The organism is Paenibacillus sp. DMB5 (genome assembly GCF_001517085.1).
GTDB lineage: Bacteria > Bacillota > Bacilli > Paenibacillales > Paenibacillaceae > Paenibacillus_AQ.
The window spans coordinates 1-115,343 of the sequence record NZ_LRAC01000163.1 but is presented as its reverse complement, the minus strand read 5'-3'; the positions used below and the strand labels follow the sequence as shown (position 1 = coordinate 115,343).

The 115,343-nt window shown below is 53.6% G+C and carries 94 protein-coding genes, 5 pseudogenes, 2 riboswitches and 1 other annotated feature (1 of these 102 running past the window's edge); of the genes and pseudogenes, 82 read left to right on the top strand and 17 right to left on the bottom strand.

The genetic code is table 11. The features are described from left to right. The 4 genes from AWJ19_RS30310 to AWJ19_RS30295 all read left to right on the top strand — a co-directional run. Nucleotides 1-44, top strand: the 3' portion of a protein-coding gene (locus AWJ19_RS30310) for a galactokinase (RefSeq protein ID WP_068729100.1). 1,135 nt of this gene lie to the left of the window's left edge; the window shows 44 of its 1,179 coding nt (coding positions 1,136-1,179); its start codon lies off the left edge, out of view; its stop codon occupies nt 42-44. A gap of 1 nt (nt 45) precedes the next feature. Continuing rightward, complete coding sequence (gene galE, locus AWJ19_RS30305) at nt 46-1,032, top strand: UDP-glucose 4-epimerase GalE (protein ID WP_068729098.1); 987 nt, start codon at nt 46-48, stop codon at nt 1,030-1,032. A gap of 45 nt (nt 1,033-1,077) precedes the next feature. Further along, on the top strand, nt 1,078-2,658 hold the full coding sequence (locus AWJ19_RS30300; RefSeq protein ID WP_068729096.1) for a UDP-glucose--hexose-1-phosphate uridylyltransferase: 1,581 nt from the start codon (nt 1,078-1,080) through the stop codon (nt 2,656-2,658). A 164-nt stretch (nt 2,659-2,822) separates the two neighbouring features. Beyond that, nucleotides 2,823-3,986 (top strand): iron-containing alcohol dehydrogenase, encoded by a 1,164-nt coding sequence (locus AWJ19_RS30295; protein WP_068729094.1) that lies wholly within the window; start codon nt 2,823-2,825, stop codon nt 3,984-3,986. 97 nt (nt 3,987-4,083) lie between these two features. Here the strand turns inward: AWJ19_RS30295 and AWJ19_RS30290 are convergent, their stop codons facing one another. Then, nucleotides 4,084-4,965, bottom strand: coding sequence for an aminoglycoside 6-adenylyltransferase (locus AWJ19_RS30290; protein ID WP_082708210.1), 882 nt, complete (start codon nt 4,963-4,965; stop codon nt 4,084-4,086). Nucleotides 4,966-5,166: 201 nt separating this feature from the next. On the opposite strand from AWJ19_RS30290, the gene AWJ19_RS30285 reads away from it, so the two are divergent. The 11 genes from AWJ19_RS30285 to AWJ19_RS37800 all read left to right on the top strand — a co-directional run bounded on the left by AWJ19_RS30285 (nt 5,167) and on the right by AWJ19_RS37800 (nt 19,355). Then, entirely contained in the window at nt 5,167-5,703 is a 537-nt protein-coding gene (locus AWJ19_RS30285; RefSeq protein WP_068729089.1) for a protease, read from the top strand. Continuing rightward, the gene (locus AWJ19_RS30280) at nt 5,703-7,232 is read left to right on the top strand and encodes a flotillin family protein (RefSeq protein ID WP_068729087.1); all 1,530 of its coding nucleotides are present in this window, start codon (nt 5,703-5,705) and stop codon (nt 7,230-7,232) included. Before AWJ19_RS30285 ends, AWJ19_RS30280 begins: the two co-directional genes overlap by 1 nt. A 141-nt stretch (nt 7,233-7,373) precedes the next feature. Then, complete coding sequence (locus AWJ19_RS30275; protein ID WP_068729085.1) at nt 7,374-8,084, top strand: ABC transporter ATP-binding protein; 711 nt, start codon at nt 7,374-7,376, stop codon at nt 8,082-8,084. Further along, nucleotides 8,077-9,693 (top strand): hypothetical protein, encoded by a 1,617-nt coding sequence (locus tag AWJ19_RS30270; protein WP_068729083.1) that lies wholly within the window; start codon nt 8,077-8,079, stop codon nt 9,691-9,693. The genes AWJ19_RS30275 and AWJ19_RS30270 overlap by 8 nt, the downstream gene beginning before the upstream one ends. Nucleotides 9,694-9,829: 136 nt before the next feature. Continuing rightward, nucleotides 9,830-10,699: a PRD domain-containing protein gene (locus AWJ19_RS30265; protein WP_068729081.1), complete on the top strand. Its 870-nt coding sequence runs from the start codon at nt 9,830-9,832 to the stop codon at nt 10,697-10,699. 290 nt (nt 10,700-10,989) lie between these two features. Next, the gene (ptsG, locus tag AWJ19_RS30260) at nt 10,990-13,047 is read left to right on the top strand and encodes a glucose-specific PTS transporter subunit IIBC (RefSeq protein ID WP_068729079.1); all 2,058 of its coding nucleotides are present in this window, start codon (nt 10,990-10,992) and stop codon (nt 13,045-13,047) included. A gap of 110 nt (nt 13,048-13,157) precedes the next feature. Further along, nucleotides 13,158-13,433: an HPr family phosphocarrier protein gene (locus AWJ19_RS30255; protein WP_039871440.1), complete on the top strand. Its 276-nt coding sequence runs from the start codon at nt 13,158-13,160 to the stop codon at nt 13,431-13,433. Further along, nucleotides 13,426-15,138, top strand: a complete 1,713-nt coding sequence (ptsP, locus tag AWJ19_RS30250; RefSeq protein WP_068729077.1) for a phosphoenolpyruvate--protein phosphotransferase — start codon at nt 13,426-13,428, stop codon at nt 15,136-15,138. Before AWJ19_RS30255 ends, ptsP begins: the two co-directional genes overlap by 8 nt. A gap of 199 nt (nt 15,139-15,337) precedes the next feature. Further along, nucleotides 15,338-16,615 carry an MFS transporter gene (locus AWJ19_RS30245; protein ID WP_241781941.1) on the top strand — a complete coding sequence of 426 codons (1,278 nt, stop codon included), beginning with the start codon at nt 15,338-15,340 and terminating at the stop codon, nt 16,613-16,615. A gap of 332 nt (nt 16,616-16,947) precedes the next feature. Continuing rightward, nucleotides 16,948-18,363 (top strand): type I pullulanase, encoded by a 1,416-nt coding sequence (gene pulA / locus AWJ19_RS37805; protein WP_068729073.1) that lies wholly within the window; start codon nt 16,948-16,950, stop codon nt 18,361-18,363. Further along, nucleotides 18,345-19,355 (top strand): alpha-1,6-glucosidase domain-containing protein, encoded by a 1,011-nt coding sequence (locus AWJ19_RS37800; RefSeq protein ID WP_068729071.1) that lies wholly within the window; start codon nt 18,345-18,347, stop codon nt 19,353-19,355. The genes pulA and AWJ19_RS37800 overlap by 19 nt, the downstream gene beginning before the upstream one ends. A gap of 97 nt (nt 19,356-19,452) precedes the next feature. On the opposite strand, the gene AWJ19_RS30230 is transcribed toward AWJ19_RS37800, so the two are convergent. The 5 genes from AWJ19_RS30230 to AWJ19_RS30210 form a co-directional block, all read right to left on the bottom strand. Beyond that, nucleotides 19,453-21,057 (bottom strand): diguanylate cyclase, encoded by a 1,605-nt coding sequence (locus AWJ19_RS30230; protein ID WP_068729069.1) that lies wholly within the window; start codon nt 21,055-21,057, stop codon nt 19,453-19,455. Nucleotides 21,058-21,534: 477 nt separating this feature from the next. After that, nucleotides 21,535-22,707 carry an ABC transporter permease gene (locus AWJ19_RS30225; RefSeq protein WP_068729067.1) on the bottom strand — a complete coding sequence of 391 codons (1,173 nt, stop codon included), beginning with the start codon at nt 22,705-22,707 and terminating at the stop codon, nt 21,535-21,537. After that, nucleotides 22,707-23,402, bottom strand: coding sequence for an ABC transporter ATP-binding protein (locus AWJ19_RS30220; RefSeq protein WP_068729065.1), 696 nt, complete (start codon nt 23,400-23,402; stop codon nt 22,707-22,709). The genes AWJ19_RS30225 and AWJ19_RS30220 overlap by 1 nt, the downstream gene beginning before the upstream one ends. Next, nucleotides 23,399-24,874, bottom strand: coding sequence for an efflux RND transporter periplasmic adaptor subunit (locus AWJ19_RS37470; RefSeq protein WP_068729063.1), 1,476 nt, complete (start codon nt 24,872-24,874; stop codon nt 23,399-23,401). Before AWJ19_RS37470 ends, AWJ19_RS30220 begins: the two co-directional genes overlap by 4 nt. A gap of 56 nt (nt 24,875-24,930) precedes the next feature. After that, nucleotides 24,931-27,519: a hypothetical protein gene (locus tag AWJ19_RS30210; RefSeq protein ID WP_068729061.1), complete on the bottom strand. Its 2,589-nt coding sequence runs from the start codon at nt 27,517-27,519 to the stop codon at nt 24,931-24,933. A 259-nt stretch (nt 27,520-27,778) separates the two neighbouring features. Further along, nucleotides 27,779-28,048, top strand: a binding site (T-box leader). A 96-nt stretch (nt 28,049-28,144) separates the two neighbouring features. On the opposite strand from AWJ19_RS30210, the gene pheS reads away from it, so the two are divergent. The 3 genes from pheS (at nt 28,145) to AWJ19_RS30195 (ending at nt 34,547) form a co-directional block, all read left to right on the top strand. After that, complete coding sequence (gene pheS / locus AWJ19_RS30205; RefSeq protein WP_068729059.1) at nt 28,145-29,179, top strand: phenylalanine--tRNA ligase subunit alpha; 1,035 nt, start codon at nt 28,145-28,147, stop codon at nt 29,177-29,179. A gap of 357 nt (nt 29,180-29,536) precedes the next feature. Continuing rightward, nucleotides 29,537-31,981 carry a phenylalanine--tRNA ligase subunit beta gene (pheT, locus tag AWJ19_RS30200; protein WP_068729056.1) on the top strand — a complete coding sequence of 815 codons (2,445 nt, stop codon included), beginning with the start codon at nt 29,537-29,539 and terminating at the stop codon, nt 31,979-31,981. Nucleotides 31,982-32,192: 211 nt separating this feature from the next. Then, nucleotides 32,193-34,547 carry a hypothetical protein gene (locus AWJ19_RS30195; RefSeq protein ID WP_347231175.1) on the top strand — a complete coding sequence of 785 codons (2,355 nt, stop codon included), beginning with the start codon at nt 32,193-32,195 and terminating at the stop codon, nt 34,545-34,547. Nucleotides 34,548-34,606: 59 nt separating this feature from the next. On the opposite strand, the gene AWJ19_RS30190 is transcribed toward AWJ19_RS30195, so the two are convergent. Then, nucleotides 34,607-34,990, bottom strand: a complete 384-nt coding sequence (locus AWJ19_RS30190) for a cupredoxin domain-containing protein (protein WP_068729052.1) — start codon at nt 34,988-34,990, stop codon at nt 34,607-34,609. Between the two features lie 274 nt (nt 34,991-35,264). Between AWJ19_RS30190 and AWJ19_RS30185 the strand changes: the two genes are divergently transcribed. Then, nucleotides 35,265-36,314, top strand: a complete 1,050-nt coding sequence (locus tag AWJ19_RS30185) for a GGDEF domain-containing protein (RefSeq protein WP_241781947.1) — start codon at nt 35,265-35,267, stop codon at nt 36,312-36,314. A 76-nt stretch (nt 36,315-36,390) separates the two neighbouring features. On the opposite strand, the gene AWJ19_RS30180 is transcribed toward AWJ19_RS30185, so the two are convergent. Beyond that, complete coding sequence (locus AWJ19_RS30180) at nt 36,391-36,738, bottom strand: phage holin family protein (RefSeq protein ID WP_068729048.1); 348 nt, start codon at nt 36,736-36,738, stop codon at nt 36,391-36,393. Nucleotides 36,739-36,879: 141 nt separating this feature from the next. Here AWJ19_RS30180 and AWJ19_RS30175 point away from each other — a divergent pair. The 7 genes and pseudogenes from AWJ19_RS30175 (at nt 36,880) to AWJ19_RS30150 (ending at nt 44,051) form a co-directional block, all read left to right on the top strand. Further along, nucleotides 36,880-39,242: pseudogene (locus AWJ19_RS30175) on the top strand (endonuclease MutS2). Nucleotides 39,243-39,271: 29 nt separating this feature from the next. Beyond that, nucleotides 39,272-39,691, top strand: a complete 420-nt coding sequence (locus tag AWJ19_RS30170) for a DUF350 domain-containing protein (RefSeq protein ID WP_068729046.1) — start codon at nt 39,272-39,274, stop codon at nt 39,689-39,691. A gap of 131 nt (nt 39,692-39,822) precedes the next feature. Next, nucleotides 39,823-40,362, top strand: coding sequence for a hypothetical protein (locus AWJ19_RS30165; RefSeq protein WP_068729044.1), 540 nt, complete (start codon nt 39,823-39,825; stop codon nt 40,360-40,362). An 86-nt stretch (nt 40,363-40,448) separates the two neighbouring features. After that, nucleotides 40,449-41,660: an MFS transporter gene (locus tag AWJ19_RS30160; RefSeq protein ID WP_068729042.1), complete on the top strand. Its 1,212-nt coding sequence runs from the start codon at nt 40,449-40,451 to the stop codon at nt 41,658-41,660. A 35-nt stretch (nt 41,661-41,695) separates the two neighbouring features. Continuing rightward, the gene (locus AWJ19_RS34980) at nt 41,696-42,595 is read left to right on the top strand and encodes a hypothetical protein (RefSeq protein WP_128083732.1); all 900 of its coding nucleotides are present in this window, start codon (nt 41,696-41,698) and stop codon (nt 42,593-42,595) included. Then, nucleotides 42,508-43,314, top strand: a complete 807-nt coding sequence (locus AWJ19_RS34975; RefSeq protein WP_128083731.1) for an ATP-binding protein — start codon at nt 42,508-42,510, stop codon at nt 43,312-43,314. Before AWJ19_RS34980 ends, AWJ19_RS34975 begins: the two co-directional genes overlap by 88 nt. Beyond that, entirely contained in the window at nt 43,311-44,051 is a 741-nt protein-coding gene (locus tag AWJ19_RS30150) for a response regulator (RefSeq protein WP_068729040.1), read from the top strand. Before AWJ19_RS34975 ends, AWJ19_RS30150 begins: the two co-directional genes overlap by 4 nt. A 237-nt stretch (nt 44,052-44,288) precedes the next feature. Here AWJ19_RS30150 and AWJ19_RS30140 read toward each other — a convergent pair whose 3' ends face one another. Further along, on the bottom strand, nt 44,289-45,593 hold the full coding sequence (locus AWJ19_RS30140; protein WP_082708206.1) for a hemolysin family protein: 1,305 nt from the start codon (nt 45,591-45,593) through the stop codon (nt 44,289-44,291). 209 nt (nt 45,594-45,802) lie between these two features. Between AWJ19_RS30140 and AWJ19_RS30135 the strand changes: the two genes are divergently transcribed. Continuing rightward, nucleotides 45,803-47,362, top strand: a complete 1,560-nt coding sequence (locus tag AWJ19_RS30135) for a flavocytochrome c (RefSeq protein WP_068729034.1) — start codon at nt 45,803-45,805, stop codon at nt 47,360-47,362. A 128-nt stretch (nt 47,363-47,490) separates the two neighbouring features. On the opposite strand, the gene AWJ19_RS30130 is transcribed toward AWJ19_RS30135, so the two are convergent. Further along, complete coding sequence (locus tag AWJ19_RS30130; RefSeq protein ID WP_068729032.1) at nt 47,491-48,729, bottom strand: FAD-binding oxidoreductase; 1,239 nt, start codon at nt 48,727-48,729, stop codon at nt 47,491-47,493. Between the two features lie 175 nt (nt 48,730-48,904). Here AWJ19_RS30130 and AWJ19_RS30125 point away from each other — a divergent pair, with 175 nt between their 5' ends. The 5 genes from AWJ19_RS30125 (at nt 48,905) to AWJ19_RS30105 (ending at nt 51,942) form a co-directional block, all read left to right on the top strand. Beyond that, the gene (locus AWJ19_RS30125; RefSeq protein ID WP_068729030.1) at nt 48,905-49,138 is read left to right on the top strand and encodes a hypothetical protein; all 234 of its coding nucleotides are present in this window, start codon (nt 48,905-48,907) and stop codon (nt 49,136-49,138) included. Nucleotides 49,139-49,193: 55 nt separating this feature from the next. Beyond that, complete coding sequence (locus AWJ19_RS30120; protein ID WP_068729028.1) at nt 49,194-49,586, top strand: spore coat protein; 393 nt, start codon at nt 49,194-49,196, stop codon at nt 49,584-49,586. A gap of 277 nt (nt 49,587-49,863) precedes the next feature. Continuing rightward, nucleotides 49,864-50,364 carry an Lrp/AsnC family transcriptional regulator gene (locus AWJ19_RS30115; RefSeq protein ID WP_039871479.1) on the top strand — a complete coding sequence of 167 codons (501 nt, stop codon included), beginning with the start codon at nt 49,864-49,866 and terminating at the stop codon, nt 50,362-50,364. A gap of 13 nt (nt 50,365-50,377) precedes the next feature. Further along, on the top strand, nt 50,378-51,598 hold the full coding sequence (locus tag AWJ19_RS30110) for an aminotransferase class I/II-fold pyridoxal phosphate-dependent enzyme (protein ID WP_068729026.1): 1,221 nt from the start codon (nt 50,378-50,380) through the stop codon (nt 51,596-51,598). 98 nt (nt 51,599-51,696) lie between these two features. Then, entirely contained in the window at nt 51,697-51,942 is a 246-nt protein-coding gene (locus AWJ19_RS30105) for an aspartyl-phosphate phosphatase Spo0E family protein (RefSeq protein WP_082708205.1), read from the top strand. Between the two features lie 143 nt (nt 51,943-52,085). On the opposite strand, the gene AWJ19_RS30100 is transcribed toward AWJ19_RS30105, so the two are convergent. Further along, entirely contained in the window at nt 52,086-52,793 is a 708-nt protein-coding gene (locus AWJ19_RS30100) for a hypothetical protein (RefSeq protein WP_068729022.1), read from the bottom strand. A gap of 211 nt (nt 52,794-53,004) precedes the next feature. On the opposite strand from AWJ19_RS30100, the gene AWJ19_RS30095 reads away from it, so the two are divergent. From AWJ19_RS30095 to AWJ19_RS30080, 4 genes are read left to right on the top strand one after another with little or no spacing between them, the layout of a single operon-like run. Beyond that, nucleotides 53,005-53,568 carry a cob(I)yrinic acid a,c-diamide adenosyltransferase gene (locus AWJ19_RS30095; RefSeq protein ID WP_068729020.1) on the top strand — a complete coding sequence of 188 codons (564 nt, stop codon included), beginning with the start codon at nt 53,005-53,007 and terminating at the stop codon, nt 53,566-53,568. 1 nt (nt 53,569) lies between these two features. Further along, nucleotides 53,570-54,532, top strand: a complete 963-nt coding sequence (locus AWJ19_RS30090; protein WP_068729018.1) for an RluA family pseudouridine synthase — start codon at nt 53,570-53,572, stop codon at nt 54,530-54,532. Between the two features lie 31 nt (nt 54,533-54,563). Further along, the gene (locus AWJ19_RS30085; protein WP_068729016.1) at nt 54,564-54,929 is read left to right on the top strand and encodes an arsenate reductase family protein; all 366 of its coding nucleotides are present in this window, start codon (nt 54,564-54,566) and stop codon (nt 54,927-54,929) included. 27 nt (nt 54,930-54,956) lie between these two features. Further along, entirely contained in the window at nt 54,957-55,892 is a 936-nt protein-coding gene (locus AWJ19_RS30080) for a 5'-3' exonuclease H3TH domain-containing protein (RefSeq protein ID WP_068729014.1), read from the top strand. A gap of 148 nt (nt 55,893-56,040) precedes the next feature. Here AWJ19_RS30080 and AWJ19_RS30075 read toward each other — a convergent pair whose 3' ends face one another. Further along, nucleotides 56,041-56,451 (bottom strand): peptide deformylase, encoded by a 411-nt coding sequence (locus AWJ19_RS30075; RefSeq protein WP_068729193.1) that lies wholly within the window; start codon nt 56,449-56,451, stop codon nt 56,041-56,043. Between the two features lie 185 nt (nt 56,452-56,636). On the opposite strand from AWJ19_RS30075, the gene AWJ19_RS30070 reads away from it, so the two are divergent. Then, on the top strand, nt 56,637-58,133 hold the full coding sequence (locus AWJ19_RS30070; RefSeq protein WP_068729012.1) for an alpha-N-arabinofuranosidase: 1,497 nt from the start codon (nt 56,637-56,639) through the stop codon (nt 58,131-58,133). Nucleotides 58,134-58,149: 16 nt separating this feature from the next. Continuing rightward, entirely contained in the window at nt 58,150-58,437 is a 288-nt protein-coding gene (locus AWJ19_RS30065; RefSeq protein ID WP_068729010.1) for a DUF6171 family protein, read from the top strand. 187 nt (nt 58,438-58,624) lie between these two features. Here the strand turns inward: AWJ19_RS30065 and AWJ19_RS30060 are convergent, their stop codons facing one another. Further along, the gene (locus tag AWJ19_RS30060; RefSeq protein WP_068729008.1) at nt 58,625-59,557 is read right to left on the bottom strand and encodes a MarR family transcriptional regulator; all 933 of its coding nucleotides are present in this window, start codon (nt 59,555-59,557) and stop codon (nt 58,625-58,627) included. A gap of 137 nt (nt 59,558-59,694) precedes the next feature. Continuing rightward, a riboswitch (cobalamin riboswitch) is annotated at nt 59,695-59,884 on the top strand. A 180-nt stretch (nt 59,885-60,064) separates the two neighbouring features. Here AWJ19_RS30060 and AWJ19_RS30055 point away from each other — a divergent pair. The 17 genes and pseudogenes from AWJ19_RS30055 to AWJ19_RS29975 all read left to right on the top strand — a co-directional run bounded on the left by AWJ19_RS30055 (nt 60,065) and on the right by AWJ19_RS29975 (nt 75,924). Further along, nucleotides 60,065-60,829, top strand: a complete 765-nt coding sequence (locus AWJ19_RS30055; protein WP_068729006.1) for an energy-coupling factor ABC transporter permease — start codon at nt 60,065-60,067, stop codon at nt 60,827-60,829. Beyond that, nucleotides 60,829-61,125 (top strand): energy-coupling factor ABC transporter substrate-binding protein, encoded by a 297-nt coding sequence (locus AWJ19_RS30050; RefSeq protein ID WP_068729003.1) that lies wholly within the window; start codon nt 60,829-60,831, stop codon nt 61,123-61,125. Before AWJ19_RS30055 ends, AWJ19_RS30050 begins: the two co-directional genes overlap by 1 nt. Continuing rightward, complete coding sequence (gene cbiQ, locus AWJ19_RS30045; protein WP_068729001.1) at nt 61,109-61,891, top strand: cobalt ECF transporter T component CbiQ; 783 nt, start codon at nt 61,109-61,111, stop codon at nt 61,889-61,891. The genes AWJ19_RS30050 and cbiQ overlap by 17 nt, the downstream gene beginning before the upstream one ends. Before the next feature lie 99 nt (nt 61,892-61,990). Continuing rightward, nucleotides 61,991-62,845, top strand: a complete 855-nt coding sequence (locus tag AWJ19_RS30040; protein WP_068728999.1) for an ABC transporter ATP-binding protein — start codon at nt 61,991-61,993, stop codon at nt 62,843-62,845. A 30-nt stretch (nt 62,846-62,875) separates the two neighbouring features. Further along, nucleotides 62,876-63,691: pseudogene (gene cobJ, locus AWJ19_RS37795) on the top strand (precorrin-3B C(17)-methyltransferase); the annotation flags it as partial. A 196-nt stretch (nt 63,692-63,887) separates the two neighbouring features. Next, nucleotides 63,888-64,433 (top strand): hypothetical protein, encoded by a 546-nt coding sequence (locus tag AWJ19_RS37790; RefSeq protein ID WP_068728995.1) that lies wholly within the window; start codon nt 63,888-63,890, stop codon nt 64,431-64,433. Then, a complete protein-coding gene (locus AWJ19_RS30025; RefSeq protein ID WP_068728993.1) occupies nt 64,430-65,515 on the top strand; it encodes a sirohydrochlorin chelatase in 1,086 nt (361 codons plus the stop codon). Before AWJ19_RS37790 ends, AWJ19_RS30025 begins: the two co-directional genes overlap by 4 nt. A gap of 5 nt (nt 65,516-65,520) precedes the next feature. Then, complete coding sequence (cobK, locus tag AWJ19_RS30020; protein WP_082708204.1) at nt 65,521-66,342, top strand: precorrin-6A reductase; 822 nt, start codon at nt 65,521-65,523, stop codon at nt 66,340-66,342. Nucleotides 66,343-66,344: 2 nt separating this feature from the next. Beyond that, nucleotides 66,345-67,022, top strand: coding sequence for a precorrin-8X methylmutase (locus tag AWJ19_RS30015; protein ID WP_068728990.1), 678 nt, complete (start codon nt 66,345-66,347; stop codon nt 67,020-67,022). Nucleotides 67,023-67,057: 35 nt separating this feature from the next. Beyond that, a pseudogene (locus AWJ19_RS30010) lies at nt 67,058-68,130 on the top strand (cobalt-precorrin-5B (C(1))-methyltransferase). Continuing rightward, nucleotides 68,123-69,364 carry a bifunctional cobalt-precorrin-7 (C(5))-methyltransferase/cobalt-precorrin-6B (C(15))-methyltransferase gene (locus AWJ19_RS30005; protein WP_068728988.1) on the top strand — a complete coding sequence of 414 codons (1,242 nt, stop codon included), beginning with the start codon at nt 68,123-68,125 and terminating at the stop codon, nt 69,362-69,364. The pseudogene AWJ19_RS30010 and the gene AWJ19_RS30005 overlap by 8 nt, the downstream one beginning before the upstream one ends. Before the next feature lie 21 nt (nt 69,365-69,385). After that, nucleotides 69,386-70,138 carry a precorrin-2 C(20)-methyltransferase gene (gene cobI, locus AWJ19_RS30000; RefSeq protein ID WP_068728987.1) on the top strand — a complete coding sequence of 251 codons (753 nt, stop codon included), beginning with the start codon at nt 69,386-69,388 and terminating at the stop codon, nt 70,136-70,138. A gap of 5 nt (nt 70,139-70,143) precedes the next feature. Further along, a complete protein-coding gene (cobM, locus tag AWJ19_RS29995; protein WP_068729191.1) occupies nt 70,144-70,938 on the top strand; it encodes a precorrin-4 C(11)-methyltransferase in 795 nt (264 codons plus the stop codon). Further along, entirely contained in the window at nt 70,931-72,052 is a 1,122-nt protein-coding gene (locus AWJ19_RS29990; RefSeq protein WP_068728985.1) for a cobalamin biosynthesis protein, read from the top strand. The genes cobM and AWJ19_RS29990 overlap by 8 nt, the downstream gene beginning before the upstream one ends. Continuing rightward, nucleotides 72,045-73,557: pseudogene (locus tag AWJ19_RS29985) on the top strand (cobyrinate a,c-diamide synthase). Before AWJ19_RS29990 ends, AWJ19_RS29985 begins: the two are co-directional and overlap by 8 nt. Before the next feature lie 228 nt (nt 73,558-73,785). Next, entirely contained in the window at nt 73,786-74,667 is an 882-nt protein-coding gene (locus tag AWJ19_RS29980; protein WP_068728983.1) for an ROK family protein, read from the top strand. A 237-nt stretch (nt 74,668-74,904) separates the two neighbouring features. Continuing rightward, nucleotides 74,905-75,924 (top strand): HRDC domain-containing protein, encoded by a 1,020-nt coding sequence (locus AWJ19_RS29975; RefSeq protein ID WP_068728981.1) that lies wholly within the window; start codon nt 74,905-74,907, stop codon nt 75,922-75,924. A gap of 76 nt (nt 75,925-76,000) precedes the next feature. On the opposite strand, the gene corA is transcribed toward AWJ19_RS29975, so the two are convergent. Continuing rightward, entirely contained in the window at nt 76,001-76,936 is a 936-nt protein-coding gene (corA, locus tag AWJ19_RS29970; RefSeq protein ID WP_068728979.1) for a magnesium/cobalt transporter CorA, read from the bottom strand. Nucleotides 76,937-77,335: 399 nt separating this feature from the next. Beyond that, nucleotides 77,336-77,464: riboswitch (SAM riboswitch) on the top strand. A 109-nt stretch (nt 77,465-77,573) separates the two neighbouring features. Between corA and metA the strand changes: the two genes are divergently transcribed. From metA to AWJ19_RS29950, 4 genes are all read left to right on the top strand, one after another. Beyond that, nucleotides 77,574-78,491, top strand: coding sequence for a homoserine O-succinyltransferase (gene metA, locus AWJ19_RS29965; RefSeq protein ID WP_068728976.1), 918 nt, complete (start codon nt 77,574-77,576; stop codon nt 78,489-78,491). 46 nt (nt 78,492-78,537) lie between these two features. Beyond that, on the top strand, nt 78,538-79,722 hold the full coding sequence (locus tag AWJ19_RS29960; RefSeq protein ID WP_068728974.1) for an aminotransferase class I/II-fold pyridoxal phosphate-dependent enzyme: 1,185 nt from the start codon (nt 78,538-78,540) through the stop codon (nt 79,720-79,722). A gap of 190 nt (nt 79,723-79,912) precedes the next feature. Then, nucleotides 79,913-81,049, top strand: coding sequence for a cyclic dehypoxanthinyl futalosine synthase (gene mqnC, locus AWJ19_RS29955; protein WP_068728972.1), 1,137 nt, complete (start codon nt 79,913-79,915; stop codon nt 81,047-81,049). 532 nt (nt 81,050-81,581) lie between these two features. Continuing rightward, nucleotides 81,582-85,883 (top strand): bifunctional 2',3'-cyclic-nucleotide 2'-phosphodiesterase/3'-nucleotidase, encoded by a 4,302-nt coding sequence (locus tag AWJ19_RS29950; RefSeq protein ID WP_068728970.1) that lies wholly within the window; start codon nt 81,582-81,584, stop codon nt 85,881-85,883. A gap of 146 nt (nt 85,884-86,029) precedes the next feature. On the opposite strand, the gene AWJ19_RS29945 is transcribed toward AWJ19_RS29950, so the two are convergent. After that, nucleotides 86,030-86,212, bottom strand: coding sequence for a transcriptional regulator (locus AWJ19_RS29945; RefSeq protein WP_068728968.1), 183 nt, complete (start codon nt 86,210-86,212; stop codon nt 86,030-86,032). 186 nt (nt 86,213-86,398) lie between these two features. On the opposite strand from AWJ19_RS29945, the gene AWJ19_RS29940 reads away from it, so the two are divergent. From AWJ19_RS29940 to AWJ19_RS29860, 19 genes and pseudogenes are all read left to right on the top strand, one after another. Further along, complete coding sequence (locus tag AWJ19_RS29940; protein ID WP_068728966.1) at nt 86,399-87,241, top strand: SPFH domain-containing protein; 843 nt, start codon at nt 86,399-86,401, stop codon at nt 87,239-87,241. A 13-nt stretch (nt 87,242-87,254) separates the two neighbouring features. Then, nucleotides 87,255-87,428, top strand: coding sequence for an Arc family DNA-binding protein (locus tag AWJ19_RS34445; RefSeq protein ID WP_039871515.1), 174 nt, complete (start codon nt 87,255-87,257; stop codon nt 87,426-87,428). A 432-nt stretch (nt 87,429-87,860) separates the two neighbouring features. Continuing rightward, the gene (thrS, locus tag AWJ19_RS29935; protein ID WP_068728964.1) at nt 87,861-89,798 is read left to right on the top strand and encodes a threonine--tRNA ligase; all 1,938 of its coding nucleotides are present in this window, start codon (nt 87,861-87,863) and stop codon (nt 89,796-89,798) included. Nucleotides 89,799-90,377: 579 nt separating this feature from the next. Continuing rightward, a pseudogene (locus tag AWJ19_RS29930) lies at nt 90,378-90,806 on the top strand (3D domain-containing protein); the annotation flags it as partial. Nucleotides 90,807-90,938: 132 nt separating this feature from the next. Then, nucleotides 90,939-91,073 (top strand): hypothetical protein, encoded by a 135-nt coding sequence (locus AWJ19_RS37465; RefSeq protein WP_260510224.1) that lies wholly within the window; start codon nt 90,939-90,941, stop codon nt 91,071-91,073. Nucleotides 91,074-91,338: 265 nt separating this feature from the next. Then, complete coding sequence (gene liaF / locus AWJ19_RS29925) at nt 91,339-92,430, top strand: cell wall-active antibiotics response protein LiaF (RefSeq protein ID WP_068728963.1); 1,092 nt, start codon at nt 91,339-91,341, stop codon at nt 92,428-92,430. A gap of 3 nt (nt 92,431-92,433) precedes the next feature. After that, nucleotides 92,434-93,471, top strand: coding sequence for a HAMP domain-containing sensor histidine kinase (locus AWJ19_RS29920; protein WP_068728961.1), 1,038 nt, complete (start codon nt 92,434-92,436; stop codon nt 93,469-93,471). 2 nt (nt 93,472-93,473) lie between these two features. Further along, entirely contained in the window at nt 93,474-94,127 is a 654-nt protein-coding gene (locus AWJ19_RS29915; RefSeq protein WP_068728959.1) for a response regulator transcription factor, read from the top strand. 214 nt (nt 94,128-94,341) lie between these two features. Continuing rightward, nucleotides 94,342-95,991 carry a trypsin-like peptidase domain-containing protein gene (locus tag AWJ19_RS29910; RefSeq protein ID WP_068728957.1) on the top strand — a complete coding sequence of 550 codons (1,650 nt, stop codon included), beginning with the start codon at nt 94,342-94,344 and terminating at the stop codon, nt 95,989-95,991. Between the two features lie 122 nt (nt 95,992-96,113). Then, on the top strand, nt 96,114-96,800 hold the full coding sequence (locus AWJ19_RS29905; RefSeq protein WP_068728956.1) for a response regulator transcription factor: 687 nt from the start codon (nt 96,114-96,116) through the stop codon (nt 96,798-96,800). 1 nt (nt 96,801) lies between these two features. Further along, nucleotides 96,802-98,253: a HAMP domain-containing sensor histidine kinase gene (locus AWJ19_RS29900; RefSeq protein WP_068728954.1), complete on the top strand. Its 1,452-nt coding sequence runs from the start codon at nt 96,802-96,804 to the stop codon at nt 98,251-98,253. Between the two features lie 59 nt (nt 98,254-98,312). Beyond that, complete coding sequence (locus AWJ19_RS29895) at nt 98,313-99,269, top strand: 4-hydroxy-3-methylbut-2-enyl diphosphate reductase (RefSeq protein WP_068728952.1); 957 nt, start codon at nt 98,313-98,315, stop codon at nt 99,267-99,269. A gap of 311 nt (nt 99,270-99,580) precedes the next feature. After that, on the top strand, nt 99,581-100,627 hold the full coding sequence (aroF, locus tag AWJ19_RS29890; RefSeq protein ID WP_039871525.1) for a 3-deoxy-7-phosphoheptulonate synthase: 1,047 nt from the start codon (nt 99,581-99,583) through the stop codon (nt 100,625-100,627). 279 nt (nt 100,628-100,906) lie between these two features. Further along, entirely contained in the window at nt 100,907-102,331 is a 1,425-nt protein-coding gene (gene glnA, locus AWJ19_RS29885; protein ID WP_068728951.1) for a type I glutamate--ammonia ligase, read from the top strand. Between the two features lie 466 nt (nt 102,332-102,797). Then, nucleotides 102,798-105,557: a cellobiose phosphorylase gene (locus tag AWJ19_RS29880; protein ID WP_068728949.1), complete on the top strand. Its 2,760-nt coding sequence runs from the start codon at nt 102,798-102,800 to the stop codon at nt 105,555-105,557. 104 nt (nt 105,558-105,661) lie between these two features. Continuing rightward, nucleotides 105,662-106,546: a hypothetical protein gene (locus AWJ19_RS29875; protein ID WP_068728947.1), complete on the top strand. Its 885-nt coding sequence runs from the start codon at nt 105,662-105,664 to the stop codon at nt 106,544-106,546. Nucleotides 106,547-106,651: 105 nt separating this feature from the next. Then, a complete protein-coding gene (serC, locus tag AWJ19_RS29870; protein ID WP_068729189.1) occupies nt 106,652-107,743 on the top strand; it encodes a 3-phosphoserine/phosphohydroxythreonine transaminase in 1,092 nt (363 codons plus the stop codon). A 140-nt stretch (nt 107,744-107,883) separates the two neighbouring features. Then, nucleotides 107,884-108,348 carry a tRNA (uridine(34)/cytosine(34)/5-carboxymethylaminomethyluridine(34)-2'-O)-methyltransferase TrmL gene (trmL, locus tag AWJ19_RS29865; protein WP_068728945.1) on the top strand — a complete coding sequence of 155 codons (465 nt, stop codon included), beginning with the start codon at nt 107,884-107,886 and terminating at the stop codon, nt 108,346-108,348. Between the two features lie 125 nt (nt 108,349-108,473). After that, a complete protein-coding gene (locus AWJ19_RS29860; protein WP_068728943.1) occupies nt 108,474-108,728 on the top strand; it encodes an AbrB/MazE/SpoVT family DNA-binding domain-containing protein in 255 nt (84 codons plus the stop codon). 403 nt (nt 108,729-109,131) lie between these two features. Here AWJ19_RS29860 and AWJ19_RS29855 read toward each other — a convergent pair whose 3' ends face one another. Together AWJ19_RS29855 and AWJ19_RS29850 are read right to left on the bottom strand one after the other, a co-directional pair. Continuing rightward, on the bottom strand, nt 109,132-110,199 hold the full coding sequence (locus AWJ19_RS29855; RefSeq protein ID WP_068728941.1) for a phosphodiester glycosidase family protein: 1,068 nt from the start codon (nt 110,197-110,199) through the stop codon (nt 109,132-109,134). Next, entirely contained in the window at nt 110,196-110,603 is a 408-nt protein-coding gene (locus AWJ19_RS29850; protein ID WP_068728939.1) for a hypothetical protein, read from the bottom strand. The genes AWJ19_RS29855 and AWJ19_RS29850 overlap by 4 nt, the downstream gene beginning before the upstream one ends. Nucleotides 110,604-110,891: 288 nt before the next feature. On the opposite strand from AWJ19_RS29850, the gene AWJ19_RS29845 reads away from it, so the two are divergent. The 4 genes from AWJ19_RS29845 (at nt 110,892) to AWJ19_RS29830 (ending at nt 114,677) form a co-directional block, all read left to right on the top strand. Next, complete coding sequence (locus tag AWJ19_RS29845; protein WP_068728937.1) at nt 110,892-111,548, top strand: response regulator transcription factor; 657 nt, start codon at nt 110,892-110,894, stop codon at nt 111,546-111,548. Between the two features lie 66 nt (nt 111,549-111,614). After that, nucleotides 111,615-112,835: a PLP-dependent aminotransferase family protein gene (locus AWJ19_RS29840; RefSeq protein ID WP_068728935.1), complete on the top strand. Its 1,221-nt coding sequence runs from the start codon at nt 111,615-111,617 to the stop codon at nt 112,833-112,835. Nucleotides 112,836-112,987: 152 nt separating this feature from the next. After that, complete coding sequence (locus tag AWJ19_RS29835) at nt 112,988-113,899, top strand: ABC transporter ATP-binding protein (protein WP_198536672.1); 912 nt, start codon at nt 112,988-112,990, stop codon at nt 113,897-113,899. Nucleotides 113,900-113,912: 13 nt separating this feature from the next. Beyond that, a complete protein-coding gene (locus AWJ19_RS29830) occupies nt 113,913-114,677 on the top strand; it encodes a hypothetical protein (RefSeq protein ID WP_068728933.1) in 765 nt (254 codons plus the stop codon). Nucleotides 114,678-115,343 lie beyond the last annotated feature (666 nt).

The following is a 115,343-nucleotide window of genomic DNA, read 5'->3' as shown; positions in this document are numbered from 1 at the left end:
GCGGCATCGGCAATGGTGTAGAAGAATTGGAAGGAGTGAAGTAAGATGGCAATTTTAGTAACAGGCGGAGCAGGGTATATCGGGTCCCATACGGTAGCGGAGCTGCTGGACCGGGGTGAAGAGGTTGTAATCATTGACAATCTGCTGACCGGGCACCGAGAGGCGCTGCTGGGCGGCAAGCTGTATGAGGGTGATCTGCGTGACAAAGAGCTCCTGGCAAAGCTTTTCTCCGAAAATAAAATTGAAGCAGTCATCCATTTCGCAGCCAGCTCCCTTGTCGGCGAGAGCATGAAAGACCCTGTTAAATACTACGACAATAACGTGTACGGTACGCAGTGTCTTCTGGAAGCCATGCAGCATGCGGGTGTAGACAAAATCGTCTTTTCCTCCACAGCGGCAACCTACGGCGAACCTGAGAAGGTGCCGATTGAAGAAAGCGACCGGACCGAGCCGGCGAATGTCTATGGTGAAACCAAGCTGACCATGGAGCGCATGATGGCCTGGTTCGACAAAGTGCTGGGCATCAAGTATGTGGCCCTCCGCTACTTCAACGCAGCCGGCGCACATGCCAGCGGCAAGATCGGTGAAGACCACCGTCCGGAGAGCCATCTCGTTCCGCTGGTGCTGCAGACCGCTCTTGGACAGCGCGAGAGCATTGCAGTGTTCGGTGACGACTATCCGACAGAAGACGGAACCTGTGTCCGTGACTATATCCATGTCAGCGATCTGGCTGACGCCCATATCCGCGCGGTAACCTACCTGCGCAGCGGCAGTGCCAGCAATGTCTTCAACCTCGGCAACGGACTTGGCTTCTCGGTGAAGCAGGTCATTGAATCGGCCCGCAAGGTGACCGGCCGGGACATTCCGGTTGTGATCCAGGAACGCCGCGCCGGTGACCCGGCAGTGCTGGTGGCTTCCTCGGCCAAAGCACGGTCGGTGCTGGGCTGGAATCCACAGAAGGCAGACATTGAAGAAATTATCCAGAGCGCCTGGAACTGGCATTCCGCCAATCCGCAAGGCTACGGAGAATAATACAGACAAGAGGCTACACCTGAATAAGGAGAATGGAGAGTTAACATGTCTAACGATAATACTGCCGCTCCCGCCGCAGAGAAGGCTCTGTATGCCATCGAACAGCTTGTCCTGTTCGCACAGCACCAGCAGCTGATCCAGCCGGCGGATGTGGATTACAGCCGCAACGAGCTGCTGGACCAGTTTGGCTTCAGCGAGCCGTATGCCGGAGCATTCAATGAAGCTCCGCTGGAAAGTCCGCAGACTCTGCTTGATGCACTGATTGACTACGGCTTCTCGATCGGCCTCATTCCTGAGAACACCGACACGTACCGCGACCTGCTGGATGCCAAAATTATGGGTCTGCTGATGGCCCGGCCGTCTGAGGTCAATGCCGAGTTCAAGAGCCTTGCCGCTGAGCAGGGAATTGCAGCAGCTACTGACCGCTTCTACAAGCTCAGCATTGATTCCAATTATATCCGGATGGACCGTGTCGCCAAGAACGTCTATTGGCTTCAGGATTCGCCATACGGCGATATCGAGATGACGATCAACCTGTCCAAGCCGGAGAAAAGTCCGAAGGAAATCGCGATGGCCCGGCTGCTTCCGCCGCCGGTTTATCCGAAATGCCAGCTCTGCCGCGAGAATGTCGGCTATGCCGGCCGGGTCAACCATCCGCCGCGCCAGAACCTGCGCATTATTCCGCTCGAGCTGAATAACGAGAAATGGTTCTTCCAGTACTCGCCGTACGTGTACTACAACGAGCACTGCATCGTGTTCCATCACGATCATGTGCCGATGAAGCTGACGAAGGATACGCTGAAGCGGCTGCTCTCTTTTGTAGAGTCGTTCCCGCATTATTTCATCGGCTCCAATGCCGATCTGCCGATTGTCGGCGGGTCCATCCTGACCCACGATCATTTCCAAGGCGGACGGCATACATTCCCGATCCAGAAAGCGCCTAAGGAGGACAGCTACACTCATCCTGCTTATCCCGGCGTTAGCCTGAGCATCGTGAAATGGCCGATGTCCGTGCTGCGTCTTGGCGGCAATGATCCGGCCGTGCTGCTGGAATGCGGAAACGCGCTGTATGAGGCCTGGAAGGGCTACAGCGATCCTGAAGCCGATGTACTGGCATTCAGCGACGTTGAAGGCGTACAGACACCGCACAACACGGTTACACCGATCGTGCGCCGGTCGGAAGACGGCGGCTTCGAGATGGATCTGGTGCTGCGCAACAACCGGACCAGCGAGGAGTATCCGGAAGGAATCTTCCATCCGCACCGTGAGATGCACCATATCAAGAAGGAGAATATCGGCCTGATTGAGGTTATGGGTCTGGCGATTCTTCCTGGACGCCTGAAGGAAGAGCTTGACGCTGTGGCCGGTATCCTGGCCGGAGATCAGGCGCTGCTTGAGGCGGTCAAGACAGAGGAAGGGCATGCGCTGGCGCTGCACGCCTTCTGGATTGACGAGCTGGTGGAACGTTTCGGCACAGGGCTTGCCCGTGAAGAAGCAGTCAAAACAGTCCAGAACGAGGTGGGCATCAAGTTCACACATATTCTGGAGCATGCCGGAGTGTACAAACGGACACCGGAAGGCCAGGCAGCATTCCGCCGGTTCGTTCAGAGCTTTGGTGCACAATAAATACAAGCATACCGGAATGTCCCGGCCTCTGATGGCGCGGGGCATTTCTTTATCCTGTACCGGAAGAGAAAAGATTCCAGTCCGGATTTGTATGCGGCCCGCCGGAGGTCTATAATATAATCCTGCATCCTATATTTGAATTAAATTAATGGAGGTTAAGACATATGCGCAAGTTTGAATTTTATAATCCGACCAAACTGATTTTTGGACAAGGTACGCTGCAGGCACTGCGGACGGAAGTGCCGAAGTACGGCAAGAATGTCCTGCTGATGTACGGGGGCGGCAGCATCAAGCGCAGCGGTCTTTATGATAATGTGCTTGCCGAGCTGAGCGCAGCCGGTGCTGTTGTTACAGAGCTGGCCGGTGTTGAGCCTAATCCGCGTCTGACGACTGTACATAAAGGCGTGGAGCTGTGCCGCGAGCACAACATTGAGCTTATTCTTGCTGTGGGCGGCGGAAGTGTGCTGGACTGCGCCAAGGCTGTAGCTGTCGGGGCAAAGTACGACGGGGATATGTGGGATTTCGTGGAGCGCAAGGCGGCTCCGCAGGATGCCCTTCCCCTGGGTACAGTGCTGACTATGGCAGCAACGGGCTCGGAAATGAACAACGGCTCGGTAATCACCAACGAAGTTACCAAGGAAAAAATGGGCTGGGGCAGCGTTCACGCCTATCCGGCATTCTCGATTCTTGATCCTGTGAACACCTTCTCCCTGCCGCGCGACCAGACAGTATACGGGATGGTGGACATCATGTCCCATACCCTTGAGCATTACTTCCACACCGACACCAACACGCCGCTGCAGGACGGCTTCTGCGAAGCGCTGCTGCGCACCGTCATCGAAGCGGCTCCGAAGCTGATCGAGGATCTGGAGAATTATGAGCTGCGTGAGACGATTATGTACTGTGGTACGATGGCGCTGAACGGCATGGTCAGCATGGGCTTCGCCGGAGACTGGGCCACGCACAATATCGAGCATGCTGTATCCGCCGTTTATGACATCCCGCATGGCGGCGGTCTGGCGATCCTGTTCCCGCAGTGGATGAAATATAACCTCAGCACCAACCCTGCCCGCTTCCGCCAGCTTGCCGTAAATGTATTCGGAGTGGATGCTTCCGGCAAAACCGACGAGGAAGCCGGACTTGAGGGCATTGAAGCACTCCGCAGCTTCTGGGATTCCATCGGCGCACCGAAGACGCTCGGCGATTACGACATCGACGACAGTGAAATCGGCAGCATGGCCGACAAGGCGGTCCGCTTCGGGCCGTTCGGCAACTTCCGCAAGCTGGACCGTGAGGATGTTGTAGAAATTTATAAGATGTCACTGTAAGAGCTGTCTTAACTCTCTTGCATTTGTCAGTGAAAAGGGGTGTCCCCTGGCCGTATCAATGGCCAGGGACACCCCTTGTTTATTGCGCTATAAGATATTACCAGATGTCTTCGGCATCCGCCGGCAATTCCCTGACCTGCTGCAGGTAAGCCGTCATATTCCTGTCCTCATGATCAGGATAAGTATAGGACAGCTTCGCTGCCACCTCTGCGGCGAGTGTCCGGAACAGCCCGCAGGCAGTAAATACAGCATCCCAGAAATGGTCGGGATTGCCGTCAGAATAAGTCTGTTCATACATTTCCCAGTACTGCGGCGGAAGCAGGCGTTTGAAGTATTTGCCCATTTTACCTGCGGAAATGCTGAAATCATGCCGGGTGCCGATCCACCAGGAGATCATGGTATCCAGCTCATCCCTTACATAATGCTCGAACATGTGCTTGGCATAGGGCAGCTCGTCGCGCCAGAGGCCTTTGGCCACATTTTGCAGACACCACCAGAATTCATTACAGGAACCCAGGTAACGCGCTTCCGATGGTCTTTTTACCCAGTAATCCATATCGGTTGGCGCCTCAGCCGGAGGCAGAATGCCGTCCTTATCCAGCAGAGGAACGGTGAGCTTATCAGCAAGGTATTCGTCCGATACGGCATCTCTGGAGAGCAGGGTAAGATCGATACGGTTGCCGTCACGGAAGAGCATCAGGTAAGCGTATCTGCGGCTGACATCGATTACACTGCCGGGAAACCAGTCATTTTGGTCCGGCTCCTGCATAATCAGCAGTTCACCGAATCTGCCGGTCCAGCCCCTGTCCTTTAGAAAAGATTCCGTCTCTGTTACCACGTATACAATATCGTAATCCTGAAAAATATCCTTCGGCGCATTCACGTTTGTTCTCGAACCGTTCATATAGACTGCCCGGATACGCTCATCCGCAGCTGCGGTTTCCACAATCAGACTCATCATTTCCTGCTGATTTCTCATCGCCATTTCCCCTTCTTTATTGTAAAAAAGTTCCGATTCACGCTCCTATAAGTGTATCATAGAGACAGGCGGATGACATCAGGGCGCACGCTTACATGAACCATTAATGAGATAAAAATCCAAGTATGTGAAACCAAGGACATGCTTTGTGCGTTTATATTGGTATGACAGTCCGTAACTACATGACGGGAGGAGAAAATTATGCAAACGCTATACTTGGGCTGTTTGGCGCTGGGCGTAATTTTTGCGGTGGTTAGTGTGCTGGTGGGGGATCTGATCGGGAATGCCCTGCACGGGTTATTTGATATCGTTTCATTTGATTTTCTGAACCCTACGGTACTCGCAGGCGGCATCACCGTCTTCGGGGGGGCTGGTGTTCTGCTGACACGCTACAGCGGGCTGGAAGACGGCGCAATTCTTGCCTTGTCCCTGCTGATAGCAGCCTTTATGGCAGTACTCCTGTTCCTTGCAGTCATCAAGCCTATGGATAAAAGCGAGGTGTCCACTGGCTTCTCGATGCAGGATCTGCCCGGCAGGATCGGAGAAATTACCGTTCCGGTTCCCGCGGCAGGCTACGGCGAAGTGATGGTGAAGTTCGGCGCAGGCAACAGCCTGCATACGGCAGCGAGCTTTGAACAGATGTCCCTGCCTGCCGGCAGCAAGGTGGTAGTGATTGAAGTAAGGGAAGGCGTCGCGCTGGTATCTGAATTTGAAGAGAGAAAAGGAGCGGATGTGTAATGTTCGGTGTACCTGATTATTTGTTTATTCCTGCAGTAGTTGTAGCTGTGCTGTTCGTTCTGGGGATTGCGTTCTGGGCCCGCTATAAGACAGTCGGACCGGATGAAGGGATGATTGTTACCGGTTCATTCCTCGGCAAAAATCACATTTCCGATGACGGCTCCGGCCGCAAGATCAAGATTGTACGCGGCGGCGGCGCCTTTATCCTGCCTGTGTTCCAGAAGGCCGAATTCATGTCGTTGCTCTCCCACAAGCTTGATGTAACAACGCCTGAAGTGTATACGGAGCAAGGCGTTCCGGTTATTGCGGACGGTGTGGCGATTATCAAGGTCGGCAGCTCGACCGAGGATGTCGCGACGGCCGCCGAGCAGTTCATGGGCAAGCCGATTGAAGCACTCAAGAGTGAGGCCCAGGAAGTGCTGGAGGGCCATCTGCGGGCCATTCTCGGCTCGATGACCGTTGAAGAGGTATACCGTAACCGTGACCGGTTTGCCCAGGAGGTACAAGGAGTTGCAGCGCGTGATCTGAAGAAAATGGGGCTGCAGATCGTTTCATTCACGATCAAGGATGTGCGTGACAAGCACGGATATCTGGAAGCGCTCGGGAAACCGCGGATTGCGGCAGTGAAGCGCGATGCGGAAATTGCCGAAGCCGAAGCGATGCGGGATGCGCGGATTCAGAAGGCCAATGCCGAGGAGCAGGGGCAGAAGGCGGAGCTGCTGCGTGATACGAACATTGCCGAAGCGTCCAAGGACAATCAGCTGAAGGTTGCCGCGTTTAAGCGCGATCAGGATACAGCCAAGGCGGAAGCCGACCAGGCGTATCACATTCAGGAAGCCCGGGCCAAGCAGACGGTGGTCGAGGAGCAGATGAAGGTTGAGCTGGTCCGCAAGGAGCGCGAAATCGACCTCCAGGCCAAAGAGATCCAGGTCCGTGAGAAGCAGTATGATGCCGAAGTGAAGAAGAAAGCGGAAGCTGACCGCTACGCTGTAGAGCAGGCGGCAGAAGCAGATAAAGCGAGACGGATGCGCGAAGCGGACGCCCTGCAGTACAGCATCGAGAAGCAGGCGCAGGCGACCTCGGAGCAGAAGCGGCTTGAAGGCCAGGCGATGGCCGATGCCGAGCTGGCCAAAGGTAAAGCGGAAGCCGAAGTTATCCGGGCGCGCGGTCTTGCCGAAGCGGAAGCCAAGGAGAAGCTGGCCGAGGCATTCCAGAAATTCGGCGAAGCGGCGGTGCTCGACATCATCGTCAAGATGCTGCCTGAGCTGGCCGGCAAGGTTGCCGAGCCGATCGCTTCCATCGACAAGCTCACTGTTGTCGATACCGGCAATGGCGAAGGGGCTGCCCGGGTCAGCAATTATGTGACCCAGCTGATGTCCACGGCACCGGAAATGCTCAAGAGCGTCTCCGGCATTGATGTAGAGGCGCTGATCAAAGGGCTGACCCAGAAATCCGTACCGGCATCGGGGGGAAGCCCGGTTCAAGTGGTGCCGGCCAGCCCCGCAGCAGTTAAAGAGCATAAGGAGTAAGCTTCACAGGCTCTGCCTGTGAAGGGATCATACCAGACTGTGCAAGCTTTTCACGCATGACAGCATTCAGGAATCAGCACGTCTCTAATCCGGGAAGACGTGCTGATTTCTTGATAGCGGTACCGACTGGGGGAGAACGGAATGGAGCTCATACTGGACAACATCAGGAAAAGCTACAACGATAAACAAGTGCTGAAAGGCGTCGATTTCACATTTGAAAAAGGAAAAATATATGGCCTCCTGGGCCGTAACGGGGCAGGTAAAACCTCACTGTTCAACTGTCTGAGCGGTGAGGTCCGGATGGACAGCGGCGGGGCCTTCCTTAAGAGGAATGAGGTCAGTCTGCCGCTCACCGAAAATGAGATCGGATATGTCTTCTCCCTGCCGATTCTGCCGGAGTTTCTGACCGGTTATGAGTTTGTGAAATTCTATATGGACATCAACCGGGATAAAATTCAGCCCGGACGGACTGTCGAGGATTATTTTAATATTATCTCTTTTGAGGAAGAGGACCGCCACAGGCTGATTAAAGGCTATTCCCACGGGATGAAGAACAAAATCCAGATGCTGTGCTTCATTATCACCCGGCCGCCGCTGATTCTGCTGGACGAGCCGCTGACCTCGTTCGATGTCGTTGTGGCGCTTGAGATCAAGAAGCTGCTGCGGGAGATGAAGCAGGATCATATTATTATTTTCTCTACTCATATTCTGCAGCTTGCCGCAGACCTGTGTGATGAGCTGGTCATTCTGAACAACGGTATCCTTCAGGAAATCCCGGCAGACCTGCTGCGCAGCCCGGAATTTGAGGAGAAGATTATCGCGCTGCTGAAGGACGGGAACAGCCATGCTTAGCACACTTAATACGATTATGGACATCCGGGGTGTATCCGGCGCCAACCGGATCATGTACTATTTCATGAGAATCCCCTGGCTGGGCACCCTGATGAAAGATAACGTATATTCCAACCGGACGCTCAAAAAGTCTTTCACGATCGCAGCGCTTATCCTGCGGATTCTGTACGGCTTTCTGACCAGATTTGCTTATCTGGGTCTGATTATCTATCTGCCGGTATCACTTGCCGGCGGTGACCTGACGCAGCCGCAGCAATACAATTTATATCTGCACATCCTGCTTCTGCTGAGTTTTGGGGTCAGCGCGGTGTCAAACGCAGTTATTCTGGAGCCTAAGCGCGACAAGTATATCTGTGTCAAGCTGATGCGCATGCCTGCCGACAAGTATATGCATGCGGTGATGGGACTCAGGGGCGTAAGCTTTTTTATTTATTTTGTGCCGGCGATGATGGTGTTTGCAGGTCTCTACGGTGCTCCGCTCTGGCATGGGCTTCTGCTGGCACTTCTGCTGACCTTTTGGCGTACAGCCGCTGAAGCGGTGCATTTGCGTATTTTTGACCGTAAGGAGATTGTAGTCGTTAAACAGAACGTGCTGGTCTGGTCGGTAATCGGAGCCGGATATCTGCTTGCTTTTCTGCCGCTCTATACAGGCAGTGCGCTGCTGGACATGGATGCTGTGCTGTTCAGTCTGCCTGCAGTTCTGGCAGCGCTGCTGCCGGGAATCATTGCCGCCGTTTATATTGCGAGATACCCGAGGTACCGCAGTGCGGTAGATGCCGTAACCGAAATAGATGACCCGCTGCTGGATATGGGACGCATGATGAAAGAGGCCAATCTGAAGCAGGTTGAAACCAAGGAACAGGATTTCTCGGCTGATCAGCTGCGGCCGGAGCAGTTCGCCGGAAAGAGCGGTTATGCTTACTTGAATGCGATTTTCTTTTCCCGGCACAGGCGGTTTCTGGTGCAGCCGATTCAGCGCCGGCTGATGATCATTGGCGTGCTTTTTGCCATAGGACTGCTGCTGCAGCTGGTCGCACCGGAGCTGTCTTCCCGGCTGGCCAGTTATTTGGTCAGGGCTTTGCCTGTGTTTGTCATCGTGATGAACTTTACCTCAATTGGAGAGCTGGTCTGCAAAGCGATGTTCTTCAACTGCGACCTTAGTCTGCTGCGTTATGGTTTTTATCGTGACCGCTCAGCTATTCTGAGCAATTTCCGCGTCCGGCTGCTGCGGATCAGCGGTCTTAATCTGATTCCGGCTGCGGCGATCTGTATAGCAATGAACCTGCTGATTTTCCTGTCCGCTGAAAGCTGGAGTGCAGCAGATTCGCTTATTTACAGCGCGACAGTGCTGGGACTTTCTCTCTTTTTCTCCGTCCACCATTTGTTTATGTACTATATCTTTCAGCCCTACAGCACCGAATTAAATGTGAAAAATCCGTTTTTCAGCATAGTCAACAGCATCATTATGGGTGTGGCAGTAATCAGTATGCAGTTTAAGGGCGCCCCGGGACAATTTGCGATGCTGGTGCTTCTGGCTGCTGCTGTTTATATGGTCATTGCACTTTTCCTGGTCTACAAATATTCATACAAAACCTTCCGGGTCAAATAAATGCTGCTTTCGAGACGCTCTTCTAATAACCTCATGTTGATGTTATGATGGTACCTCAAGTATAATTTACGCATGCTGCTAAGACAGACGGCTGCTTTGAAGCAACAGGTATTCAGAATTAAAAGAGGTGTCGGAATTGGGCAGCATAACTGTAGCCAAGGTACTCAATAACAATGTTATCATTGCCCAGCACCCCCAGTATGCCGAGGTAGTTGTAATCGGCAAAGGGATCGGGTATAACCGTAAAAGCCGTGATCAAATCACTCTGTCCTCTGTAGAGAAGATGTTTATTCTCCGCAACCAGGAAGAGCAGGAACAATATAAGCAACTGGTCCCCCAGGTGGACGAGAAACTGATAGAGGTTGTGCAGGAAATCGTTCTGCATATTATGCAGAGCAGCAACCAGCCCCTGAACGAGCATATCCATATTGCCCTGACTGACCATATTTCCTTTGCCATCCGGCGCAATGAACAGAATATCGCCATTCATAACCCTTTTCTGTATGAGACAAAAGAGATCTATCCGGAAGAATACAGGCTGGCCGAATATGCGGTTGAACGGATTAACGAGACGATGGCTGTCACGCTTCCTCCGGATGAGATCGGTTTCGTGGCGCTGCATATCGTCAGTGCGCTCAGTAACAGGCATATCTCCGAGGTGCGCGAGCATTCTCTGCTGATCGGGGATCTGGTGGCGATTGTGGAGGATAATCTGGATTACCGGATTCCGCGGGATTCGCTGGATTATTCGCGTCTGGTTACCCATCTGCGGTTCGTACTGGAACGGCTGCGCCGCGGGGAAACGGTTCGGGAGACATCTTCTCTGGATAATCTGATGAAACGGGAATACCCGGAGATGTATTCACTGTCCTGGAAGCTGACCAAGATTATCGAGCAGCGGGTCCGCATTCCTGTATATCCGGCGGAGGTCAGCTATTTAACGATCCATCTGCAGCGTCTTGCCCAGAAAAAAGAGGATGAGGCGGATATGGAGCAGCAACGGTAACCCTTGATGCTTTTAAAATTTATAATTGGATGCATAAAAATGAAGTGCACCAAATTTGCGCTTGCTTTCTTTTATTATCGGTGCTAAACTAATCCCTGTTAAGAAAGACCAACAGAATACCAACGTGTAACTGATACGATCAGGCATGAGTGATTTACAGTATTTATGGTTGTAATCCCCTAACTCGGGGTAATCTAACTTTAGCGTTAGATGACAACCTATATGCTGTATTGCTCATGCCTTTTTTGGCATTTTGTCTGGTGAGAAAATCATATTAAGGAAGTGAACCTATGTTCAAGAAGTTGTTTGGCGTTTTGCAGCGGGTCGGTAAAGCGCTTATGCTTCCTGTAGCCATTCTGCCTGCGGCAGGTCTGCTGCTCGGGATCGGCAACATGCTTGTTAATCCTGATTTCCTCCAATACGTTCCGGCTTTGGAGAACGATGTTGTTCAAGCCATTGCCAATGTATTAATGAACTCGGGACAGATTGTCTTCAGTAACCTGTCGCTTCTGTTCGCAGTTGGGGTAGCCATCGGGCTGGCCGGCGGCGAAGGGGTAGCAGGGCTTGCAGCTATTATCGGTTTCCTGGTCATGAACGTGACTATGGGGACCGTGCTCGGGATCAATGAGTGGGTGCTGAGCAAGCAGGACTTTGCGTATGCTAGTGTTTTGGGGATTCCAACACTGCAGACTGGTGTGTTCGGCGGTATACTCGTCGGGATACTCGCGGCGTCTATGTACAAGCGGTTCTTCCGTATAGAGCTGCCATCTTATCTGGGTTTCTTTGCAGGTAAACGGTTTGTGCCGATTATGACGGCTGTTACCTCGCTGATCCTCGGTCTTGCACTGACGATCATCTGGCCGCCGATCCAGCACGGCCTGAACTACGTATCACAGAGCATGATCAATACGAATCTGACGCTGTCAGCCTTCATCTTCGGGGTGATCGAGCGTTCCCTGATTCCGTTTGGTCTGCACCACATCTTCTACTCGCCGTTCTGGTATGAATTCGGCAGCTATATCGATAAAGCGGGTGAACTGGTCCGCGGTGACCAGCGGATCTTCATGCAGCAGCTTCGTGATGGTGTGGAATTCACAGCGGGTACTTTCACTACTGGTAAATATCCGTTTATGATGTTCGGACTGCCGGCAGCAGCGCTGGCGATTTATCATGAAGCCAGACCTGAGAACAAAAAGATTGTCGGAAGCTTGATGGTTTCTGCAGCGCTCACTTCATTCCTGACAGGGATTACCGAGCCGCTTGAATTCTCGTTCCTGTTCGTAGCACCACTGCTGTTTGCGGTGCATGCGGTATTCGCAGGCCTTTCCTTTATGACCATGCACATCCTGAACGTCAAAATCGGGATGACTTTCTCCGGCGGTTTCATCGACTATGTCCTGTTCGGGATTATACCGAACCGTACTGCCTGGTGGCTGGTAATTCCGGTAGGTCTGGTAATCGCGGTAATCTACTACTTCGGATTCCGTTTCGTCATCCGCAAGTTCAATCTTAGAACCCCGGGACGTGAAGAGCCTTCCGAGGGGACAGAAGAAACAAGCGGAGAAGCTGTTTCAACAAGCGGAGACGATCTGCCGCGCAACATTCTGGCAGCACTGGGCGGTAAAGAGAACATTGCTCACCTGGATGCATGTATTACGCGTCTGCGGGTTGAGGTTAAAGATAAAGCAGGCGTGGACAAGAACCGCCTGAAGAAGCTGGGGGCCTCCGGGGTGCTTGAAGTCGGAAATAACGTCCAGGCGATCTTCGGAACACGTTCCGATACTATCAAGTCGCAGATTCAGGATGTTATGAACGGCAGAACCCCTGCCGCAGCACCGGTTGCTCCGCAGCCTGAGCTTGAACAGCACGCCGGAGAAGAGGGTAAAGCGATCGTCCCAGAGGATATCGTATCTCCGGTTAACGGCGAGCTGATGGATATCACCCAGGTGCCGGATGCGGTCTTCTCGCAGAAGATGACAGGTGACGGCTTCGCCTTCCTGTCCGCTGACGGTAAAATTGCTTCACCGGTCTACGGTAAGGTATTCAATGTATTCCCGAGCAAGCATGCGATCGGCATTATGTCGGACGGCGGCAAGGAAGTGCTTGTACACATCGGCGTTAATACAGTGAAGCTGAAGGGCCAGGGCTTTACAGTGCTTGTCGAGGAAGGCGATCTGGTTGCTGCCGGACAGCCGATTATGGAAGTGGATCTGGAGTACGTGAAAGCCAATGCGCCTTCCGTCATTTCACCGGTCATCTTCTCCAATCTGCCGGAAGGTTCAACAGTAACCCTGAAGAAGCCTGGCAAGGTTGCCATTGGCGATAAGGACATCATCACCATCCAGTAAAATGTGCAATGGCGCAGCGCATCCATTATAATTTAGTGGAGGCGCTGCCCTCACATATAGATAAGCAACATACAACCATACCAAATAAACAGAAAGCGAGTTGGATTATTATGCAAAAAACTTTCAAAATTGTTGATGAAGATGGAATTCACGCACGTCCAGCAACTGCACTGGTAAATACAGCAACTAAATTCAAAGGCACTGAAGCATTTGCAGAAGCAAAAGGCAAAAAGGTAACCCTGAAATCTATCCTTGGCGTATTGTCCCTGGGCCTTGAAGCAGGCGACACACTGACCCTGATCACTGAAGGCGGCGAAGAAGCAGAAGCACTCAGCGCATTGCAGGATGTAATGATCAAAGAAGGGCTGGGAGAAATTAATGAGTAAAATTTCAGGAATCGCGGCTTCAGCAGGTATTGCCGTAGCCCGTGCATTTATCCTGGAACATCCGGACTATACCATTACCAAGACTTCAATAAGTGATGTGGAAGCCGAGCTGGCCAAGCTGCAGGCCGCCCTGGATAAATCCAAGGGTGAGCTGCTGGCCATCAAGGAGCGCACACTTGCAGAGCTGGGCGAGAAGAAAGCGGAGATATTTGAATCTCACCTGCTGATTCTTGAAGATCCTGAACTGATCAGCCCGGTAATGGACAAAATCCGTGAAGAAGCGGTTAATGCAGACTATGCGCTAAATGAAGTTGCTTCACAATTTGTATCGATGTTCGAGAATATGAAGAGTGCCTACCTCCAGGAACGTGCTGCCGACATGCGCGATGTAACTAAGCGCGTGCTGAACCACCTGCTGGGCATTCACTATATCAGCCCTGCCGAGATCAGTGAAGAGGTTATCGTTATTGCACAGGACCTGACACCTTCAGATACTGCGCAGCTGAACCGTAATTTTGTTAAAGGCTTCACTACCAATATCGGCGGACGTACTTCACATTCGGCGATTATGGCCCGTTCCCTGGAAATTCCGGCGGTTGTCGGCACCAAAAATGTGCTGTCGCTGGTTAAAGCAGGCGATCTGGTTATCGTTGACGGTTTGAGCGGCGACGTGCTGATCAACCCTAGCGAGGCTGAAGTGGCTGAGTACAAGACGAAGCAGGAAGCATACGACCTGCAAATCGCCGAGTGGAAAAAGCTGCGCGATGAAGCAACCGTATCTGCTGACGGTAAGCATGTCGAGCTGGCTGCCAACATTGGTACGCCTAACGATGTTGCCGGTGTTATCGAGAACGGCGGCGAGGGCGTAGGTCTGTACCGTACCGAATTCCTCTACATGGGCCGTGACAAGCTGCCTTCCGAGGAAGTACAGTACAATGCGTACCGCACCGTGCTTGAGAACATGAACGGCAAGCCGGTCGTTGTCCGCACGCTCGATATCGGCGGTGACAAGGAGCTGCCTTACCTGGATCTGCCGAAGGAAATGAATCCGTTCCTCGGATTCCGGGCAATCCGTCTCTGTCTGGACCGTCAGGATATTTTCCGCACACAGCTGCGCGCCCTGCTCAGAGCAAGCGCACACGGTGACCTGCGGATTATGTTCCCGATGATCGCTACCCTTGGCGAATTCCGTGCAGCCCGTGACCTCCTGCTTGAGGAGAAAGCGAAGCTGCGTGAGGAAGGCAAGGAAGTGTCCGACAACATCCAGCTCGGTATTATGGTAGAGATTCCTTCTACTGCTGTGCTGGCTGACCAGTTCGCGAAGGAAGTTGATTTCTTCAGTATCGGAACAAATGACCTTATTCAATATACAATGGCTGCCGACCGTATGAATGAGCAGGTATCCTACCTGTATCAGCCTTACAATCCGGCAATTCTGCGTCTGGTCAAAATCGTAATCGACGCGGCACATGCTGAAGGCAAATGGACCGGCATGTGCGGCGAAATGGCTGGTGACTCCACCGCGATTCCGCTTCTGCTGGGACTTGGTCTTGATGAATTCAGCATGAGCGCCACTTCCATCCTGCCGGCCCGCAGCCAGATTTCCAAGCTGTCTGCTGCTGAAATGAAGGAAATGGCTGCTAAAGCGCTGCAGCTCGGCACGGCCGAGGAAGTAGCTGCACTTGTACAGAGCAGCGTGAAGTAACTCTTTTTTAACCTTAAGCAAGATCCGTTTTGGCAAGTTCACTTTTCCAACTACTTTATGCCGGTCTCCTGACAAGGGGGCCGGTTTTTTGCTGTTCCATAAGCTGTCCACAAAGAGACAATCCGCAAGTACGGAACAGCAGCAACGAACAGGGTTCCGTATACTTAGAGCACATTCCTTAGGAAAAGGCGGAACTCTTGTGCGAAAATTACAGGCTTCTCAAATGTACCTGCTGCTCGTATTCACTATGGCATTTGCAAGCAGCACTATATTCACTACTTACAGCATTTATTATGTGACTGAGCTCGGGCTCCGTCCGTTTGAGCTGCTGCTGATCGGAACTGTGCTGGAAATCACAGTGCTTGTCTTTGAGGGAATTACCGGTGCGGTTGCCGATTTATACAGCCGCAGACTGTCCGTAATCATAGGCGTGACGGTCATGGGCTGCGGCTTCCTGCTGGAGGGAAGCATTGTCTGGTTTACGGGCCTGGGGACTGACGTGCCGGCCGTTGCATGGGTAATGGCCGCTCAGCTGCTGTTCGGGCTCGGCTGGACCTTTGTCAGCGGCGCGGACACCGCCTGGATTATGGATGAGCTGGGGGATGGAAAAGCCGGGAACCTTTTCATGCGTGCGGAAAAGGCTTCTCTTGCCGCCTCCCTTCTCGGTGCCGGAACCAGTGTGGGGTTATCGCTTGCAGCACCGAACCTGCCCTACATCGCCGGAGGTTTAATATATCTCATGCTGGGGCTTGTCCTGTCCCTCCTGATGAAGGAAACAGGCTTCGTCAGGGGGGAGCGGGAAGCAGAAGCTGCTTCGTTCAAGGCATGGGCGCGTACCTGGCAGAGCGGTGCTGCAGTCCTGATCAACAGTCCGGTGCTGCTCCTGCTGGCTGTGGTAACCCTGTTCAGCGGGGCAGCCTCCGAAGGCTATGACCGGTTATGGCAAATCCACTTAATAGAAGGAATCGGGTTTCCGGACAGTGTGATCTCCATGGCAGTGTGGTTCGGAATCATCAGCGCCTCTTCTACGCTGCTGGCAATACCTGCCGTGCATATGGCTGAACGCAGGATAGATATGCACAAGGAGAAGGTGCTCACGGCAGCTTTGCTGATGCTGACGCTGGTACGCATCGGGGCAATTCTGCTGCTTGCACTCGCACCGGGCTTTTATGAGGCAGTGGCTGCAGTGCTGCTTCTTGCGGTGGCAGGCGCTGTTAATGAGCCGATATACAAAACCTGGCTGAACCTTAGACTGGAGAGCAGGACACGGGCAACCGTATTGTCTCTGATCAGCCAGTCTGACGCGCTTGGACAGACAGCCGGCGGACCGGCAGTCGGTTATATCGGCAGCAGGTTCTCTATCAGAGCTTCATTGCTGGCGGCTGCTGCATTGCTGTTTCCGGTCGCCGTTTTGTTCGCCAGAGTGCAGCGCAAACACAGGCAGAGCCGGCCAGTATCTGCTGAATCAGACAGATAACAGCATTTTACTGTAGCCCTGTGGCGAATTATAGACTATACTTCCGTTAGATTGGCCTCCTTTGCTTTTTATCTTAAATAAATGCCATAAATTGTCGATATATGTTGTATAGGCAGCAGAATAGGCTGCTGGACCCAAACCTGTGAACATAGTGTTACATATACTATTTTGAGCCAAGTTATTAGCTTGAACTCAGGAATCAGGCACCGCTACACCCCGCTTGCAAATCAGTGCAAGTATGATTTTAAAATGATGTGGTAATAGTTGGAATTAAGTAAGGTGATCCGTTCACCGGTAAAATCCATGGTGGGCATTAGGATGGTGAGGATGTTATGAACAGTAACTATATGAATGCAGAGACAGTGCTCGAAACCTATGCAGGCAGTGATCTTGGCCTGACCTATACCGCAGCATACAGCCAGTTTAAGGTGTGGGCTCCAACGGCGTTTACCGTTTCACTCGTAGTATACGAGACTGGAGGGAACGGGACCGGATCGCCGGCGATATTCAAGAGGGACAGCGGACGGATTGTTCCGATGCAGCGCGGGGATGACGGCGTTTGGCAGGTACAGGTTACCGGGGATTTGAAGGGCAAATATTATATGTACCGTACGATCTTTGAGGATGGAACGATCAATGAAGCCGCGGACCCTTATGCAACCGCTGTTTCGGCCAACGGGCTGCGTTCGGCAATTGTGGACCTGCGTGATACGGATCCGGAAGGCTGGAGCGGGGATAAGTCACCACAGCTCCTGCATCCGGCAGACGCTGTCATCTATGAGCTGCATGTGCGCGATTTCTCGGCTCATGCAAGCTCGGGGATAATAAATAAGGGCAAGTTCAAGGCTTTTACCGAAACCGGTCTGCGTGATGCGACCGGAAATCCGCTGGGCATTGACCATCTGGCTGAACTTGGCATAACCCATGTACATCTGCTGCCGGTCTTTGATTACCAGACGGTTGATGAGCTGAATGGTGCAGGAGAGGGGCCGCGTCCGGATTATTATACGGATTATAACTGGGGCTACGACCCTCAGCATTACAATGTGCCTGAAGGCTCGTACAGCACGAATCCAAGCGATCCCGAAGCGCGCATCCGCGAATGCAAGGAAATGGTGCAGGCACTGCACAGCAAAGGCATTGCGGTGATTATGGATGTAGTCTACAACCATACTTATGGATTCGAGAAGGGGCCGTTTGAACCGCTGGTACCGGATTATTTCTACCGCCGGGACTACCTGGGACGGTTATCGAACGGTTCGGGTGTCGGCAATGAGCTTGCCACCGAGCGGCCGATGGTCCGCAAATTTATTAAGGATTCTCTGGCCTACTGGGCTTCTGAATATCATATCGACGGCTTCCGCTTCGATCTGATGGGGCTGATGGACAGCGTGACAATCCGGGAGATTACGGAGGAGCTGCGGCTTAACATTAACCCGAATCTGCTGATTTACGGAGAGCCCTGGACAGGCGGAGATTCCCCTCTGGCTGCCAAGACGCTCAAAGGCGTGCAGCGCGGCAAAGGTTATGCGGTATTCAATGATAACTTCCGCTCGGCAATCAAAGGTGATAGTGACGGCTGGGGCAGAGGATTCGTAACCGGCGAGTATGGCAAGGAGGGAGCGATAGCCTCCGGAATCAAAGGTGCGATTCATGATTTTACCGATTCACCGGTTGAGACGGTCAATTATGCGACTGCCATGATAATCTTAACCTGTGGGATAAAATATTGGCTTCCCAGGGTCTGAAGCAGGCAGCCGGCCTGCCGGAGCTGGAGAACGGAAGGCTGAAATACGGGGGATCTCTGGAGGAGGCTGTCGGTGCAGCCGATCCGTATTTTGCAGTCGATCCGCAGAATATTCTCCGTAATGAGACGGTGCGGCGCTCGCTGCTGGCTAACGGCCTGATCCTTACCTCTCAGGGCATACCCTTTCTTCATGCCGGTGATGAAATGCTGCGCAGCAAATACGGCGATCATAACAGCTACCGCAGCCCGGATGTCATTAATGCGATCCGCTGGGACCGGAAGCAGGCATTTATACCGGTGTTCCAGTATTACAAGGGCCTGATTGAGCTGCGCCGCAAGCATCCCGCTTTCCGTCTGCACGGTCGCCAGGAAATCGAACGTTCCCTTGAATTCCTCCGCTGCGACAGCGGTGTAGTGTCTTATATGCTGAAGGATAATGCAGGCGGCGATGTCTGGAACAATATCGTCGTTATCTTCAATGCCAATACGGAGACTATTACGCAGAGCCTGCCTAATACCGGCGGCTGCTGGAACATTGTGGTGGATCACAGCTATGCCGGAACAGAAGCCTTCCGGATTGCCGATAACCAGGAGGTTCAGGTTGAAGGCCTGTCAATGATGGTTCTCTATGACAGCTATGGTGAGCCTGCCCCAAGATCAAAAATCATTGAAGTCCATTATGACCGCCCTGACGGCGATTACCGCGGCTGGAATCTGTGGGTCTGGGGTACAGGCATACAGGACGGCCAGTGTGATTTCAGGCAGATGGAGAACGGGCGGGCTGTAGCCCGGATTGAAGCTGAAATAGGCGTGCAGTCCGTCGGCTATATTCTCAGACTGAATGACTGGGAAGAAAAATCGGCGGACGGCGACCGGTTCATTGACTGCTCCGGCAGCGAAAAGCTGATCAAGGTGCTGGTGCGGGAACGCCGGCCGGCCAGCCCCGGCAATGCCCATGATCCTCTGAAGCTGAGCAGTGGTCACACTGCTTAGAGGACTCAGCAGCCAGCAAGTCATTTCTGTTATATACCAAAAAGGCGCCCCTGCCGTTTCCGGCTTGAGGGGCGCCTTTTTGGTATACGCAGGTGCTCTATTTAGTCTGATCTGACACTTCCTCGTCGACCAGCTCATTGTACAGGCTGGCTTCGTTACCGCCACGATTTTTGGAGCGGTACATCGCCAGATCGGCTGCGCGGAGCAGCTCGTTAATGCTGGAGCCGTGCTGCGGATACAAGGCTACCCCGATGCTGGCTGAAGTGTGGAAGCTGGACCCGTTGTTCACCGACCATGTCTTGTTGAATAATTGCAGCAGCCTCTGCAGGATTTCATCCAGCATTTCGGGACTGGTGAACCGGTGCAGCACTACGGCAAATTCATCGCCGCCGATGCGGAAAGCCTGGCCGGTCCCCTTGACGGTCTGCTGCAGCTCGCGGGACAACAGCTGCAGGAACTCATCGCCGGCCAGATGGCCCAGGGTGTCGTTCAGCTGTTTGAACCGGTCGCAATCGAGCAGTGCCAGCGCAATTTCCTGTCTGCGCTCCTCCGGCTGGGTGATCAGGTTTTCCATATACATTTTGAAATGAGCCCGGTTCGGGATCGCCGTCAGATGATCGTAGAAGGCCAGCTTGTGCAGCCGTTCCTCATATTGCTTACGCTGCGTAATTTCCCGGGAGATCAGCATGAACTGGGCCGGGAAAACCTTGCTCCCGCTGATTGGCGATACCTTCGTCTCAAGCCATACCCAGTGTCCTTCCGAGGAGCGCATGCGCAGCTCGGAGATGCGGGGGCTGCCCTGTACAGCGCTTTTCAGCTTGGCCCAGGATATCTCCGCCTCGCGGATATAATTGGTGAGCGGAGAGCCTTTCTCCGGAACATAACCAAGCACGCCGGCATGTGAAGGCGAAGCATACAGGATCAGGCCGTTGGGATCGGTCAGAATAATGAAATCCGACATCGTTTCACCGATCAGCTGATACAGCGATTTTTCCTCCAGCATCTGGTTCTGCAGTGAAATCAGCTTGCGGCAGAGGTAGATAATGACCAGGATGAGTAGAAACAGGAACAGGGAGTAAACGGCAAAGAGAGCGCTCTTTTTCTCCCGGAATTCCAGGGTAATCTGCTGGGCGTAATTGCCGATCAGGTTTTCTGCCTCGTCCAGGCTGCTGCGCGTCTCCGCTAACTGGGTATTAATAAGAGTGGCAGAATAGCTGTCCGGCTTCCAGTCACTTTGTACCCGCCGGGAAATGAGATCACGGCCTGTGTCCTTCCAGGTCTCCAGGGAACTCTCGAAGCTTGCAAGCTTTTCCTTTAAATCACTCAGCAGAAGCTCGCTTTGCTTCATGCCGCTGTACGGATTGTCCAGGTTGTTAATATTATAGCTGGCCATAGTAAGGCGCTGCCGGATCTGCGAGTTGTTGTCTTCAAAATCCTGGGCGAACAGGCTGCGCTGCTCACTTGTAATGTTCGGGCTCATTGCCGCCAGAAGGGAGACTGCACCCTGGTAAAGGTCGCGGTCAGCGTTCAGAATCAGCTCCGAGTTCTGGTATACGTCACTGTACAGGGAATCTGAAAGCCTATTCATTGTAGCATTCAAGTACAGCAGGGAAGCAGTACTGATAACGACCAGAAGCACCGGGATAGCGGCAAATACAATAATCAATCTGCGTGTGTTGTTATTCTTGGATAAACCTGCCACTGTCATCCTCTCCCCGCATCAAACTTAAAAACTCATTGCTGTGTACAGAAAACATGCGGTGCTGTTCCACTGCGGAGCTAGCCCTTCAGGGAATGGAGGAGGGGTCATTCAAAAGTCACAGGAAAGCTTAGCTTCCGTACGATTAACGATTCTTCTCATCCGTCAGATTACCCGCTTCAACTGCCAAATGGGGCGGAATGTCTGCAGGCAGCATATGTATCACGATAACGTCTTACAACCGGAAATATGCGGAATTCCGGGGTTTCCGGAACTGCATACAACCGGCAAAGGGGAACGTATAAACAAATCTTACAACAAATTTTAAAATTATGTATTGAACCCTACAGACTATTTCTATTCCGGCCCTTGAATCCTATTACCCATCTTTTCTGTAAACGATACTCCTTCAGGCAGATAAAAAAAATCCGCAAAGCCAAGTTCAGGGGCTTTACGGATTGTGTACAGTATACGCCGGGGTTAATCGTTGCGGAGCGCATAGATCGGGCGCATTCTTGCCGCTTTGTTCGCAGGAATCATTCCGAACACGATTCCGATGATCAGCGAGAACGAGAAGGAGATCAGAACCATGTTCCAGGATGTCGCTACATTCATCGAGGTATAATTGCCTACCGCCCAGCTGGCTCCAAGACCCAGTCCGACACCGATCAGACCGCCCAAGCCGCTTAATACGACAGACTCGATCATGAACTGCATGAGAATGTTTATTTTCTTGGCGCCGATGGCTTTACGGATACCGATCTCACGGGTCCGCTCATTCACGGAGACAATCATAATGTTCATGATGCCAATACCGCCGACAAACAGGGAAATACCGGCAATCCCGCCAAGGGCGAGCGAAAGCGTGGCACTGGTTTCGTTAACGGTCTCCAGCATCTCCTGGGAATCAAAGACAGAGTAGGCATTCTCCGCCGAACTGAATTTGGCGTCCAGGGTGGATTCCAGCTTGGTTTTGACTTCCTCGACGTTCCCGTTGGAGGTCGTGGTAATAGTAATGGAGCGTACCCCTTTGCTCTGCAGGAACCGTTCTGCCGTGGAGATTGGAATCAGAATCTTCTCGTCACTGGAGCCGCCGCTGGTGCTGCCCTTGCTCTCCAGCAGGCCAACGATTTTGAAGCTCGTCCCGTTAAGCTGTATTCTTTCACCGACCGGGCTGTCAGTGCCGAATAAATCCTCAGCCGTGTCTGAACCGATTAAGGCAACCTTCTGGCGGTACTCGGTATCAATATCGAGCAGGAAGCGGCCGGACTGTACATGGAAATTCTGTACATCCTCATAGGCAGGCGTAATGCCTTCTACTGATACCGAGACGTTTTCGGTTCCGTGCTTGGCAGTAACATTGCCGCTGATGACAGGAGAGACATTCTCCACGCCTTCAATCTCTCCAAGGGCAAGCGCCTCCTCGTAGGTCAGGGAGGTGGTTGCCCCCCGTCCCATAATGCTAACTGTCAGCTGGTTAGTCCCCAGAGAGCTTAACGATTCCGTAATTTGTGAAGTCGTTCCCTGCCCTACAGAAACAAGTGCAATAACGGATGAAACCCCGATAATGATTCCAAGCATGGTCAGAAAAGCTCTCACTTTACTGCTGAGGATGCTCTTTATGGCCATTTTCATACTCTGATACAGCATCATTATCTGGCAATCCTCCGATCTTCAACGAGGCTGCCATCCTGGATGCGGATGATCCGTTTGGCCTGTTCGGCAATTTCGAGGTCATGTGTGATCAGGATGATGGTGTGTCCCTGCTCATTCAGCTCTTTAATCATCTGAAGAACTTCCTTGCCTGTTCTGGAATCAAGGGCACCGGTCGGCTCATCTGCCAGCAGGATCGGCGGGGTTCCGGCCAGTGCCCGGGCAATGGCGACACGCTGCTGCTGGCCGCCCGACAGCTCTGAGGGCCGGTGGTCGATCCGTTCTTCAAGGCCGACCCTGATCAATGCATTACGGGCAACCTCCCGGCGTTCCCGGTGGGAGACCCCCCGGTAAATTAAGGGAAGCTCCACATTTTCTACTGCCGACAGCTTGGGCAGAAGGTTAAAGTTCTGAAAGATAAAGCCGATTTTTTCATTGCGGATCTGGGCCAGCTTATTGTCCGACAATTTACGGACTTCCTGCCCATCCAGAAAATAATCACCTTCGTTGGCTATATCAAGGCAGCCCAGCATATTCATCAATGTGGATTTGCCGGAGCCGGAAGGGCCGATAATCGCCACGAATTCCCCGTGTTCAACCGTAAAGCTGAGGCCTTTGAGAATGGTCATGGATTCACCGGCCATGACGTACCGGTGAATCATGTTCTCGACCTTAATCAGCGGCTGCGTACTCATTGACGGCCACCGCCCATGCCGCTGCCGCCGCCGGATGGCGGGCCGCCTGTGCCGCCGCTAAAGCCGCCGCCGCTGAAGCCGCCTGTACTGAAACCGCCCATACCTCCCATGCCGCCCATCTGGGACTGTCCGCTGCTAGTGGAGCTGCCTGTGCTGATAACGGTCGGGATAACTACTTCATCGCCTTCGGACAGTCCGCTGACGATTTCAATGTTGCTCTCATCATGTATGCCGACGGTGACCTCAACCCGCTTCTGGCCGGAAGCTGTGCTTGAGCTGCTGCTTCTGCCGCCCATTTGCGCGCCGCCCGGGAAGCCGCCGCTTGGAGCGCCGCTCGGGAAGGTGCCTCCGCGGCCTTCACTGCCCCGGCCCTGCCAGCCGGAAGCGCTGCCGGCCGGAGCTTCACCGCCAGAAGCCTGTCCGCCAGCTGCACCGCCGCCAGAAGCCTGTCCGCCAGCTGCACCGCCGGCAGGAGCATCGCCGCCGGGCATTTGCCCGCCAGCTGTATCACTTGCTGCGCCGGTTTCACTGCCGTCACCTTCCGTTACTGGAACATTAACGTAATATTTTCCATTCATCTCGGATACGGCTTCGATCGGTACGGTTAATACATCGTTCTTCTCTTCAATGGTAATAGCCACCTCGGCAGACATTCCGACCAGTACACCTTCTGATTTATTCAGACCTACGGTCACATCAAAGAGGGAGACGCCATTGGAGGAGGTGCCTTCTTTGGCGATCTCAATGACTTTACCGTCAAACTCCTGGTCCTCCAGGGCATCGAGTGTAATGGTCGCAGACTGGTCAAGCTTAATATTCGGAATGTCCAGTTCGTCCACTTGAACAGTAACGCTGAGGTTTTCGTAATCGGTCATGGTGAACAGCTCCGAGCCGTTCTGGGCTTGTTCGCCGTCCGTAATATTGACTGCTGTAATCGTGCCGTCCATCGGAGCGGTCAACGGGCCTTGAGGAAGCATATCCTCCTCAAGGTCGGCGATGGATTCCTGCTGATCGGCTATATCGCTTTCCGCTTTTTCGATCGCTTTTTTGGCTGAAGCCAGCTCTTCCTCCGTAGCATTGTTCATCGCCAGCGTTTTGTAATTTTCCTGTTTGTCCGTAAGGTCCGTCTTCAGGCTGGTCAATGATTTCTCGGCTTCTTTCATTTTATCGCTCATGTCGCTGGCTACAAAAGTGATCAGAACATCGCCTTTTTTAACGACGTCGCCTTTAACCACCATAACCTGATCGACTTCCCCGGCTTCCTTGGTCCGGATGCTGCCGGTATTAATCGGTGATACCGAGCCGGAGCCTGACACTGCGTTAAGGATGTTGCCTTTTGCCACAATGGCGGTATTCAGAGGAGCCGCACTGGCCTCCTTGCCGGCATCCGGCCACAGCACATAGGCCAGCACGCCTGCGATCGCCACTACCGCGATGCTTGACGAAATAATCACTGTCTTTTTCTTATTCATTCGAGGTCCTCCATCTTGCTCCATATTCAAAACAAATAACTGCAGGTCAACAAAAATCAGGATACGCTGTCTGCGGTGGTATCGCCGGTGCTTGTGCTGCTGTCTGTAGCTTTGTCCTTGTCATCGTCTGTTGCCGAAGCAGGCTGGATAACGGTAATGTCATAGATCTGGCTTCCCAGCTCAATCCGCTGGCCCTGGAACTCATCGTACAGCCTCAGTCTGTAATTTCCGCCGTTCAGGCTCTTGAACAGTGTGCTGCTGATGGTCGTGGTGTACAGGCTGTTGCTGCCTGCGATCAGGTCGGTGCCAAACGTAAGCGTCTTTTCAAAGAATTGACCAAACGGATCAATAAATTGCAGCACCAGCTTATGGCCGTTAGCCCCGGTCTGGTAAGCGGAATCCTGAGCCAGGCTGTAGTTGATGGACAGGGTCAGGTTCGTGGTGCCGGCAGTCAGGCTGCTTGAAGAGGCGTTAACCGCAAGCGTGTAAGGGAACACCGATATGCCGCTGCTAAGATTCGTCTGCGGGGTAACCGTCTTGACATTCAAGGCCAGCGCTGTAGTATTCACGTATCCGGTAGCCTCCGTTCCGGCTGCAGCAAGCTTGCCGCCCGCAACGCCCTGTCCGATATAGAGCTGCAGGGAAGAGGTGTCCACTGTAGACGGCACATTCGCCGAGAAGGTGACCAGTGTTTTGCCGGCTGCGCCGGTAGGCAGCTCAGACTGATTAACATCAGCTTCAAAATATTGCCCGTCCGCCGTCCGGAAGGAGGCATACAGCCTGGCCAGGTTCGTCTGGCGGGATTCCTCGCTGTTCATCTCTACTTCGCTGTATACCGTCTTCGAGCTGCTGCCGGTATACACTGTAGTCAGCCGCTCCTGAATGCTTGCTTTTTTACCGGCTGCCGTGATCTTGAATGATGAACCTGCCGCCAGCGGACTAAGGCTGGTTACTGCCCCGTCGGTTGTGCTCAAAGAGAGGAACTGGCCGGTCGTTTCCTGGAGAATGATCTTGGTCTGGCTGTAGTCGAGCGTGTAAGGAATATGAGCCAATACGGTAAGCTGTGCACTTTCACCAGGGGCAAGAATGGACACGTCATTGTCAACAACGACCTGGGTTGAGGAGGTCAGATCATTCAAATCCGCTTTCAAAATACCTGTCAGCTTGGGCAGCGTGATCGTCTTGGAGGTGCTGTTCCGGATGCTTAGCCTGGCCTGGATAAGGTCCTCATCGCCCCAAGGCAGACGCTGCAGAGACTGCAGGGTAACGCCGAACGTCCCGTAATTGTTGATAACACTGGCCTCGGAGGTGATGTGAGTGTTGCTCTCGAGCTTATATGGAATTTTGAAATAGGCTACAGGCAGCACGATTTTGCCGGAATTATCTGCGGCGGCTGGCGGTATGACCTGAAGCTGCAGGGTATCCTGGGCGAGCTCAAGCGGAACGCTGGCGGTAAGCTCGATCAGCTTTTCTTCCAGCGGCTTCAGCGTAAGGCTGTTGAAGGCATCAGTCGTGACCGGGAAGGAATAGCCTTCCGCTGATTTGACCGAAAGCCCGTAAGCAGGCAAAGTTACAGCTGTGCTGCCTGTATTTTTGACCCGGAACTGGTACGTCCAGATTCCGTTCTCATTCTCGGCATAGACGGCCGCTGATTTCAACTGCATATCAACCACATTGCTGTCGATGGATACCTTTTTGATCGCACCGGCTGCGACAGTGAAGTCAGCAGTAACCGAAGTCGGCAGTGAATAAGAGGCCACCGGCAGGTACAGCTTGAGGCCATCATCCAGCTTGGCAATCTGCAGCTCCATTTTGGAGGTGTTCATGTACGCCGGGATTTCGGTCATGAAATACAGCGTCTTTTTTTGCTGCGGCTGAATCTTGTATTCAGAGCTGCTCTCATCCAGCGCAAGTGTAAATACCGAACCGCCGGAGGACTTAAGATACATGCTGTAGCCCGGATCGCTCAGTACCCTGGTACCGAGATTCGTAATGCTGTAACCCAATTTTGCATAGACTTTTCCGTTATATTTGTAGATTTGCAGCGAGCTGGCCTGAGTCATTACGGGAACGCTGCCCAGCTCGGTTTTCTTGCTCTCTCCCTGAAGCGCTGCGGCTGAATAGTTTGAAGGAACGGTAAACGTGCCGATCCGCTGCTCATAATTGGCTGCGCTGAAATTCCAGCCGTACATATTGATTTTGAGCCCTTTTACGCTGACGGCTTTGCCGATATTCGCGTAGTATGTAACACTCTTTGTTTCTTTCCCGGCGATTTTTTTGACCGTGCTGTCTGCGGAGACGGCCATTCCCTTGATCACGCTTCCCCCGGTTGTAATGACCTTAGAGAAGTAGTTGACCAGATTGACGCTTGTGCTTGAGCTATTGGTATAAGTAAGGGTATACGTTAAAATATTTCCGCTGTCCTGGGCGAACACCCGGGTATCGCTAAGCTTGACGCTAAAGGACGCTCCCAGATTCATCGGGCTCAGCTTGGCGAGCGTTGAGATTTCGGTTACGGCCGCCGTCGTTTTGACTGCTGCTGTGCCGGCGGCCGCATATGCTGCAGATCCCGTAAATCCGGGGAACTGGCTTGCGGCAAATGTGCTGAGTAATAACAGAACATAAGCCTTACTTCGTTTATGCATGAATTTCCCTCCCTGTTTAAAAACCGGCACTATCCTTTTTTTGCAGGAAAAAACAGGTTAGCCCGGCCTTACTAATTAGGAAAAATATCAAGATTCGCTGAATGTCCGCTGAAAAAAAACCGGCAAAAGCTTTTTGAAACTTAAAGGAAGATTAAAATCAGATAAAAATTTGCCTAATTTTAGATTCGCTTGTCAAAAGTCATATTTTTGCTTATACTATTGAGGCATATCTTTATGAAGATGAATACGTATAATCTGTACAAATGCAGTGATGGAGACAAGTACGCAGTGCCTGGCCAACAGGGAGGAGACGCCGGAGATTGAGAGCGTTTCTGGGAGAGCAGAGCTGCCGAAGTTCACTCCGGAGCAGTTCCCTGAATTTCATTCAGTAGGGGATACCGGCCGCAGACCGTTATTTCTGTTAAAGTGAGACATGTCTTTACCATGCCGTAAGAGGGAATACCTCTCTTAAAGGGATATGGTGCAGCTTGTCTAACAAGGGTGGTACCACGGTCTTTTCGTCCCTTTCCGGGAGAAAAGGCCTTTTTTTGTTGATCCGGTCCTGTTTAGAATGGAAGCCGGTTCAACATGTACAATACGATGATTAAAGGGGGCAGTGCATGCCATGAAAGAAAAGCTGGAAGCATTGAAGGTCGAGGCCTTGGCTAAGCTGCAGGAGGTTACCGATCCGCAGGCGCTGAATGATTTGCGTGTCAAATATCTGGGCAAGAAGGGTGAGCTGACTGAGGTTCTGCGCGGAATGGGAGGACTGAGCGCCGAGGAGCGGCCAGTGATCGGCCAGGTGGCGAACCTGGTGCGCAGCGCCATTGAAGAGATTATTACAGCCAAGCAGGAGGCCTTCCAGCAGCAGGAGACGCTGAACCGTCTGCAGGCTGAAAAGGTAGACGTTACCCTGCCGGGCCGCACTCTGCCGCAGGGCGGCATTCATCCGCTGAACCGGGTTGTTCAGGAGATCGAGGATATTTTCATCGGCATGGGATACAAGGTCGCTGAAGGTCCGGAGGTAGAAACAGACTACTACAACTTCGAAGCGCTGAATCTGCCCAAGAACCACCCGGCGCGCGACATGCAGGATTCCTTCTATTTAACAGAGGACCTGCTCATGCGTACCCAGACCTCTCCGGTACAGGTCCGCACCATGCAGGCGATGAAGGGCGAAACTCCGGTCAAAATCATCTGTCCCGGCAAAGTGTACCGCCGTGATGATGACGATGCGACCCACTCCTTCCAGTTCCACCAGATTGAAGGTCTTGTCATCGGCAGCAAAATCCGTATGAGCGACCTCAAGGGAACGCTGAACCAGTTCGTGAAGGAAATGTTCGGGCCGGCTACAGGCATCCGCCTGCGTCCCAGCTTCTTCCCGTTCACCGAGCCGAGCGTTGAGGTCGATGTCAGCTGCTTCAAATGCGGCGGCGACGGCTGCCGTCTGTGCAAGCAGAGCGGCTGGCTGGAGATTCTCGGCGCAGGTATGGTACACCCGAACGTGCTGAGAATGGGCGGCTACGACCCTGAGAAATACAGCGGCTTCGCTTTCGGTATGGGAGTGGAACGGATCGCGATGCTGAAGTACGGAATCGACGACATCCGCTACTTCTACACCAACGATATGGGCTTTGTGAAGCAGTTCAAGGGGATTTAGATTTTTGGCGGGTTGCGGCAGAAGAAGATTATTTAATTAGATAGGTTGAACTTGAAATTAAAATTAAGGGGAAAGTGACGGAAGGGAATTTTGGAACTGGAGGAGCGTCAGCGACCGCCTGAAAGCTTTTCGCAGAAAAGCTCGCTACGGAAGCATATGCTGTCTTCAGATTTCGACCGCGAATAGCGGTTCTAATCAGGAAATCTGAAGACAACAGCGGCCGGAGTCCAAACATTCTCTGGAGTCACGGCTATCCCGAAATTGAGTATTACTGGTTCGGCTATATTTTTAAACATCTTCAGTAAGCAGAACCGGCAGGTAGATAAATACATCTGAAACAAAAGGAAGTGAGCGGACATGAAAGTATCAACCGGATGGCTGACCGATTATATATCGTTAGAGGGAGTAACCGCTGAAGAGCTGGCGGACAAAATTACTACTGCAGGCATTGAGATTGACGGCGTGGAGCGCCGCAACAAAGGACTGTCCGGCATTGTAACCGGATATGTAAAATCCAAAGAAAAGCACCCGGATGCCGACAAGCTGAACGTGTGTATCGTTGATGCCGGACAAGGCGAAGACCTGCAGATCGTCTGCGGAGCGAAGAACGTGGCCGCCGGCCAGAAGGTTCCCGTTGCCCTCGTTGGCGCCAAGCTGCCGGGTCTGGAGATCAAGAAGGCGAAGCTGCGCGGCGTTCTGTCACAGGGCATGATCTGCTCGGCCAAAGAGCTGGGCCTGAACGACAAGCTGCTGCCGAAAGAGCTGCAGGAAGGCATTCTGGTGCTGCCGGAGAACACGGAAGTCGGCCAGGATATCCTGAAGGTGCTCGGCCTGAACGACGAGATTCTGGAATTTGACCTGACACCGAACCGCTCCGACTGTCTCAGCATGATTGGTGCAGCGTATGAAGTGAGCGCCATTCTGGCCCGTGACCTGAAGCTGCCAGATCCGGCTGCGGAGCTGGTTGAAGCAGGAGGCAAAGCGTCCGACTCCATTTCCGTCCAGATCGAGAACGAGGAATTCTGCAGCCACTATGCGGTGCGTTATATCTCCGGAGTGAAGCCTGCTCCATCGCCGCTGTGGATTCAGAACCGCCTGATGGCTGCAGGAGTGCGCCCGATCAACAACATCGTTGACATTACAAATTACGTAATGCTGGAATACGGCCAGCCGCTGCATGCCTTTGACGGTGATAAAGTGGAAGGCGGCGTGCTGGGAGTACGCTTTGCCCGTGAAGGCGAAGTGCTGACCACCCTTGACGGCCAGGAGCGCAAGCTGGAGCCGCAAATGCTGGTCATTGCCGATGGAGCCAAATCGGTAGCCCTGGCAGGTGTAATGGGCGGACTGGACACAGAAGTAACGGCAGAGACCGTTAATATCGTTCTGGAGTCGGCCAGATTTGAAGGCGGCACCGTACGCAAAACTTCCCGCCAGCTCGGCCTGCGCTCGGAAGCCTCCCTGCGCTTCGAGAAGCAGGTTGATCCGAAAGCGGTCATTCCGGCACTGAACCGCGCCGCAGCCCTGATCGCCCGTTATGCAGGCGGCGCAGTGCATGAAGGCATTGTGCAGGCAGGCAGCGATTCTGCTCCGGAGAAGATCTTGACGCTCTCGCTTGAGAAGCTGAACGACTATCTGGGTACAGAGCTTTCACTCCTTGAGGTAAAGACCCTGTTCGGACGACTGAGCTTCAAGTGCGGCGATGCCGCGCAAGGACTGATTGAAGTACAGGTGCCTTCCCGGCGCGGAGACATCAGCTATGATGTGGACCTGATTGAAGAGGTAGCCCGTTTGTACGGCTATGATAATATTCCGACAACCCTGATTGAAGGGGTTACGACTCCGGGGGCACTGACACACAAGCAATCCGTACGCCGTGAACTGCGCCGTATGCTGGCTCTTGGCGGATACCAGGAAGTAATGGGCTATTCCTTCATCCAGCCGGAGCAGAGCAAGCTGTTCCCTTCGTTCTCCGCAGGCGAGCAGGCTGTGAAGCTGGCAATGCCGATGAGCGAGGAGCGCAGTGTGCTGCGCACCAGCCTGCTGCCGCAGCTGCTGGATATTGCCCTCTATAATACGAACCGCCGGCAGAGCGATCTGGCGCTGTTCGAGATCGGCAATGTGTTCTTCACTGACGAAGAACAGCTTACCCGCCAGCCGCGTGAGCTGCCGGTACTGGGGCTGCTGCTGAGCGGAACCCGTACAGCCAAACAGTGGAATATAACGGCTGAACCTGTTGATTTCTTCGATCTCAAGGGAGCGCTGGAGAGCGTATTTGCTTATCTTGGACTCACCGGACGTATTGTATATGAAGGCAATGCGCCGCAGGACTATCATCCGGGCCGTTCCGCTTCCATTTATCTGCTTGAAGGAGCAGGACGTACGCTGATTGGCACAATGGGCCAGCTTCATCCGGAACTGCAGCACAAGCTTGACCTTGAGGATACCTATGTTGCTGAGCTGCTGCTGCAGCCGCTGTATGACAACGCCCGGACTAATCTGCAGTACAGTGAACTGCAGCGCTTCCCGGGAATGGAGCGGGATATTGCCGTTGTTGTCGATGAGGCTGTTCCTGCCGGCCATCTGCTGGACGTTATCCGTGAGAACGGCGGAACGCTGCTGCAGAACGTACAGGTGTTCGATGTCTATACCGGCGGTAAAATGGAGAGCGGCAAAAAGAGCGTGGCCATCTCCCTCCTGTACCGCCATACAGAGCATACACTGACGGATGAAGAAGTATCGGAAGTGCACGAAAAGGTCGTTTCCGCACTTCAGCAAACTTTTGGTGCAGAATTAAGAAAGTAGCAGGAATTGTGCAAAGCCGCAGCGAATCCAATTAGACCGGGATTCGCGCGGCTTTTCCTATACACATCTTTGAGTACAAAAGTGCGGGGTACCGGCAGAATTTATCCAATAAGACGGTTGTTTTGCCAAATGTCCAGAAATCACGATACAATAGGAGCAGGGCAATCAGCTTAGAATCCGCACACATACAAAGGAGGGCACAACTGTGGCTATGGACCGGACCCGTGTCGCCGTGGAGATATATGGAACTTCCTATAAATTAGTCGGAAGCAGCAGTGAATATATGAAACAAGTCGCCCGTTATGTGGACGAGCATATGCACGCTATTTCAAAATCCCATTCCAGACTGGATACCCCGCGGATCGCGGTGCTTGCAGCCGTACATATGGCAGAGCAGGCCATCCAGGTTCAGGACTTCAAAAATGAACTAAATATGCTTACCGGAGAGCGCACCGAACTGCGGGTAGAGGTGTCACGCCTTCTGGAAGTCCAGCGCGAACGGCAGGAAGAATATGAACGGCTAAGGGAGTCGGCCAAGGCGGAAGCCGCCCGGCTGGTCGCTGAAGCTGAAGAGGAACGCAAGCGTCACCTGGATAACCTGGAGCAGGAACGTAAGGCTCATGCCGAGCAGCTGCAGCAGGCGGAACAGGCGGCGGCAGCTGCCCGGGAGATGCTTGCAGAAGAGCTGCAGGCCCGCGAGGCGGAGCTGCAGGAGCTGCGCAAGGTCTATGAGCAGGAGCAGGCTGTAAGCCGCGATGGCCACAGGCAGGAGCTGGCGGCACTTGATGAGGCACGCATTCAGCAGCTTGACGAATTGAGGGCGGCGCATGCAGAGGAGCTGAACAACCTCCGTGAGACACTGCTCCAGGAGAAAGCGGAAACGCTGTCTCAGCTGGAACAGGAGCTGGCACAGACCCGGGAATCGCTCGGCGGGGAAGTTGTAGAGATCCGCACCGTGCTCAGCAAGGAGCTTGCAGATACCAAGGCAGCGCTTGAGAAGGAGCTCAGCGGGGAGCGGGAAGCACTACAGAAGGAGCAGGCCAAGAACAAGGAGCTCCGGCAGTCCCAGGGCACGCAGGAGCACCGCCACAAGCAGCAGCTTCAGGAGCTGGACAAGCAGCTTAATGAGCTGCGCGGAGGTACGGGACAGCTTCAGTCACGGCTGCGTGCAGCCGAAGCAGGGCTAAAGAGTGAACGCGATGCCCGTCAGAGTCTGCAGGCCGAGTATGAAGCGGCAGTTGCCCGGGGAGAGAAGCTCGCCGAGGAGCAGCGGACTTCAGCCGAGCAGCTTGCGCTGCTGAACGGGCAGCTGGAAGAGCTGCATCAGCGTTATGATGAGACGCAGAACGATGCGGCCGGACTCAGGGATGCCCTGCAGTCGGCAGAGGAGCGGCTGAGCCGCTCCGGGGAAGAGCTGCAGTCGGCAACTGAGCTTGCGGAGCTGGTCAACGCGGAGCTGGAAGAGCTGCGTCAGCGCCATGAGCAGGAGCAGAGGGACTCAGCTGGTCTGCGCCAGCAATTTGAGCAGGCAGGCCAAGAGGCAGCAGAGCTGCGCAGTCTGCTGCAGGAGAAGGAAGCCGCGCTCGGCGAGGCTCGCAGGGAACTGCAGTCGTCCGCAGAGCTGCAGACGCTGCTGAGCGACGAGCTGGAAGAGCTGCGCCAGCGTAATGAGCAGGCAGGCAGTGAAGCAGCGGAGCTGCGCAGCGAACTCGGAAGAGCCGGAGCTGAGCAGAGCCGTCTGCAGGATGAGCTTGCCCGTACCGAAGCAGAGGCGCGGAACTGGCAGGAGCTTGCCGATAAGCATATGGCAGATATCGGCGAACTAGAGATGAGCCTGCTGGAAGCGGAAGAGCGGGCAGATTCGCTGCAGCGCGGGATAGAAGCTCTGCGCAGCCAGGCTCTGGAAATGCAGCAGAAGCTTGAACGCGAGGCCGGCCTGCGGTCGGAAGCCGAGCTTGAGTCTTCCGCACAGCGTGAAGACGCGGCGGAAGTACGCAAGCAGCTTGCGGCTTTGCGCAGCCGGTACGAGGACTTGATCGCACAGTATGACGACCTGCTGCAGGACAAAGAGCAGCTGGAGGAAAGATACAACCTGCTGGAGGCCGAAACCGAGGAAACCGCACGGCGCTTTGAAGAGCTGTCCGAGGCTGCCCGTGAAGCTGCAGCGGCAGCTGCCGGGCAGGAGGAAGCCATCCGTGAGGCACGCGAGACTGAAGCGTCCTGGAAGCAGCAGTATGAAGAGCTGCGGCAGCGGGAAGCCCAGTGGAGCGGAACGGAAGCCGCTCTGCGCGAGGAAATCGAGATCTGGCAGCAGGAAGCCGGGGAGGCAGAGGCACAGACCAAAGCGTTAAGCGAGAAACAGCGTGAAGCGCAGCAGCAGCTGGATGAGATCGGGGAGCATTTTGAACTGGCCCAGAGCCAGCTCCGGCTGATGCAGGCGCAGTTCGAGCTCAGAGAGGGCGAGCTGGACAAGCTGGCCAAGGAACACCGTGAGCTTCAGGCGGAATATGCCAAGCTGCAGAATGAATATAATGAATGGATTCAATTGATCGAGCAGGACAGTTGAATGGCGGATGCATGACAAAACGGATGCTGACCACTATGGGCAGCATCCGTTTTTGTGCATTACTCCACTATTACCCTGGCGCTCATGGCGCTGTGGCCGGAGCCGCACATAATGGCACAGGTCATTTCATATGTTCCCGCTTCCTCAGGAATGATTACCTGCGAGGAGGTTTTGGCGTCTAATCTCAGTTCAAGCTCAGGTACAAGAATGCCGTGGTTGCCGCTTTCATTTTTAAAAATGATTTTTACCGGCACGCCCTTTTTCAGATGATATTCTTCCTGGTCAAAGCTGTAGTTCGTTGCTGTAATCGTGAGCTCATCTTCCGCCGCGATAGCGTTTTCAGATGATCCGCCTGAAATGGAGGAATTCTCCTTCCCGCTGCCGCAGGCAGACAGAAGGATCAGGCAGAGAATCGACAGCAATAAGGCCGGCTTTTTGATCATGGACATCCTCCTCAGGTATATTTCCCCAATATCATAGCTTACTTTTCGCTGGAAGTCTTTCATAAACCTTGAAAAAATACCGGACAGTAGAGAACGTCGTTGTTTGTCGAATCATGCAAATAAATGATGCAAAGATAATTCAAATTCATTATAATAAAAGCTATTATATATCGGTTAAAAGTAGGGGATCTACATTAATATAGCAATTGATCAACAAAATGCGGAGATGTGGCACCGCAGAATATTAAACGGGTACTGGGTGCTTGTCCTGTTGATGCTGGCAGCCCAGTTTATTTTTGTGCTCTCCACCCACATGCCTGAGGTAAAATCGGCTATTCTGCCGGGTAAAGGGCATTTATTCGTTGCCTGCAACATTATGATTGTTATCGCGATGATTCTGGCAGAAATGTGGCTACGCACTGCCGTTCTGTATCAGAAGCAGGCTGTAGTCGGCTGCGGCTTCATTGTTTCCTATTTAATGTATTTTGTCCTCGAGCCGTTTGTGGACGGGGCACAGATGACCCTGATGATGCCGATTATGATATCGCTGATTTACTTTGACCGGAAGCTGCTGCATTATCTGGGTCTGTTCAGTGTTGTTTTTTATGCTGGCGTTTATTTCGGGCTGGAGCGCACAATGCTGGATAAGCCGATGCTGGAGTTTTTTATGGTGGAATGTGTGTTTATTGTGTTTGTGGTCATGTCCCGCATGGCAATCATCCGCGCGCGTGAGGTCCGGGACCATCTGGAGCAGCTGACCAAGTCGGAGCAGGAGCTGATGGTAGAGCGGGCAATTTCGGATAAACTGCTCAAAATTGATGCGCTGACCGGCCTTTATAATCATAAAACCTTCCATGAATATCTGGATTCGCTGCTGGAGCAGTGTGAAAGCAACGGCCTGCATCTGCAGCTTGCCCTGTTTGATATCGATAATTTCAAACGTGTAAATGACACTTACGGCCACTGGGTCGGCGATCTTGTGCTCAAAGAAGTAGCGGGCCAGGTGAGGGCAATGATTGGACTGAACGATTTTGCTGCCAGATACGGCGGGGAGGAGTTCGCGGTTATTTTTACCGACAAAAATGTTCACGAAGCCTATGCGGCTGCTGAGGAGCTGCGGCTGGCAATCGGCCGGATGGAGCATTCATATGCCGGCGGGAAGCCGATTACGGTCAGTATCGGATTATGCGATTATCAGCTTGGCGACGGCAAAGAGCTGCTGTTCCGCAAAACGGATAACGCTCTCTACGCTGCCAAACACGGCGGTAAAAATGCTGTTGTGACCGCCTCCCATTCACATAAGGAAGAAACTGTATATGCCTGAGAGGATTCACAATAAACCCCCTGTTTCCGGATAGAGCCGGAGAAAGGGGGTTTCGTTGTCTGCTTGCAGCAGGGGATTATTTACCGGCTTCAAACGGTGTGGACACCGGCAGGAACAGATCTATGATCCCGATGACCAGTGCCGCCAGCAGGGCGCCAAGAATGGTTACACTGACTCCGCTTACGACAAACTGGGCGATCCAGATGACCAGAGCGCTGACCAGAAAGCCGACAATACCGCGTCCGAACGGGGTTGCTTTTTTGCCGAAGATTCCTTCAACCACCCAGCCGAGCAGTGCAATCACCAGAGCCAGAATCAGTGCGCTCCAGAACCCGCCGACTGTAAACTGCGGTACAATCCAGCCGACAACAAGCAGTACAAGGGCTGCTACAATGAAACGGACTACATGACCTAAAAATCTCACTGGAAAAACCTCCTTTGGCCTTCGCATAAGGATATGTGCAGTTGTTATTGTGGCCTTAGGCCGGCTTTTCTATGCCCAAATAGCGTAAATGGGCCGAATTAGGTATAATGTAAACATCTATGAAGGGAGCTGTGACTGTAATTGGACGACAAAATTTTGCATACGCTTGAATATCGCAAGATTTTAAATAAATTGATGCAATATACGCAGACCCCGATGGGGAGGCTTGCCGCAGAGGAGCTGAAGCCTTCCGGTGACTTTGAAGGGGTGAAAAGGCTGCTTCAGGCCACGGACGAAGCGGTCAATGTAGACCGGCTCAAAGGGATCCCTTCCTTCGGGGGAGTAAGCGATATCCGGCCTGCGCTGAAGCGCGCATCAATTGGTGGGATGCTCGGAACGTCCGAGCTGCTCTCCGTAGGCAACACCATTGGCGGGGCGCGCAGAGTCAAGCGGTTCCTTGCGGCCATGCATGAGGATGAGAAGATCGATATGCTGTATGCCTTAAGTGATCTGCTCTCCGAGCAGAAGCATGTCGAGGATGCCATCCGCGCCTGCATCGACGAGGACGCGAATGTACTTGATTCGGCAAGTCCGGAGCTGGCTAATATCCGCCGGGAGCTGCGGGGCGGAGAAGCGCGGATCCGGGAGAAGCTTGATTCGATGATCCGCTCGTCCTCTGTAGCCAAGATGCTCCAGGACCAGCTTGTGACCATCCGCGGTGACCGGTTTGTCATTCCGGTCAAGGCGGAATACCGCTCGCACTTTGGCGGGATTGTGCATGACCAGTCAGGTTCAGGAGCTACGCTGTTTATTGAGCCGGAATCAATTGTAGCGATGAACAATAAGCTGCGGGAAACCAGGCTGCGCGAGGAGCGTGAAATTGAAATCATCCTCCACCGGCTGACGACCTGGTCGGCGGTATTGCTGAGGAGATGGCTTACGATGTCGATATTCTGGGCCAGCTGGATTTCATCTTTGCCAAGGCCCGGATTGCCAGGGAAATGAAGGCAACCCAGCCGCGGATGAATGACCGCGGTTACCTCAAGCTGCGCAAGGGCCGCCATCCGCTGATTCCGGCGGAGCTTGTAGTACCGCTTGACGCCGAGCTGGGCAACCAGTACAGCTCGATTATCGTGACCGGTCCGAATACCGGCGGTAAGACGGTTACGCTGAAGACAGTGGGGCTGCTCAGCCTGATGTCCATGTCCGGCTTGTTCATTCCGGCGGAGGAAGGCAGCCAGATGTGCGTATTCGATGCTATTTATGCGGACATCGGGGATGAGCAGAGTATTGAGCAGAGCCTGAGTACCTTCTCAAGCCATATGACCAATATTATCTCCATTTTGAAGCGGATGACTCCGAAGAGCCTTATTCTGCTGGATGAGGTAGGTGCCGGAACAGACCCGGCGGAAGGCTCGGCACTGGCCATCGCCATTCTGGAGCATATCCACCGTACCGAATGCCGGATGATAGCGACAACGCACTATAGCGAGCTCAAGGCTTACGCCTATGAACGCAAAGGTGTCATTAATGCCAGCATGGAATTCGATGTGCAGACTTTGAGCCCGACTTACCGCCTGCTGATCGGTGTGCCTGGACGAAGCAACGCTTTTGCGATTGCGGAACGGCTGGGTCTGCCTGGCGCCATTCTGGAGCATGCACGCGGTGAAGTGAAGGAAGAGGATCTGCGCGTTGAGCATATGATTGCATCCCTGGAGGAGAACCGGCTTACCGCGGAGCAGGAGCGTGAGCGGGCTGAGGTGATCCGCCGGGAAGCGGAGGAATTCCGCAAGCGGCAGCAGCTTGAGCTGGAGAAGCTGGAAAGCCAGCGCGACAAGCGGCTGGAAAAGGCAGAGAAGGATGCCAGCGCGATTCTCGACAAGGCGCGGAAGGAAGCCGAGGAAATTATCAGCGATCTGCGCCGCCTGGCTATGGAGGAAGGAGCGTCCGTCAAGGAGCACAAGCTGATTGAAGCGCGCCGCCGCCTGGATGAAGCAGAGCCGGCACCGCGCAAAAAAGCAGTGTCCCGCGCTGCAAAAGCACCGCGCCAGCTGCAGCCGGGCGATGAGGTGAAGCTGCCGAGCGTGAACCAGAAGGGTTACATCGTGGAGCTGAGCGGAACCAAAGAGGCGGTTGTGCAGTTCGGCATTATGAAAATGAAGGTCAATGTGAGCGATCTCGAGTTTTTGGCATCCGCTCCGGATCAGCCTGCGCCTGCACTGCGCCGGGCAACGACGGTCAAGCGTACCCGTGATGAGAATGTCCGCAGCGAGCTGGATCTGCGCGGAGCCAACCTTGAGGAAGCGATCATGGAAACGGACCGTTTTATTGATGAAGCGTTCCTGGGTAATCTGGGACAGATTTATATTATCCACGGCAAGGGAACCGGCGTATTGCGGACAGGAATCCAGGAGTATCTGCGTAAACATAGACATGTCAAAAGCTACCGGCTTGGAAATTACAACGAAGGCGGCGCGGGTGTAACCGTGGCTGAGCTTGAGTAGCGGGGAAGCACGGCAGAAAGAGGGGAATTATGCAAGGAAATATTGATCTTTTGCTGGATCATCCGCTGGGCGCATTGCTCGGCTATTTCACTGTAGCCATTCTGGGTCTGGTAATCTTCCTGTCCTTCTTCGAAATGGTGACCAAGTATAACTGCTGGGAGGAAATCCGCAAGGGGAATCTGGCGGTGGCAATGGCTACCGGCGGCAAAATTTTCGGAATCTGTAACATTCTGCGCTTCAGCATTCAGGCGGGAGCCTCGATTTATGAGACGATGAAATGGTCGCTGGTCGGATTTTTACTGCTGCTGCTCGCCTATTTCCTGTTTGAATTTCTCACCCCCGTTTTTTCGATTGATGATGAAATTGCCGCGGATAACAGGGCTGTCGGGTTCACAGCACTGCTGATCTCGGTCTCGCTGTCCTACGTGATTGGCGCCGCGATATCCTGACTTAGGAGTAGAACTGATGAAAATTCTGATCCGGGTGCTGTTTATCTCCGCCGTAGCTTTTTTGGCAGCAGGTATTTTATATCTGGTGATTAACTGAATTTTATATGTGAGGTAAGAAGGAGACAGAAACAATGGAAACAACTGTATGCCCGTGGTGCCATACTGAAATTGTGTGGGATGAGGAATTCGGGCCTGAAGAGACGTGCCCCCACTGTAACAATGAGCTTAGCGGCTACCGTACGATTACCGTAGGCGTGGATGATCTTGAGGATGAAGAGCCGGAAGCCGTGGAAGATGCGGAAACGGACGAGATCAGTAACGATAATTTGTGGGACGATGATGATAAAGAAAGCGTAGTACCGATCTATAATACGCTTAGCCAGTTTGGCGAAGAGTATGACCTTCAGCAATATGAGCAGAGCGTAGCTGCGGTTCTGGCGGCTCAGCTTGAGGCGCCGGAATGCCCGCAGTGCCACGAGCTGCTGGTGCTGGCCGGCAAGCAGCCGGTAGACCAGTTTGAGCCATCAGCTTCCGAAGCGCTGGCCGGTCCTGTACTCAAGGCACCGTTCTCGCTGAATCTGTACGTCTGTCCTTCCTGCTTCCATGTGCAGCAAAGTCTTGCCCAGGAAGACCGTATTCAGTTTGTGCGTAATCTGAGCAGCGGAAAATAACTTAAATGTTTATAATCCGTCCTTCTGCCGGACAAGCTAAACCGGATTGGTTGTCCAGTCCAGACAGATGGCAGGAGGGCGTTACATTGAAAAAAACACCAGAAAACCAGGCGGCTCTGCTGCTTGCGGTGAACGGATTAAATTTGCTGGCCAGTGTGCTGGCGGGTACTTTTTTGAATGTGTATTTATGGAAAGCCCGTCAGGATTATGGCATGATCGGCTGGTTTGCGTTCAGCCAGCAGGTGGCGGTGGGCCTCAGCTTCTGGCTGGCCGGTAAATGGGTCAAGGAACATAATAAAATGAATGCCCTGCGGCTGGGAATTACCGTTTCGGGCATTTTTTATTTGCTGGTGCTGTGGACCGGGAAAGCTGCCTCAAGCTACATTTGGCCGCTGGGCTTGACGCTTGGCGTAGCCATCGGTTTATTCTGGCTGTCCTATAATATCATCTATTTCGAAATAACGGATGCACAGAACCGTGATTATTACAACGGCTGGATGGGACTGCTTGGTTCACTGACCGGTATTGTCGGCCCGTTTCTGTCTGGCTGGCTGATCTCAAGGCTCCAGGGGCAGCGCGGATACCGGGTGGTGTTCATCGTATCGCTCTGTATCTACGCGGCTGCAGCTGTGCTGAGTTTCTTTCTGAAGAAGCGAAAAAGCGAAGGAGCTTATCTGTGGCTGGAGCCGTGGAGAGAGCTGAGGCGGAGCGGCAGCGCATGGCGGCCTGTTGCCGGCGCACTGGTGTTTCAGGGCATACGGGAAGGTGTCTTCTCCTTCCTCATCGGTCTGCTGGTTTACATTGCAGCGCAGACAGAGAGCAAGCTCGGGCAATTCGCGCTGATCACTTCCTCGGTCTCCCTGGTCAGCTATTATGCGGCCGGTAAATGGTTCAGGCCCCGATTCCGCTCCGCAGGCATGCTTGCAGGCGGAATCCTGCTGGTGGCGGTGATCGTGCCGCTGCTCTGGAAGCTCAGCTACGGTACGCTGCTGCTCATGGGGATCGGAACTTCACTGTTTATTCCGTTATACATGCTGCCGATGACTTCAATCAGCTTTGACCTGATGGGCGAAACGGCAGAAAGTGTGAGTAAACGGGTAGAATGGGTGGTACTCCGGGAGCTTAGCCTGATGAGCGGGCGGCTCCTGGGTATCCTGGTGTTTATCGGTGTGCTGTCAGTCAGCCGCTCAACGCAGGTTATTATTGTTCTGTTGCTGGCGCTTGGCACAGCTCCCCTGGGCAGCTGGCTTGTACTCCGCCGCAGGCTTCACCGCAGGGAGGCCGGCGATATGTCATAATGGGAGCAGGACATGCCGGAGAGGACTTATCATAAATGGCGAGAAGAAAAAGAATCGGTTTAAGAACTAAGGTTGCTGTGATGGTATCAGCGGTGGTGCTGGTGGTGCTGCTGATGCTTTATTTTATTTTCAGAAATCAGATTATCCCGCAGACCCGGCATGCACTGGAGGACAAGGCGTATGCAATTGCCCGCACCATTGCCCTGATTCCGCTGATCTCGGAGGGCCTGAGCACAGGAGACAGCAGGGAAATCCAGGCCTATACCTCCAAAATAACCCGGCGCAATGATATTATGTTTGTAGTTGTCATTGATATGAACAGTATCCGTTATTCACATCCTGATGCTTCGCTAATCGGCAAACCGTTCGTCGGTGGCGGCCAGCAGGCAGCCCTGCGCGGCGGGGAGAGCATCTCGGAGGGACAAGGCATGCTCGGGCGCTCCTTACGCGCCTTTGTTCCAGTGTATACGAACAGAGGCCATCAGGCAGGCGTTGTTGTTGTGGGACTGTCGATGGAGCGGGTGCAGAAGCTGGTCAGGCAAAATGAATGGACCCTGGTTGCCATCCTGCTGTCCGGTGCGGCTCTCGGGGCCGGCGGGGCTGTAATACTCGGCCTGAAGATTAAGCGTATGATCTTCGGCATGGAGCCTGCCGATATTTCGCAGCTGCTGCAGGAGCGCAGCGCCATGCTGCAATCCATTCGCGAAGGCATTATTGCAGTGGACGATAAGGGTATTATCACCATGGTCAATGTAGAGGCTGAACGGCTTCTGGCTAAAGCCGTATTGCCGGCAACGGCAACACCCGGAAGATCAGCGCGTACTGGCCGGAGCTCAGACTGGAGCAGGTGCTGGCAAGCGGTGAGGCCTGGCAGGATCAGGAGCTGGAGCTTAACGGTATCACATTGCTGGTCAGCCGGGTGCCGATCCGGGTGAACGGTGAAATTGCCGGGGCGATTGCCACCTTCCGTGACAAAACCGAGCTGATTGTGCTGGCGGAACGCTTATCCGGCATCTCCGTATATGCAGATGCGCTCCGGGCAGGCGCGCATGAGTTTATGAATAAGCTGCATGTCATCATGGGCATGACGCATATGGGCCTCTATGAGGAGCTTGAGCAGTATATTTCGGGAACAGTCAGCAATTACCAGAACGAGATCGGTTCCATTACACGCCAGATTAAAGACCCGGTGATGGCCGGGTTTCTGCTGGGCAAGCTCAGCAGGGCGAGGGAGGCCGGAACAGAGCTTGCGCTGTCTGCAGACAGCTATTTACCGGAAGCTGCTGATCCGCAGACCATTCACGAGCTGATTACCATTGCCGGCAACCTGCTGGACAATGCAATGGATGCGCTGGAAGGGCAGGCGGTCAGGGCAATTGAGCTCGCTTTTACCTATGAAAGCGGGATTCTTAGCTGTACTGTACAAGACAGCGGGCCGGGAATTCCGGACCAGCTGCAGCAGCAGGTTTATGTGCAGGGGTTCTCCACTAAAGGGGAAGGCCGCGGATTCGGTCTTTATCTGGTGCGCAAAAGCGTAGAGAAGCTCGGAGGCAGGCTTGAAGTCCTTTCCCGGGGTGTGGATGGAACAAACGGGACGGGAACTACTTTTGCCGTAGAAGTGCCGTATGCTGTAAAGGATGAGGAGAGCATATGAACATTAGAGTGCTGATTGTTGAGGATGACCCGATGGTAGCCAAATTCAACCGCCATTATCTGGAGCAGGTCGAGGGTTTTGAGTGCGCGGGCTGGGTTACCTCGGGCGTTGAGGCTGCCAGAGTGCTTGCCGAGCAGGAGATTGATCTCGTGCTATTGGACATCTATATGCCCGGGACGAACGGCTTGCAGCTGCTGTCCTCCCTGCGTGAGCAGGGGAGCACAGCCGACATTATTATCATCTCAGCTGCCAGCGACAATGCCAGCATCCGCAAAGCGCTGCAGCTGGGAGCCGTTGATTACCTGATCAAGCCGTTCGAATTCGCCCGGTTTCAGGCGGCGCTGACAGCATACAAAGAGGATTACTTCGCCCTGATGAAGCAGGAGGAGCCGCTCAGCCAGGAACAGCTCGACAAGCTGCTGCGGCCTCATAGCGGAACGGAAGAGGAGAAGGGTGCAGCTTTACCGTTGCCCAAAGGGCTGTCCGAGGGAACGCTGGCAAGCATCTGGAGCATTATCCGGCAGCTGGACAATCCCGTGTTCTCCACTGAGGAAATTACCGCAGGAGCTCCCATTTCCCGGATTTCAGTCCGCAAGTATCTGGCTTTTCTCAAGGACGCCGGGGTTCTCGGCATGGAGATCGGCTATGGTGCGGTAGGACGCCCGGTTTATATGTACACCGTAACGCCTGATGGTCATGAAATTATTGGAAAATATATTAGCGGCAGCGGCCGGTAAAAGTATAAAGGACCCTTTTGGGGTCCTTTATCTTATGTCCGCGGATAAAGTGCGGAATTTTGCTGCGGGCCATGAGCTGGTGCGGGGCTGATCCGGCAGCCAATAGAGGGAAAAATCCCTCTAATGGGCCTCGGCCAGGCCGACCCGGCAGCCCGCCCAAGCCCCGGGCTCCATACACCGCTCCCTCCATGCACCGCTCAGCATGCACGCTCCCTCGACGGGCACCCCACGCGCCGTTCACCCCGCAGCCTGCTGCAGCGTAACCTTAATCTTGCGGATCCGCCGCTGGCCTACCTCATGGACAGAGAAGATATATCTTCCATAGACAAATTCGGGCTTCTCATGGGAGGAAGGAATACGGCCGATCTGGCCGATTACGAACCCGCTGAGCGTATCATAATCCTCCACCGGCAGTTTCGCCGTGAGCACCTGCTGCACCTCGCGCAAACTCATGGTACCGTTGAACAAGTAAGCCTGGTCGTCAAGCTGTGTATATTCTTCCTCATGCTCGTCATATTCATCGTAAATATTCCCGACAATCTCCTCGAGCAGATCCTCCATCGTCACGATCCCTGCAGTCCCGCCATACTCATCCACCACTACGGCAAAATGCACACGGTTCTGCTGCAGCTCCTCAAACAGCTCATGTGTTTTTTTCGAAGCGGGAACAAAATAGGGACGGCGGGCCAATTCCCGCAAATTCCATGAACCGCCGCTGCCCCCGTTTACAAACCGGATCAGGTCTTTACTGTGCAGAATGCCTACAATGCTGTCTATATGGCGGTCGTACAGCGGAAAGCGGCTGTAACCCTCCTTCTCAGCGGCCAGGGCGACTTCCTCCGGAGTAGCCAGTACAGAAAGCGCCACAATATCGGTACGGTGAGTCATAATATCCGATACCTGCTTATTGTCAAAGTCAAAAATATTGTTAATCATCAGCTTTTCCGCAGCCTGAATCGTCCCGAGCTGTGCCCCGCTGTCCAGCATCATCCGGATTTCTTCCTCGGATACCTCCTCATCCTTCTCATTCGGGTCCACACCGAATAACCGGACCAGCAGATTAGTGGAGGCTGTTAATAATTTTACAAAAGGGGCAGCTATCTTGGACAGCAGGTTGAGCGGTGATGCAACAAACATGGCGATGGTATCGGCTTTTTTCATGGCTACCCGTTTCGGGACAAGCTCTCCCAGCACAAGTGTGACATAAGAGAGAATCAGGGTGATAAAAACCAGGGAAACGGTATCCAGAATATTGACTGCAACGGGAACGCCGAGCGAAACGAGCAGGGCAGATAGGTCCCCGGCAAAATTTTCGGCAGCAAAGGCGCTCGCCATAAACCCGGCAAGGGTTATCCCGATCTGGATCGTTGCCAGAAAACGGCTGGGCTCTTCAAGCAATCCCTGCAGGAGCTTCGCTTTGGCGTTGCCGTCCTGTGCCATCAGGCGGATTTTGTTGTCGTTCAGTGAGATCAATGCCATTTCGGATGCCGCAAAAAAAGCGTTAACAAAGATCAGCAAAATAACAACGGCTAGCTCAATCAAATTACAAGCACCTCCCGGTATTGTGAAATAACAGCATTTGCGGATGTTATCCCATATATATACTTAACCTGAAACCCGCCCGGGCATTCCCTCAGGCTCTTTACTTACTTTAGTTACAAAACGTTTTCTTTAATTACGTAAGCTTCCAAAGACGCCTCCGCACAGCTATGATTATTGTGAAAATATGCACAAGGGGGCAACGGTTACACATGAAAAAGAAAACAGCAGCCGCTCTTCTTCTCATTCTCTCCGTTATTCTTGTTATCGCGGGATGCGGTAACGGAAACAACAGCACTAATACGGACAATAATGCAAGTGGGAATAAGAGCACTAACAGCGCGGCAAGCGCAACGGAAGCGCCAAAAGAGGCGGAAGCCGTGTCCGGGGCATCAGTCGCCAGCTATACACCACTGGATCAGTTAAAAGAGAGCTACGACATTATCATCGTCGGTGCGGGCGGCGCCGGTATGACCGCTGCGCTTGAAGCGAAGGCGAAAGGGCTGAACCCGGTTATTTTTGAAAAAATGCCGGTTGCCGGCGGGAACACGACTAAATCCTCCTCCGGGATGAATGCTTCCGAGACCAAGTTCCAGAAGGAGCAGGGCATCGAAGACAGCAATGATCTGTTTTATGACGAGACGCTGAAAGGCGGTCATGACACCAACAACACAGAAATGCTTCGTTTCTTCGTCGACAATTCCGCAGCAGCCATTGACTGGCTCGATTCGATCGGCATCCGGCTGAACAATATTACCATCACCGGCGGCATGAACGAGAAACGCACACACCGTCCGGAAGACGGCTCGGCTATCGGCCAGTACCTGGTAAAAGGACTGGTGCAGAATGTTCAGGAGCAGGGGATTTCGCTGTTCGTGAACGCTGATGTGAAGGAGATTACCCGGCAGGACGGCAAGGTTAGCGGTGTGAAGGTCTTGTTCAACCAGGCAGATGAAAAAGTCATTACAGGTAAAGCGGTCGTTGTAACAACAGGCGGCTTTGGCTCCAACATGGATATGATTACCGAAGTAAGACCGGATCTTGAGGGCTATGTTACCACTAACCAGATCGGCAGCACCGGCGACGGGATCAAAATGATTCTGGCGATGGGTGGTACAACCGTTGATATGGATCAGATTCAGGTTCACCCGACTGTACAGCAGGAAAAATCTTACCTGATCGGCGAAGCGGTCCGCGGTGAAGGCGGTCTGCTAGTCTCAAGCGAAGGCACACGGTTCACTAATGAGCTGGATACGCGTGATAAAGTAACAGCAGCCATTAACAGCCTCCCTGAAAAAGCGGCCTACCTCGTATTCGATTCCGGCGTAAAATCACGCGTCAAAGCCATTCAGCAGTATGAAAAAATGGGCTTTGTTATCCAGGGTGATACAGTCCAGGCTCTGGCTGAGGCGATGCAGGTACCTGCCGACAAGCTGCAGGCGACAGTCGACACATGGAACAGCGCAGTAGCAAGCAAGAAGGATGCCGAGTTCGGCAGAACAACCGGGATGGATCATGACCTGTCCGCCGGACCGTTCTATGCCATCAAAATCGCTCCGGGGATTCACTACACCATGGGCGGCGTAAAGATCAACACGAATACCGAAGTGCTGGATAAAGACGGCCAGCCGATCACTGGCCTGTTCGCGGCAGGTGAAGTTACAGGCGGTCTGCACGGCCAGAACCGCATCGGCGGAAACTCCGTTGCCGAAATTATTATCTTCGGACGTCAGGCCGGCATCAAATCTGCAGAATTTGTACAGGCGCAGTAAGGGATTCAGCTATCTCCACACTCGTCTTTGCGCAGATAAATCAAACAGCAGGAGTTCATGCTCATACGAGCAGGGCTCCTGCTGTTTTTGTTGGCCGGAACATACCTAAGAGGCATTAGTCATTACGGCTAAGCTTCCACGGCAGGAGCAGGCGATGGCTTGGTGCTGCGCGTCAGAGAGAACAGCTCGAGCTCCGGCCGTCGGCGGCCGGCAAGCGTATCGGCCAGCAGCTCAGCCGCAATCATACTGTAGACTGTTCCGTTGCCGCCGTAGCCTTCGATGAAATAGCAGTGCGGATAATCCGGATGCGGGCCTATAAACGGGAGTCCGTCCCGGGTGGTTCCAAAAAGAGCACCCCAGGCATACTCCGCCTCAACGCCTTTAGCCTCCGGAAACAGCGCTTCAACCTCCTCCAGCAGACGCCGGCACTGGGAGAGCACCCGGACCTCGCGCCGCTCCGGATCGGTAAGCTGCTCATCCTTGCCGCCGGCAATAATGCAGTTGTCGGGTGTGGTCCGGAAATAAAGATAAGGCCGGGCCGTTTCCCAGATCAGGCTCCGTTCATGCCATTTTGGCAGCTTGGCCAGCGGCCGGGTCTTGATGGCATACGTGTTGATGAGCTCAGCACCCCGGTCCTTCTTCATCTCCTGTGTCTCATAGCCCATGGCGAATACTACCTTTTTGGCAAAAATCCTGCCCCGGTCTGTATAACAGGTAACCCCCTCAGCGTGGTACTCATAGCGGACGGCACGGGTATGCTCATATATACGGACACCGCCGGAATGAGCCTTGTCGATCAGGCTATGGACCATGCGGAACGGGTTCGTTTCGGCATCCCCCTTGGAGTACAAAGCTGCCGGCTTGGAGAAGGAGTAATGAGCCCCGACCTTGTCTGCATCCCAGAATTCCGAATGAAATCCGTGGGCTGTCAGCGTTTCATGCTCTTGCCGGAGCAGCGGAACATCCTCAGGCGTGCTGGCGTAGAGCAGGCTGCTGCGCGGGATAATCCGGGCCTCAATATCAAGTTTCCCAGGCAGATCCAGAATGTTATCCAGGGCTTCCCGGCATAATTTATAGAATAATACGCCGTTTGCTTCACCGAATGTATTGATGCAAGCGGTCAATGATTTGTCATTGGCGATCTGCAGCAGGCCGGTATTAGCATGGGAGCTCCCGCCTGCGATGTCTCTTTTGTCGATTAGAACTGCAGAAGCCCCGCTGAGCGATAAACGGTAGGCCATCATGGCTCCGCCCATGCCTCCGCCGACGATCAGGCAGTCACAGGATACATCCTCTTCCAATGAAGGATAGACAGGCCGGTTTTTAAAAGTGGCTTCCCAGGGCATGTGTCCGCTGTTAAGTCTCATGTGTATCTCTCCTTAGTGAGATTCCGATAAAGTAGTATTGGCTGTCCTGTTTGCGCTGATACAAAGGATACAGGACCATTTTATTCTGGCAGATACGTTGCAGAAGCTACATAAACCATAAGCTGCAGCGGCATAATAAGGACTGCTTGTACATTAAGAAGGAGGGAATTACAGAATGCATTCAAATCAAATGCAGGCGCTGAGCGGCAAAGAACTGGAATACATCGCCGACTCCATTTCCAACGAAGATCTGCTTATCAAACAGCTGGCTGCAACCGCAGGTACAACCCAGAACCAGACGGTTCAGCAAATCTGCGTCCAGCAGATTCAGAGCCACACTCAGCACATGAATACGCTGATCCAGCTGATGCAGCAGCATCAGCAATATGCACCGACACAGCCGCAATAATGACATGAACTTCTTTTAGCCAACAATCTATATACAAAAACAGGAGGTAATGCTAGTGTACGCTCAAAACGGAACTGCATTTATGGCAGACGAGGACTTGCTGAATACTGTGCTTGCGGATTTGAAGCGCACGGTTCGCGAGTATACGACCGCTGCAACCGAATCGAATTGTCCGACTGTCCGCCGGGTATTCAATGATTTGACCATGGATACTCTCCGCCTGCAGGGGGATCTGTATACCCAGATGTCACAGATGAACATGTATACTGCGCCGGGAAAAGCGCTGCGCCAGGATGTGGACAAGCAGATCCAGACTGCACATCAGACGCAGGCAAAATGCCAGCAGTTTGTGCAGCAGAAAACAGGCGGCGCCGGAGCATACAACCAGGCTGCGGGAATACCGGTGCATCAGCCGAATGTGCAGAGTCACAACCCTTACTATATGTAAACCTGCCCGGCAGGCGGTGAAGCACAGCTTACGCCGCTGCCTTTAGAGGCTATACACAGTCCGTTCACACCGGGAATCCCGGCAGAACGGGCTTTTTCTGCTGCAGAGGATAACGGCGGAGCCCATGGATGAATAAGCTGTACAGCCGGCATCCGGTCTTGTGCAGGGTTATTTTGTTTGCAGAAGCGACATTTTCGTGTCATATTAGTATTAAACTCTTTTCGCTGTGCCGCGCTGAAGAATTTAGGCCGGCAGGCGAACTATCCGGGGGGAAGGCATGAAGGAAATGGACGAATTAAAGAGGAAAGTGCTGGAACTGCTCAAGGAGGACGCCCGGAGCTCTGCGGCGCTGATGGCGACCCTGCTTGGAGCGGAGGAAGAAGATGTCAAGACGGCGATTGAGCAGATGGAAAAGGATCATGTCATCGTAAAATATGCGACTGTCGTGAACTGGGATAAAGTGAGCGATGAGCGTGTAACCGCACTGATCGAGGTGCAGATTACGCCTGAGCGCGGCCGCGGCTTTGAAGGCATAGCGGAGCGCATCTATCTGTATCCGCAGGTGAAATCGGTCTATCTGATGTCCGGCGCCTATGACCTGCTGGTCGAAGTGGAGGGACGCAACCTCCGCGAGGTCGCCAATTTTGTATCCGAGAAGCTCTCGCCGATTGATTCGGTGCTTTCAACCAAAACCAACTTTACGCTCAAAAAATACAAACAGGACGGTATCATCTTTGAAGAGCATGAAGAGGACAATCGTCTGCTGATATCTCCGTAAAGGAAGTAATCATATGATCACGAATAATCAGAAGCAGACCGGAGAATCAGGCAAATCCATGAATTCCTATCTGGCGCCGCTGGTTCAGCAGATCCAGCCGTCGGGGATCCGCAAGTTTTTTGATCTGGCCGCAGGCAGCAAGGACATTATTTCACTCGGTGTCGGCGAGCCCGATTTCAAGACGCCCTGGCATGTCAGGGAAGCCTGCGTCTATTCATTAGAGAGAGGCTTTACCGGTTATACTTCCAATGCCGGGATGCCCGAGCTGCGTGAAGGGATTGCGAATTACCTGCATTCCCGGTTTGCAGTTACCTATAATCCCGCCAACCAGATTATCGCAACGGTAGGCGGCAGTGAAGCGATTGACCTGGCGCTCCGCGCCCTCATCTCGCCCGGAGACGAAATTCTGATTCCTGAACCGTGTTATATCTCCTACTCACCGATTACATCCATCGGCGGGGGGATCCCGGTCGGAATCGAAACCTTCGGCGAGAATAACTTCAAGCTGACAGCGGCAGATCTTGAAGCCAAGATTACACCACGGTCGAAGATCCTGATCCTGTGTTATCCGAGCAATCCTACAGGTGCCATTATGACCCGTGAGGACTGGGAACCGATTGCCAAGGTAGTCGAGAAGCATGATCTGATTGTCATCTCTGATGAGATTTATGCCGAGCTGACCTATGGCAGCAATCATGTAAGCTTCCCGTCGCTGCCCGGCATGATGGACCGCACGATTCTGGTAAGCGGCTTCTCCAAGGCCTTTGCAATGACCGGCTGGCGGATGGGCTATGCCTGCGGGCATCCTGATCTGATCTCCGCGATGCTGAAGATCCACCAGTACACTGTGATGTGTGCACCTTCCATGGGCCAGGTTGCCGCTCTGGAGGCACTCACCAACGGGATGGAGGAGAAGGACCGGATGACGGACTCTTATAACCAGCGCCGCCGCCTGATCGTTAAGGGTCTCAGGGATGCCGGACTGGAGTGCCATGAGCCGCAGGGTGCGTTTTATGCTTTTCCAAGCATTCAGCGTACAGGGCTTACTTCCGACCAGTTTGCCCAGCGCCTGCTGATGGAGTACAAAGTGGCCGCAGTGCCGGGCAGTGTGTTCGGTCTCGGCGGTGAAGGCTATCTGCGCTGCTCATATGCAACCTCCGTAGCCCAGCTGAACGAAGCCATTGAACGGATCGGGGCATTTGTACTGCAGCTTGAACGGGAGCGGACGGAATAAGACAGCTGAAATTGTGATGAGCCGGAGCATGGCAATCAATGGAACTTCCTCTTGGGGTATGGTATTATTTGACTATTCCATTTTATTAGGGGGAACGAATGATGCTCATGGGTGATTGTTACCTGCCTTCCTACGGCGGGGGATGCTATCCGCAGAACGGGCATTCTGCTGTGGATGCTGCTGCTGCGCGCAAGCGGACTCTGGAAGATGAAATTCTGGTTCTCCGCAGCAGAATGGAGCAGATATTTGTACAGGAGAAATCCTTTACCTCTGAGCTTGTCATTGAGATCAGCTGTCTGCTGGACCTCAAAATAAATGAATATATGAGGGGGGCATACCACTAAGCCTGGCTTATGTGGAGATTCCCCTTATACAGAGAGCCTTCGGGCTCTTTTTTTATGTTAATCATGAGCAGCCGGAGCATATGCACCGTGAAATGATTGATTTTCTCAAAGAAGACCTGGTGTGACCGTTCAAGCCCTGAAGCTTACTGTCTGCTCTTGCGTGCAGCCCTGCGTCTTCCTGTATAAATCGCTACCCCGGAGCTCACAAACGTCAGGATAAAGAACAGAACATAATCAATAAGCTCCCGCCCCGGGTTGCTATAATAATTAAATAAATTGGCCGCGATAAACAGCAGCACCAGAAGCACGTCATTTCTCCGCTGTTTGCGCCGGTTGTCGCCGGATATTTTGTCGCTAAAGCTCTTATAGCCGTTATAATCCTCGATGAACGCCGCGTCCGCCCGCGAGGTGTTCTCTTCACTGTGCTTATACAAAAGGGAGTGCAGCAGCGTCGCATCCTTATATTGGCTGCCTATGATGATTCGCGGATGCTGGGGGCTGTGCACGTAAAATGCCCCTTCGATCAGTTCCACATAGATCCGGTCAAGATCAAGCGTAACGATTTTTTTGTATTCCCTGTAACGCATTGTCTTGTTGTCCAGTTCCACAAAGGAATTGCTGATCTGAAAAATGTAAGCCAGGCTGAGCAGCAGAAACAGGGCGCCGAGGCTGACCAGCAGTAATAATGCTCCGGTTTCAGCCTGATATAAGCCGTACCCGATAAAAAACAGTGACATAAGAATAGTACAGGCGGCAATTACATAATGATAGCGCGACATACGGAAAACTAACGGATAAAGCTGATTTCCCGTTTCGACTGGCTCAATCCTCGGATTTATTCGTACACGCATCACAATCAGCCTCCTTGAGGGCTTGTTTACCGCTTTATTAACCGAAATATTCCTTTCTAATCCGGATTGTAAAAGGAATGGACGTACAAATAAAAATGGCTGAGGCAGTTATTTACATGGCAGAAATGCCGGGCTTTATTTGCCTAATCTGTACAGATGCGATTACACTATAATTATGTGATTTATTGTGCTGAGGGGGAGGAAGATTACTATGGCGATTTATACGCGTACGGGGGATAAAGGAGAGACCTCAGTGATCGGCGGCCGGGTAGGCAAGGACGATGTCCGTGTCGAGGCCTATGGAACGATAGATGAGCTGAACAGCTTTGTCGGGCAGGCCCGCAGCCTGATGGAGGATGAGAGATTCAGCGATGTGCGGGAGCAGCTGCTGGAGATTCAGCATGAGCTGTTCGACTGCGGCTCGGATCTGGCTTTTGTGAAGCTTAGCGAGAATAAGTATAAGGTTAAAAGCGAGATGGCTGTCCGCCTGGAAGGCTGGATTGACCAGCTGCAGGCGGAGAATCCGGTGCTGGAGCGCTTCATCCTGCCGGGAGGCAGCCAGCTGTCCTCGGTGCTGCATGTCTGCCGCACGGTCTGCCGGCGGGCGGAGCGGCGCGCGGTTACGCTAGGGCGCAGCGCAGACATTAATCCGGAGGCGGTTATCTATCTGAACCGGCTGTCGGACTATTTCTTTGCGCTCGCGCGGGCGGCAAATACAAGGCTGGGGATTGCTGACGTTGAATATGTGCGCAGCAAAAAGGTGTTCCGTAAATAAGATGAGCAGCTATTACCCGCCGATCACGTATATTGTGCCGCCGTCAGAGGACGGCTGGCTGCTCAAAACCATCCTCCAGAAGCGGATGGATGTCTCCCGCAAGCTGCTGTCCCGGCTCAAAATGACCGAGCAGGGCATTATGCTGAACGGGGAACGCGTATATATCAGTGTTAAGGTTGCCGGCGGTGACCGGGTGGAGATCCGGATGGAGCAGGAGACGTCAGCGGACATCCTGCCGCAGGATATCCCCTTCGATATTCTGTACGAAGACGAGCATCTGCTGGTGGTCAACAAGGCAGCCGGGATGATTGTCCACCCGACACACGGGCATTACACAGATACACTGGCTAACGGAGTAGTGCATTACTGGGCAGCCAAAGGGGAGCAGTACCGCTTCCGGCCGGTCCACCGGCTGGACCAGGAGACCTCCGGCGTACTGGTGATCGCCAAGAACCCGTACAGCCACCAGCATATCTCCGAGCAGATGATTGCCGGCACGGTGGACAAGCGTTACGCCGCTTTTGTGCACGGAGTACCTGCTTCGCCTGCAGGCGATATCGACGGCCCCATCGACCGCGACCCGGCAGAGCCGCACCGGCGGATCGTGACGCCGGACGGCTATCCCTCCCTGACCCGCTACAAGGTCATGGAGGTCTATGGAGACCGCGCGGCGCGGGTCGAGCTGAAGCTGGAGACCGGCCGCACCCACCAGATCCGGGTGCACATGAGCTCGGTCGGCTGCCCGCTGATCGGCGACGGCATGTACCGGCATCCGCTGTACGGGAGCGGAACGGGAGCGGAGCAGCTAGCGGGCATTGCAGAGCTGGATGCGGCGATTCCGCGCCAGGCTCTGCATGCGGTGCGGCTGTCGTTCAAGCATCCGATTGGGCTGGGCGGGCTGGTTTTTGAAGCACCGCTGCCGCCTGATATGGCCTTGCTGGAGCACAAGCTGCGGCAAATATAAATTTATTTCATAGTCACCGAAGGAGCCATATATGAGTCACTTAAAAGTCTATCAATATCCGAAATGCAGTACCTGCCGCAGCGCAGTGAAATGGCTGAAGGAGCAGGGGCATGAGCTTGAGCTTCAGCATATCGCCGAACAGCCGCCCACCGTCGAGGAGCTTCGCGTGCTGGTGGCGGACAGCGGCCTGCCGCTGAAGAAGTTTTTTAATACGAGCGGTGAAGTGTATAAGGAATTGGGCCTGAAGGACAAGCTGGCCGGCCTTAGTGAGGATGAGCAGCTTGAGCTGCTGGCCGGTCATGGAATGCTGATTAAGCGTCCCGTGGTTACTGACGGCAAGAAGGTCACAGTAGGCTATAAGGAAGAGCAATACAAGGAAACCTGGAGCAACGTCTAATTTTATATAAATAAGGAGAGGTTACACATGAGTTCAGAAACAACGGGCCGGGTAATGATCGTCGACGGAATGGCTCTGCTGTTCCGGGCCTTTTATGCGACCTCTTATGGAGGATATATCCGCAAAACGAAGGCCGGACTTCCGACCAATGCGGTGTACGGATTTTTACAGTATTTTTTTGACGCGGTGAGCACGTTTGAGCCTTCCCATGTGGTCTGCTGCTGGGATATGGGCAAGGGGACCTTCCGCACGGAGAAGTACGACGGATACAAATCGAACCGGATCGATGCGCCGCTGGAGCTGATTCCGCAGTTTGACCTGGTAAAAGAAGTGGTAGCGGAGCTTGGCGTACCGAATATCGGACTGGCCGGCTATGAAGCGGATGACTGCATCGGTACGCTGGCTGCCTGCTACGGCGAAGAATCAGAGGTTTACATTCTCACCGGTGATCATGATATGCTGCAGCTGGTTACGGACAACGTCAAGGTCGTTATTATGAAAAAAGGCCGTTCCAACTATAAGGTGTATGATCCGGCTGAGCTGCTGGAGGAAAAGGGCCTTACGCCAAGACAGGTCATTGACCTCAAGGGTTTTATGGGGGATACAAGCGACAACTATCCAGGCGTCAAGGGTATCGGCGAAAAAACAGCACTGAAGCTGCTTACCGAATACGGCAGCGTAGAGGGTGTAATCGAGAACCTGGAGGCTCTGCCCAAGGGCGTACGCTCCAAGATCGAAGCGGATCTGGACATGCTGCATCTGTCGCGCGAGCTGGCGGAAATCCGCTGTGATGTGCCGGTGGTCTGCACTTTGGCGGAATGCCTCTGGGAGCTGCAGCGCGACACGGCGGCCCGCAAATTCCAGGAGCTGGAGTTCGGCAGCCTGATGCATCTCATCGGCGGGATCGCCGAGGCCCGTGATGAGCGCGGTATCGTGCAGATCGAGCTGGGCGATTTGGGTTAAACGCAAGGATACCGGGCAAGAGGCTTTACGGAGGCCTGGTACTCTATACCATAAAATACAAAAGCACCTTTGGATCATTTACGGTCCAGAGGTGCTTTTTGTATGGATGCCTGAAAAATGACTTGAGCAGTCCGCTATTTTACCGCACTCAAATAATAATTCCTTCACAGTGATCGACCTCATGCTGAATGATCTGGGCTGTGAAATCGCTAAAGACCTGCTTCTGCTGCTTGAAGTTGCGGTCCAGGAACTCGACCTCAATGGAATTGTAGCGTACCGTATGCCGTACGCCTTCCAGGGAAAGACAGCCTTCCTCTGTTTCATAGGGGCCGTTACGTTTGGTGATGACCGGATTGATCATGCCTACATGTACCGGCCCGATGCTGAAGGCAATAATTCGCTTGTTGATACCGATCATGTTAGCTGCCAGGCCGACACACCGGTCTGCATTGGCCCGCAGCGTGTCCAGAAGGTCATCGAGCACCTGAAGGTCCTCCTCAGTTGCCGGAACGGACTTCTGGCTTAAGATAATCATATCTTTACAAATGGGTCTGATCATAATAATCTCCATGTCTGCTTTATTTGGCTGTAAGCCGCCACTGCTATAATAGCACTTCAAGATCAGCCGTAACAATCGGAGCCTTGATTTAAAGATTGACGGAAGGAACTGGCAGTGCTTATAATATTAATATATAAGTTTAATAATTAATATTTATATTAACTAATGAGAGGTGGCATTTTTTTATGGCTCAGCGTGCAGTACTGAATGCAGACATCCGCAAAGGGACGATCAACCGCAATATTTACGGGCATTTCTCCGAACATCTGGGACGCTGCATTTATGAAGGGATCTGGGTGGGAGAGGATTCGCCGATTCCCAATACGAAGGGTATCCGCAACGATGTTGTGGAAGCGCTTAAGGAAATCAAAATTCCGGTGCTACGCTGGCCGGGCGGCTGTTTTGCCGACGAGTACCACTGGAAGGACGGCATCGGTCCGCGCGAAGGCCGCAAACGGATGATTAATACACACTGGGGCGGCACAGTGGAGAACAACCATTTTGGTACCCATGAATTTATGGAGCTGTGCACCATGCTGGAGTGTGAGCCGTACATCAACGGCAACGTGGGCAGCGGCACCGTTCAGGAAATGTCCGAATGGGTGGAGTACCTGACATTTAACGGCGTGTCCCCGATGGCGGAGCTGCGCAAGGAGAACGGCCATGAGGAGCCTTGGAGCGTATCCTATTTTGGCGTGGGGAATGAGAACTGGGGCTGCGGCGGCAACATGCGTCCTGAGTATTATGCCGATCTGTACCGCCGTTACCAGACTTATGTGCGCAACTACGGTGACAACAAGATCCACCGGATCGCATGCGGCGCGAATGTAGATGACTACAACTGGACGGAAGTGCTCATGCGTGAAGCAACCCGGTTCATGGATTCGCTGACTTTGCACTATTACACAATCCCGACGGGTGAATGGAACAACAAGGGGGCGGCTACCGGGTTTGAGGCCAAGGAGTGGTTCTCCACTCTGAAAGCGGCGCTTCGCATGGATGAGCTGGTTACCCGCCACAGCGTTATTATGGATAAGTATGATCCGGAGAAGCGTGTCGGCCTGATCGTCGATGAATGGGGAACCTGGTATGATGTGGAGCCGGGCACGAATCCGGGCTTCCTGTATCAGCAGAACTCGATCCGCGATGCGCTGGTTGCCGGGCTGACCCTGAATATTTTCCACAAGCACAGCGACCGGGTGCGGATGGCGAACATTGCCCAGACGATAAACGTGCTGCAGGCTGTCATTCTTACCGAAGGCGATAAAATGATCCTGACCCCTACGTACCATGTATTCAACATGTACAAGGTGCATCAGGATGCGCAGCTGCTGGATCTGGCTCTGGAGAGCGGAGTATACAGCTTCGAGGGCAGCGAAATTCCGGAAGTGTCTGCATCCGCTTCTGTCAACGCAGAGGGAGTGATTCATGTGAGCCTGTGCAACCTGAATCATGCAGCAGCAGCCAAGCTGCCGCTGGAGCTGCGCGGACTTGCCGGCCAGGAGGTTGAAATTACCGGCACAACGCTGGCCGGAGCCTCTATTGATGCGCATAATACCTTCAGTGATCCGGAAGCGGTGGCTCCGCAGCCGTTCACGGCCTTCAGCCTGGAAGACGGCATAATCAGCGTGGAGCTGGCTCCGATGTCGGTGACCGTACTGGCCATTAAGCCGAGAGCCTGAAGAAGGTGATCTTAGGATGAGCACAGCTTCTGCCTGCAAGGGCTGCCGGGAAGAATACAAGGTTACGGAGGCGCAGATTGCCCGGATTCTGGCGTCCTCCATGTTTAATCCGGATAACACCGCCCCGGAGGAGGTATATGCCGCCCGTTACGCGATCTGCACAGCATGTCCCAAGCTGCAGGACGGCGTGACCTGTACAGCCTGCGGCTGCATCATTCCGGTCGTTGCCCGCCTGAAGGCGCGCGGCTGCCCCCTGCCGGGGGGCGGGCTGTGGCAGCCTATGCCCGCGCCTGCGGGGGAATAAGCTGCCATGGGCGCTTCAGGCACTTAATATGAAGGCGGCAGTCCGCATAATGCAAAGCAGCGGCAGTCATGGACGAGGAGATACGTCCGCGGCTGCCGCTTTTTTTGTGTTGTATTGTTGCAGAGGTCCCGCTGCAGCCGGGGCGCAGCGGACAGATACCGCTGTAATGTATTGCTTACCGGTGATGTTAACCGGCAGGTTCAGCAAGAGGTGCGCCATCGGTATAGAACAGCTCAACGACCAGATCGTCGTTGTAGTTGCCGAAGCCTTTGCCGAACAGGGTGAGTCCGCCGATATGCTCGGCATCCTCCTCAACAGAGAGGCGGAAGGTCCATTGCTTGTCGCGGATGCCGACTTGATCGAGCGTAATATCCGATAGCTTGAGGCCGTCCATGAAGGTTCCCTTCGGCGTTATGCGCAGCTGCTTCAGCAGCCCGTACTGGTTGGTAAGCGCAGGCCACCAGGAGGGGGTATACTTGCCGCGGCTGTCGCCGTAGTCGCCCGGGCTCGTCCAGAAGCCGAGTACGGTGCCGTTCAGGGTAAAGGTGATATCCGAAGGCCAGTTATTGTTGATCGACGGTGCCTCGGAGGCGATTTCCATTGTGATCACAAGCTCCTCCGGCTGCTGGCTGGATAACAGGAAATTGGGAATTTTGTATTCGACAAAGCCTTTACCGAACCAGAGAATGCCGGCATTCATCCGCTCCATATCCCAGAAGTAGCGCGGATCGTCGAAGCTGCCAATTACCTGTGTGGTGGTGGCAAGACCACAGGTAGGTTCAATCTGGAAGTCGGAGTAATGCCCGACAGGAATCTCCTTGCGGTGGGCTTTGCGCTCTGTTTTGTCCGGGGCCGGGAAGAGAATTTCGGCCCGCTCGGCTGCAAGGGAGCAAATCTTCTGCAGACCGCTTTTTCCGGGAGCCATATGGGTAGTAATCAGACCGGCCGCCTCCAGCTTGCGCACATGCATCGTCATGATGGCACTGCTGAGATTCACTGCACCGGCCAGCTCCTTGACGTTCATCGGCTGTACCGCAAGCAGCCGGAGCATGTGCAGGCGTACTGCACTGGATAAGGCTTCATAGACCGGCAGGGAGTCTTCGGTAAGATCAAGTTTCATGGTGAACCTCCGTTACATGTTAATTAATTAATAATTATATTAGTTAAGGGGATTTTACACAAGCCAAATCAAAGAAAGCTTCCGGTTCACTTTTATCACAGACAAGCTTATCCGCAGACTAATATAATGTACTCGATAAAATAGCAAGCGAACAAGGTGCCCTTGCCGGAGCAAGGGGTAACAGGGAATCGGGTGCAACTCCCGAGCGGTCCCGCCACTGTAAGAAAGAGCCAGGCTCCAGCATGTCACTCGGGCAAGTACCGGGGAAGACGGGGCAGGGCGTTATGATTTCGAGCCAGGAGACCTACCTTGTAAGCGCACACCACGACTCTACGCGGATAGGAGCGGTGTACGAATAGGTTCAGGAATTGAGGACGTCCGGCACTGCTGCAGGCAGAGGGCTCTCTTTTTGCATACCTGATGACGTACATATACTTCCGCCTCTCAAAGGGCGGGAGTTTTTAGTCTGCAACTGTACAAAACAGTGATATTGGAAGGGGAAAAGGTATGGGGAAAAGCGGAATTTGGCGTTTTGCAGCGCTGATCGCGGGATTTACCGTCTATTTTTTGATGAATGAACCGGGAACGGCGGCAGCAATGCACATCATGGAGGGGTTTTTACCTGTAGGCTGGGCTGTCTTCTGGTGGGCGGTGTTTATTCCGTTTTTTGTGCTGGGCATTGTCAGATTGAACCAAATGACCAGGGATAACCCGGAGCTGAAGCTGCTGCTCGGCTTGTCCGGAGCATTCACCTTTGTGCTGTCAGCGCTCAAAATGCCCTCCGTCACCGGCAGCAGCTCCCATCCGACCGGGACAGGCCTCGGCGCAATCATGCTGGGGCCGCTGCCAATGAGTGTCATCGGCTCGGTGGTGCTGCTGTTCCAGGCACTATTGCTGGCGCATGGCGGCATAACGACACTTGGGGCAAATGCTTTTTCGATGGCGGTGGCCGGACCGTTTGCCGGTTATGCCGTGTACAGGCTAATCATGAAATCCGGCAACCGTGAAAAGCTGGCCGTATTCTGCGCCGCAGCCGTTACGGATCTGATGACCTATCTGGTGACATCGTTCCAGCTGGCTGTTGCTTTCCCGGCGGCGGATGGCGGAGTGCTTGGCTCACTTATGAAATTCGGCGGGATTTTTGCTGTAACCCAGATTCCGCTGGCGGTAAGTGAAGGGCTGCTGACCGTGCTGCTGTGGAACTGGCTTAAGTCATACAGTCCGAATGAGCTGTCGCTGCTCAAGCGGCAAACCAAAGGGGGAAGCCTGTAATGAAAAGCATATGGAAAAACGGACTGATGCTGCTTGCGGTCGTCCTTCTGGTCGTGCTTCCGCTGCTGTTTGTGAACGGGGAGTTCGGTGGAGCCGATGATGCCGCGGAGGGAATAATCACCGAGATTGCCCCGGACTATAAGCCCTGGTTTGAACCGCTGACGGAGCTGCCGGGTGAAACGGAAAGCATGCTGTTTGCGCTGCAGGCGGCAATCGGAGCCGGAGTGATCGGGTACACCATAGGACTGCTGAGAGGCAGGCAGGACCGGCAGAAGCTGAATGATCAGAAAAATTGATGCCTGTGTATCCATGAACGCATTGCGCCTGCTGTCCCCCATGTGGAAAAGCCTGTTCACTGCACTGATGTTCGTCCTTGCCTGCACGCTTCATCCGGTACTGCAGGCCGTGATTACGGTCTGGATGATGGTATGGTGTACAGTCTATGCCCGAATTCCGCTCCGTATCTACGGGCTGTTGTCCGGTACGGCGCTGCTGTTCTGCGTTATGAGCATGCCGGCGCTGCTGCTGGAATTCGGGCATCCTGCAGGCGGCCAGGCGGCGGGGCTGTATCAGCTTCCTGATCTGCCGCTATACATTACGGCAGACGGTCTGCAGCGTGCCGGACTGCTGCTGGCGAGGGTGGCCGCCTGCATGAGCTGTTTCCTGTTCCTTGTTTTTACAACGCCGTTCCATGAGCTTCTCCAGGTGCTCCGCAGGCTGCGGATGCCGCAGATTGTGCTGGAGCTGATGCTGATTATGTACCGTTTTCTGTTCATACTCGGGGACACGGCACAGGGCATGCTGCTGGCACGGACACTGCGCGGCGGAAAAAGGGGCTTCCGGGCCAGGCTGGGTGTGACTGCTGACATGGCAGGAGCATTGTTTGCCGGTACGATGAGCCGTTATTACGGGCTGTTGCAGGGGATGACAGCCCGCGGATTTACCGGGGAGATCATGCTGCCCCCTTATGTACCGAGGCCGGTACCGCTTAAATATTCTTTGCAGGCCTATGCTGGCATAGTGTTGCTGCTGCTGGCGCAGTGGTGGATTGTAAGTCATTAGAAGACGGCGCGCAGGCGGAGGGCTGAGAGGCCCGGAGGATTCCGCACAGGGAAATCATTCAGCCGGGATAGGCCCGGAATTAAGGAGCTTACAACAGAAATGGAATACAGTCTGTCTTTTGACGGTGTCGTGTTCCGTTATCCGGACACGGCAGAGCCGGCCCTGAAGGAGCTGAGCTTTAAGGTTCCGCAGGGCAGCAGAACGGCAGTGCTTGGCCATAACGGCTCAGGCAAATCTACGCTGTTCCTGCATGCCGTAGGCGTGCTGCGTCCGCAGCAGGGCTGTATCACAGTCTCGGGCAGACCGCTCGTCTATTCACGCAAGGAGCTGGGGAGGCTGCGGCGCACTGCGGGTCTGGTGTTCCAGGACCCCGAGCAGCAGCTGATCCTGAGTACCCCGCAGGATGATATTTCATTCGGGCTGCGGGGTACCGGGATGGATGAGAGGGAGATCCGCCGGCGCTGCAGTGAAGTGATTGAACTGCTGAAGCTGGAGGAATTCAAGGACAAGCCGGTCCATCAGCTCAGCCTGGGCCAGAAAAAGAGGACCGCACTTGCAGGTGTGCTGGCAATGGAACCGGAGCTGATTCTGCTCGATGAGCCGACAGCCTATCTGGATCCAATGTCTGAAGCGCAGCTGCTCTCCGGTCTGGAGAACATCCATGCGGCGGGAACGACAGTTGTAATGGCAACACACGATATGAACCTGGCTTACCGCTGGGCGGACTGGATTATTGTGCTGGACCGCGGAAGCTGTCTGGCGGAGGGGACGGCCGGGGAGATATTTGGCGGTCACGCTGCGCTGCAGCAAGCCGGGCTCGGTCTGCCGCTGCTGGCAGAGCTGTGGTACAGCCTGCCAGGAAGTCTGACGGCGGTATACCCTGCTCCCCGGACGGCGGGAGATTTCAAGGCCGCCCTGCAGCAGCTGCTCGGCAGTGCCGGAAGCGGAGTATAACAGATCTACATTAGAACGGGGGAGACAGGAATGGAGAAGCAAGGCAAGCTGCTTATTATCGGCTTTGGCCCCGGCGCCCTGGAGCAGATTACCGGGCGTGCGCTGGCGGCTATTGAGGAGAGCGAGGCTGTGATCGGCTATAACACCTATGTGGAGCTGATCAGACCGCTGCTGAAGCATCAGGAAATTGTCGGCACCGGTATGACCGAGGAGGTCAGCCGGGCCCGGGAAGCGGTGCGCCGGGCCGAGGCAGGCCAGACGATTGCTGTTATTTCCAGCGGGGATGCCGGTGTATACGGAATGGCCGGACTGGTCTATGAGGTGCTGATGGAGCGGGGCTGGAGCCCTTCAATCGGAGTTGAAGTCGAGGTCATTCCGGGAATCTCGGCCATCCAGTCCTGCGCTTCACTTCTGGGGGCGCCTGTTATGCATGATTCCTGTACGATCAGCCTGAGTGACCATCTTACACCGTGGGACAGCATCGCGGCGCGTGTTGAGGCGGCGGCAGCGGCGGATTTTGTCATCGCCTTCTATAATCCCCGCAGCGGCCGGCGGACCCGGCAGATTGAGGAAGCGCGCAGCATTCTGCTCCGTCACCGCGCTCCTTCCACGCCGGTCGGCATCGTCAGGAATGCCTACAGGGAGCGGCAGGAGGTCATTATAACCACACTGGAGGAGATGCCCCTGCAGGAAATCGGCATGCTCTCCACGGTTATTGTCGGCAACTCGTCGACCGCAGTCTACGAAGGCCTGATGGTTACGCCGCGCGGTTACGAGCGCAAGTACAATCTTGGCGCCGACGCGCAGGCGCTGAAGCCCCATGAACGGCTCCGGCCGGCGGCGGAGCGTGGTCGCTGGCTGCCGGCCTGAGCTCTGGCAGCGGCAGGCAGTCTGCCGGGCGGCGGCGCTCCGGCAGATGCAGGGAAAGAGCAGGCGGTGCTTGCGCCAGCCGGCCTTGTGGTATCTCCGGAGCTTGGCAGCCGGAGATACAGCGGTGCCCAGATGCGGCTGCTGAGGAGCTGCCGGCGATGACGGCCAGCTCGTGTACTCGCGGGACGGACATTTCCTGCTGCACAGCAGCCGGGCTGAGCAGGCGGAGCTGGCTGCCCGGCTGTCGGCAGCCGGACTGCATGTGAACCTGCCCGGAGATACGGTCAGGGTAATGTCCTGCGACTTCTGCGAGCTCCGGAAAGACCAGGGCCGGGAAACGGCGGTCCGCCTGCACAAGCTGCTGCACGGCCAGACGGTTCCCCGGGAGCTGCACATCAGTGTTGCGGGCTGCGGCATGGCCTGCAGCTCGGCTGTGCTGGAGGATATCGGCGTTGTGTATACCCGGGGCAGCTATGAGCTGTACCTTGGAGGCAAGAAAACCGGGCGGGGGGCTCATGCCGGATCACGGGTCCGCTCAGGCATGAGTGAGGATGAAGCCGTCGCCGCTGTGGCTGAGGTTGTCGGACAATACCGGGAACACGCCGGCCGGGCGAGAAGTTTCACGCCTTTTTTGCGGACAAATCCGGGAACATGTCCGGAGCAGGGATTACTGAACAAACGGGCAGCACCGCCCGCAGCAAAGAGGAGAACAGCATGAATAAAAAAACAATACTGCTTGTAGGCCACGGAAGCCGGGTGGAAGAGGGCAATGAGGAATTGCGGAGCTTCACTGCCGGACTTGCTGCCGGCATGCCGGAGCTGAACATAGAAACCTGTTTTATTGAGCTGGCAGCGCCTTCGGTTGCCGGAGGAATTGAACGCTGTGTAACCGGAGGGGCAACAACCGTATATCTGGTGCCTGTTATTCTGTTTGCCGCCGGGCATTCCAAGCTGGATATCCCGATGGCCATCGACGAGGCCAGAAAGAAATATCCCGGAGTGGAATTTGTGTACGGGCGGCCGGTCGGGGTGCAGGAGCGGGCGGTGGATATTCTGCTGGACCGGATCGCGGAGGCTGCTGCAGTACAGGGGCAGGCAGAGATGCAGGACGATCCGGTTCCGGCCGGAGATACTGTAGTGCTTATGATGGGCCGCGGGGGAAGTGATCCGGACGCCAACAGTGACTTCTACAAGCTGTCCAGGCTGCTGTGGGAAAGAACGGCATACAAGAGTGTAGAGAGCTGCTTTATTGCGATTGCGGGTCCATCCCTTGATGAAGGGCTGGAGCGCTGTCTGGCGCTCGGTGCACGAAAAATAATCGTGCTGCCGTACCTGCTGTTCACCGGTGTGCTCATGCAGCAGTTTACCGAGCGGGTCACTGCCTTTGCGGCCGCTCATCCGGAGATCAGGGTGGAGCTGGGCAGCAGCATTGGCAGCCACCCGCTGATGTCAGAAATGCTGAAGGAGCGGATCGAAGAGACGCTGGGCGGCCGGGCTTTTGCCAACTGCGACACCTGCAAATACCGCACTGAAGCCGCAGCCCATCGCCATCATCACCATCATGATGGACATGACCATGGCCATCACCACGGGCATCATCATGGGCATGGACATCATGACGGGCATCATCACGGGCATGAGGGCCATCATGGGGACAGTCAAGAGCATCACCGCCATGAGCCTGACCATCAGCATGACCGTCAGCCGGTTCAATCTGCCGTCCAGGCAACTGGCGGCAGGCAGGAGTCCGGAACTGCAGCAGCGGAGACAGCCGCGGCAGGCAGTGCCGGGGAGCTGTAGCCGCGATGATATTGATGCTCTGCGGGACGGGAGATGCACGGGCGCTGGCGGTATTCCTGATGGGCCGCGGCCTGCCGCTGATGGCTTCGGTCGTTACTGCGAGTGCCGCGGAACGACTTGAGGAAGCCGGGGTCAGCACCAGAACCGGCAGGCTGGACCGGGAGGGAATGACTGCTCTTTTGCAGCAGGAGGGTTATCGGGCCGTTGTAGACGCCAGTCATCCTTTTGCGCTTGAGGCCCATGCCAATGCGATGCAGGCAGCTGCAGCACTCGGATTGCCGTACTTCCGCTATGAGCGCCCGGGTCTGGCTTTTGGCAAGCATCCTCGCCTGATTAAGGTGCATTCCTATGAGGAGGCGGCCCTTGCCGCTAAGAGGATCAAGGGCTCTGTTATGCTGACAACCGGGGGCAAGACGCTGGAGATTTTTGCAGAGCAGCTGCTGGGTGATCCGGAGATCCGCCTGACGGTCAGGCTGCTGCCCTGCCTGGAGAATATGGAAAAGTGCAGCAGGCTGGGAATTGAACAGCGTAATGTGATTGCGCTGCAGGGGCCTTTTTCACGGGAGATGAATGAAGCGCTGTTCCGCCACTATGGCACACAGGTGATGATCACCAAGGAGAGCGGCGTGGAGGGCTCGGTTGAGGAAAAGCTGCAGGCAGCGCTTGATATGGGGCTGTACGTCATACTGATCGTACGTCCGCAGCTTCATTGTACCGGTAACGGGGGAGTTTTTGATTCCTTTGCAGAGCTGGCGGAGGCGGTCGGGGCTGAGCTGGCAGCGGACTGCGGCAGGAAGAGTGAGGAAGCAGAGAAAAGGGAGGGTTGATCATGGATTTCGGAACAGAGTTTAAACCGCTGACCGTTCAGCCACAGGAGATTGAACAGTTTAGCTTTCAGATGATTACTGAGGAGCTGGGCAGCCATGATTTCAGTGCTGAGCAGTATCCGGTCGTGCAGCGGATCATCCATGCTTCGGCTGATTTCGAGCTGGGACGGAGTCTGGTGTTCCATCCGCAGGCAGTGGAAGCAGGGATTCAGGCAATTCTCGCGGGAAAGCCGGTTATCGCCGATGTGCGGATGGTGGAGGCTGGCATAGCCAAAGAGCGTTTACAGCGCTACGGCGGGGAGGTCCGTGTCCATATCTCCGACCCGGAGGTGATTGAAGCAGCCAGGGAACAGGGGCTTACCAGAGCTATTGTAGCGACGCGCAAGGCCTGTGCGGAGGCTCCAGGCGGCATCTACGTCATCGGCAATGCGCCTACCGCACTACTGGAGCTGATCCGTCTGATCAAAGCAGGCGAAGCCCGGCCGGGGCTGGTTATCGGCATGCCGGTCGGCTTCGTGTCTGCCGCTGAATCGAAGGACGAGCTGCGCAGGCTGGAAATTCCATATATTACGAACATCGGACGCAAGGGCGGCAGCACTGTCGTGGTTGCTGCCGTCAACGCGCTGAGCCTGCTGGCGGTCCGCCGGGCTGAAACGGATGCCGCTCATGAGCGGCCATGACCGGGAATAAGGAATCCGCCGGAAGTCCGCCGGCAATGCGGCGGGGGTACACCACGGGCGCCTGTGCAGCCGCAGCAGCCAAGGGAGCAGCACACCTGCTCATAACAGGCGAGGAGCTGGCAAGTGTTGAGCTGTACCTGCCGGCCGGCTTCAGCCACACCTTCGAATTGACTGGCTGGGAGCTCGGCGGTGAGGAGACTGCAGTCTGTGCAACCGTAAAGGATGCCGGGGATGACCCGGATGCCACGCACCGGGCCAGGATTGAAGCGGCGGTCAGCTGGCTTGACCATCCCGGTGTGGAGATTGACGGCGGACGCGGAGTCGGTCGGGTAACCAAGCCGGGGCTGCCGGTAGCCGTAGGCGAAGCCGCCATTAATCCGGTGCCGCGGCGGATGATCCGCGAGGCTGTCTCGGAGGTGCTTGAAGAGCATGGCGCGGCACGCGGGCTGCGGGTTGTCATCAGTGTGCCGGAAGGTGAAGCCATAGCGCTGAAGACACTCAATCCGCGGCTTGGCATTCTGGGCGGCATCTCCATCCTCGGTACCCGGGGTGTGGTCACCCCGTTCTCGACCGAGGCATACCAGGCAAGTATCGTCCAGGCGATTTCGGTTGCCGCTGCTGCAGGGAACAGCCGGCTGGTTCTGACCACCGGCGGCAGCAGTGAAAAATACGCGATGGCGATGTTCCCGGAGCTTCCGGAGGAGGCTTTTGTCCAGATGGGGGAATATGTGGGTTTCTCGCTCGCCATGCCAAGGCCTACGGATTCAGGAAGGTTACGCTTGTCGGCATGGCCGGCAAATATTCCAAGGTTGCGCAAGGGGCGATGCTGATCCATTCGAAGAATGCGCCGGTGGATTTCGGCTTTCTCTCGGCTGTTGCCGCTGAGGCGGGGGCCGATGCGCAGCTGGTGCAGCAGGTTGCCGCCGCCAACACCGCTTCACAGGTAGTCGATCTGATGACGGAGTCGGGGAACGGTGCCTTTTTTGAGCTGCTGTGCCGTAACGGCTGTACGCATTGTATCAGACAGACGGACGGGGGAATGACAGTGGAAATGGTGCTGATTACGATGAAGGGCCGGGTGCTGGGGAGGGCGGAAATTCGTGGATAACGTTATTTATGTCATAGGCATCGGCGAAGACGGCGCCGGAGGGCTGACCGCGCAGAGCCTGCGCAGAATTGAAGAAAGTGAGGTGCTCTGCGGCGGGGAGCGGCAGCTGTCATTCTTCCCGCGGTACAGCGGGCAAAAGCTTGTCCTGCAGGGCGGTCTGGAGGCCTTTGCCGGACAGCTGGAGAGTATATACAGGGAGCGCCGGGCCGTTGTGCTGGCTTCGGGCGATCCGCTGTTTTTCGGGATTGCCGGCTATCTGGTACGCCGGTTCGGCCCGCAGCAGGTGGAGGTCATCCCCCATTACAGCAGCGTGCAGCTTGCCTTTGCCCGGCTGGGTGACAGCTGGCAGGATGCGGAGCTGGTCAGCCTGCACGGCCGTCCTATAGCGGGACTGGCCCAGCGGATCGACGGGAGAGCGAAGCTGGCGCTGCTCACGGACGGGGTTAACACTCCCGCACGAATTGCCGCTTACCTGCTGGAATTCGGGATGCTGGAGTATGAAACCTTTGTCTGCGAACGGCTGGGCGGTCCCGAGGAGTGCTGCGGCTTCTGGGAGCTTGAGGCCATGGCCCGGCATGAGTTTGCTGCACTCAATGTAGTTATTCTGCGCAGAAAGCCGGGAAGCACAGAGAGCAGCAGGCGCGGCTTTGCATATCGGGATGAGGCCTTTGCCCAGCGCAAGCCGGAAAAAGGGCTGATCACCAAGCGCGAGGTCCGCGCACTGGTACTCTCCGAGCTGAATCTGGCAGAGAATGCGGTAGTATGGGACATCGGCTCCGGTTCGGGGGCGGTTGCTGCGGAGTGTGCGCGGATGGCCCGGCTTGGCAGAGTATATGCTGTGGAAAAAGATGCGGTGAACCTGCCGAATATGGAGGCCAACCGCCGCAAGTTCCGCGCTGATTACACCATTGTTCACAGTAGGGCTCCGGAGGGGCTGGAGCAGCTTCCTGACCCGGATGCAGTGTTCATCGGGGGCAGCGGCGGCGAACTTGCAGCTATTATTGCCTTTGCCGCTAAGCGGCTGCGGCCGGGGGGAGTCATCGTCATCGCGGCGATTACGGTGGAGACGCTGCACGGAAGCCTGACGGCGCTGGCGGCGGCTGGGCTGGGAACAGAGGTTACGCAGCTGCAGGCATCACGGGGCAGGCCGATTCTCGGCATGACCCGGTTCGAGGGGATGAACCCTGTTTTCGTAGTCAGTGCCACTGCCACCTACATTGAGGATCACAATTAACACTATAAGGAGGATACATAGATGAGCTTGAAGGAAGAGCTGCTACCTGAGGAGGAACCCGCCCTGTTTGCCATAGGTACACTGTATGGGGTTGGTGTCGGTCCGGGTGACCCGGAGCTGATTACAGTAAAGGCCTGCCGGCTGCTCAGGGAATGTCCGGTTATTGCTTACCCCGAGGCCCGCAAAGGCGGCAAGTCCTACGCCCATGAAATCGTGGACATGTATGTGGATGCTGAACAGAAGACGATGCTCGGCCTTGTCTTTCCGATGACCAAGGACCCGGTACAGCTGGCGAACGGCTGGCGCTGGACGGTTGAGCTGTGCTGGAATGAGCTGCGGCTCGGGAATGATGTGGCTTTTGTGACGGAGGGCGACCCGAATCTGTACAGCACCTTTATCCATCTGGCCCGGCTGATGCAGGAGCTCCATCCCGGCGTGGCGGTAGTGTCAGTACCGGGAATTTCCTCGGTGCTTGGCGCCGCCGCCGCCCTCGAACAGCCCCTTGCCGACGGCGACCAGCGGGTAGGCATTATCCCCGCAACCGGGGACCGGGAGGCGCTGAAGGAAGCGCTGCTGCACCATGACACAGTTGTATTTCTGAAGGTGGCCAAGGTGCTGGATACCGTGCTTGATGTGCTGGACGAGCTGGGTCTGGGTGGAAAGGCCTCCGTGGTGACCAAAGTGACCTCCCCGTATGAGACGGTATGGCGGGATGCCCGCGAGCTGCGCGGCCGGGAGCTGGAGTATCTGAGCCTGATGGTGGTGAGCAAATGAGCGGACTGCGGCTTGAGCCAAAGGTGTACATTGTCGGTGCAGGGCCGGGCGATCCGGAGCTGATTACGGTCAAAGGCAGCCGGATTCTGCGCTCGGCCGATCTGGTGCTCTACGCCGATTCGCTGGTCAGCGAGGAGCTGGTCCGCAGTGCGAAGCCCGGTGCGCAGGTTGTGCAGAGCTCGGGGCTCGATCTGGAGCAGCAGGTGGAGCTGATGGCCCGTACAGTCAAGGAAGGCCGGAGTGTGGCGCGCGTGCATACCGGCGATCCGTCCATGTACGGGGCCATCCTTGAACAGATGTCGCTGCTGAAGCTGTGCGGTGTCAGCTGTGAGATCATTCCCGGCGTCAGCTCCGTATTTGCTTCGGCAGCGGCGCTCGGTGCCGAGCTGACCGTACCGGAGCTGACCCAGACGGTCATTCTGACCCGCGCCGGAGGGCGCACCCCGGTGCCTGAGCTTGAGCAGCTGCGTGCCCTGGCCGCTCACCACTGCACGGTGGCGCTGTTTCTGAGCGCAGCGCTTGCCGGGCAGGCCGCCGCTGAATTTCTTGCTGCCGGCTGGAGCCCCGATACCCCGGTAGCCGTCGTTAAGAGAGCTACATGGCCGGACCAGCAGATTGTGCGGACGACCGTGCAGCATCTGGAACGGGATCTGCAGGAGGCAGGCATTACCATGCATGCGATGATCCTGGCCGGCCGGGCCCTGGACCCGGAGCTGGTGAACCGCGATGCCCACCGCTCGAAGCTCTATGACCGTTCCTTTACCCACGGCTTCCGGCAGGGGAGCGGCCAGAATGGCTAGTAAGATTGCTGCTGTAGCCATTACCCGCAACGGAATCAGGCTGGCTCTGAAGCTGGGCGGACTGCTGGCGGATACCGAGGTGTACTGCTATGCCAAATACAGCGGGGAGCTGGGGGAAATTCCGGGGGAACGGCGGATTTTCGACGGGCCGGTCAAGGAGCTGCTGCCCGGATTATTCCGCGGGTATGAGGCTGTTATTCTGTTCTTCTCTCTCGGAGCCGCCGTCCGGCTGATGGCCCCGCTGCTGGAGGACAAACGGCATGATCCCGCCGTCATTGTGATCGACGAGAGCGGGGAGCATGTCATCAGCGTGCTGTCCGGCCATCTGGGCGGAGCGAACAGGCTGACTCTGCACATAGCGCGGCTGCTGGAGAGCCGCCCGGTCATTACGACTGCCTCCGATGTGCAGGGCATTTTTGCTGCGGATCTGCTGGGCCGGGAATTCGGCTGGCAGGCAGAGAGCTTTGCCCCGATGAAAGGCGTCAGCGCCGCGCTGGTCAACGGCGAACCGGTAGCCGTGCTGCAGGAAGCCGGCGAAACCGGCTGGCTGCCTACGGGAGCCGTACTGCCGGAGCATGTCCGGCTCTGCGGCAGCACGGCTGAGCTGCAGCAGCAGCCTTACCGTGCGGCGGTTGTCATCACCGACCGGCTGCTGGATGAGGCTGAAGCTGCAGCGCTCCGCGGACTGCCGGCTGCAGTGTACCGGCCCCGCAGCCTGGTGCTTGGGCTGGGCTGCAACCGCGGGACTGCGGCGGCTGAGCTGGAGGCTGTCGTTATGGAGACGCTGGCCGAGCTGCGGCTGTCTCCGCTAAGCATCCGGGGTGCCGCGACCATAACGATTAAGGGCGATGAGGCCGGACTGCTGGAGCTCTGCCGCAAATTCGGCTGGGAGCTTGGCCTATTTTCACCGGAGCAGCTGAATACGGTGCCGCTTAAGCAGCCTTCTGCCGTTGTATTCAAGGCAACCGGAGCCTATGGCGTCTGTGAACCGGCTGCCCTGCTGGCCTCAGGCGGCGGCGAGCTGCTGCTGGCCAAAAAAAAGAGCGGCAATGTAACTATTGCTGTTGCCAGAGTATCTTTCGGCGGAGACAGGGAGGAGACCGGAAATGAATGAAGGGGCTCCATTCCGAAAGAGTGAGCGTTCGCTTCCGCAATACCGCCCGCGTGTGATCATCGCCGGCACCGGCAGCGGCTCCGGCAAGACGATTGTGACGCTGGGGCTGATGAGGGCGTTTGCCCGGCGCGGACTGAAGGTCCAGGGCTTCAAATGCGGCCCCGATTATATTGATCCTGCCTATCACGCCGCTGTAACCGGACGCCCTGCCCGTAACCTCGACTCCTGGATGACCTCACACGCATATCTTCTGCAGTACTTTGCGGGTTCCTCCGGAGATGCAGAAGTATCAGTTATTGAGGGCGTTATGGGGTTGTATGACGGCAAAGAGCCGGACGGGCTGACGGGCTCCACCGCAGAACTTGCCATCATTACAGACAGCCCCGTGGTGCTGGTCGTGGATGTGCGCAGCATGGGCCGCAGCGCGGCCGCCGTTGTGCTCGGCTTCCGGCAGCTGGAGCCACAGGTGCGGATTGCTGCGGTTATTGTGAACCGCTGCGGAAGCGAGAGTCATTACCTGACGGTAAAGACGGCGATTGAAGCCGCCTGCGGCATCCCTGTTATCGGCGGCCTGATGCGTGATGCCGCGCTGGACATCCCGGAGCGGCATCTGGGCCTGCTGCCCGCTGTGGAGCGGGGCGAGCTGGAGGCGCTGTTCGGGCATGCCGCTGATTTACTTGCGGCAGGAGTTGACCTGGAGCAGCTGCTGCAGATCGCGCAGGCTGCGCCACCGCTGCGCCCTGCCCCGCGGTTAAAGCTACGGACGCATCCGAGTCTGCGTCCTCCGGGTCAACGGAGGCAGCGCGGTCTGTCCCGGCTGCTGCGGGTACGGCTATGCCGGCCCAAGGCCCGGTCATCGCCGTTGCCAAAGATGCGGCATTTAATTTCTATTATGCCGACAATCTGGAGCTGCTGGGCCGTGCCGGCGCCCGGCTGATCCCGTTCAGCCCGCTGCGCGGCGAGCAGATTCCGCCGGAAGCGGACGGCATCTATCTCGGCGGCGGCTTCCCGGAGGAATTCGCTGCAGAAATTTCCGCCAATACCGGCTTTATTGGCGGTCTGCTTGCAGCGGCTGAAGCCGGCATGCCGCTGTATGCGGAATGCGGCGGCTACATGGTGCTGGCCCGGACGCTTACAGACCGTGCCGGAGCTGTGCACAGGATGGCCGGGGTCATACCTGCCGACGCCGTAATGCAGGAACGCCGTGCTGCGCTTGGCTACCGTGAGGTTACAGCGCTGCAGGACAGCCTGCTGCTGAAGCGGGGCGAGCGGCTGCGCGGCCATGAATTCCATTACTCGGTAATGAATTACGATGAACAGGAGGACAGGCTGTATGCCTACGAGAGCAAGGGGCGGGGCGGCAGCGGCCGGAAGGATATCTCCGGGGGAATGTCATGGCCGCGTACGCACATGTTCATCTGGCCTCCCATTTCCCGGCGGCAGAGCGTTTCGTCTCAGCCTGCAGATTCTACAGAGAGCGGAAAACCGCTCAATTCCAGCAATAAATGGCTGGCATGTCCGTATGCGGTGCTTATAAGAACAAGTCACTTTTTTCGGAGGTAACGGAGGAGTGACTTGTTCTTGTTTATTTTTCCGAGAGTATGTCAACCGCTTGTCATACTGACACAAGGCACGTATAATCATTCTAAGAGAGCGTTTTATTTTGATATGCGGATTATACATTGACCGGGCCTGAAGCGGGCCTGCGCTTATTTTAGAAGGGAGAATGCTGTATGAGAGTGCTTGGAGCTATTGAAGCCGGGGGAACCAAATTTGTATGCGGAATCGGACATGAGGACGGGTCGGTTATCGACCGGGTCAGCTTCCCGACGACAACACCGCAGGAAACGATGGGACTGGTGCTGGACTACTTTTCCGGAAAGAATGCAGAGGCCATCGGGATCGGCTCATTCGGGCCGATTGACCCGGTATTGGGCAGCCCTACATACGGCCATATCACTACTACACCTAAGCCTCACTGGGGAGGATTTAATCTGGTGGGTGCAGTTGCAGATCATTTTGACGTGCCGATCGGCTTTGATACCGATGTGAACGGGGCTGCGCTCGGTGAGTATACCTGGGGAGCTGCGCAGGGTCTGGATAGCTGTCTATATATTACTGTAGGTACAGGTATCGGAGCCGGTGCGGTTATAGGCGGTCAGCTGATTCACGGCCTGTCTCATCCGGAGATGGGGCATATTCTGGTTCCGCGCCATCCTGAGGATACCTACAGCGGATTCTGCCCTTACCATGGGGATTGCCTGGAGGGCCTGGCTGCGGGGCCGGCTATCGGCAGCCGCTGGGGCAAGCCTGCCGGCGAACTGGTTGCGGACCATCCGGCTTGGGAGTTGGAAGCACACTACCTGGCCCATGCCCTGATGAACTATGTGCTGGTGCTGTCACCGCAGAAGATTGTTATGGGCGGCGGAGTCATGAAGCAGAGCCAGCTGTTCCCGCTGATTCATGCCAAGCTGCAGGAGCTGCTCGGCGGATATGTCCAGCACCCTGCACTGAATCAGGAGATCGGCAGCTACATCGTGCCGCCGCAGCTGGGCGACAACGCCGGTCTTGCCGGGGCGCTTGGCCTGGCCAAGCTGGCGCTCGCGGGGGCCTGATTCAAAAAGGGATTGACTGTACGGAAATATATGGTATTGTAGTTTCTAACAGTATAGCGTTTACGAGGAAGCACCTCTTTCACGATAGTTCGTGGGAGAGGTGCTTTTTTTGCGTAAAGATAAGAAAGTATAGGTTTATCCTTATCTTTCTCGCAGAACCGGATACCGTCCTGTTTAGGACGATGTAGCCGTTTCTACTTGTATGCATGCTGTAAGACAACGAAAGTAGGGATTCCAATGCAGATTGTGTTTTTGAACCGGTTGTCCAGAATGTCCGGAGCGGATCAGGAGGTATATGCCCAGCTCTGGATCGGGGAGGAGGAGGGGATCTGGCGGATCGGCTGGCGTGATTTCTCCGGCAACCTTGAAACGGACGAGCATATCTGGTATGAGGGCGGCTCATGGAATGAGATGCTCTGCGTCTACAGGCATGAACTGGCAGTGAAGATGGGGGACGGCTACCGCCCGCTGATTGACGGTGCTTTTCACGAGGAAGAGACGCTGGCAGGGCGCAACCGGGAGCAGCTGAAGCTGCAGTATTACAGTGAGCACCACGGCAATCAGGCCGTCTATGAGGAGCTTTGCGCATGGCGGCGGGGCAAAGCGTCCAGCGAGCGGAAGGCCCCGTATATTCTCGCCAGCAACCGTCTGCTGCGCATGCTTAGCGCTTATCTGCCGCGCACGGAGGAGGAGCTGCTGCAGATTCCGGGAGTCGGTGAGGGCAAAGCCGCGCAGCATGGCAGCGACTGGCTGGGCATTACGGCCGGGATTCCGCGCGAGCACAGCTATCCGCTGGGCTGGGTGCATGAGGCGGTGGAGGAGGAGGGCTTCTCGTCCTGGCTTTACAAGCAGAAGGAGATCAAGTACAAGAAGCAGCTTGAACGTCTGCGGCTGCGGCGGATTCTGCTGCAGGGAATCGAGAACGGGCTTGGTATGGAGCAGCTGCAGGCAGCCGGGGGGATCAGCCGCCGTGAAGTGCTGGAAGCGGTTGAAGAGCTGGAGAAGGAGGGCTACTCCGTTGAGAAGCTGATCGAGAATGAGCTGAAGGAGGTCTCGGCGGAGGAGCAGAGCAGGATCTGGACAGCCTATGAGCTGATGGGCGATACTTTTTTGAAGCCTGCGCTGTATAAGGCGTACGGGGAAGATTTTTCGCCGGCGGAGGGGCTGGATCTCTATTATGAGCGGCTGAGGCTGATCCGTATCCGCTTCCGGCGGACCCGCGAGCCCCAGGTCATGGGAGAAGCGGTAAGCTATTAGAATATGCAAAAGGCGAAGGTTCCCCATACTTTGCAGTAGCGGTAGCCTTCGCCTCAGCGTATTCGTCCGTTAACGTTCATAGCCAATCCTTTTTGCGGAAAATAACAAGCATCCCGCAGCCGAGGGTTACCATTACGGCAATTACGCCATAGTAGCCGTACTGCGAATGGGTCTCGGGTATATTGTCAAAGTTCATCCCGTAAATACCGGTAATGACGGTAAGCGGCATGAATATGGTAGTTATTGCCGTAAACACTCTCATAATTTCATTAGCACGGTTAGCGATACTGGACTGATATGCTTCACGCAAGTTGCCCATCAGGTCGCGGTAGGTCTCGAAGGTTTCAGAGATTTTGACCGCATTCTCATAAATGTCGCTGAAATATTTCTGCAGCTGATCGTCGATCAGGCGCAGGTCCTTTTTGTTCAGGGTGTTGATTACTTCCTTCTGCGGCCCAAGCATCTTCTTCAGCCACAGAATTTCACTGCGCAGACCGATAATCTCGCTCAGATGCGTTTTCTTGGTATGCATCAGGATATCTTCCTCAAGCTTCTCAATCCGCGCTTCAATCCGGTCGCCGACAGAGAAGTAGTTGTCTACAACGATGTCGATCAGATGGTAGAGGAAACGGTCAGGCTCGCTGACCTCCTGCTCCCACAGAATGGGCTTCAGGACGCGCAGCTCGTGAATCTTCTGTTTGGTGACAGTAATAATGTAATGTCTGCCCAGGAATACATTCAGCGCCCGGAGAAAAATTTCCTCATCATCAAACCGGATGCTGTTCACTACTATAAAATAATGGCTCTCATAAATTTCAATCTTTGGCCGCTGCTCCTCTTCGCTGAGGCAGTCCTCCACGGCAAGATCATGCAGATTGAACAGGGGCTGCAGCTGCTCCAGATCCTCATCATCCGCATCAATCCAGTAGAATCCTTCAGCGGGGGCGGTCAGTGTTGCTTCAATGTCATCGATCGGGGTAAAAACCCCTGCGTTTACCAGCCGGATTTTCATCTGATTCACTCCTTATGTCCCCGGTCTTCTCCAGGGTTATGCTAATTAAAGCACACGGAAAAAATCAGCTTAGCCGGCAGTACAATCAATGAACGGGCCAGAATGACGTCTCGAGAGCATGAAGAAGTAGTGCTCCCGCCGCCGGCAAGCTGATGTTAATCCTGTGTGGTTGCTCACTTTGCACGCTTAACTGCGTACCCGGGTCGCCGTCCATTCTTCTCTCACCTCTGCTCCTCGTCATTTGTGCCGTTGAAACACTTGTCTAGTATAACGCCGGGGTATGGCTCTTTCAAGCAAAATTCTTTTCATTTCAAGGGCTCTTCAGCATTGTATGGACTTGACGAAAAGCAGGTTCATGATTTAAAGTGAATTTTAAGAAAATTAATTGAATACAGCTAAATCTTATCAAGAGCAGGTGGAGGGACTGGCCCGATGAAACCCGGCAACCGGCGTACATACGCACGGTGCTAATTCTTGCGGAAGCTATGCAGGGGATCTAACCCCGGCGTTGGTTCTGGCAGATGAGAGAGGCGCATATGACTGAACCTATATGACCTTTCTCGTGCGAGAAGGGTCATTTTTGCATGGAAATCAGTTTGAGATCAGGTACTAATTCGATTAAGGAGTGGACACAGCAATGCCAATCAAAATTCCTGACAGTTTACCGGCCAAAGAAGTATTATCCGGAGAAAATATCTTTGTAATGGATGAAAGCCAGGCTTTTCATCAGGATATCCGTCCGCTGCGGATCGCTATCCTGAATCTGATGCCAACCAAGGAAACGACCGAAACGCAGCTGCTGCGCCTGATCGGAAACTCTCCGCTCCAGGTCGATGTAGTCCTGCTTCATCCAAGCTCCCATACCTCCAAGAATACTTCAGCGGAGCATTTGAAGAGCTTCTATACAACCTTTGATGAAATCAGCCACCGCCGGTTCGACGGTCTGATTGTTACCGGGGCTCCGGTAGAGCAGCTGGAGTTCGAGGACGTGAATTACTGGGAAGAGCTGAAACGGATTTTTGAATGGAGCAAGCACAACGTTACTTCGACCATGCATATCTGTTGGGCCGCCCAGGCTGGATTGTATCATCACTTTGGTGTACGCAAGGTCAGCCTGGAAGAAAAATGCTTTGGAGTGTTCCCTCACACCTTGAGCCATAATAATGTTAAACTGCTGCGCGGCTTTGACGAGGTATTCCATGTGCCGCACTCCCGCCATACCGACGTATCCCGCGAGGATATCGAAGCCAATCCGGAGCTGCAGATTCTGGCCGAATCGGAGGAAGCCGGAGTGTACCTTGTAGCGACACATGACGGCAGACAGATCTTTGTTACCGGACATTCCGAATATGACCCGTTCTCGCTAAAATGGGAATATGACCGTGACGTTGCCAAGGGGATGGATATTGCGCTGCCGAAACATTATTATCCTAAGGATGATCCGCAGCGTACACCGCCGGCCGTATGGCGCGCCCATGCCAACTTATTGTTCGCCAATTGGCTCAATTACTATGTATACCAGGAGACACCCTACGATATTGGCCCTATTATTTAATAATATAGAAGCAACTGTACAATAACCCCACATTAGGAGGCTCACGATGGACGAGAAACTGAGGATTGAAAGCAGACTTGCACAAATAGGCTCACAGGAAGATCCCGCTACCGGGGCAGTTAATTACCCGATTTACAATGCAACGGCATTCCGTCACCCGAGACTTGGACAAAGCACCGGCTTCGATTATATCCGTACCAAAAACCCGACCCGTTCCGTACTGGAAACGGCTGCGGCTGAGCTGGAGTCCGGCGATGCCGGCTTTGCCTGCAGCTCCGGCATGGCTGCCCTGACCACCGTATTCGCTTTATTCGGGCAGGGCGACCACCTTGTCGTGTCCCTCGACCTGTATGGCGGAACCTATCGTCTTCTGGAACGGATTTTGTCCAAGTACGGAATCACAGCCTCCTATGTGGATACCAATGATATTGACGGGCTGGAGGCAGCCCGCCGTCCGGAGACGAAGGCTGTCTTCATCGAGACGCCGACGAATCCGCTGATGATGATTACCGATATAGAAGCAGTCTGTACCTGGGCCCGCCAACACGGGCTGCTGACCATTGTGGACAATACGCTGCTTACCCCGTTCTTCCAGCGTCCGCTTGAGCTAGGTGCGGATATCATCGTTCATAGCGCAACCAAATATTTGGGCGGCCACAATGATGTACTTGCCGGACTGATCGTGACCAAAGGAGCCGAGCTGTCTGCTGAAATGGCTGTTCTGCACAATTCGCTGGGCGCAGTTCTTGCTCCGAACGACAGCTATCAGCTGATGAAGGGCATGAAGACGCTGGCTCTGCGCATGGAACGGCATGAGAGCAACGCCTTGGCGATTGCCCGATATCTGCTGGAGCATCCGGCTGTGGCTGAGGTGTTCCATCCGGGGCTGCCGGATCATCCGGGGTATGAAATCCAGAACCGCCAATCCTCCGGCAACACCGGGATTTTCTCCTTTAAGGTGAAGGATGCCCGGTACGTGGAGCCGCTGCTCCGCCATATCCGGCTGATTGCCTTCGCCGAGAGCCTGGGCGGCGTCGAATCGCTGATGACCTATCCGGCTGTACAGACTCATGCCGACATTCCGGTAGAGATCCGCGATGCTGTCGGTGTAGATGACCGGCTGCTGCGCTTCTCCGTCGGCATTGAGCATGTGAACGATTTAATCGCTGATCTTGGCCAGGCGCTCGAAGCAGCGCGGATCGAACTGGAGCAGGCTATAACAGCTGAATAAATATACAGGGGAGACGGCAGCGCAGCTGATGCGCCGCCGTCTTTTTTCTGTCAGGAGTTCAGCAGGGCGGGATCAAAAGATTTCTCAAGCCGCCAGGATTGTGTTACGATGGAAGGACGAATGATTATCTATGTTTATTTTTAAAATTTAATCAACCATAAGATATGGACTTTGAAGGAGGCTGCGAACGATGAGTGCGATAGATCTTATTCTGGATAAGACGCTGAAAGGCGAACGCCTCGGGCTGGAAGATACGATCCGGTTGTTCGAGAGCAACGAAATTGAAAAAATGGGCGCAGCTGCAGATGTTATCATGAAGCGCTGGCATCCGGAGCCGATGGCAACATTCGTCATTGGACGCAATATCAACTATACCAACGTATGCGATGTGTACTGCCGTTTCTGCGCCTTCTACCGCAGACCAGGATCAGAGGAAGGCTATGTGCTGCCAGACGAAACCATTTACCAGAAGATCGCCGAGACTATTGCTGTTAACGGTACGGAAATTCTGATGCAGGGCGGCACCAACCCGAATCTGCCGTTCAACTACTATACGGATATTCTCCGGGGGATCAAACAGCGGTTCCCTGAAATCACGATGCATTCCTTCTCCCCTGCGGAGATTATGAAAATGGTCGAGGTATCCGGCCTGCCGCTGGAGCAGGTGCTGCGCGAGATTCACGCTGCCGGTCTGGACTCGCTTCCCGGCGGTGGTGCAGAAATACTTGATGACCGTACCCGCCGCAAGATCAGCCGGCTCAAAGGCTCCTGGGTGGACTGGATGAACGTCATGAAGACAGCGCATAAGATCGGCATGAATACTACCGCCACAATGGTAATCGGACTCGGCGAAAGCATGGAGGAACGGGCGCTGCATCTTCTGCGGGTACGTGAAGCGCAGGATGAATGCCTGGCGAATAAATATGACTCCGAAGGCTTCCTGGCGTTTATCTCCTGGACGTTCCAGCCGGATAACACCAACCTCAAGCTGGACCGGCAGACGCCGGAGGAATATCTGAAGACGGTAGCGATCAGCCGGCTGGTGCTCGACAACATCAAGAACTTCCAGTCATCGTGGGTAACGATGGGGCCTGAGGTCGGCAAGCTCTCCCTTCAGTACGGCTGTAATGACTTTGGCAGCACAATGATTGAGGAGAATGTTGTATCCTCGGCTGGTGCCACTTACAAGGTGAATATCGAGTCAATTACCCAGCTGATCCGCGAAGCCGGCAAGATTCCGGCACAGCGCAATACACGTTACGATATCCTGCGGGTGTTCGATGATGTTAATGCGAAGATCGACAATGATTTTGTAATGCAGAACTAATTCCTATTATTAAACTACAACCCCTGCGAGCCAGTTCTGTACTGTCTCGCGGGGGTTGTTTTAGTCTGTAATGTGCTGACCTTCACCTGGCTGAGGATAATATGGCGGCTGGATGTGAACAAAACAGGCTGGATGTTCACAAAAATTCAGGCAATGTTCTGCCCCTGCCACCAATGATCATGTCAGTATTTATACCGCTTAATAGGATAGTGTTTTATGAATTTTTTTGTATAAATATAGGATAGTGTAGTTTTTGGTAGTGGACATGAAGCGTTTAGTGTAACAGGAAATATATTAATGAATATATCACGCCGGAATGTATCGAAATCTCACATGTATTTTTCGCGTTTACTTGTACATAATGTAAATTTATGGTTTTTGGATAAGGCGTAATGACTAAATTACGCTAAAATATATGATATTTTACACAACTATTGACTCTATTTGATGCTTTTTGCTAGATTCGTATATTTGCTTATGGTACAATTCTCCTCGGTCACTAATAGAGAAAAACTGGGAGGATTAATCACTTATGGGAGAAAGACGATGGAACAAGCCGGTAGCTTCAATTCTGGCAACCACAGTTCTGACTGCACAGGTTTTTGGGGGTGTGCTTGTTGGTTCAGTTCTTGGAGCTGATACAGCAAAGGCCGCTCCGGCAGCTGGTGTGACAGTAGATCTGCGTCTGATGAGCACTACTGATGTGCACACCAATGTCTATGGCTGGGATTATTACAAGGATGCCCCTTCAGCGACAGTGGGTCTCGACAAAACAGCTACACTGGTCAATGAAGCCAGAAAGCAGAACAGCAACAATCTTTTGCTTGATAACGGTGATTTGATTCAAGGTACTCCCCTGGGCACGTACATGGCAATCGAATCTGATCTGGAGACTAATGACAAGCGGATTCATCCTCTAATCGCTGCCATGAATGTTATGAAGTATGATGCAGCTACCTTCGGCAATCATGAATTTAACTACGGTTTGGATTACCTCGAACGTACCATTAACGGAAGCTCCACACACAAAGAAGATACGGATGCAGATTTCAAGTATGTCAATGCGAATATTTATAACATCGACGGCACCAATAAATATAAGCCTTACGAGATTATTGATAAGGAAGTTAAAGGCTCGGACGGACAAACATATAAAGTAAAAGTGGGACTGATTGGCCTGGTTACACCACAGATTATAGAGTGGGATAAGGCTAAGCTCGACGGCAAAGTGAAGGTTGAGGATATCAGTGAAACTGCTGCGAAATTTGTTCCTGAGATGAAAGCTAAGGGTGCAGAAGTCATTGTGGCTATGGCCCATACCGGGTTTGATGCTTCTGCAGCTTCTTCCGATCCTGGTGCAGAAAACGACATCAACCAGCTGAGTAAAGTGGAAGGCATCGACGCCATCACATTCTCTCATACACATAAAGTTTTCCCGAATGTAAAGGAAAGTGACCTGGATGCTTCCTTCAAAGATCCCGCCACCAAGCTTCCCTATAATACAGCCGACATTAAAATTGACAACACCAAAGGCCAGATTAACGGTACTCCGGCAGTACAAGCTGGTTACGGCGGCGGATACCTGGGTCTAATCGATCTGAAAATTGTACAGGGTACTAACGGCTGGAAAGTGGATAAGACGAGCTCTGTATCCTCCACGCGTTCAATTGCTGGAGTTGCTGCAGATCCGGCAATAGACGCTGTTACTTCAGCAGACCATGAGGCAACAAAAGCTTACGTAAATCAGCCGCTTGGAAAAACAACGGCCCCAATGAACAGCTTCTTCGCCATGGTGCAGGATGATCCGACAGTTCAGATCGTAACTTACGCGCAGCAGCGTTATGTATCGAATCTGATCCATACGGATGAGGGTTTGGCTGCATATAGAAACTACCCGATTCTAAGTGTAGGTGCTCCATTCAAGGCTGGACGCAACGGCCCGTCAGAATACACTGAAATTAAAGCAGGGAATCTGACAATTGCCAGTGCCAGCGATCTGTACTTGTATGACAACACGTTAAAAGCGATTGTTGTTAACGGCGAAACTGTGAAGAACTGGATTGAAATGAGTGCAGGGGCATTCAACCGTATCAAACCGGGTATTTCAACGGCTCAGCCTTTGCTGAATTCCCAGTTCCAGGTCTTTAACTTTGATGTCATTGACGGTGTTAATTACACCATTGACGTAACGAAGAATGCTAAATACAAACCGGACGGTACTATTAACGATGCTTCCTCCAGCCGTGTAACCAGCGTTACTTACGGCGGAAAAGAAATCCTGCCTGATCAGGAATTCGTTGTAGTTACCAACAACTACCGTGCAAGCGGCGGCGGGAACTTCCCGGGCGTAAAAGCCGGCAAAATGATTATCGATTCCCAGATGGAAAACCGTCAGGTACTGATGGATTACATCAGTGAAGCTGGCGTAATCGATCCGACTGTTGACGGTAACTGGTCGATTGCTCCAATCAAAGGCAACGTATCAGTAACCTTCCCGTCTTCACCAAAGGCGGCTGACGTTTTACCTTCTAACATCACGGACACGCACACTAAAGATGGTAAAGGGTTCGGTATTTTCAGCCTTGACTTGAAGCAGCATACACCTAAACCAACTGCAGATGTTGAAGTCCACCTGATCGGTATTAACGACTTCCACGGCCAGCTGGATACTACTTCTGTAGTAAGCGGCAAGAATGCAGGTACTGCTGCGATTCTCGCAACGTACCTGAAACAGGCGCGTGCCAAGTATGAAAACTCCTTACTCTTCCATAACGGGGACTCCGTAGGAGCATCGGCTCCGGTTTCTTCACTTGAGCGTGATGAGCCGACCCATGAATGGATGAATCTGATGAAGTTCGACGTCGGAACACTGGGTAACCATGAATTTGACCAGGGCGTTGAAGCACTGAAAACACAGATTTTCGGCGGTGTTGATCCTAAGAACAAAAGTGTAACTCATGCTGGCGCAGACTTTGATTACATCAATGCAAACGTGGTTGACAGTGTGTATAAGAAACCAATCATTAACCCTTATGTTATTAAAGAAGTAGGCGGCGTGAAAATCGGATTTATCGGTGTGGTAACCAAAGCAACACCAAGCAAAGTTGCTCCATCCGGCCTGGTAGGTGTTGAATTCCTTTCAGCCGAAAAAGAAGTAGAGGCAATCGAGAATTACGCTAAAGAACTGCAGGCCAAGGGTGTAGAAACGATCATCGTGCTGGCACATGATCCTGCTACAACAAAAGGCGATGCAAATACCGGTTATGTAACGACAGGTGAAGCAGCAGATCTGGCCAAAGCCCTGCCGGCTAACTCGCCTGTAGACGTTATCGTTGCCGGGGATAACCACGGCTACGCGAACGACATCGTAAACGGCAAGCTGGTTGTTCAGGCTTACTCTTACGGTACTGCATTTGAAGATATCAAACTGGTAATTGACCCTAAGACAGGCGATGTAAAAACAAAGTCTGCAACAGTTACGTCTACCTTCCAGGAAGGGGTAACACCTGATCCTGAAACGGTTGCTCTGGTTAACAAATATCTGGCTAAGCATCCGGAACTGACCCAGCCAGTAGGTACTACTGACGGTACAATTACCCGTACAGATGTCTACAACAATGAAGCGCCGCTCGGCAACCTGATTGCCGATGCAATGCGTGCGGCTGATTTCGGTGACGGAGCAGCAGCAGATTTCGCCTTCATGAACCCGGGCGGCATCCGTGCTGACCTTCCTAAGGGCAATGTATCCTTTGGAGATCTGGCCAAGATCCAGCCTTTCGGCAATACCCTGGTGAAGCTGACCCTGACCGGTGAGCAGATCAAAACCCTGCTGCAGCAGCAATGGGGAGTAAAAGCTGACGGTACAGCTGATACAAAGACTCTGCAGATTTCCGGCCTGAAGTATACGGCTGAAATGTATCTGCCGGTTAAGGATCGTATCTCCAGTCTAACCAAAGCTGACGGTACACCGATTGACATGAACAAGAGCTATACTGCGGTCGTGAACAACTTCATGTCTGCAGGCGGTGATAACTACACTGTTCTGCTCTCTGCCACCAAGCAAGTACCTGGCCCAATCGATCTGGATGTATTCTACGATTACATTGTAGACACATTCAAAGGCGGTGCTATTACAGCCAAGGTTGAAGGCCGTATTACTAACAACACTAAGGCTCCGGCCGCAATTCCTGGCGGCATTCCGGCGCCGGCGGCAACACCAGCACCATCGGCAACACCGGCTCCATCCGCGACACCGTCAACACCTGCTCCTTCGGCAGCACCAGGCACTTTCAGTGATCTGGGCAAAGTGGCCTGGGCTCAGGAAGCAATCAACTCCCTGGCAGCCAAGGGCATTGTGAAGGGGCTGGAGAACGGCCAGTTTGCACCAACCAAAACAGTAACCCGTGCTGAATTCGTAACGATGCTCGTACGTGCTCTGAACCTGAGTGCGCCAGCATCCGCTACAGCCTTTAACGATGTGAAGCAGGGAGTATGGTATACCGATTCGATCGCTGCTGCTGTTAGCGCAGGTATTGTGAAGGGCAGCGGCAACGGCAAATTCGAACCGGGCCGTGAGATTACCCGCGAAGAAATGGCAATCATGATCGTGAATGCTATTGGCGGTCAATTGCAGCCGGTTGATGCCTCTGCAGCGCTCGGCGAATTCTCCGATAAAAATTCCATCGCTCCTTATGCTCAGGAAGCTGTTGCACAGCTGACTCAGCTGGGAATCGTGAATGGGGTAGACGGCGGTAAATTTGCACCAAAGGCTATGGCCAACCGCGCTCAGGCTGCCGTAATCATCTACCGCATGCTTGAGAACAAAGCTTCCTGAATTCAGCTTCGATAATAAAGATGCCCCCGTCATCTCCGGATGACTGCGGGGCATCTTTTCGTTCCTTTAAGACTATTCAGACGCTCATTTTCCGCCTAAACAGCCCATGCGAATCCCGCATGGGCCTGTCCGATGTAACCGGTTATTTATTTTACAGCAGCTTCCCACTTGCAGCGGACCGGGGAGACAATGGCATTTTCTTTCTTCAGCTCAGTAAAAGCCTTGTCTACGGCCTTGCGCTCAAGGCCCGAGAGCTTCTCTACCTCACCGGCGGTGAGGGGGGTTGCCGAAGCCTTGATAATATCCAGCACCTGTTCTTTTACGCTCATGAAGGTCACATCCTTATTCAATATATTTGAAAGAATGACTACTTAGATTTGTAGTATAGAAGAGGATTAGAAGAAATGCAGTGACTTTTATCGAATTGGGCTTTGAATATTAAAAAATCGATTTACAGTTGTATCCAAAAGTGATATCATAATTATATCAAATACATATCTTATGGAGGTGCTTTTATGAAGGAGAAGGTTTTACGTCCGGTTAGCGGATTTTGGGTTATTGCGCTTATTGTGGTCTGTCTGGCAGGCGGGATCTACGGGGGAGCCCACGAATATGTTGCGGTGCCGGTCGTTCTGTTTTTAGTTGCCGCTGTTCTGTGCACAAGCATCACGATCGTCCAGCCTAACAAGTCGGTTGTGGTCACCTTTTTCGGGCAATATGTCGGAACGATTGTGAAGAGCGGGATGTATGCAGTTATTCCGTTCAGTATCCGTAAAACCGTGTCACTTCGGGTACGAAACTTCAACAGTGTCAAGCTGAAGGTTAATGATGTGGAAGGGAACCCGATCGAAATTGCGGCAGTCATTGTTTTCAAAGTCATTAATTCTGCCAAAGCGCTGTTTGATGTAGATAAATACATGGCTTTTGTCGAGATTCAGAGCGAGACTGCGCTGCGTCATGTAGCGAGCAAATATCCGTATGATAACTTTAATGAATCCGGCATGTCATTGCGGGCCAATGCCGACGAGATTGCCAAGGAACTTGCTTCGGAATTGCAGGAGCGTTTGTCCTTGTCCGGGGTAGAGGTGATTGAGGCGCGTCTGACGCATCTGGCTTACTCTACAGAGATTGCCAGCACCATGCTGCAGCGCCAGCAGGCATCGGCTATACTTTCGGCACGGCAGATTATTGTAGAAGGTGCTGTCGGGATGGTGGATATGGCGATCCGCCAGCTTAAAGAGAACGGCGTGGTTGAGCTTGATGAAGAGCGTAAGGCGGCGATGATCAATAACCTGATGGTGGCGATTGTTTCAGAGCGCGGAGCGAGCCCGGTGATCAATGCCGGTTCGTTGTACTAGGGGATGATGAATCATGGCGGCCAAAAAGAGCTTTCCGCTGCGGATTGATCCGGAGCTGTATGAAGCGCTGGAGCGTTGGGCGGGAGAGGAATTTCGCAGCGTAAACGGACACATTGAATATTTGCTGCGTGAGTCTTTAAAGCGCGCGGGCCGCTTGCCGGGAAAAAAACGCCGGGAAGAGGAGTAAGTGAAAACAGGGAATCCTGCCTTATACGCTTGTAAGCTTGACTGAAGCAGCGGACAGCTTTATAATTACTGCATAATTCACGTTAACAGCGTCGACAAAGATATGGATCGCTTGTGTCAGGACCGCTTCAGAGAGAGGAAACCCAGGCTGCAATTTCCTCCGGTATCCGGCTTCCGATCTACCCCTTTGTAGCTGCGGTTATGAACTCCCGGGGGCCTCTGCACTCATTGTCACGGGATAGTAAGAACCGCCGGTTCATGGCCGTTATTCCCATGCTGATGAAGGATTCTTGTTTAGAATCGAATTTGGGTGGAACCACGGGTGCAATCACTCGTCCCTTTACGGGACGGGTGTTTTTTGTTTGCGTGGATTTTCCGTGCCGCCACTTAATGCCCGCAGAGGGTCAGCTACCAACCACTAGGAGGAACAACAATGTCAGTAAGTATTAAACTTCCGGACGGATCGGTCCGGGAATATGAGAACGGCAGCACGATCGACGATGTAGCCGCTTCGATCAGCAGCGGCCTGCGCAAGAATGCAGCTGCAGGCAAGCTGAACGGGATTGTCGTTGACCTGTCAACACCGCTTGAAGAAGGCGCACTTATTGAGATCGTTACGCTGGATTCACCGGAGGGTCTGGAGGTTATGCGTCACAGTACCGCCCACCTGATGGCCCAGGCAACCAGACGCTTGTTCGGCGCGAAGGAAGTCAAGCTTGGGGTCGGTCCGGTTATTGAAGACGGCTTCTACTATGATATGGACCTTGAGCATCCGCTCAATCCGGAGGATCTGCTCAAGATCGAGAAGGAAATGGAACGTATCGTTAACGAAAATCTGCCGATTGTACGCAAGGAAGTCAGCCGCAAGGAAGCGCTGGGTATTTTTGGTGAGCTTGGCGATCCGTACAAGCTGGAGCTGATTGAGGCGCTGCCGGAAGACAGCGTGATTTCGATCTATGAGCAGGGTGAATTCTTTGACCTGTGCCGCGGACCGCACGTGCCGTCCACTTCCAAGATCAAAGTATTCAAGCTGATGAATGTAGCCGGCGCTTACTGGCGCGGCGACAGCAAGAATAAAATGCTGCAGCGCGTATACGGAACGGCCTGGATCAAAAAAGCCCAGCTTGATGAGCATTTGCGCCTGCTGGAGGAAGCCAAGAAACGTGACCACCGCAAGCTGGGTAAAGAGCTGGAAATCTTCACCTTCAATCAGCTGGTCGGACAGGGCCTGCCGATCTGGCTGCCTAAGGGCGCCAAGCTGCGCAGCATTCTGGAGCGTTATATCGTCGATCTGGAAGCCAGCCTTGGCTACCAGCATGTATACACTCCGGTGCTTGGTAACGTAGAGCTGTACAAAACTTCCGGACACTGGGAGCACTACCAGGAAGACATGTTCCCTAAGATGGTTATTGATACCGAGGAGTTCGTGCTTCGTCCGATGAACTGCCCGCATCACATGATGATCTATAAGAGCTCTATGCACAGCTACCGCGACCTGCCGATCCGTATCGCTGAGCTGGGCACAATGCACCGCTATGAAATGTCCGGCGCACTGACCGGTCTGCACCGCGTACGCTCCATGACGCTGAATGATTCCCATATCTTCTGCCGTCTGGACCAGATCAAGAGTGAATTCAAACGCGTGCTTGAGCTGATCAAGCAGGTATACAGCGATTTCGGTATTCACGATTACCGTTTCCGTCTGTCCTACCGGGATCCGCAGGATACTGAAAAGTACTTCCAGAATGATGAAATGTGGGAGACTGCACAGCGTATGCTGCGCGAGGTAGCGGAAGAAGCCGGTCTGCCGTTCTTTGAAGCGGAAGGCGAAGCGGCCTTCTACGGACCTAAGCTGGATGTGCAGATTCGCACCGCGCTTGGCAAGGAAGAAACCTTGTCTACTGTACAGATCGACTTCCTGCTGCCTGAGCGCTTCGAGCTGGAGTACGTCGGAGATGACGGCAACAAGCATCGTCCGGTTGTGCTTCACCGCGGTATTCTCGGAACAATGGAACGTTTTGTAGCCTTCCTGCTGGAGAACTTTGCCGGTTCACTTCCGCTGTGGCTGTCGCCGCAGCAGGTCAAGATTATTCCGGTATCATCAGCCTTTGACGAATACGCCAAGGATGTTGAAGCAAAGCTGCAGAGAAACGGTATCCGTGCTGAAGTGGACCTGCGCAACGAGAAGCTCGGGTACAAGATCCGTGAAGCCCAGCTCGAGAAGCTTCCATATATGTTCGTTGTCGGCGAGAACGAGATGAATGCGGGTACCGTGTCCATCCGCAAACGCGGGGAAGGCGATATCGGCGCCAAGCCGCTTGAAGAAGTCATTGAAACGCTGGGCAAGGAAATTTCTGGACGCGTTATCTAATATTGCCTGGCAGCCTGCTGTAACCAGCCGGTAAGCCTGCTGTAATAGCCTCTGTCATATACCCCGTGAAGCCGCATATCAGCGCTTCATGTATAAAATTTTGTGAAACGGGAAACCTTCGCTAATAGGGGGAGGTTTATCAAATGAACAAAATGGGTTTATGCCAGAGGCTTTGGTGTCTAATGGTTACGGTAGTGCTTATTCTTACGGTTGCAGGAGCTTATCCGGACAAGGGTTCCGGGTACGCCCAGGCCAGAGGAACAGCGGACATTGCTGGCCAGTTGAACAGCGGCACATTAAAGGCAGATGATTTTCAAAATAGACAGGGTGCGTCCTTCTTTACAAGCATTAGCGGAAACGTGCAGCCGGAGGTGCAGACAACCGGACGGGCCATCGTATATTCGCAGGAGGCTTACTTTACAGGAGCCTCTCAGCTCGGGGGGACTTCCCGGGTGAAGCCGGCAGCAACAGAGGCACCGCAGGCAACAGAGGCACCTCAGGCAACAGCTGCACCCGCCGCCAAGAAGCCGGATACGGCTGTCAAGCAACCTGCTTCAGTTCCCGTTGCTGCACACGCCGGAGCAGATTATCACTTCAATGAAGGTTACGGCAACCGGCTACACTGCAGGCTACGAGTCTACAGGCAAGACATCCAAGCATCCGCAATACGGCATCACCTATTCGGGCGTCAAAGTACGCAGGGACAAAAATTCGGTATCCACCATTGCTGCCGACCCGAAGGTTCTGCCGCTGGGAAGCATTCTCTATATCCCGGGTTACGGGTATGCAATCGTTGCGGATACCGGCTCGGCAATCAAGGGACGCAAGATCGACCTGTATTTTGCCACCACCAAGCAGGTGTACAAGGAATGGGGCAAAAAGACGGTTGTTGTCCAGCTGATTAAGCGCGGTAACGGTAAATGCACTGAGAGCATGCTCAAGGATCTGGGCAAGGCGATTCAGACCTACAAAACGATTCCTCAGGACCTGCTGGAAGAGAGCATTTGAGGCGGAACAAGACATGCGCAGTGTTTGATATGTTTTTCACTTGCAAATGCATAAGACAACCCCTGGCCCGCCATAATATCGACTGGGGTACATTGAGTGCCCTTAACGATAACACTCAGGGGGTGAATTCCAATGGCTAAAAAACCAAAAGTACAGGAAAACTACAAAACACCGAATGAAAAATACAATGCCGAGTTTGCTGTTGAAAATGACGGCGCAACAAAGCAGGGTACATTTGTTAAGCCGGTGCAAAAACCGCAGCAGTAATGCTGTGATTGCCAGGCTAACACCGATATGCTAAAGCTGGATTGTTCCGGTACGCTCAGATGATGGGCGCCGGGACAGTCCTTTTTCATTTTAAAGGCACCTGCCGCCGCATGGACAAATATTCCTTATTATTCCAGATGGCTCGGTCCCGAGACTGAGTCCTCTTTCCTTCTTACGCCGCTGTCCTCTGGCCTCCGAATGCTGTAGACTAAGTCTATAAGTTATGCATGAAGGCGAAAACGACATCATAAAGGGGAAATGAAGCATGAAAAGAAGGTTCACCAGCCAGGTTCTCGGCGGACTGATCCTGATTGGACTCGGCGGGATGTTCCTGCTGAGGCAGATGGGATATACCGACTTCAGTATAGGTTCACTTATTTCGGATTACTGGCCGCTTGTCCTGATCTGGATGGGGCTGCAGAATTTTTTGTCCACCCATGATAATGGTTCAAAAGGTTCGTCGGCCTTCTGGGGATTTTTCTTCCTCGCGCTCGGGGTTTATTTCCTGGGACGGAATCTGGACTGGTTTGATGTATCGCCAGGCGATTTTTTCAAGCTGCTCTTTCCGGTAATGCTGATCGGCGGCGGCTTGTATGTGATCTTCAGACCGCGCAGCCGCAATATCCCGCCGGTTCCTCCGGCACCATCATCACCGCCTGACTTTTATCCGCCCGGACCGGGTACGCATGAGCCGGTAGCGCCTCCAAAGCCGCTGGAATCCACACTGGATGAGCAGTTCGAGCAGAAGTTCGGGAAGCCTGCGGGCGAACGCAACTGGGACGACTACCTCTCCAAGAATGAAGAGGATGCCCATGAGCAGGAGCAGGACCCGAAAGGATATTTTCAGTCGGCATCCGAAGCGCGGTGGAAGGAGAACCGTGACCGTCATGAACGCAGACGCCAGGAGCGTCAGGAGCGCCATGCCCGCAGACACGGGGAGTGGCATGAGGAGTTCCATGATAGCCATAATCATAAGGAAACGACAAACCGTTCGGCCTTTATCGGGGACGTGCATATGGGCAAGGAGCATTTTCAGCTGAAGCACACCAACATTTCACAGTTCATCGGAGACACCGTGCTTGATCTGACCAATGCGCAGATTCCTTACGGCGAGACAAAGATCAACATATCCGCTTTTGTCGGCGACATTAAAGTCTATATTCCGGATGATATGGATCTGGGTGTTTCGGTCAACAGCAGTTCCTTTATCGGCGATATGCAGGTGCTGGAGCAGACGCGTAGCGGATTTATGAGCAGTGTGCAGTGCAAGACCCCTTACTACAAGGAAGCCGGCAAAAAAGTCCGGATTAACGTGAGCGCCTTCATCGGCGATATCAAGGTTAAAACGGTGGGCTAAAGGATGGGGACGATCTTCAGCAATACCAAATGGCTGCTGCTGCTCTATTTTCTCCTAAGCGGAGGCGTCGCTGCCGGACTCGTCTATGCCGGGACATGCCTGGGCTACATTGAGGTTGTGGATTACCACATGTGGCTGTATCTTATCCTTGGAATTGTGCTGTTTAACGTTGTAGTCGGATATATGGCCGGACAGCGGATCCAGCGGCGGATTGACCATCTCGATCTGAATATGCTCCAGGTCGCCAAAGGCAACCTTTCTGTGCGCATGCCGGAGAGTGATGACCAGTCCTTTGCCAGAGTGTACCATGAGTTCAATATTATGATGGATACGGTTGAAAATAAAATGCAGATTCTGCAGCGTCTCGGTGAGCAGGAAGTGATCGAGAAGGAAAAGGCGGCGGAGAGCGCGGTACTAGAGGAACGCCGGCGGATGGCCCGTGATTTGCATGACACGGTAAGCCAGCAGCTGTTCGCGATCCATATGTCCGCCTCTTCGCTGCCAAAAGTGCTTGAACGCAATGAGCAGCAGGGAATAACGGTTATGCACCAGCTGATTACGATGTCGCAGATGGCGCAGAAGCAGATGAGGGCGCTGATAGCGCAGCTGAGACCGGTTGAGCTTGAAGGCAGGAATCTGTTCGAGGCGCTGGAGAAATGGTTTCCGGATTACTGCCGGCAGAACGGGCTCAAGGGGGTTAAGGAGCTTGAGCTGCAGGGTGAGCTGTCAGAGGCGATTGAACACCAGCTGTTCCTGATTATCCAGGAATCTATGGCTAATATCGTGAAGCATGCCGGTGCGCGTGTAGTCAGCCTGTCCCTGCGGGAAGCCCCGAGACAGGTCGTACTAAGCATCAGCGATGATGGTCAGGGGTTTGAGCATGTGCAGCACAAGCAGGGGTCCTATGGGCTGACAACCATGCGTGAGCGCGCAGAAAAGCTGGGCGGTCAGGTGGAGATCATCAGCCGCAAAGGAGCGGGAACGACAATCCGCGTACATATACCAAAATTTGTTCAAGGCAATCAGGAACAGGAGGAATAGACATGAGTGTCATAAAAGTACTGCTGGTGGACGATCATGACATGGTGCGGATGGGACTCAAAACGTATCTGATGCTGGACCCGTTGTTTGAGGTCGTCGGCGAAGCGGGAAACGGGTCGGAAGCGCTGAACATGCTGCGTGACTGGGGCCAGGAGAATCTGCCTGATCTGGTGCTCATGGATCTGATGATGCCGGTAATGAACGGTGCTGAAACGACGAGGGCTGTACTGGCTGAGTTTCCGGGTCTCAAGATCGTCATCCTGACCAGCTTTCTGGAAGATGATCTGGTGGTTGATGCGATTGAAGCCGGTGCAGTCAGCTATGTGCTGAAAACAGTCTCAGCGGAGGAGCTGATTTACGCCCTGCAGGGAGCTTACCGCGGTATGCCGGTCATGACCGGCGATGTGTCGCAGGCGTTAACCCGCGGCATCCGCCAGCGGACGGTTCAGGGCGATTCATCCGGCCTCACCGAACGGGAGAAGGAGGTGCTGCTTCTTATTGCCGAGGGCAAGACCAACAAGGACATCGGCGAGGAGCTGCATATCAGCATCAAGACGGTTAAGACGCATGTCAGCAACCTGCTGATGAAATGCGAGCTGGATGACCGCACCCAGCTGGCCATTTACGCCCACCGCAAGGGCTGGGCCCAGGGGTAACGGGAACTTCATATTATTTATCTTAAAACTCCAAATGAAGTCCCGGTGCAGGTAAGCACCGGGACTTTTTGCTTTTTCAGCGTAAATTTCTATCATCTTTTATCTCTGATTAAATTGTTTTTAATGTGCAGTTAAGGTTTAAAGTACAAAATAAGTACAAGAAGAAAACACAATACTCCTTGTCAGACAGACAAGGCACGGGAGGAACGTAAACATGGATAACAACAATAATAATTCTAATAACTTTAATCGTGATAACGAACCAGCTAACAGCACTAATAATAATGCAGACAACAGCAGCCAGGCTCAATCAACGGAATCCGGATCATCCTACTACTACTCGTACGGACCTTTTAAATCCATTAACAATGAGGACGCTAATCAGGACAACAGTCAGCATTACAACCGCCGTGAGCCTGAGCGTGTAGAGGTTACTGCTCCGCAGCCGGTCAAGCAGCTTCCTTACAGCACCTCGCTCCGCACCACCGGCTATGATGGTAACGGCGGTCGCGGCGGCAACGGAAACGGTGCTGATGGCGGAAACGGCTGGCAGTACAACAGCAAACCCAAGAAGCCTATAAAAGCAGTTCTGGTCTCCTTCCTGGCCGGTATGGTCGTATTGTCCGGTTCGATGTTTGCGGCAGACCGCGGCAACTGGTTCACTGGTGACCAGGCGACAACAGCGCCGGTGGCAAGTACAACGGCTAAATCGGCTGTCGGCAGCGCGAATGTAACCCCTTCAACGTCAACAACCTCACTGCTTACCGGCACAACGGATGTATCTAACGTGGTAGATTCAGTGGGTCCGGCTGTCGTGAAGATCGATACCCTGGTGAAAAGCTCCAGCAGAGGCTCATCTTTAAATCCGAATATGAGTGATCCGTTCTCGCAGTTCTTCTTCGGTGACCAGTTCGGTGGCAGCGGCTCCTCCGGAACGGACCGTAACTCGCAATCGGAGTCAGACAGTGATTCGGATGCACAGCTCACTCCTTATGGAATCGGAACAGGCTTTATTTACGAGTCCTCCGGTTACATTCTGACAAACCAGCACGTTGTTGAGGGTGCAGACGTTATTCAGGTTACCGTTGACGGAACAACCAAGCCATATGAAGCGAAGCTGCTCGGCGCAAGCAAAGACCTGGATCTTGCCGTTCTGAAAATTGAAGGCTCTGACTTCCCTACTGTAGCACTTGGTGATTCGGACAGCATCAAGGTCGGTTCCGAGGTTGTGGCGATTGGTAACCCGCAGGGCTTTGACCATACTGTTACTGCAGGTGTACTGAGTGCGAAGGACCGCAGTATTGATATTAACGAGGAAGACGGCAGCGGCACCCGTAATTACAAAAAACTGCTGCAGACTGATGCTTCGATCAATCCGGGGAACTCCGGCGGCCCGCTGCTTAACCTGAACGGTGAAGTGATCGGCATGAACGTTGCAGTCAGTACGGAATCACAGGGTATCGGCTTTGCAATTGCAGTCAACACCATTAAAGAGGTTGTAGATAAGCTGGAAGCCAACCAGGAAATTCCTAAGGAGCCGATTCCATTCATTGGTGCATCGCTGATGACCATTACTGACCAGGTTGCACAGCAGATGGGTACTGACATTACCGAAGGCTCTGTAGTGGCTGAGATTGTATTCAAATCGCCTGCCTACACTGCAGACCTGCGTCCTTACGATATCATTACAGGTGTGAACGGCACGAAGTATGCGACCAGCCAGGAGCTGATCACTTATATTCAATCCCTGAAGGTCGGTGACAAGATCACACTGAATGTTGTCCGTGACGGCAAAACACTGGAACTGCCTGTGACAATCGGCAACAAAAACGATTTTGATACCACCCAAACCCAGGAGCAGTAATCACACCGGACGGTATATACAGACGGAAGGGGCAACCCTTCCGTTTGTGCTGCTGCTGGACGTGAATCCGTACATTCATGCTACAATAGAGACAAAACGAACTGGACAATGGGGGCTGCCTGATGCGACCGAATATTTTAATAATTGATGATGATGAAAAGATTACTTCCATGCTGCGCCGCGGCCTTGCCTTTGAAGGCTATGATGTAAAGACGGCATCCAACGGAGCGGACGGGCTGCGCGCCATTCTGACCAGTGACCCCGATGTGGTTGTTCTGGATGTGATGATGCCCCAGGTGGATGGCTTTGAGGTCTGCCGGCGCATGCGCGAGGGAGGCAGCACCGTCCCGGTGCTGATGCTTACGGCTAAGGATGAGATAGAGCACCGTGTTAAAGGGCTTGATCTGGGAGCGGACGATTATCTTGTCAAGCCGTTTGCGCTGGAGGAGCTCCTGGCCCGGGTGCGTGCGCTGCTGCGCCGCAAGAGCGAGCAGGGCGGAACACCCGATCAGACAGTAACTTATGAAGATATCACACTGGATGTGGATTCACGCGAAGTGACGCGCGCCGGCAAACGTCTGGAACTGACCGCCAAGGAGTTCGAGCTGCTGCACCTGTTCATGCAGAACCCGAAGCGTGTGCTCTCCCGTGACCTCATTATGGATAAAATCTGGGGTTATGACTACAGCGGGGAATCCAATGTGCTTGAGGTATACATTGCCATGCTGCGCCAGAAGACGGAGGAGCACGGCGGCAAACGGTTAATTCAGACGATCCGGGGAGCCGGTTACATTCTAAGAGGTGACTAACATGTCTATTAAATTGCGGCTGACAGCCTGGTATTCAGGGATTTTGGCCGTTATGCTGCTGGCCTTATCAGCCGCAATTTACGGTTTTGTCTATTTTAATACTTATGGTGATCTGAAAGAACGGCTTATGCGGCAGGCACAGCAGGTAGGCCTCAAAACTGACTTTGACTACAATGATGGAACACTTAAACAGGTGCTGGGCGGTCCGGCGGGGCAGAGCCTGTTTGCCCAGCTGTATATTTACGACCTGGATAAATTGATTCCAAGCCAGAACATGTCCGAGATCAATCTGCAGTTCAAGGTGCCGGCCAAGGCAGACGCCGCCAGTCAGCAGGGGTTCTCGCAGGCCAACTACGGCGGAAATCCGTTTCTGATCTACCAGCAGGCTTTTGACGTAGGCACCTCTAACGGCAATTATCCGGCGGTGCTGCAGGTGGCGGTGTACACGGGTGAACAGCTGTCGCTTCTGAACCGGCTTAAAAACATTCTGCTCGTCGGTTCTTTTGCCACGCTGATTGCCGCGTTTACGTTCGGGCTTTTCCTGGCCCGCAAATCTATGAGCCCGATCGGCATGGTCATTGAGGCAGCCAACGGGATTCAGACCGGCAACGATCTTAGCTCACGGATTGAATATAACGGACCTCCGGACGAGATCGGCAGGCTGATTGAAACGGTTAACAGCATGCTTGGGCGGATGGAGGGCTTCTACAGGGAGCTTGAGGATTCCTATGCCACCCAGCGCAGATTTGTGTCAGATGCTTCACACGAATTGCGGACACCGCTTACAACAATCCGGGGCAACATCGACCTGCTGCAGAAGGTCTGGGAGATGGATCCTGAGCAGAGCCGGATGAGTGAGGCCGAGATTCGCCAGCTGTCCATTGAGTCAGTGAAGGATATAGCCGATGAGTCCAAACGGATGAGCCGGCTTGTCGGCGACATGCTCTCGCTGGCGCGTGCGGATACCGGCCGCACCTTTGACAAGGAGCCGGTGGCGCTGGAGCCGCTGATGACAGAGGTGGCCCGCAGGGCATCGTTCCTGCCGCGCCAGTCCGAGTGGTCTATCGGCGATCTGAGCCAGATGAACGGAAAATATATTGTCGGCAACAAGGATTATTTGCAGCAGATGCTGTTCATTTTCATTGACAATGCCTTTAAGTATACGCCTTCCGGCGAAGTCACCATGGATGCTGTATTCTATCAGAATCAGGTGGGCATCCGGATCAAGGACACCGGGATCGGCATGGACAGGGACCAGGTGCCGCATATCTTCGACCGCTTCTACCGGGCGGACGAATCTAGGGGAATGACCGAAGGAATCGGCCTTGGGCTGTCTATCGCCAAATGGATTATCGATGAGCACGGAGGGTCAGTGGAGGTAGTTACTCGCCAGGGCGAGGGGACGACCTTTATTATCTGGCTGCCGCTTCTCTTTGCTCCGCCGCTGGAATAGGGTATAATAGACAGGTCTTATTATAGCCGTCATTGACAGCAGAAAGCCGGTGAACATACATGGAAGTCATCAAAATTTCTCCCCGGGGCTATTGCTATGGTGTCGTAGATGCCATGGTGATGGCGCGGCAGGCCGCCCAGAACCTCGATCTGCCCCGGCCGATTTATATACTTGGCATGATTGTACATAACAGTCATGTTACGAATTCCTTTGAGGACGATGGAATTATTACCCTTGACGGGCATAACCGTCTGGATATTCTCGATAAGGTCGACAGCGGTACGGTTATTTTTACCGCACACGGTGTTTCTCCTGAAGTTCGCAGGCTGGCCCGCGCCAAAGGGCTGACTACGGTGGATGCTACTTGTCCGGATGTAACGAAGACCCACGATCTCATCAAAGAGAAGGTGGAGGAAGGCTACGAGATTATTTATATCGGCAAAAAAGGCCATCCGGAGCCGGAAGGCGCTGTCGGCATTGCGCCGGAGCATGTCCATCTGATCGAGAAGGAAGAAGAAATTGCCGGCCTGAATGTGCCCTCTTCAAGAATCGTCATCACGAACCAGACCACGATGAGCCAGTGGGATATCAAGCATATTATGAAAAAGCTGCTGGAAACCTACCCCGGCGCAGAAGTGCATAATGAGATCTGTATGGCCACACAGGTGCGCCAGGAGGCTGTGGCTGAACAGGCCGGGCAGTGCGACCTGGTAATCGTCGTCGGTGATCCGCGCAGCAACAATTCCAACCGGCTCGCACAGGTGTCTGAAGAGATTGCCGGAACGCCTGCGCACCGGATTGCAGATGTATCCGAGCTGAATACCGAATGGCTGCAGGGCGTTAACAAGGTAGGGGTTACCTCCGGCGCCTCCACGCCTACACCGATCACCAAGGAGGTTATCAGTTATCTGGAGCAGTATGATCCGGCGAAGCCTGAGACCTGGGAGATCAAGCGTACAGTGAACATGGCGAAGCTGCTGCCGCCGGTCAAGAACAAGACTACGAGCGCTACCTAAGGTTGTTCTGAACTTATTCGTTATCTATTTCACATGTGATTCTCAGGCACCTGTTCCTCCCATGGGAGAGAACGGGTGCTTTTTATATTGCTTGGCATTCCTTGTTTTCCCACAAAATTACTCTGGAGAATATTACCTCTTTAGTAATTGCTGGAATAAACGGCGGCTCCAGCCGGAAATAAGTTGACGTATACTGGAATATGCGTTAAAATCACTTTAGCGCTTAAAAGCACACACGCGTCGTAGCGTAATAGTATTTTTATTTATTTTAAAATTATAACAGGAATATCCTGACAAAGGGGAGCTATAATATGATCGTTATTACGTCTAATCAGACACCGCAGGAGCAGGTAAATGACATTATTGCCGTTATTGAAAAACAGGGCTTGCAGGTCCATTTGTCGCGCGGTGCAGACCATACGGTAATCGGCCTGATCGGCGGTGTTACGCCAAGCCTTGCCGAGCATCTGCGCCAGATGAAGGGCGTGCAGAACGTTGTGAAGATCACCAAATCCTACAAGCTGGCCAGCCGTGACTTTCATCCGGAGGATACCATTATCGATATCCGCGGCGTGAAGATCGGCGGGGAGAATCTTGTGGTAATGGGCGGGCCGTGCGCGGTTGAATCGCCTGAGCAGATTGATGAAATCGCCCGGCTGGTCAAGGCTTCCGGCGGCCAGGTGCTGCGCGGCGGCGCATTCAAGCCGCGTACCGGTCCATACAGCTTCCAGGGTGTTGGTGTGGAAGGCCTGACGATGATGGCCGAGGCCGGCAAGAAGCATGGCCTGCTGACCATTACCGAGGTTATGACACCGGAGTATGTGGATATTTGTGCGGAGCATGCGGATATTCTGCAGGTAGGCACACGCAATATGCAGAATTTCGATCTGCTGCGCAAGCTCGGCACCTGCGGCCGTCCTGTGCTGCTTAAGCGCGGCTTCAGCGCAACCTATGATGAGCTCCTGAATGCGGCCGAGTACATCCTTGCCGGCGGCAACCGTGATGTTATGCTGTGCGAGCGCGGTATCCGAACATTCGAGACTTATACCCGTAATACCCTTGATCTGTCGGCGATTCCGGTGCTCCAGAGTCTGAGCCATCTGCCGGTTATTTCTGATCCAAGCCATGGCACCGGCCGCCGCGAGCTGGTGGAACCGATGGCCAAAGCCTCTGTTGCTGCCGGAGCTAATGGTCTGATTATTGAAATGCATACAGATCCTGACAATTCCATGACAGGTGATGGGGTTCAGTCCCTGTTCCCGGATCAGTTCGATAAGCTGCTTAGAGATCTGGAGAAACTTGCACCGCTGGTCGGACGCAAATTCTCCGAATCGCTTGAAGCGGCGCCTATTGCCTGATTAACCGGAAGAAACCTGCCACACATGGCCTTCTTTCCTGCAACCAGGCGGGAAAGAGGGCTATTTTATATTTGGGCTGGCATTATGGAATACAAATTAAGGCAAGCTGCGGCTTATTCACGAAAGCGTCAGAATATCTTACATTGTGATCAAAAATACCTGACATAAGCATTGACGATGTTAGGTATGAGTTTTATAATGACGACAGTAAAAAAATAAAAACAAGAACATTTGATACTGAGAGCGGGTTAATGTTCGGAACTTGGGGAGGAATTATTCATGTCGGTTGAAAAAGTGTTGCAGACGATCAAGGAAAACAATATCGAGTGGGTGGATTTTCGCTTTGTAGATTTGGGTGGGCGTGCTCATCACATCTCATTGCCAGCATCTGCAGTTGAGGAAGAAACATTTGTAAATGGTGTAGCGTTTGATGGTTCTTCCATCAAAGGATTCCGCGGTATTGAAGAATCGGACATGGTAATGATGCCTGATCCAAGTACTGTATACATTGATCCTTTTACGGCTCACCCGACGCTGAATATCATGTGTGACATCTTCACTCCTGACGGCGAACGTTATGAGCGCGACCCTCGTGGTATCGCAGTAAAAGCTGAAGAGTTCCTGCAGTCAAGCGGTGTAGGCACAGCAGCATTCTTCGCACCTGAGTCCGAGTTCTTCATCTTCGACGATGTCCGTTACGAGACCACAATGCACAGCTCTTCCTTCTCCGTAGATTCCGAAGAAGCAGCATGGAACACGAACCGTAAGGAAGAAGGCGGCAACCTGGGCTTCAAAGTAGGCGTTAAAGGCGGATATGTTCCGGTAGCTCCAGTTGATTCCCAACAGGATATCCGCAGTGAAATGTGCCGTCTGCTCAGCGAAGCAGGACTTGAAATCGAACGTCACCACCATGAAGTGGCGACTGCGGGACAGGCGGAAATCAACTTCCGTTTCGATACCCTGAAGAAAACAGCTGACAATCTCCTGACTTACAAATATATCGTGCAGAATACTGCACGCCAGTACGGCAAGGTTGCAACCTTCATGCCAAAGCCGCTGTTCGGCGATAATGGTAGCGGTATGCACGTTCACCAGTCCATCTTCAATGGCAGCGAGCCTTTGTTCTACGAAAAAGGTGCTTATGCCAACCTGAGTGAAATGGCTCTGCACTACATTGGCGGTATCCTGTACCATGCACCGGCACTGATCGCGCTGACTAATCCAAGCACCAACTCGTTCAAACGTCTGGTACCTGGTTACGAAGCACCGGTTAACCTGGTTTACTCCAAAGGTAACCGTTCCGCTGCTGTCCGTATCCCGGTAGCTGCTGTAACACCTAAGGGCTGTCGTATTGAATTCCGTACACCTGACTCCACTGCTAACCCTTACCTGGCATTCTCCGCAATGCTCATGGCTGGTCTGGACGGAATCAAGAAAAAAATCAACCCTGAAGAAATGGGTTACGGTCCGCTGGACAAGAACATCTATGAATTGTCCGATGCCGACAAAGAGAAGATCCGCAGTGTTCCAGGCAGCTTGAATGAAGCGCTTGACGCTCTGGAAGCTGACTACGAGTTCCTTACAGAAGGCGGCGTATTCACCAAGGACTTCATCGATAACTACATCGCCCTGAAACGTGGAGAAGCACAAGAGGTTGCCATTCGCATTCATCCGCATGAATATGCCCTGTACTTCGACGTATAGGATTGGAATAATAAAATTTTAGCATTGCTCAGAAGCCTCCGGGGAGACCCGGAGGCTTCTTTGTGATCTTTTTGAAGACCAACTGTGTTGTGTAAATGGCCATAAAACTTAAAAAAAACGAAAATTTCGTAATCCTACCCAATAATAAAGAATATTCTATTATAAATAGAAAAGAATGCGTTTAACAAAATGAAGGATAGTATGTTATGAGATGCTTTCCGGACAAATTTTTAATTTTTTGCGATTCATTATTTAATAATTTAGCTGTATTTTCGGAAGTATTTTCGGATTATTTCTGGTTGCTGCAGGTGTATCTGTTAAAGACAGGGAAGAGAAGAACCTTGATAATATAGCATTTAAGTCGGGGATTTTATTATCTCTAAACTATATACAGCAGTTCATTCAAAAATCTCTTTACAACATTTGTTAACGGTGCAATAATAAAACCGAAATCGGTTTCGTAAATATGGTCTGGAAGGATGAATACATTGGTACACAAAAAATAGCAGGCTGGCAGTTTACCGGACAGAATGGGGAGTTCAGCCTGGAGCAGCCTGACCGGAGCAGCTTCTTGTATTTTCCGCTGGTTAATGAAGGGGGCATGATGTCCTCCGTCACTCCGCAGCTTCATGGCCAGGTAACCTCGGGACATAATACCTTTCTGACACCGCCGCTCTCTGTGGAGGATCTGCACAATTCGCGGGCATCCCGCAATTTCTGGGTTTATATCGACGGAAAGGGAGCCTGGTCGGCAGCCGGAAATTCAGCCCGCCAGCATGCAGAGGCTTATTCGGAGAATGCAGACGATTCTCTGCTGGAAGCCGGGCTGCTGTGGCACAAGGTTACACGGGAGAACCGGCAGCTGGGAATCAAGGCAGAAGTGACCAGCCTCGTTCCCGGCGGGGATGATAAGGTTGAGCTGATGAAGGTAGTGCTGACGAATACGGGAGCGGGGGAAATATTCATTACGCCTACTGCGGCTATCCCGCTGTATGCACGTTCCGCAGATGATCTAAGGGATCACCGGCACGTCACTTCACTGCTGAACCGGATCTATACCTTGGATTATGGCGTTGAGGTTCAGCCGGCTTTGTCTTTTGATGAACGCGGACACCGGGTTAATCATACGTCCTATGGTGTTTTTGGTGCGGAAGAGGAGGGAGCTCCGCCTGTCGGCTTCTTCCCAGTTCAGGAAGAGTTTATTGGAGAAGGCGGCAGTCTGGACTGGCCCGGAGCGGTAGTATGGAATGCGGAGCCGCAGCCCGGCCGGGACGGAGCTCTGCATAGCGAGGGTTACGAAGCCTTGGGAGGAATAAGATTCGCTTCAGCTGCGCTGCTGCCGGGCCAGAGCCGTTCGTATGTGGTGGTAATGGCGATTGGCAGTGACCGGATTGATATGGAAGTACTGATGGGGAAATACGGATCAGCTGCGGCTTTTGACGCCGAGCTTGCGGCTAACAAGCAGTTCTGGGCGGACAAAGTGAACACGGTGTCCTTCCATACGGGAGATGACAGCGCTGACCAGTGGATGAAATGGGTTACCTTGCAGCCGGTGCTGCGCAGGCTGTATGGAAACTCGTTTCTGCCCTATCATGATTACGGCCGCGGTGGCCGCGGCTGGCGTGATTTATGGCAGGATTGCCTGGCCCTGCTGATTATGGAACCGGAGGATGTACGTAGCCTGCTGCTGAATAATTACGCGGGAGTGAGAATAGACGGCAGCAATGCAACCATCATCGGCCAGCACCCCGGAGAGTTCATTGCCGACCGGAATAATATCCCGCGTGTATGGATGGACCATGGGGCGTGGCCGTTCATGACAACCCTGCTGTATTTGAATCAGAGCGGTGATCTGGATTTCCTGCTGCAGGAGCAGACTTATTTCCGGGACTCCTTCATGAGCCGCTGCCGTGAACGCGACAGCTCCTGGGAGCCTGCTGCAGGCAGCAGCCTGCGCACCAGTTCCGGAGATGTCTATACCGGTACGATCCTTGAGCATATTCTGCTGCAGAATCTGGTTCCGTTCTTTAATGTGGGTGAGCATAACAACATTATGCTGGAGGGTGCAGACTGGAATGACGGGCTCGATATGGCGGCCCAGCGGGGAGAAAGTGTTACCTTTACCGCTTTCTACGGCGATAACCTTTATGAGCTGTCCGAACTGCTGCGCACATTACAGGACCGAACGGGAAGCGGCACGCTGGAGCTGGCGGAAGAAATGCTGCTGCTGCTGGACTCCTTGGGCGAGAGTGTCGATTATGCATCTGTATCCGCCAAGCAGGAACGGCTGAACCGCTATTATGCTGCTGCTCCAAACCGGGTGAGCGGCATCCGGGCAGTGCTCGAGCTTGGACAGGTAGCGGATGACCTGGCCCGCAAGGCAGAGTGGATCTTCAGCCATCTGCGCAGTAATGAATGGGTGGAAAGTGTTCACGGCGGCGGCTGGTTCAACGGCTATTACAATAATGACGGTGAACGGGTTGAAGGGGAGACGGCCGGAGGTATCCGGATGACCCTTACCGGACAGGTGTTTCCGCTTCTCGGCCGCGCAGCAGCCCCTGAGCAGATTCCGCACATGATCGCATCTGTGGAAAGAAACCTGTTCGATGCCAGAATCGGCTACCGGCTGAATTCGGACTTCGGCGGCATTCAGCAAAATCTGGGCCGCGCGTTCGGGTTTGCTTTTGGCCATAAAGAGAACGGGGCGATGTTCAGCCATATGACTGTGATGTACGGGAATGCGCTGTATAAACGCGGTTATGTCCGTGAAGGCTACAAGGTGCTTGATTCGCTGTACAGCCTGAGTGCGAATTTTGAGCTGAGCAGGATGTACCCGGGGATTCCGGAGTATATCAATGAAAAAGGCAGAGGGATGTATACGTATCTGACCGGCTCGGCCAGCTGGCTGCTGCTCACGATGGTGACAGAGGTATTCGGCGTAAAAGGACGTCTGGGTGATCTGCTGCTTGCACCGAAGCTGGTCAAGGAGCAGTTTGACACACAGGGCAGGGCGTCGGTTAAAACTCTGTTTGCCGGACGTGAGCTGGAAGTCGTCTATACGTCCACAGGAAGCGCTGAATATGGAGAGTACCAAATACACAGGGTTACCCTTAACGGCGCTGTGGTGACGCTTCAGCGCGTCTCAGAGGGTGTACTGATTCCGCGCGCGGTGCTGCAGGCATTGCCGGAAGGACAGGTTTATGAACTGAAAGTTGAACTCGCCTGAACAATAAATAAATAATAAGAAGTGCCTGCGCTGCCTCTTAAGGTGCTGCAGGCTCTTTTTTGATAGACTCTGAAAAAGCATTTGTTCTGAAAGGATGGATTATAATGGCACATCAGCTCTCAAATGGAATTTTGACTGTGGATATTGCAGAGCCCGGCGATTACAGCGGCACCAGATTCGACTGGACCGGTTTTATTACCCAGGTCACATTGGAGGACGGAAAGCATACCTTTTGTGTTCCGGAGAGTCTGCATGCAGGTAAGGGAAGCGGGGGGATCGGGCTGTGTAACGAATTCGGCATCTCCCGGGCAATCGGCTACGCGGAAGCGGCCGCCGGGGAGTGGTTTCCGAAGCCTGGTGTCGGACTGCTGCAGAAGACGGATGCTGCTGCCTATGATTTTATGGCTGCGTACCCGCTCATCCCCGCTGAGATAAAGACGGACAGCAGCCGTCATGAAATACTGTACAAAGTGAAATCTGAGGAGTGCAGGGGGTACGGTATGCTTTTGAGCAAACGGATCTCACTTCACGGGGACCGGCTCACTATTGATTATTCACTGGAAAATACCGGGGTAAAGCCGCTGCATACGGAAGAGTATATTCATAACTTCATTGGAATCAATGATGCTCCTGCCGGGAAAGACTATGAGCTAAGATTACCTGGAGAAGCCGCTGTGCAAGAACCGGAATCCTCGTATACCTCCGGGCTGCTGCATGTATCAGGAACCGTTGTAAGCTGGACTGCCGTGCCTGACCGTCCGTTCTATTGCCGGCTGAGCGGCTGGGAGAAGGAGGATGCGGATTGGTACTGGGAGCTGGTTCACAAGCCGAGCGGAGCAGGCATGCGTGAGAGCGGAAGCTTCCGTCCGGAGCGGATGGCTCTCTGGGGGGAACGGCATGTGATTTCTCCCGAGGTTTTTGCGGACATCAGTATTTTACCGCGTCACAGCAGGGATTGGAGCCGCAGCTATCAGTTTTTCACGTTCTGAGGCCCGGTGATCTTACGCTACATGTGAATAATTATACTTGCTGGCGTGTTGGAATGCTGCTATCATAGCGATATCCATATTCGTAGGAGAGAAAGGATGGGGGCAATTTTGAGCAAGAGAGCATACAATTTCAATGCAGGACCGGCGGCGCTGCCGCTTGAAGTACTCGAACGCGCACAGGCGGAGTTTGTTGATTTCCGGGAGAGCGGAATGTCCATTATGGAGATGTCGCACCGCGGGGCAATATACGAATCCGTGCATAATGAAGCGCAGGAGCGTCTGCTTTCCCTGCTCGGCAATCCTGAGGGCTACAAAGTATTATTTGTGCAGGGCGGAGCCAGCACGCAGTTCGCCATGATCCCGATGAACCTCATCTCCAGCGGACAAGTCGGCAGCTATGTAATGACAGGAAGCTGGGCGGACAAGGCACTCAAGGAAGCGAAGCTGGTAGGAGAAGCGCATGTTGCCGCATCCTCCGAGGACAAGAAGTTCCTTGCCATTCCGGAGCTTAGCAGCATCAAGCCTGCTGACAATGCAGCTTACCTGCATATTACCTCCAATGAGACCATTGAAGGGACGCAATTTGCGGAATATCCGGATACAGGCTCTCTTCCGCTGATTGCCGATATGTCCAGTGACATTCTGAGCCGTTCCTTTGATGTCAGCAAATTCGGGCTGATCTACGCCGGCGCGCAGAAGAATCTCGGACCATCCGGGGTTACGGTAGTGATTGCCAAGGAAGAGCTGATTGCCAAATCACCTGCGAACATCCCGACGATCCTGCGTTATGATACACATTACAAGAACAATTCTCTTTACAATACACCGCCATCCTTTTCTGTATATATGGTCAATGAAGTGTTAAAATGGATTGAGGAGCAGGGCGGGCTTGCCGGCATCGAATCCAAAAACCGTGACAAATCCGGTCTGCTGTACGATCATATCGACGGCAGCGACGGCTTCTACCGCGGAGTAGCAGAGGCAGGCAGCCGTTCCATTATGAACGTCACCTTCCGGATGCAGTCCGAGGAGCTGGAGAAACAGTTCGTCAAGGCTGCCGAGCAGGAAGGCTTCATCGGCCTCAAGGGACACCGCAGCGTCGGAGGCTTGCGAGCTTCCATCTATAACGCTGTTCCTTATGAGAGCGTTAAGGCGCTTGCCGATTTCATGAAGCATTTCCGGCAAACTCAAGGCTAATGATTCAAATTTCCGGACCTTCCGCTGCTCAGGCGGAAGGTCTTCTGCTTGCTATTGAACCGGTCCGTCTGTCATCCTAGAGCTGTATGTTTACTTACAACACAGGGCTATTGAAGCCTACAGAGAGGAAGTTTACACTAATGGCATTACACATTGTGCTGGTTGAACCGGAAATACCGGCGAACACCGGCAATATTGCCCGTACCTGTGCGGCTACCGGCACCCATCTTCATCTGGTCCGGCCGCTGGGCTTCCGGACCGATGATGCAACGCTGAAGCGGGCGGGGCTGGATTACTGGCATGCTGTCACTATTGAATATCATGATTCGTTTGCCGAGGTCCTGGAGAAATACAGGGAAGGACGTTTTTTCTACGCTACGACCAAGGCAGAAAAGCGGTATACAGACTTTGCCTTCCGGGACGGTGATTTCTTTGTTTTCGGCAAAGAAACCAAAGGGCTGCCGCCAGAGATACTGGAAGCAGGGAAGGAAACAGCGATGCGTATGCCGATGGGCCAGGCGGTCAGATCGCTGAATTTATCCAATTCGGCAGCGATTATTGTCTATGAAGCACTGCGTCAGCTGGACTTTCCGGAACTTTTTTAAAAGTAGACATGATTTTTTGTTTTTTTCAGCAGGATTCGACAATATGAATAACGAAATAGAAGAATACTGCCGAAAAAAGTAGTAACTACTAATTAATAGTTGAACAGGAGAGGTGTACGTAAGATATGAAACCTGCTGGCGTAGTTCGTAAAGTAGATCAGCTGGGTAGAATTGTTCTGCCTAAGTCTCTGCGTAAAAGGTACCAAATGAATGAAGGAGACCCAGTAGAAATTCTTGTGCAGGGAGACCACATCATTTTGGAGCGCTACCGTCCTAAATGTGTGTTCTGCGGATCCATGGAAGGCGTAAGCGAGTATAAAGAACGTTACATCTGTGCAGAATGTCTTTCAGAAATGACCCAATTGCCGAGACATGCTTAAGTCCTGTCCCTTTTCTCCCGGAGAAGGCGGCAAGTAACATTCCTACATAGTTCTGGTACTGCGGATCCACAGCGGGCCAACACTGAAAAAAAACGCCGCACACTGTGCGGCGTTTTTTCGGATTTGAAGCAGCGTGTACCGTAAGGGACACGGCGGTCGACTACAAACCTTTGGTCTTATCGTCGTTGTAAGCAGCGGTTAGTATACCGGTCAGAAACAGCAGGAGTACGAGGGTGACAATCCAAAAGGTTAAGGAGAACGACATGCTGGACACCTCCGTAAAGGATTGTAAACGTTACCTTCATTATAACCTGCTGCGGCCTTAAATTAAAAGCGGGAAAGTGAGAAAAGACATTGACAGGATATCGTATTAAATGGACGGAAGCTTGTATTAGAAAAGATGCTACTTGAAAAACAGGAAATTGGTCGGCACCTGCCGGAGAACTCCATCAGACGGCTTGTTGATGACTTTGCCCCGGAATATCAGTGAGGATGAGCCTCCCCCGTCCAGATTATAGGCATCGACTACACCCATGCGCCACAGCTTGCTCTGTAATTCCATCAGAGTTGCCCCGGAATTGCCGCTCTCGTTATAACCATCGGCAACCAGCACAAGCAGCTGATCATCTTTATATTTGCCGATTATGGTACGCGGGGCACGCTTGGGACTTATCTGCCATTTCAAAGGAATGGGCTGCAGCATGCCATTCTTGATCAGTACAGGCACAAAGGTTGCGCCAAAAGCCGGTTCAAGCTGGTCAAGCTGTGTTTTGCTGCTGAATTTGCCGCCGATCAGCTTGCCGGCTTTGCTGAGGCCGACGAAGCTGAGATCCTTATAAGTTGGTTCAAAGCCGTACAGATAGCTGCCGTTCGCAATGGTCGTGGATAATGGATACCGCTTGCCGTTCTGGTCGGCAAAGCCGCCGGCGTTGATGCCGGCAACCGCACCATAACGGTTTACGGCCTGCATGGTTGTTTCTGCTTGGCCGGTGCCGTCGCCGGCCAGGCTCATTTTCATCGCTGCAGCATCCTTCAGCCTGATTTTTAAGGCATATGCTTTATAGTTGCCGGGGTTCAGCCGGTATAATTCAATGGTAATCCGGTCACTGCTGATGACATCCGCGGGGACGCCGAGCCTTGCCGTGATCCGTCTGTTATAGATCAGCTCCGGGCGGGATACCTGTGCTGCAGCTGTGGTGACCAGCGAATTCATCGCATTCGTGGTCCGGTTATACAGTGTGGCAGTAGCCCCTATCGCATCAATAGTGTGGGATGCGGCATTCTGGGCCTGCAGCAAATCCTGCTTCAGCTGAGCCGTCTGTTCAAGCGGTCCGGGAGCGGCAGCAAACTGGCTCGTATCCAGATCCAGTGTCAGCTTGGGCTGATATGCCCACAGGGCAATCAGGAGTCCGATGAAAGGCGCCGTCAGAAGCATGAAGAAACGGTTGACTCTTTTAACAGGGGTCATCATTTTAACAGATCCATCTCTTTCTTGAGCGCATCCAGCTGCTTCTTGACCTCGCTTAGCTGGGTGTATAGCTTATTGCTGTTGTCGGTCTTATTGCTTGCGTTATCTTTGGTAAACGTCAACAGTTCATTAAAGGTCTGCACTGTGCTCTGCAGCTCCTTCACTTCTTCGGAGAGGACGGCGATCCGCGCCTCGTAATCGGTTTGCAAAACGGTAAGCTGCTGCCGGCTCTGATTGCCGAGCTCAGCCAGCACCTGCTGCTTCAGATGGTTGGTGTAGCTGTAGACGGCATATGCACCTACTCCAATCATCACAATCCAGAACAGTAAAAACCATTTTACGGAAGGGCCTTTTCTCACTGCAGTGCGCCGTGAGTGTACAGGGGTCGATTCCGCTAGCGGTTGCATTTCAACATCACCTCAAGCTCTTTTTTTCAAGTCCTCATTCTATCAGACTTTTACAAGTTTCGCAAAAGTGAAAGAGGCTAAATGCAAAGGAGAAAAAGTAATTGCATCCTATTAAAGTACTGCGATACAATTTCTATAGATTGGAATATCTGAGGGGCGTATTCAAGGAAAAAGAAGGAAGAACTATACATATATCGTCAACCATCCTTGCTTGCGTATCAGCAAAACACGCTTAGAGCGCTTTCCACTCGGGGTAAATATATAGACAGCAGGAGGTCTGGGGGATTAATGATGAAGGTTTGGCGGGTGGTCATCGTGGGATGTCATCCCACAAGTATGCTGGGAACTAAACTGATTTTGGAGGAAGGAGGGGAGCTTACTGTTCTGGCCATGCATAACAGCTGGAGTGAAGGCCTGTACAGTGTGAAGGAGCTTCAGCCGGATCTGGTTCTTGCGGATTATCAGATGCCGGAAGGCAATGTGGAGAATGTGCTGCCGGAGCTGAAGAGCAGCTGCGAGGAAGCACATTTTATTATTATGACCGAGGAAGAAGACAGTGAACTGTTTCAGCCGCTGCTTGAGCTGGGGGCCAGCGGAGTGCTGTCCAAGGGGGCATCATCCCGGCAGCTCCTCTTGATGATCGGCGGCCTGCGGGAAGGCTTTTTGTCAGTTCCGCTGACCTGGATACAAAAGGGATACCGGCCGGTAACCTCCTCGCGCGGGCTGGACAGTGTAATGCAGCTGACGTCAACAGAGATGTTTATCATGGAGAGGATTGTGCAGGGAATCACTTACGATAAAATTGCCCTTGAAATTGAAGTGAGCCGCCGTTCCATTGACAATTATCTGCGAAAGATTTATGTGAAGCTGGATGTATCGACGAGAGCCCAGGCTATTGAAAAATTCGCGCTTTTCTCAAGGCAGAACAAGCAAATCTACGCGTAAGCCGGCATTGCCGACATATTACCGGCCAGGCTGGAATATTCTTGGTACCAGGGAAGGGGGAACAATATGAAGTATGAGTTTTCTGCCCGTGCGCATACGCTGGTTTCTTCACCGCAGCTCAGCATCCGTACCCAGACGCGGCGCGGTACGTTAATCTCTCTGGCAGAAGAGCTGCCGGCAGAAGAATTGTTCCCGTTATCACTGCTTGCAGAAGCAGCTTCGACAGTAATCACGGCTGATGCGGGCGCACTGCAGTATGGTGATCCCGAGGGCTATGCGCCGCTGCGTGAGTGGCTGACCGGTGACTGGCTGAAGGGAAAAGGAGTGAACACTGCGGAAGGCGGAGTTCTTCTGACAACGGGAAGTCAACAAGCCATCGATCTGCTGTCCCGGGTCTATATTGATCCAGGCGACCGGGTGCTGGTTGAGAATCCGACTTCTCCGGGGATCTTGCAGGCGCTCCGGATGCAGGGGGCGGTTATTATTCCTGTCCAGGGAGACCGCAACGGACTGCTCCCGGATCATTTGCGCGCCCAGATTCATCAGCACCGTCCCAAGATGCTGTTTGCAACGCCAAGCTATACCAATCCGAGCGGTATTCTTTGGAGCCTGGAGCGGCGCAAGGAGGTGCTTGAGCTGTGTACTGCTCATAACCTGCTTATCGTCGAAGATGATTCCTATGGGGATCTCCATTTCAAGCGTGCGGGCGGCGCATCTCCGGTTGCTAATTACCCATCGCTTTACGCGCTGGAGAATGTCAGCAAAGGCGGGCACGTACTCTACATAGGTTCGTTCAGCAAGACAGTCGCGCCCGCCCTGCGGACGGGCTGGGCGGCAGGCAGCCGTGAGCTGATCTCCATGATGGCTGCCGCGAAGCAGATGGCGGACTGGCAGTCCAGCTCGCTGAATCAGCGGCTGCTGCATTATCTGCTGGATGTAACGGCTTTTAATCTTCGGGAGCATATTGCTGTCCTGAACCGGGAATACAGTACCCGGCTGAAGCTGATGACTGAGCTGCTGAAGCGTCCGGCCTGGAAGAACAGTGAATATGAACTGCCGGAAGGCGGCATGTTTCTGTGGGTCTCGCTCCCGGAGGGGCTGGACGCGATGCTGCTGCTGAAGGCAGCACTGGCCAAAGGGGTCGCTTTTCTTCCCGGCCAGCTCTGCAGCGTAAACGGTGGCGGTAACCGCATCCGCCTAAACTTCAGTCATCCCGGCCGGGATGAGCTGCTGCTCGGCATGAACCTGATGAGCGAGGCTGTGACTGAGTTTACGGCCCGTAGCTAGGGGGGCTGGGATGGACGGTAAAGTGAAGGAAGCGGTAATACCGTGACCCCAGAATATGAATTGTGAATATGCAGCAGACATGCAAGCTCCATCCGGGATGGGGCTTGCTTTTTTCTGTCCGGGAGAAGAGAGGGCCGGAAGAGAAGAACAGTGTGCGTTCGTGGGAACTGGAAGTGCGGGTGTTACTGAATCTAACGATGAGCAGGGTAACCGGCAAATGTGTATATTCGGTGACGGTGCAGGGGCTTTATGGAAAAGGCTGGTCTAACGGTCAGAAGCTGATGAAGCTTGGTGCAGGCTCAAACAGAAAGGAAGGCAGAAAAAGGATGGCTGTGGAGAACATACTGGACGGCAAGAAGAGGATAGCTGCGGAAAACATACTGGAATGCAGTGGCCTTAGCAAAAGCTATGGCCGCAAAGCTGCCCTGAACGGGCTGGAGCTGAAGATTCAGCGGGGGAGGATTGTCGGGCTGCTGGGAAGGAACGGGGCAGGGAAAACCACCCTGATGAAGCTGATCGTCTCACTGCTCCGCAATTACAAGGGCACTCTGCTCGTAGACGGGAAGAGGCCCGGCGTGGAGACGAAAAAAATCGTGTCTTATCTGCCGGACCATGAATTTCTTTATCCATGGATGACGGTTGAGGAGAGTGTCTCCTTTTTTGGGCATGCGTTTGCTGATTTCCGCGAGGATAAAGCCCGTGAAATGATCGGGTCACTTGGCCTGAACGTTAAAGACAAGGTGAAGTCGCTGTCCAAAGGAATGAAGGAGCAGCTGAGTCTCTCGCTTGCTTTTGCCAGGGAGGCCAAGCTCTATGTGCTCGATGAGCCGCTTGCTGCAGTGGACCCCACGACCCGGGATAAAATCATGCGGATTATCCTCGACCATTTTACCGGTGACAGCACCATCCTGGTCAGCACGCATCTGATTCAGGGAGTAGAGCCGCTGTTTACCGATATTGCCATTGTGGATGAGGGCAGGGTGCAGCTGCAGGGGAATGTGGGGGATATCAAGCGAGAGTTTGGCATGCCTTTGGAGGATGTTTTTAAACAAATTGTGAAGTAAAGGGAGTTAAGATATGATACTTGTCCATCAATTCAAGCTCGAATGCAGAAAGCACCTGACGGTATTTGGCTCTCTGGCCGGTCTGAGTATGCTGATCAATCTGTATTTTCTGTTCAGCACACAGCAGGATCTGGCCTTTCTGGCGCTGACTGCGAATATGGTAATCGGCCTGCTCGTTCCGCTCTATATCTACACAGACCTGTATAAAGAGTTTTTCACCGGCGTTATGCCTGTTAATCATCTGCTGCCGGTCAGAACCTCCTCCTTGTTCGCTGTAAAATCAGCCGTGTTCATCCTTGGCAGCATGGCGGTGTGGTCAACAACACTGCTGGAGGTGTTCCTGAATCCGGCCGGCTTGTATCAGATGCGGATAGAGCAGTCTTCAAGTCCTGCACTCGGCATCCTCTATCTGGTGCTGTCCAAGCTGCTCAGTCTGCCTGCGGGTCTCGCTCTGATCGGACTTGCACTGGCTGCCGGCAAAAGATTCCGTAAACCGCAGCTTAGCCACCTCTGCATTGTGACCGTGCTGGCCGGAGTGGTGGCTGTCCAATTTGCTGGGGCTGTACAGGGGAGCTGGCACTGGAGCATCGGCACGTCATCGGTAGATTCTTTTAAGCAGTACGCCAACCTGCTGAGTGTGACCCCGGTCTCCCGGGTCCGGGCGGCAGATATTAACGACACTATCAACTGGCTGACGGTTGCCAGCAATGTGCTGGTCATGCTGCTGGCCGGCAGCGCCGCAGCCCTGCTGCTGAACGGGCGGAGCTATGAGCTGTGAATAAGCGGCTGACCGGAACAGGTGCGGGAAAGGCTGGAGGGTGTTGGTTGAGGCTGGTCGAAAATGAGTGCTATATGCGGATAAAACGGATGATTCGGTCTTTCCTCCGGGCCTTGGGAGTGCCCGGACGCAGAAGCTCAGCAGGAGGAAGTTATAGTTGCAGTTTGTACACTTATAACCAACGAAATGTTCAGCTAACAACATATAAATGTATTTTGTACAGTTATAATAGGCGCGAAAGGCTAATTCAGGCGATTTGGCACAATTTAGCTGCACGGAATACATCTATTTTACTTTTTTGAAGAAAAACAGGCATTTTAGTTGTATGGAGTGCAGTTAAAGTGCGTTAGGCGGAGGAGAGTAGGGGCTGGCGGTAGGTGGAGGGGGAGTGAAGAGTAAATAGTAAATAGTGTGTCCAGACCGATGTATAGTGGATGGGGAGTAATGTGTGTCGGGCTAGTCTTATAGTGAATGGCGAGTAATGAGTACGTCAGGGCTGGTGGTATGGTGGACGGAGAGTAAGTAGTGCCCGAGTTGGTGGTATGGCGGTGGCGAGTAAAAAGTATGTCCGGGCTGGTAGTGTGGCTGGTGGAGAGTAAGGAGTGCCCGAGTTGGTGGTATGGCGGTTGGCGAGTAAAAAGTATGTCCGGGCTGGTGGAGAGTCGG

What these genes read in the sequence shown, in the direction of transcription:
- AWJ19_RS30285 (WP_068729089.1), top strand. Translation starts at nt 5,167, where the DNA reads ATGCAAACGCTATACTTGGGCTGTTTGGCGCTGGGCGTAATTTTTGCG.
- AWJ19_RS30015 (WP_068728990.1), top strand. Translation starts at nt 66,345, where the DNA reads ATGGATTTCGGAACAGAGTTTAAACCGCTGACCGTTCAGCCACAGGAG.
- AWJ19_RS29905 (WP_068728956.1), top strand. Translation starts at nt 96,114, where the DNA reads ATGCGACCGAATATTTTAATAATTGATGATGATGAAAAGATTACTTCC.
- AWJ19_RS30190 (WP_068729052.1), bottom strand. Translation starts at nt 34,990, where the DNA reads ATGATCAAAAAGCCGGCCTTATTGCTGTCGATTCTCTGCCTGATCCTT.
- AWJ19_RS30150 (WP_068729040.1), top strand. Translation starts at nt 43,311, where the DNA reads ATGAACATTAGAGTGCTGATTGTTGAGGATGACCCGATGGTAGCCAAA.
- AWJ19_RS30225 (WP_068729067.1), bottom strand. Translation starts at nt 22,707, where the DNA reads ATGATGCTGTATCAGAGTATGAAAATGGCCATAAAGAGCATCCTCAGC.
- AWJ19_RS37465 (WP_260510224.1), top strand. Translation starts at nt 90,939, where the DNA reads ATGGCTAAAAAACCAAAAGTACAGGAAAACTACAAAACACCGAATGAA.
- AWJ19_RS30110 (WP_068729026.1), top strand. Translation starts at nt 50,378, where the DNA reads ATGATCACGAATAATCAGAAGCAGACCGGAGAATCAGGCAAATCCATG.
- AWJ19_RS37470 (WP_068729063.1), bottom strand. Translation starts at nt 24,874, where the DNA reads ATGAATAAGAAAAAGACAGTGATTATTTCGTCAAGCATCGCGGTAGTG.
- AWJ19_RS30055 (WP_068729006.1), top strand. Translation starts at nt 60,065, where the DNA reads ATGGGGAAAAGCGGAATTTGGCGTTTTGCAGCGCTGATCGCGGGATTT.
- AWJ19_RS29950 (WP_068728970.1), top strand. Translation starts at nt 81,582, where the DNA reads ATGGGAGAAAGACGATGGAACAAGCCGGTAGCTTCAATTCTGGCAACC.
- AWJ19_RS30280 (WP_068729087.1), top strand. Translation starts at nt 5,703, where the DNA reads ATGTTCGGTGTACCTGATTATTTGTTTATTCCTGCAGTAGTTGTAGCT.
- AWJ19_RS30095 (WP_068729020.1), top strand. Translation starts at nt 53,005, where the DNA reads ATGGCGATTTATACGCGTACGGGGGATAAAGGAGAGACCTCAGTGATC.
- AWJ19_RS30090 (WP_068729018.1), top strand. Translation starts at nt 53,570, where the DNA reads ATGAGCAGCTATTACCCGCCGATCACGTATATTGTGCCGCCGTCAGAG.
- AWJ19_RS29960 (WP_068728974.1), top strand. Translation starts at nt 78,538, where the DNA reads ATGGACGAGAAACTGAGGATTGAAAGCAGACTTGCACAAATAGGCTCA.
- AWJ19_RS30165 (WP_068729044.1), top strand. Translation starts at nt 39,823, where the DNA reads ATGGAAACAACTGTATGCCCGTGGTGCCATACTGAAATTGTGTGGGAT.
- AWJ19_RS30070 (WP_068729012.1), top strand. Translation starts at nt 56,637, where the DNA reads ATGGCTCAGCGTGCAGTACTGAATGCAGACATCCGCAAAGGGACGATC.
- AWJ19_RS29880 (WP_068728949.1), top strand. Translation starts at nt 102,798, where the DNA reads ATGGTCTGGAAGGATGAATACATTGGTACACAAAAAATAGCAGGCTGG.
- AWJ19_RS29910 (WP_068728957.1), top strand. Translation starts at nt 94,342, where the DNA reads ATGGATAACAACAATAATAATTCTAATAACTTTAATCGTGATAACGAA.
- AWJ19_RS29875 (WP_068728947.1), top strand. Translation starts at nt 105,662, where the DNA reads ATGGCACATCAGCTCTCAAATGGAATTTTGACTGTGGATATTGCAGAG.
- AWJ19_RS29940 (WP_068728966.1), top strand. Translation starts at nt 86,399, where the DNA reads ATGAAGGAGAAGGTTTTACGTCCGGTTAGCGGATTTTGGGTTATTGCG.
- AWJ19_RS30025 (WP_068728993.1), top strand. Translation starts at nt 64,430, where the DNA reads ATGAATAAAAAAACAATACTGCTTGTAGGCCACGGAAGCCGGGTGGAA.
- metA (WP_068728976.1), top strand. Translation starts at nt 77,574, where the DNA reads ATGCCAATCAAAATTCCTGACAGTTTACCGGCCAAAGAAGTATTATCC.
- ptsP (WP_068729077.1), top strand. Translation starts at nt 13,426, where the DNA reads ATGAGTAAAATTTCAGGAATCGCGGCTTCAGCAGGTATTGCCGTAGCC.
- AWJ19_RS29945 (WP_068728968.1), bottom strand. Translation starts at nt 86,212, where the DNA reads ATGAGCGTAAAAGAACAGGTGCTGGATATTATCAAGGCTTCGGCAACC.
- AWJ19_RS29915 (WP_068728959.1), top strand. Translation starts at nt 93,474, where the DNA reads ATGAGTGTCATAAAAGTACTGCTGGTGGACGATCATGACATGGTGCGG.
- AWJ19_RS30255 (WP_039871440.1), top strand. Translation starts at nt 13,158, where the DNA reads ATGCAAAAAACTTTCAAAATTGTTGATGAAGATGGAATTCACGCACGT.
- AWJ19_RS29850 (WP_068728939.1), bottom strand. Translation starts at nt 110,603, where the DNA reads ATGCAACCGCTAGCGGAATCGACCCCTGTACACTCACGGCGCACTGCA.
- cobI (WP_068728987.1), top strand. Translation starts at nt 69,386, where the DNA reads ATGAGCTTGAAGGAAGAGCTGCTACCTGAGGAGGAACCCGCCCTGTTT.
- AWJ19_RS30295 (WP_068729094.1), top strand. Translation starts at nt 2,823, where the DNA reads ATGCGCAAGTTTGAATTTTATAATCCGACCAAACTGATTTTTGGACAA.
- AWJ19_RS30080 (WP_068729014.1), top strand. Translation starts at nt 54,957, where the DNA reads ATGAGTTCAGAAACAACGGGCCGGGTAATGATCGTCGACGGAATGGCT.
- cbiQ (WP_068729001.1), top strand. Translation starts at nt 61,109, where the DNA reads ATGATCAGAAAAATTGATGCCTGTGTATCCATGAACGCATTGCGCCTG.
- AWJ19_RS30220 (WP_068729065.1), bottom strand. Translation starts at nt 23,402, where the DNA reads ATGAGTACGCAGCCGCTGATTAAGGTCGAGAACATGATTCACCGGTAC.
- AWJ19_RS30105 (WP_082708205.1), top strand. Translation starts at nt 51,697, where the DNA reads ATGATGCTCATGGGTGATTGTTACCTGCCTTCCTACGGCGGGGGATGC.
- AWJ19_RS30270 (WP_068729083.1), top strand. Translation starts at nt 8,077, where the DNA reads ATGCTTAGCACACTTAATACGATTATGGACATCCGGGGTGTATCCGGC.
- thrS (WP_068728964.1), top strand. Translation starts at nt 87,861, where the DNA reads ATGTCAGTAAGTATTAAACTTCCGGACGGATCGGTCCGGGAATATGAG.
- aroF (WP_039871525.1), top strand. Translation starts at nt 99,581, where the DNA reads ATGATCGTTATTACGTCTAATCAGACACCGCAGGAGCAGGTAAATGAC.
- AWJ19_RS30115 (WP_039871479.1), top strand. Translation starts at nt 49,864, where the DNA reads ATGAAGGAAATGGACGAATTAAAGAGGAAAGTGCTGGAACTGCTCAAG.
- AWJ19_RS30275 (WP_068729085.1), top strand. Translation starts at nt 7,374, where the DNA reads ATGGAGCTCATACTGGACAACATCAGGAAAAGCTACAACGATAAACAA.
- AWJ19_RS34445 (WP_039871515.1), top strand. Translation starts at nt 87,255, where the DNA reads ATGGCGGCCAAAAAGAGCTTTCCGCTGCGGATTGATCCGGAGCTGTAT.
- AWJ19_RS30060 (WP_068729008.1), bottom strand. Translation starts at nt 59,557, where the DNA reads ATGAAACTTGATCTTACCGAAGACTCCCTGCCGGTCTATGAAGCCTTA.
- AWJ19_RS30135 (WP_068729034.1), top strand. Translation starts at nt 45,803, where the DNA reads ATGAAAAAGAAAACAGCAGCCGCTCTTCTTCTCATTCTCTCCGTTATT.
- cobK (WP_082708204.1), top strand. Translation starts at nt 65,521, where the DNA reads ATGATATTGATGCTCTGCGGGACGGGAGATGCACGGGCGCTGGCGGTA.
- AWJ19_RS29895 (WP_068728952.1), top strand. Translation starts at nt 98,313, where the DNA reads ATGGAAGTCATCAAAATTTCTCCCCGGGGCTATTGCTATGGTGTCGTA.
- AWJ19_RS30300 (WP_068729096.1), top strand. Translation starts at nt 1,078, where the DNA reads ATGTCTAACGATAATACTGCCGCTCCCGCCGCAGAGAAGGCTCTGTAT.
- AWJ19_RS29830 (WP_068728933.1), top strand. Translation starts at nt 113,913, where the DNA reads ATGATACTTGTCCATCAATTCAAGCTCGAATGCAGAAAGCACCTGACG.
- ptsG (WP_068729079.1), top strand. Translation starts at nt 10,990, where the DNA reads ATGTTCAAGAAGTTGTTTGGCGTTTTGCAGCGGGTCGGTAAAGCGCTT.
- AWJ19_RS29855 (WP_068728941.1), bottom strand. Translation starts at nt 110,199, where the DNA reads ATGATGACCCCTGTTAAAAGAGTCAACCGTTTCTTCATGCTTCTGACG.
- mqnC (WP_068728972.1), top strand. Translation starts at nt 79,913, where the DNA reads ATGAGTGCGATAGATCTTATTCTGGATAAGACGCTGAAAGGCGAACGC.
- AWJ19_RS30125 (WP_068729030.1), top strand. Translation starts at nt 48,905, where the DNA reads ATGCATTCAAATCAAATGCAGGCGCTGAGCGGCAAAGAACTGGAATAC.
- AWJ19_RS29975 (WP_068728981.1), top strand. Translation starts at nt 74,905, where the DNA reads ATGCAGATTGTGTTTTTGAACCGGTTGTCCAGAATGTCCGGAGCGGAT.
- AWJ19_RS29860 (WP_068728943.1), top strand. Translation starts at nt 108,474, where the DNA reads ATGAAACCTGCTGGCGTAGTTCGTAAAGTAGATCAGCTGGGTAGAATT.
- AWJ19_RS30075 (WP_068729193.1), bottom strand. Translation starts at nt 56,451, where the DNA reads ATGATCAGACCCATTTGTAAAGATATGATTATCTTAAGCCAGAAGTCC.
- galE (WP_068729098.1), top strand. Translation starts at nt 46, where the DNA reads ATGGCAATTTTAGTAACAGGCGGAGCAGGGTATATCGGGTCCCATACG.
- AWJ19_RS30170 (WP_068729046.1), top strand. Translation starts at nt 39,272, where the DNA reads ATGCAAGGAAATATTGATCTTTTGCTGGATCATCCGCTGGGCGCATTG.
- AWJ19_RS29900 (WP_068728954.1), top strand. Translation starts at nt 96,802, where the DNA reads ATGTCTATTAAATTGCGGCTGACAGCCTGGTATTCAGGGATTTTGGCC.
- pheT (WP_068729056.1), top strand. Translation starts at nt 29,537, where the DNA reads ATGAAAGTATCAACCGGATGGCTGACCGATTATATATCGTTAGAGGGA.
- AWJ19_RS29980 (WP_068728983.1), top strand. Translation starts at nt 73,786, where the DNA reads ATGAGAGTGCTTGGAGCTATTGAAGCCGGGGGAACCAAATTTGTATGC.
- AWJ19_RS29845 (WP_068728937.1), top strand. Translation starts at nt 110,892, where the DNA reads ATGATGAAGGTTTGGCGGGTGGTCATCGTGGGATGTCATCCCACAAGT.
- AWJ19_RS30210 (WP_068729061.1), bottom strand. Translation starts at nt 27,519, where the DNA reads ATGCATAAACGAAGTAAGGCTTATGTTCTGTTATTACTCAGCACATTT.
- glnA (WP_068728951.1), top strand. Translation starts at nt 100,907, where the DNA reads ATGTCGGTTGAAAAAGTGTTGCAGACGATCAAGGAAAACAATATCGAG.
- pulA (WP_068729073.1), top strand. Translation starts at nt 16,948, where the DNA reads ATGAACAGTAACTATATGAATGCAGAGACAGTGCTCGAAACCTATGCA.
- corA (WP_068728979.1), bottom strand. Translation starts at nt 76,936, where the DNA reads ATGAAAATCCGGCTGGTAAACGCAGGGGTTTTTACCCCGATCGATGAC.
- AWJ19_RS29990 (WP_068728985.1), top strand. Translation starts at nt 70,931, where the DNA reads ATGGCTAGTAAGATTGCTGCTGTAGCCATTACCCGCAACGGAATCAGG.
- AWJ19_RS30085 (WP_068729016.1), top strand. Translation starts at nt 54,564, where the DNA reads ATGAGTCACTTAAAAGTCTATCAATATCCGAAATGCAGTACCTGCCGC.
- AWJ19_RS29840 (WP_068728935.1), top strand. Translation starts at nt 111,615, where the DNA reads ATGAAGTATGAGTTTTCTGCCCGTGCGCATACGCTGGTTTCTTCACCG.
- AWJ19_RS30195 (WP_347231175.1), top strand. Translation starts at nt 32,193, where the DNA reads ATGGACCGGACCCGTGTCGCCGTGGAGATATATGGAACTTCCTATAAA.
- AWJ19_RS34980 (WP_128083732.1), top strand. Translation starts at nt 41,696, where the DNA reads ATGGCGAGAAGAAAAAGAATCGGTTTAAGAACTAAGGTTGCTGTGATG.
- AWJ19_RS30050 (WP_068729003.1), top strand. Translation starts at nt 60,829, where the DNA reads ATGAAAAGCATATGGAAAAACGGACTGATGCTGCTTGCGGTCGTCCTT.
- pheS (WP_068729059.1), top strand. Translation starts at nt 28,145, where the DNA reads ATGAAAGAAAAGCTGGAAGCATTGAAGGTCGAGGCCTTGGCTAAGCTG.
- trmL (WP_068728945.1), top strand. Translation starts at nt 107,884, where the DNA reads ATGGCATTACACATTGTGCTGGTTGAACCGGAAATACCGGCGAACACC.
- AWJ19_RS30290 (WP_082708210.1), bottom strand. Translation starts at nt 4,965, where the DNA reads ATGAGAAATCAGCAGGAAATGATGAGTCTGATTGTGGAAACCGCAGCT.
- AWJ19_RS30130 (WP_068729032.1), bottom strand. Translation starts at nt 48,729, where the DNA reads ATGAGACTTAACAGCGGACACATGCCCTGGGAAGCCACTTTTAAAAAC.
- AWJ19_RS29920 (WP_068728961.1), top strand. Translation starts at nt 92,434, where the DNA reads ATGGGGACGATCTTCAGCAATACCAAATGGCTGCTGCTGCTCTATTTT.
- AWJ19_RS30065 (WP_068729010.1), top strand. Translation starts at nt 58,150, where the DNA reads ATGAGCACAGCTTCTGCCTGCAAGGGCTGCCGGGAAGAATACAAGGTT.
- AWJ19_RS30100 (WP_068729022.1), bottom strand. Translation starts at nt 52,793, where the DNA reads ATGCGTGTACGAATAAATCCGAGGATTGAGCCAGTCGAAACGGGAAAT.
- AWJ19_RS30185 (WP_241781947.1), top strand. Translation starts at nt 35,265, where the DNA reads ATGCTGGCAGCCCAGTTTATTTTTGTGCTCTCCACCCACATGCCTGAG.
- AWJ19_RS30040 (WP_068728999.1), top strand. Translation starts at nt 61,991, where the DNA reads ATGGAATACAGTCTGTCTTTTGACGGTGTCGTGTTCCGTTATCCGGAC.
- liaF (WP_068728963.1), top strand. Translation starts at nt 91,339, where the DNA reads ATGAAAAGAAGGTTCACCAGCCAGGTTCTCGGCGGACTGATCCTGATT.